This window comes from Roseicyclus salinarum, assembly GCF_029624655.1.
Lineage (GTDB): Bacteria > Pseudomonadota > Alphaproteobacteria > Rhodobacterales > Rhodobacteraceae > Roseibacterium > Roseibacterium salinarum.
In genome coordinates this window covers 1-112,461 of the sequence record NZ_JARRSA010000006.1, presented here as the reverse complement: position 1 = coordinate 112,461, position 112,461 = coordinate 1, and the positions used below count along the sequence as shown (strand labels likewise).

Annotated in this window: 108 protein-coding genes and 1 pseudogene (1 of these 109 only partly in view); 44 read left to right on the top strand and 65 right to left on the bottom strand. The window is 67.1% G+C overall.

Translation table 11 applies throughout. The features are described 5' to 3' along the window. Both P6F26_RS05675 and P6F26_RS05670 read right to left on the bottom strand, forming a co-directional pair. Positions 1–77, bottom strand: partial view of a DNA methyltransferase gene (locus tag P6F26_RS05675; protein WP_278027685.1) — the 5' portion only. It extends 2,218 nt beyond the left edge of the window; only the first 77 of its 2,295 coding nucleotides appear in the window; the start codon lies at positions 75–77; its stop codon lies off the left edge, out of view. Between the two features lie 114 nt (positions 78–191). Next, entirely contained in the window at positions 192–881 is a 690-nt protein-coding gene (locus P6F26_RS05670; RefSeq protein ID WP_278027684.1) for a COG3904 family protein, read from the bottom strand. 685 nt (positions 882–1,566) lie between these two features. Between P6F26_RS05670 and P6F26_RS05665 the strand changes: the two genes are divergently transcribed. Further along, positions 1,567–2,115 (top strand): uracil-DNA glycosylase family protein, encoded by a 549-nt coding sequence (locus P6F26_RS05665; protein ID WP_278027683.1) that lies wholly within the window; start codon positions 1,567–1,569, stop codon positions 2,113–2,115. A gap of 803 nt (positions 2,116–2,918) precedes the next feature. Here the strand turns inward: P6F26_RS05665 and P6F26_RS05660 are convergent. The 4 genes from P6F26_RS05660 to P6F26_RS05645 form a co-directional block, all read right to left on the bottom strand. Beyond that, entirely contained in the window at positions 2,919–3,323 is a 405-nt protein-coding gene (locus P6F26_RS05660; RefSeq protein ID WP_278027682.1) for a hypothetical protein, read from the bottom strand. 112 nt (positions 3,324–3,435) lie between these two features. Further along, positions 3,436–3,792 carry a hypothetical protein gene (locus tag P6F26_RS05655; protein WP_278027681.1) on the bottom strand — a complete coding sequence of 119 codons (357 nt, stop codon included), beginning with the start codon at positions 3,790–3,792 and terminating at the stop codon, positions 3,436–3,438. A 3-nt stretch (positions 3,793–3,795) separates the two neighbouring features. Beyond that, positions 3,796–3,981 (bottom strand): helix-turn-helix transcriptional regulator, encoded by a 186-nt coding sequence (locus P6F26_RS05650; RefSeq protein ID WP_278027680.1) that lies wholly within the window; start codon positions 3,979–3,981, stop codon positions 3,796–3,798. Between the two features lie 982 nt (positions 3,982–4,963). Then, complete coding sequence (locus P6F26_RS05645) at positions 4,964–5,599, bottom strand: hypothetical protein (protein ID WP_278027679.1); 636 nt, start codon at positions 5,597–5,599, stop codon at positions 4,964–4,966. 354 nt (positions 5,600–5,953) lie between these two features. Here P6F26_RS05645 and P6F26_RS05640 point away from each other — a divergent pair, with 354 nt between their 5' ends. Then, positions 5,954–6,310: a PepSY domain-containing protein gene (locus P6F26_RS05640; protein ID WP_278027678.1), complete on the top strand. Its 357-nt coding sequence runs from the start codon at positions 5,954–5,956 to the stop codon at positions 6,308–6,310. Positions 6,311–6,690: 380 nt separating this feature from the next. Here P6F26_RS05640 and P6F26_RS05635 read toward each other — a convergent pair whose 3' ends face one another. Further along, positions 6,691–7,323, bottom strand: coding sequence for a tyrosine-type recombinase/integrase (locus tag P6F26_RS05635; protein ID WP_278027677.1), 633 nt, complete (start codon positions 7,321–7,323; stop codon positions 6,691–6,693). 273 nt (positions 7,324–7,596) lie between these two features. Further along, a complete protein-coding gene (locus tag P6F26_RS05630) occupies positions 7,597–8,733 on the bottom strand; it encodes an MFS transporter (protein ID WP_278027754.1) in 1,137 nt (378 codons plus the stop codon). Between the two features lie 222 nt (positions 8,734–8,955). On the opposite strand from P6F26_RS05630, the gene P6F26_RS05625 reads away from it, so the two are divergent. Further along, positions 8,956–10,233 carry an APC family permease gene (locus P6F26_RS05625; protein WP_278027676.1) on the top strand — a complete coding sequence of 426 codons (1,278 nt, stop codon included), beginning with the start codon at positions 8,956–8,958 and terminating at the stop codon, positions 10,231–10,233. Beyond that, the gene (locus P6F26_RS05620) at positions 10,233–11,585 is read left to right on the top strand and encodes an APC family permease (RefSeq protein ID WP_278027675.1); all 1,353 of its coding nucleotides are present in this window, start codon (positions 10,233–10,235) and stop codon (positions 11,583–11,585) included. The genes P6F26_RS05625 and P6F26_RS05620 overlap by 1 nt, the downstream gene beginning before the upstream one ends. Before the next feature lie 211 nt (positions 11,586–11,796). Here P6F26_RS05620 and P6F26_RS05615 read toward each other — a convergent pair whose 3' ends face one another. Together P6F26_RS05615 and P6F26_RS05610 are read right to left on the bottom strand one after the other, a co-directional pair. Continuing rightward, entirely contained in the window at positions 11,797–12,996 is a 1,200-nt protein-coding gene (locus P6F26_RS05615; RefSeq protein ID WP_278027674.1) for a permease, read from the bottom strand. Between the two features lie 503 nt (positions 12,997–13,499). Continuing rightward, positions 13,500–14,537: a GlxA family transcriptional regulator gene (locus P6F26_RS05610; protein ID WP_278027673.1), complete on the bottom strand. Its 1,038-nt coding sequence runs from the start codon at positions 14,535–14,537 to the stop codon at positions 13,500–13,502. A gap of 123 nt (positions 14,538–14,660) precedes the next feature. Between P6F26_RS05610 and P6F26_RS05605 the strand changes: the two genes are divergently transcribed. After that, positions 14,661–15,473 carry a class I SAM-dependent methyltransferase gene (locus P6F26_RS05605; RefSeq protein ID WP_278027672.1) on the top strand — a complete coding sequence of 271 codons (813 nt, stop codon included), beginning with the start codon at positions 14,661–14,663 and terminating at the stop codon, positions 15,471–15,473. Between the two features lie 326 nt (positions 15,474–15,799). Here the strand turns inward: P6F26_RS05605 and P6F26_RS05600 are convergent, their stop codons facing one another. The 3 genes from P6F26_RS05600 to P6F26_RS05590 are packed head-to-tail and all read right to left on the bottom strand — an operon-like array spanning position 15,800 to position 17,685. Next, positions 15,800–16,219, bottom strand: coding sequence for a hypothetical protein (locus P6F26_RS05600; RefSeq protein ID WP_278027671.1), 420 nt, complete (start codon positions 16,217–16,219; stop codon positions 15,800–15,802). Between the two features lie 42 nt (positions 16,220–16,261). Beyond that, positions 16,262–16,654: an MAPEG family protein gene (locus tag P6F26_RS05595; RefSeq protein ID WP_278027670.1), complete on the bottom strand. Its 393-nt coding sequence runs from the start codon at positions 16,652–16,654 to the stop codon at positions 16,262–16,264. Beyond that, complete coding sequence (locus P6F26_RS05590) at positions 16,651–17,685, bottom strand: GlxA family transcriptional regulator (RefSeq protein ID WP_278027669.1); 1,035 nt, start codon at positions 17,683–17,685, stop codon at positions 16,651–16,653. Before P6F26_RS05590 ends, P6F26_RS05595 begins: the two co-directional genes overlap by 4 nt. A 50-nt stretch (positions 17,686–17,735) precedes the next feature. Here P6F26_RS05590 and P6F26_RS05585 point away from each other — a divergent pair, with 50 nt between their 5' ends. The 4 genes from P6F26_RS05585 to P6F26_RS05570 all read left to right on the top strand — a co-directional run bounded on the left by P6F26_RS05585 (position 17,736) and on the right by P6F26_RS05570 (position 20,553). Then, positions 17,736–18,851, top strand: a complete 1,116-nt coding sequence (locus P6F26_RS05585; RefSeq protein WP_278027668.1) for a DJ-1/PfpI family protein — start codon at positions 17,736–17,738, stop codon at positions 18,849–18,851. Positions 18,852–18,926: 75 nt separating this feature from the next. Next, positions 18,927–19,286 carry a hypothetical protein gene (locus tag P6F26_RS05580; RefSeq protein ID WP_278027667.1) on the top strand — a complete coding sequence of 120 codons (360 nt, stop codon included), beginning with the start codon at positions 18,927–18,929 and terminating at the stop codon, positions 19,284–19,286. Between the two features lie 5 nt (positions 19,287–19,291). Continuing rightward, positions 19,292–19,609: a hypothetical protein gene (locus P6F26_RS05575; RefSeq protein WP_278027666.1), complete on the top strand. Its 318-nt coding sequence runs from the start codon at positions 19,292–19,294 to the stop codon at positions 19,607–19,609. A gap of 86 nt (positions 19,610–19,695) precedes the next feature. Then, positions 19,696–20,553 (top strand): PhzF family phenazine biosynthesis protein, encoded by an 858-nt coding sequence (locus tag P6F26_RS05570; protein ID WP_278027665.1) that lies wholly within the window; start codon positions 19,696–19,698, stop codon positions 20,551–20,553. Between the two features lie 276 nt (positions 20,554–20,829). Here P6F26_RS05570 and P6F26_RS05565 read toward each other — a convergent pair whose 3' ends face one another. Next, entirely contained in the window at positions 20,830–21,825 is a 996-nt protein-coding gene (locus P6F26_RS05565) for a glutathione S-transferase C-terminal domain-containing protein (protein WP_278027664.1), read from the bottom strand. 94 nt (positions 21,826–21,919) lie between these two features. On the opposite strand from P6F26_RS05565, the gene P6F26_RS05560 reads away from it, so the two are divergent. The 5 genes from P6F26_RS05560 (at position 21,920) to P6F26_RS05540 (ending at position 27,786) form a co-directional block, all read left to right on the top strand. Next, positions 21,920–22,831, top strand: coding sequence for a LysR substrate-binding domain-containing protein (locus P6F26_RS05560; protein ID WP_278027663.1), 912 nt, complete (start codon positions 21,920–21,922; stop codon positions 22,829–22,831). Positions 22,832–23,449: 618 nt separating this feature from the next. Next, on the top strand, positions 23,450–23,989 hold the full coding sequence (locus tag P6F26_RS05555; RefSeq protein ID WP_278027662.1) for a hypothetical protein: 540 nt from the start codon (positions 23,450–23,452) through the stop codon (positions 23,987–23,989). Continuing rightward, positions 23,986–25,341, top strand: a complete 1,356-nt coding sequence (locus tag P6F26_RS05550; RefSeq protein ID WP_278027661.1) for a GAF domain-containing protein — start codon at positions 23,986–23,988, stop codon at positions 25,339–25,341. The genes P6F26_RS05555 and P6F26_RS05550 overlap by 4 nt, the downstream gene beginning before the upstream one ends. 239 nt (positions 25,342–25,580) lie before the next feature. Next, positions 25,581–26,936: an FAD-binding oxidoreductase gene (locus tag P6F26_RS05545; RefSeq protein ID WP_278027660.1), complete on the top strand. Its 1,356-nt coding sequence runs from the start codon at positions 25,581–25,583 to the stop codon at positions 26,934–26,936. 61 nt (positions 26,937–26,997) lie between these two features. Beyond that, positions 26,998–27,786, top strand: a complete 789-nt coding sequence (locus tag P6F26_RS05540; protein ID WP_278027659.1) for a DUF5602 domain-containing protein — start codon at positions 26,998–27,000, stop codon at positions 27,784–27,786. Positions 27,787–28,004: 218 nt separating this feature from the next. Here the strand turns inward: P6F26_RS05540 and P6F26_RS05535 are convergent, their stop codons facing one another. The 12 genes from P6F26_RS05535 to P6F26_RS05480 all read right to left on the bottom strand — a co-directional run bounded on the left by P6F26_RS05535 (position 28,005) and on the right by P6F26_RS05480 (position 39,471). After that, positions 28,005–28,778 carry an HpcH/HpaI aldolase family protein gene (locus P6F26_RS05535; RefSeq protein WP_278027658.1) on the bottom strand — a complete coding sequence of 258 codons (774 nt, stop codon included), beginning with the start codon at positions 28,776–28,778 and terminating at the stop codon, positions 28,005–28,007. A gap of 3 nt (positions 28,779–28,781) precedes the next feature. Beyond that, positions 28,782–30,221, bottom strand: coding sequence for an NAD-dependent succinate-semialdehyde dehydrogenase (locus tag P6F26_RS05530; protein ID WP_278027657.1), 1,440 nt, complete (start codon positions 30,219–30,221; stop codon positions 28,782–28,784). Positions 30,222–30,237: 16 nt separating this feature from the next. Continuing rightward, a complete protein-coding gene (gene araD, locus P6F26_RS05525) occupies positions 30,238–31,959 on the bottom strand; it encodes an L-arabinonate dehydratase (protein WP_278027656.1) in 1,722 nt (573 codons plus the stop codon). Next, complete coding sequence (locus tag P6F26_RS05520) at positions 31,956–32,774, bottom strand: SDR family NAD(P)-dependent oxidoreductase (protein ID WP_278027655.1); 819 nt, start codon at positions 32,772–32,774, stop codon at positions 31,956–31,958. The genes araD and P6F26_RS05520 overlap by 4 nt, the downstream gene beginning before the upstream one ends. A gap of 3 nt (positions 32,775–32,777) precedes the next feature. After that, positions 32,778–33,773, bottom strand: a complete 996-nt coding sequence (locus P6F26_RS05515) for a Gfo/Idh/MocA family protein (RefSeq protein ID WP_278027654.1) — start codon at positions 33,771–33,773, stop codon at positions 32,778–32,780. Further along, positions 33,766–34,086, bottom strand: coding sequence for a cupin domain-containing protein (locus P6F26_RS05510; RefSeq protein WP_278027653.1), 321 nt, complete (start codon positions 34,084–34,086; stop codon positions 33,766–33,768). The genes P6F26_RS05515 and P6F26_RS05510 overlap by 8 nt, the downstream gene beginning before the upstream one ends. Next, the gene (locus tag P6F26_RS05505) at positions 34,083–34,703 is read right to left on the bottom strand and encodes an ATP-binding cassette domain-containing protein (protein ID WP_278027652.1); all 621 of its coding nucleotides are present in this window, start codon (positions 34,701–34,703) and stop codon (positions 34,083–34,085) included. Before P6F26_RS05505 ends, P6F26_RS05510 begins: the two co-directional genes overlap by 4 nt. Positions 34,704–34,705: 2 nt before the next feature. Further along, positions 34,706–35,401: an ABC transporter ATP-binding protein gene (locus P6F26_RS05500; protein ID WP_278027651.1), complete on the bottom strand. Its 696-nt coding sequence runs from the start codon at positions 35,399–35,401 to the stop codon at positions 34,706–34,708. Then, positions 35,401–36,144, bottom strand: coding sequence for an ABC transporter ATP-binding protein (locus P6F26_RS05495; protein WP_278027650.1), 744 nt, complete (start codon positions 36,142–36,144; stop codon positions 35,401–35,403). Before P6F26_RS05495 ends, P6F26_RS05500 begins: the two co-directional genes overlap by 1 nt. Positions 36,145–36,146: 2 nt before the next feature. Continuing rightward, positions 36,147–37,178, bottom strand: coding sequence for a branched-chain amino acid ABC transporter permease (locus P6F26_RS05490; protein ID WP_278027649.1), 1,032 nt, complete (start codon positions 37,176–37,178; stop codon positions 36,147–36,149). Between the two features lie 4 nt (positions 37,179–37,182). Continuing rightward, positions 37,183–38,103 (bottom strand): branched-chain amino acid ABC transporter permease, encoded by a 921-nt coding sequence (locus tag P6F26_RS05485; protein WP_278027648.1) that lies wholly within the window; start codon positions 38,101–38,103, stop codon positions 37,183–37,185. Between the two features lie 84 nt (positions 38,104–38,187). Beyond that, complete coding sequence (locus P6F26_RS05480) at positions 38,188–39,471, bottom strand: ABC transporter substrate-binding protein (protein WP_278027647.1); 1,284 nt, start codon at positions 39,469–39,471, stop codon at positions 38,188–38,190. A gap of 163 nt (positions 39,472–39,634) precedes the next feature. Here P6F26_RS05480 and P6F26_RS05475 point away from each other — a divergent pair, with 163 nt between their 5' ends. Beyond that, a complete protein-coding gene (locus P6F26_RS05475; RefSeq protein ID WP_278027646.1) occupies positions 39,635–40,468 on the top strand; it encodes a MurR/RpiR family transcriptional regulator in 834 nt (277 codons plus the stop codon). An 18-nt stretch (positions 40,469–40,486) separates the two neighbouring features. On the opposite strand, the gene P6F26_RS05470 is transcribed toward P6F26_RS05475, so the two are convergent. From P6F26_RS05470 to P6F26_RS05420, 11 genes are all read right to left on the bottom strand, one after another. Next, positions 40,487–41,074, bottom strand: coding sequence for a LysE family translocator (locus P6F26_RS05470; protein WP_278027645.1), 588 nt, complete (start codon positions 41,072–41,074; stop codon positions 40,487–40,489). An 18-nt stretch (positions 41,075–41,092) separates the two neighbouring features. Continuing rightward, a complete protein-coding gene (locus P6F26_RS05465; protein ID WP_278027644.1) occupies positions 41,093–41,440 on the bottom strand; it encodes a cupin domain-containing protein in 348 nt (115 codons plus the stop codon). After that, positions 41,437–42,351 (bottom strand): NAD-dependent epimerase/dehydratase family protein, encoded by a 915-nt coding sequence (locus P6F26_RS05460; protein WP_278027643.1) that lies wholly within the window; start codon positions 42,349–42,351, stop codon positions 41,437–41,439. Before P6F26_RS05460 ends, P6F26_RS05465 begins: the two co-directional genes overlap by 4 nt. Next, the gene (locus tag P6F26_RS05455; RefSeq protein WP_278027642.1) at positions 42,348–44,042 is read right to left on the bottom strand and encodes an FAD-dependent oxidoreductase; all 1,695 of its coding nucleotides are present in this window, start codon (positions 44,040–44,042) and stop codon (positions 42,348–42,350) included. Before P6F26_RS05455 ends, P6F26_RS05460 begins: the two co-directional genes overlap by 4 nt. Then, positions 44,039–45,019 (bottom strand): NAD-dependent epimerase/dehydratase family protein, encoded by a 981-nt coding sequence (locus P6F26_RS05450; protein WP_278027641.1) that lies wholly within the window; start codon positions 45,017–45,019, stop codon positions 44,039–44,041. Before P6F26_RS05450 ends, P6F26_RS05455 begins: the two co-directional genes overlap by 4 nt. A gap of 12 nt (positions 45,020–45,031) precedes the next feature. Next, positions 45,032–45,991, bottom strand: a complete 960-nt coding sequence (locus P6F26_RS05445; protein ID WP_278027640.1) for an NAD-dependent epimerase/dehydratase family protein — start codon at positions 45,989–45,991, stop codon at positions 45,032–45,034. Positions 45,992–46,004: 13 nt separating this feature from the next. Continuing rightward, on the bottom strand, positions 46,005–47,420 hold the full coding sequence (locus tag P6F26_RS05440) for an aldehyde dehydrogenase family protein (protein WP_278027639.1): 1,416 nt from the start codon (positions 47,418–47,420) through the stop codon (positions 46,005–46,007). Between the two features lie 13 nt (positions 47,421–47,433). Continuing rightward, a complete protein-coding gene (locus P6F26_RS05435; RefSeq protein ID WP_278027638.1) occupies positions 47,434–49,215 on the bottom strand; it encodes a thiamine pyrophosphate-binding protein in 1,782 nt (593 codons plus the stop codon). Beyond that, complete coding sequence (locus P6F26_RS05430) at positions 49,212–50,750, bottom strand: tripartite tricarboxylate transporter permease (protein WP_278027637.1); 1,539 nt, start codon at positions 50,748–50,750, stop codon at positions 49,212–49,214. Before P6F26_RS05430 ends, P6F26_RS05435 begins: the two co-directional genes overlap by 4 nt. Positions 50,751–50,754: 4 nt before the next feature. Beyond that, positions 50,755–51,234, bottom strand: coding sequence for a tripartite tricarboxylate transporter TctB family protein (locus tag P6F26_RS05425; protein WP_278027636.1), 480 nt, complete (start codon positions 51,232–51,234; stop codon positions 50,755–50,757). A 103-nt stretch (positions 51,235–51,337) separates the two neighbouring features. Further along, positions 51,338–52,321 (bottom strand): Bug family tripartite tricarboxylate transporter substrate binding protein, encoded by a 984-nt coding sequence (locus tag P6F26_RS05420; RefSeq protein ID WP_278027635.1) that lies wholly within the window; start codon positions 52,319–52,321, stop codon positions 51,338–51,340. Between the two features lie 260 nt (positions 52,322–52,581). Here P6F26_RS05420 and P6F26_RS05415 point away from each other — a divergent pair, with 260 nt between their 5' ends. Both P6F26_RS05415 and P6F26_RS05410 read left to right on the top strand, forming a co-directional pair. Continuing rightward, positions 52,582–53,433, top strand: coding sequence for an IclR family transcriptional regulator (locus tag P6F26_RS05415; protein ID WP_278027634.1), 852 nt, complete (start codon positions 52,582–52,584; stop codon positions 53,431–53,433). Further along, complete coding sequence (locus P6F26_RS05410; RefSeq protein WP_278027633.1) at positions 53,420–54,205, top strand: SDR family NAD(P)-dependent oxidoreductase; 786 nt, start codon at positions 53,420–53,422, stop codon at positions 54,203–54,205. The genes P6F26_RS05415 and P6F26_RS05410 overlap by 14 nt, the downstream gene beginning before the upstream one ends. Positions 54,206–54,495: 290 nt before the next feature. On the opposite strand, the gene P6F26_RS05405 is transcribed toward P6F26_RS05410, so the two are convergent. Together P6F26_RS05405 and P6F26_RS05400 are read right to left on the bottom strand one after the other, a co-directional pair. Continuing rightward, positions 54,496–54,642, bottom strand: coding sequence for a hypothetical protein (locus tag P6F26_RS05405; protein WP_278027632.1), 147 nt, complete (start codon positions 54,640–54,642; stop codon positions 54,496–54,498). Then, complete coding sequence (locus P6F26_RS05400; RefSeq protein WP_278027631.1) at positions 54,639–54,881, bottom strand: hypothetical protein; 243 nt, start codon at positions 54,879–54,881, stop codon at positions 54,639–54,641. Before P6F26_RS05400 ends, P6F26_RS05405 begins: the two co-directional genes overlap by 4 nt. 36 nt (positions 54,882–54,917) lie before the next feature. On the opposite strand from P6F26_RS05400, the gene P6F26_RS05395 reads away from it, so the two are divergent. Both P6F26_RS05395 and P6F26_RS05390 read left to right on the top strand, forming a co-directional pair. Next, a complete protein-coding gene (locus P6F26_RS05395; RefSeq protein ID WP_278027630.1) occupies positions 54,918–55,787 on the top strand; it encodes an ester cyclase in 870 nt (289 codons plus the stop codon). 470 nt (positions 55,788–56,257) lie between these two features. Next, positions 56,258–57,298: an extracellular solute-binding protein gene (locus P6F26_RS05390; protein WP_278027629.1), complete on the top strand. Its 1,041-nt coding sequence runs from the start codon at positions 56,258–56,260 to the stop codon at positions 57,296–57,298. Position 57,299: 1 nt separating this feature from the next. Here P6F26_RS05390 and P6F26_RS05385 read toward each other — a convergent pair whose 3' ends face one another. Next, entirely contained in the window at positions 57,300–57,821 is a 522-nt protein-coding gene (locus P6F26_RS05385; protein ID WP_278027628.1) for a DUF6647 family protein, read from the bottom strand. Positions 57,822–57,995: 174 nt separating this feature from the next. On the opposite strand from P6F26_RS05385, the gene P6F26_RS05380 reads away from it, so the two are divergent. Next, the gene (locus tag P6F26_RS05380) at positions 57,996–60,446 is read left to right on the top strand and encodes a BTAD domain-containing putative transcriptional regulator (protein ID WP_278027627.1); all 2,451 of its coding nucleotides are present in this window, start codon (positions 57,996–57,998) and stop codon (positions 60,444–60,446) included. 210 nt (positions 60,447–60,656) lie between these two features. Here P6F26_RS05380 and P6F26_RS19670 read toward each other — a convergent pair. Together P6F26_RS19670 and P6F26_RS05375 are read right to left on the bottom strand one after the other, a co-directional pair. Further along, a pseudogene (locus tag P6F26_RS19670) lies at positions 60,657–60,796 on the bottom strand (IS3 family transposase); the annotation flags it as partial. Continuing rightward, the gene (locus P6F26_RS05375) at positions 60,790–61,599 is read right to left on the bottom strand and encodes a LuxR C-terminal-related transcriptional regulator (RefSeq protein WP_278027626.1); all 810 of its coding nucleotides are present in this window, start codon (positions 61,597–61,599) and stop codon (positions 60,790–60,792) included. The gene P6F26_RS05375 and the pseudogene P6F26_RS19670, both read right to left, overlap by 7 nt. A 174-nt stretch (positions 61,600–61,773) precedes the next feature. Here P6F26_RS05375 and P6F26_RS05370 point away from each other — a divergent pair, with 174 nt between their 5' ends. From P6F26_RS05370 to P6F26_RS05355, 4 genes are all read left to right on the top strand, one after another. Next, positions 61,774–62,187, top strand: a complete 414-nt coding sequence (locus tag P6F26_RS05370; RefSeq protein WP_278027625.1) for an ester cyclase — start codon at positions 61,774–61,776, stop codon at positions 62,185–62,187. Further along, positions 62,184–62,327, top strand: coding sequence for a hypothetical protein (locus tag P6F26_RS05365; RefSeq protein ID WP_278027624.1), 144 nt, complete (start codon positions 62,184–62,186; stop codon positions 62,325–62,327). The genes P6F26_RS05370 and P6F26_RS05365 overlap by 4 nt, the downstream gene beginning before the upstream one ends. Continuing rightward, positions 62,324–63,535, top strand: coding sequence for an MFS transporter (locus P6F26_RS05360; RefSeq protein WP_278027623.1), 1,212 nt, complete (start codon positions 62,324–62,326; stop codon positions 63,533–63,535). The genes P6F26_RS05365 and P6F26_RS05360 overlap by 4 nt, the downstream gene beginning before the upstream one ends. 98 nt (positions 63,536–63,633) lie before the next feature. Then, positions 63,634–64,467 carry a methyltransferase domain-containing protein gene (locus P6F26_RS05355; RefSeq protein ID WP_347403033.1) on the top strand — a complete coding sequence of 278 codons (834 nt, stop codon included), beginning with the start codon at positions 63,634–63,636 and terminating at the stop codon, positions 64,465–64,467. A 152-nt stretch (positions 64,468–64,619) separates the two neighbouring features. Here the strand turns inward: P6F26_RS05355 and P6F26_RS05350 are convergent, their stop codons facing one another. Continuing rightward, on the bottom strand, positions 64,620–65,765 hold the full coding sequence (locus P6F26_RS05350) for an MFS transporter (protein WP_278027622.1): 1,146 nt from the start codon (positions 65,763–65,765) through the stop codon (positions 64,620–64,622). A 459-nt stretch (positions 65,766–66,224) separates the two neighbouring features. Between P6F26_RS05350 and P6F26_RS05345 the strand changes: the two genes are divergently transcribed. From P6F26_RS05345 to P6F26_RS05330, 4 genes are all read left to right on the top strand, one after another. Beyond that, positions 66,225–67,118, top strand: a complete 894-nt coding sequence (locus tag P6F26_RS05345) for a sulfotransferase domain-containing protein (protein WP_278027621.1) — start codon at positions 66,225–66,227, stop codon at positions 67,116–67,118. 153 nt (positions 67,119–67,271) lie between these two features. Further along, positions 67,272–67,697, top strand: coding sequence for a hypothetical protein (locus P6F26_RS05340; RefSeq protein WP_278027620.1), 426 nt, complete (start codon positions 67,272–67,274; stop codon positions 67,695–67,697). A 1-nt stretch (position 67,698) separates the two neighbouring features. Further along, positions 67,699–68,100, top strand: coding sequence for a TadE/TadG family type IV pilus assembly protein (locus P6F26_RS05335; RefSeq protein ID WP_278027619.1), 402 nt, complete (start codon positions 67,699–67,701; stop codon positions 68,098–68,100). Positions 68,101–68,111: 11 nt separating this feature from the next. Further along, positions 68,112–69,431, top strand: coding sequence for a pilus assembly protein TadG-related protein (locus tag P6F26_RS05330; RefSeq protein ID WP_278027618.1), 1,320 nt, complete (start codon positions 68,112–68,114; stop codon positions 69,429–69,431). A 29-nt stretch (positions 69,432–69,460) separates the two neighbouring features. Here P6F26_RS05330 and P6F26_RS05325 read toward each other — a convergent pair whose 3' ends face one another. The 3 genes from P6F26_RS05325 to P6F26_RS05315 are packed head-to-tail and all read right to left on the bottom strand — an operon-like array spanning position 69,461 to position 72,194. Beyond that, positions 69,461–70,222, bottom strand: a complete 762-nt coding sequence (locus P6F26_RS05325; RefSeq protein ID WP_278027617.1) for an enoyl-CoA hydratase/isomerase family protein — start codon at positions 70,220–70,222, stop codon at positions 69,461–69,463. Then, complete coding sequence (locus tag P6F26_RS05320; RefSeq protein ID WP_278027616.1) at positions 70,219–71,523, bottom strand: phenylacetate--CoA ligase family protein; 1,305 nt, start codon at positions 71,521–71,523, stop codon at positions 70,219–70,221. The genes P6F26_RS05325 and P6F26_RS05320 overlap by 4 nt, the downstream gene beginning before the upstream one ends. Continuing rightward, positions 71,520–72,194, bottom strand: coding sequence for a TetR/AcrR family transcriptional regulator (locus P6F26_RS05315; RefSeq protein ID WP_278027615.1), 675 nt, complete (start codon positions 72,192–72,194; stop codon positions 71,520–71,522). The genes P6F26_RS05320 and P6F26_RS05315 overlap by 4 nt, the downstream gene beginning before the upstream one ends. Positions 72,195–72,552: 358 nt before the next feature. On the opposite strand from P6F26_RS05315, the gene corA reads away from it, so the two are divergent. Next, complete coding sequence (corA, locus tag P6F26_RS05310) at positions 72,553–73,635, top strand: magnesium/cobalt transporter CorA (protein ID WP_278027614.1); 1,083 nt, start codon at positions 72,553–72,555, stop codon at positions 73,633–73,635. A gap of 28 nt (positions 73,636–73,663) precedes the next feature. Here the strand turns inward: corA and P6F26_RS05305 are convergent, their stop codons facing one another. The 3 genes from P6F26_RS05305 to P6F26_RS05295 all read right to left on the bottom strand — a co-directional run bounded on the left by P6F26_RS05305 (position 73,664) and on the right by P6F26_RS05295 (position 75,107). Continuing rightward, positions 73,664–73,948: a hypothetical protein gene (locus P6F26_RS05305; protein WP_278027613.1), complete on the bottom strand. Its 285-nt coding sequence runs from the start codon at positions 73,946–73,948 to the stop codon at positions 73,664–73,666. Between the two features lie 263 nt (positions 73,949–74,211). Beyond that, the gene (locus P6F26_RS05300; protein ID WP_278027612.1) at positions 74,212–74,583 is read right to left on the bottom strand and encodes a hypothetical protein; all 372 of its coding nucleotides are present in this window, start codon (positions 74,581–74,583) and stop codon (positions 74,212–74,214) included. Between the two features lie 167 nt (positions 74,584–74,750). After that, entirely contained in the window at positions 74,751–75,107 is a 357-nt protein-coding gene (locus P6F26_RS05295; protein WP_278027752.1) for a F0F1 ATP synthase subunit gamma, read from the bottom strand. A gap of 263 nt (positions 75,108–75,370) precedes the next feature. Here P6F26_RS05295 and P6F26_RS05290 point away from each other — a divergent pair, with 263 nt between their 5' ends. Together P6F26_RS05290 and P6F26_RS05285 are read left to right on the top strand one after the other, a co-directional pair. Then, positions 75,371–76,321, top strand: coding sequence for a DnaJ C-terminal domain-containing protein (locus P6F26_RS05290; RefSeq protein WP_278027611.1), 951 nt, complete (start codon positions 75,371–75,373; stop codon positions 76,319–76,321). Further along, positions 76,318–76,659 (top strand): MerR family transcriptional regulator, encoded by a 342-nt coding sequence (locus tag P6F26_RS05285; protein WP_278027610.1) that lies wholly within the window; start codon positions 76,318–76,320, stop codon positions 76,657–76,659. The genes P6F26_RS05290 and P6F26_RS05285 overlap by 4 nt, the downstream gene beginning before the upstream one ends. 34 nt (positions 76,660–76,693) lie before the next feature. Here the strand turns inward: P6F26_RS05285 and P6F26_RS05280 are convergent, their stop codons facing one another. The 8 genes from P6F26_RS05280 to acsA form a co-directional block, all read right to left on the bottom strand. Continuing rightward, positions 76,694–79,228, bottom strand: coding sequence for a PAS domain-containing protein (locus P6F26_RS05280; protein WP_278027609.1), 2,535 nt, complete (start codon positions 79,226–79,228; stop codon positions 76,694–76,696). A gap of 118 nt (positions 79,229–79,346) precedes the next feature. Continuing rightward, on the bottom strand, positions 79,347–80,345 hold the full coding sequence (locus P6F26_RS05275) for a GGDEF domain-containing protein (protein ID WP_278027608.1): 999 nt from the start codon (positions 80,343–80,345) through the stop codon (positions 79,347–79,349). 4 nt (positions 80,346–80,349) lie between these two features. Then, positions 80,350–80,604, bottom strand: coding sequence for a hypothetical protein (locus P6F26_RS05270; protein WP_278027607.1), 255 nt, complete (start codon positions 80,602–80,604; stop codon positions 80,350–80,352). A 110-nt stretch (positions 80,605–80,714) separates the two neighbouring features. Next, positions 80,715–81,092, bottom strand: coding sequence for a response regulator (locus P6F26_RS05265; RefSeq protein WP_278027606.1), 378 nt, complete (start codon positions 81,090–81,092; stop codon positions 80,715–80,717). A gap of 144 nt (positions 81,093–81,236) precedes the next feature. Next, on the bottom strand, positions 81,237–81,479 hold the full coding sequence (locus tag P6F26_RS05260; protein ID WP_278027605.1) for an acyl carrier protein: 243 nt from the start codon (positions 81,477–81,479) through the stop codon (positions 81,237–81,239). Then, complete coding sequence (locus P6F26_RS05255) at positions 81,476–82,765, bottom strand: dihydrolipoamide acetyltransferase family protein (protein WP_278027604.1); 1,290 nt, start codon at positions 82,763–82,765, stop codon at positions 81,476–81,478. Before P6F26_RS05255 ends, P6F26_RS05260 begins: the two co-directional genes overlap by 4 nt. A 1-nt stretch (position 82,766) precedes the next feature. Continuing rightward, entirely contained in the window at positions 82,767–84,761 is a 1,995-nt protein-coding gene (gene pdhA, locus P6F26_RS05250; RefSeq protein WP_278027603.1) for a pyruvate dehydrogenase (acetyl-transferring) E1 component subunit alpha, read from the bottom strand. Continuing rightward, positions 84,758–86,506 carry an acetate--CoA ligase gene (acsA, locus tag P6F26_RS05245; RefSeq protein WP_278027602.1) on the bottom strand — a complete coding sequence of 583 codons (1,749 nt, stop codon included), beginning with the start codon at positions 86,504–86,506 and terminating at the stop codon, positions 84,758–84,760. Before acsA ends, pdhA begins: the two co-directional genes overlap by 4 nt. 202 nt (positions 86,507–86,708) lie before the next feature. Between acsA and P6F26_RS05240 the strand changes: the two genes are divergently transcribed. From P6F26_RS05240 to P6F26_RS05225, 4 genes are all read left to right on the top strand, one after another. Then, complete coding sequence (locus P6F26_RS05240; RefSeq protein WP_278027601.1) at positions 86,709–87,725, top strand: alpha/beta fold hydrolase; 1,017 nt, start codon at positions 86,709–86,711, stop codon at positions 87,723–87,725. Between the two features lie 81 nt (positions 87,726–87,806). Next, complete coding sequence (locus tag P6F26_RS05235; RefSeq protein ID WP_278027600.1) at positions 87,807–89,039, top strand: sulfite oxidase; 1,233 nt, start codon at positions 87,807–87,809, stop codon at positions 89,037–89,039. 5 nt (positions 89,040–89,044) lie between these two features. Continuing rightward, positions 89,045–89,380 (top strand): c-type cytochrome, encoded by a 336-nt coding sequence (locus P6F26_RS05230; RefSeq protein WP_278027599.1) that lies wholly within the window; start codon positions 89,045–89,047, stop codon positions 89,378–89,380. 84 nt (positions 89,381–89,464) lie between these two features. Further along, on the top strand, positions 89,465–91,141 hold the full coding sequence (locus P6F26_RS05225) for a glycoside hydrolase family 13 protein (RefSeq protein WP_278027598.1): 1,677 nt from the start codon (positions 89,465–89,467) through the stop codon (positions 91,139–91,141). 65 nt (positions 91,142–91,206) lie between these two features. Here P6F26_RS05225 and P6F26_RS05220 read toward each other — a convergent pair whose 3' ends face one another. The 3 genes from P6F26_RS05220 to gpmA form a co-directional block, all read right to left on the bottom strand. Further along, positions 91,207–92,010 (bottom strand): aldo/keto reductase, encoded by an 804-nt coding sequence (locus tag P6F26_RS05220; protein ID WP_278027597.1) that lies wholly within the window; start codon positions 92,008–92,010, stop codon positions 91,207–91,209. Between the two features lie 68 nt (positions 92,011–92,078). Next, a complete protein-coding gene (locus P6F26_RS05215; protein ID WP_278027596.1) occupies positions 92,079–92,240 on the bottom strand; it encodes a hypothetical protein in 162 nt (53 codons plus the stop codon). A 122-nt stretch (positions 92,241–92,362) separates the two neighbouring features. Next, positions 92,363–93,055 (bottom strand): 2,3-diphosphoglycerate-dependent phosphoglycerate mutase, encoded by a 693-nt coding sequence (gpmA, locus tag P6F26_RS05210; RefSeq protein ID WP_278027595.1) that lies wholly within the window; start codon positions 93,053–93,055, stop codon positions 92,363–92,365. Between the two features lie 149 nt (positions 93,056–93,204). On the opposite strand from gpmA, the gene otsB reads away from it, so the two are divergent. Next, on the top strand, positions 93,205–94,797 hold the full coding sequence (otsB, locus tag P6F26_RS05205) for a trehalose-phosphatase (RefSeq protein WP_278027594.1): 1,593 nt from the start codon (positions 93,205–93,207) through the stop codon (positions 94,795–94,797). Further along, complete coding sequence (locus P6F26_RS05200; protein ID WP_278027593.1) at positions 94,794–97,277, top strand: glycoside hydrolase family 65 protein; 2,484 nt, start codon at positions 94,794–94,796, stop codon at positions 97,275–97,277. The genes otsB and P6F26_RS05200 overlap by 4 nt, the downstream gene beginning before the upstream one ends. 115 nt (positions 97,278–97,392) lie before the next feature. Here the strand turns inward: P6F26_RS05200 and P6F26_RS05195 are convergent, their stop codons facing one another. The 3 genes from P6F26_RS05195 to P6F26_RS05185 all read right to left on the bottom strand — a co-directional run bounded on the left by P6F26_RS05195 (position 97,393) and on the right by P6F26_RS05185 (position 101,655). After that, on the bottom strand, positions 97,393–100,107 hold the full coding sequence (locus P6F26_RS05195) for a cation-translocating P-type ATPase (RefSeq protein ID WP_278027592.1): 2,715 nt from the start codon (positions 100,105–100,107) through the stop codon (positions 97,393–97,395). A 278-nt stretch (positions 100,108–100,385) separates the two neighbouring features. Continuing rightward, complete coding sequence (locus P6F26_RS05190) at positions 100,386–100,685, bottom strand: hypothetical protein (protein ID WP_278027591.1); 300 nt, start codon at positions 100,683–100,685, stop codon at positions 100,386–100,388. 49 nt (positions 100,686–100,734) lie between these two features. Then, the gene (locus P6F26_RS05185; RefSeq protein WP_278027590.1) at positions 100,735–101,655 is read right to left on the bottom strand and encodes a LysR family transcriptional regulator; all 921 of its coding nucleotides are present in this window, start codon (positions 101,653–101,655) and stop codon (positions 100,735–100,737) included. Positions 101,656–101,792: 137 nt separating this feature from the next. Between P6F26_RS05185 and P6F26_RS05180 the strand changes: the two genes are divergently transcribed. Further along, entirely contained in the window at positions 101,793–102,605 is an 813-nt protein-coding gene (locus tag P6F26_RS05180) for a class II aldolase/adducin family protein (protein WP_278027589.1), read from the top strand. A 13-nt stretch (positions 102,606–102,618) separates the two neighbouring features. Here P6F26_RS05180 and P6F26_RS05175 read toward each other — a convergent pair whose 3' ends face one another. Continuing rightward, positions 102,619–103,506 carry a LysR family transcriptional regulator gene (locus P6F26_RS05175; RefSeq protein WP_278027588.1) on the bottom strand — a complete coding sequence of 296 codons (888 nt, stop codon included), beginning with the start codon at positions 103,504–103,506 and terminating at the stop codon, positions 102,619–102,621. Between the two features lie 130 nt (positions 103,507–103,636). On the opposite strand from P6F26_RS05175, the gene urtA reads away from it, so the two are divergent. From urtA to urtE, 5 genes are all read left to right on the top strand, one after another. Further along, positions 103,637–104,902: an urea ABC transporter substrate-binding protein gene (gene urtA, locus P6F26_RS05170; protein WP_278027587.1), complete on the top strand. Its 1,266-nt coding sequence runs from the start codon at positions 103,637–103,639 to the stop codon at positions 104,900–104,902. A gap of 64 nt (positions 104,903–104,966) precedes the next feature. After that, positions 104,967–106,934, top strand: coding sequence for an urea ABC transporter permease subunit UrtB (urtB, locus tag P6F26_RS05165; protein WP_278027586.1), 1,968 nt, complete (start codon positions 104,967–104,969; stop codon positions 106,932–106,934). Between the two features lie 4 nt (positions 106,935–106,938). After that, on the top strand, positions 106,939–108,108 hold the full coding sequence (gene urtC, locus P6F26_RS05160; RefSeq protein ID WP_278027585.1) for an urea ABC transporter permease subunit UrtC: 1,170 nt from the start codon (positions 106,939–106,941) through the stop codon (positions 108,106–108,108). Then, complete coding sequence (gene urtD, locus P6F26_RS05155; RefSeq protein ID WP_278027584.1) at positions 108,105–108,845, top strand: urea ABC transporter ATP-binding protein UrtD; 741 nt, start codon at positions 108,105–108,107, stop codon at positions 108,843–108,845. Before urtC ends, urtD begins: the two co-directional genes overlap by 4 nt. A 3-nt stretch (positions 108,846–108,848) precedes the next feature. Next, on the top strand, positions 108,849–109,550 hold the full coding sequence (gene urtE, locus P6F26_RS05150; RefSeq protein WP_278027583.1) for an urea ABC transporter ATP-binding subunit UrtE: 702 nt from the start codon (positions 108,849–108,851) through the stop codon (positions 109,548–109,550). Positions 109,551–109,636: 86 nt separating this feature from the next. Here urtE and P6F26_RS05145 read toward each other — a convergent pair whose 3' ends face one another. After that, positions 109,637–110,701, bottom strand: coding sequence for a dipeptidase (locus tag P6F26_RS05145; RefSeq protein ID WP_278027582.1), 1,065 nt, complete (start codon positions 110,699–110,701; stop codon positions 109,637–109,639). 483 nt (positions 110,702–111,184) lie between these two features. Between P6F26_RS05145 and P6F26_RS05140 the strand changes: the two genes are divergently transcribed. Then, the gene (locus P6F26_RS05140; RefSeq protein ID WP_278027581.1) at positions 111,185–111,892 is read left to right on the top strand and encodes a spermidine synthase; all 708 of its coding nucleotides are present in this window, start codon (positions 111,185–111,187) and stop codon (positions 111,890–111,892) included. Positions 111,893–112,461 lie beyond the last annotated feature (569 nt).

The following is a 112,461-nucleotide window of genomic DNA, read 5'->3' as shown; positions in this document are numbered from 1 at the left end:
GCGAAGCTCTGGAAGTTCGACATCTCGCTGCCGCCGGAGGCGCTCCAGCGGGTGATGAACTCGTCGACCGACGGCATTTTTTCTCCCCGTTGCCATGAACTTGCATGCTACGAGGCCGTCCGACAATGATTTCCGTAAGCGATGCCGCTGATATCGACCACTTTTCGTGCTTGTCGGTCGGCGTCCCAAGCCTAGTCACCGGTCCCAGAATATACCCGAAACCGCGAAGCTGATTGTTCATCAATCCAGAGGACATCGTGTGATGGTGTTTCTGACAGAACAGTGAGTAGCCCCGGATCTATCCCAGAATCGGCCAACCATTCGCTGAGCCGAGCAGCTTCCCTATACCCAAGTTGGTATGCTTGACCCACACACTCGACTATCACCTGCGCATCACGTTCAGCTTGTGTTGAGGTGTCACCATCGTAATGTCGGCGCACGATATCCGCAAAGGAATTTGCACCAATTACAAGGCCGGTAACCTGCTCACACACAGTCATAACGTTATTCGGCGAAAGGTTCAAAAATGGAAGATGAAGGCCCAAACGTGCGCCATCATGAATGATACGCTCTGAGCCAGCAAAAAAGATTATGGCGCAAGCAGAAGCGCATTCTTCACCAGCAATTATTTCGGTGGTCAGCCGATTTCTTCTAATGACCTCGCCGATCTCGTAAGCGGCCGTCAACGTCCCCCCTGGTCCGCGCAATGCCACGGTTTCAATGGAATGCTGTGTGAGCACGCCCTCAAACTGAGCTACATCGCTGTCCGTTATCTCGCCCATGACATAGACAACAGACTGACCTGGCAACACGAGCAATTCTGCTGCGTTTGCCGGGAAGAACGCTAGCGCCAGAAGTGCTGAAAGGGCTGCCGACTTCATGATGCGACTTCCAAGTTATTGTGCGAGTTACGATTTAGTGACGCTCTCCGACGAAACGGCCAGCTGGTGGCAGCATCGTTTAACGAGGGCTGGACAGCAAGCGCGCTGTTAATGCTCGGTTGGGTTCCGACGATCGATGGCCTAGAGCCAAGACACACAACCAGATCGTGACGTTCGCGACGACGCAGATGGCTGAGCCGCCGCACACGGGGCCAGCCTACCACTATCGTGAACCGCCTGCGCCAGAACCTGCGGCGTTGGCCGACGATGACGACGAGCTCGTGTATTTCGAGTCAGCTGCCAGGGCGCGCGCCTGACGCGCAAAGGACCTGCCTCAGCGCCATCTAGCCCGCTCAGGCGTAGGAGTAGGAGGCTTCTACCTCGCCCGAAACGCTCCAGCACGCCTCCCAGCGCTTCCCGCTACCACGAGAGAGGATTATTCAGGGATACACAGTCAAGCGCCCGCACAACGGGGCGGACATAAGGCCCCGGACACCATCATGAAGCCGTCCGCAAGCGACCAGTTCCGAAAGGTTGCGTATCCTCAGCACGCCTGCAGTTGACGGCAAGATGCAACTAAGTGCGAAGTATCGTATCGCGCCAGGCGAACAAAATAAGGGCATCAGGGGCGCAACGAGTGCAGGAGGGGTGGTCAGAATCCATCCCGCGCGAGGGCAAAGGGTTGATGACCATGCGCGATGCGTGCCATCGCCGTTTTATGGACATAGCCAAAGCATATGCTGAACTCGGAGAGCGGCGCGGATGGGACATGCCTGCGCTCGCTCCGTATCATTGCGGCCCGTATCGCGTCGCGCTTTTGCTGCAGGACCCTGGCAGTCCTTATACAGCCGGCAGCGGCGCGCAGGTCACCAGGATGATCGGCGTGCGCAACCCGGACCCAACTGCCCGCTTTTTAAGGGCAGCTCTCGATGCAATCGGCGCGGGCCACCACCAACTGCTCGTGCTGAACTCGCTTCCTGCTTTTGGAATGCGTATCAACCAAGAAAACCTGCGCGATGGAGCTGAACTGAACTCCACCTTATTGCGCCTATCAGGTGTGACGCGCCTCGTTTTCGCCGATGCCATTGCCCGGAAGGCCCAGAAATTCATGACGCTCAACCCCGACTCCATGATTTGGCACGTCCCGCACCCAAGCCGACGGGGCTTGAACAGTATTCCCAACGGGCGTGATGTCTTTCGCGAGGCGATACGCGAAGCATTTTCTGCCAAATAAGCTTTGCACATACCTGCCCCCCATTTTGCCGAGGTATGCTCCTCCTCGTTAGGGAGAACCTCGCCGGAGACCATCCGGAGCCCGAAGGCCGCATACTCAGTTGCTCTCGCCCACCCTAAGGTGAGCTACGCCTTTCGACGCATCTGCCGGCCTATTTTTTAGGGCTGCGCCAACGTGGACCGACTTCGCCGGGGGTCTATTCCGGCGCTCTCGGGTTCCACGGCGTTGGACCCTCACGGGGCTTCCGCGCCTCGGACCTGGTTGGAATGGGGACACCAGAGCCAGGATTTGGTTCATGCGTTTGCCCGCTATTTCCCTTGGGGCGGGCCAGGTCGCCTTGGGCCGGCCTGGCAGAGGGACGGCTCCCTCCCCGCTGATTTCGCTCAACGGTCAGAAGCTAGGGCGGATGTGAGACGTACCCGGCTCGGCGTCCGGTTTGCTCCCATAGATTGACGCGCCCGCCCCTCGCCCAACGCGGGCGCGTGTGCGTCATTCGTGAGGTTGAAGCGCCCGCTCCCGCCAAGCCGCGAGGTGGAGCATCGACGCCCGCTTAGGCAGACGTGCGAGGGCTTCCCCGCGGTCGCCCGTGAAGGACTGCCAGAGCCGCCTGGCGGCTTTTCTGGTCACGCAGAACGACCGACTTGCCCAGCGGGCTCCAGCATCGCTTTCAGCGCCGCTCACGCGGCGTTGGATTATGTATTGAAGCGCGTCCTTGCTGAGCACGATGCGCCAGCTGCAGCGGCGATGTGTCTCGCCGTCATAGCTGTCATCGGTCTCCCGGTGTGAGCTCGAAACGAGGCTTCTCATGCGCGCCCCCTTTCGACCGGGAGCGACACAACGTTTGCCGCCCCGAAATCACGTTCGGATAATTCTTTACTACGGGCGGAAGTGGCTTCCGGCTTTTCTTCCGGAAATACTTCCGGGTTTAAGAGGGCTCGCAGCTTCTCAAGCAGCGGCGGGGAAGGGTTGGCTCCACTGTTTACCAACCATTGCTTTAGCCCAAGGTAGTCGATCCGCCACGCGGTTGCCTTGCCTCGCCCGCCGTGGCGAAACGCAACTGGTGCCACGACACAGCAATTCTCCCACGCCTTGAAGTTGGTGCGCGCCTGCCTCTCGGAGCATCGTCCCCAATGCGCCATCTTTCTCATACCGGGCCAGCACTCCATATCGCGCTTCACCAGCCGCATTCGCACGAAGTGAGCGACCATCTTCGGGAGTTGCTCCGACTGAGTCCGGGTCACCGTTGGGGCTGCGTTCCTTAGGCAGTTCCGGAGGTGCCGCTCAGCGTCAATGATGGCCTTGAGTGGCGCCGGAATGGTCTCAGGGGCCATGGCGCACCTCCACGACCATCGTCGTGTCCAAATCGACGTATGCCCGCCCTTTCGCGTCGCTTCGGCCGATGCGCAGTGGCAAGCCACCAGCGCCCAGCGTCTTGGCAAGCTCGAGATCCGAGCCGGAGAGGCGCAGACCTTCTAGCGGCGCTGCGCAAGGCCCTGAGAGTAGTTTTGCGGCGGGCCCCGACACGCTGCTGATCACGCCTCCATGAAAGGTCACTTCGACGCTATGGCACGCAGCAAAATTGTTCTCTAGGGTGCGGGTGTCTGCCGGCACAGCATGACAATCCCGCGCCCGGTCCGCGTCGCAACACGCGGCCGGGTGCAACTTGTTTTTCGGCATGGCTCACGCTGCCTCCTGCCGCGCTTCAATCCACTCAGCGATCTCGCGCGACCGCCATGCGACTGCCTTTAGGCCGATGCGAACGGGCCGGGGAAATCTCCCTTCTGCCATCGCGGCATAGAGCGAGGACCTGGAAAGTCCCGTCATGGCTTCAACTTCACGACGGCGAAGAAGTCTGTCGGTGGCCATTATGGCGTCTCCTCTTTAACACGCCTCCAATCGGACGCGTGGAAAGGCTGCACCAAGCCTAGCGTGACAGCGATGCACCGACCGGGTCCAGTATTGCCCGGAGCATTCCAGTCTTCCTCTTTTCTTCATGAATACAGAAACTTGCAACGACCGGTGTTCGCAAAGAAGCCGCCATTCATATCGTTGAGCGATCTGTCCGCTCAGCGGACAAAGCCGCCTGATGCTGGCGCAGCAACATCCATTCCGGCATCACGACCGATTCACGGTGTGCTTCGCGGCGCCGCAGCACGCCGTCCCCGAAGCAGTCATTGAACCCGGACAATCGGGCCGGAATCCAAACCAGCTGTTCGCCGCGTCGGCCTGAGATGGCTCAAATGCGGACCTCTCTGCCGTTCGGTGCGTTCGCAAAAAACCGAAATCCAAACGTCGTCCAGCCATCGTCCGGTAGGACGAAGAACGGCCTGCGTCCTGCTGAAGGGTTTCATTGCACCGAGCGCCGGGATAACGTCAGAGATACAATATCGCACATCCGCTCCGACCGCAGAGATGCCGGGAGGGACATGCAGAACGGCCAAGATCTGGCCGAGCAGGTTTGGCACTCGAGACGCCCCAGCCGGTGTTCAAGAGCTTGATCCGCGCAGCATAGGCGGCAACTGATGCGGTCGATCAACTTTCGGACGGACCGGGCGCGGGATGGTAGCTTGGAAGTTGCCGTCGACTGCCACGTCCTGTGTCATCCCCAAGAACCAGTTCGTCGGCACCGCCAAGGATAAGCCGTCCTGCGAAACTGCCAGTCAAGGCCACCTCGTCATCGAAGATAACCAAAGCTTCAAGGGTCAGATCGGCGTTCGCGGCTCCTGCGGTATAGATCGGGTGCGTTGCCCTCATCTGATTGTGGCGCGGAAGAAGGCCGCCGCGGGTTGTGGCCCGCGGCGGCGCGAAATCGGCAAGAGGCACGATCGAACTGCCTCTCCGACAGCATTTAATCGGTACCGGCTTCCATTGGCTCGCCATCAGGGCCGTAGAACACTATTTCGACGTCAGCGGCGAGATCCTGCTGGATACCCCGAACGGCTTGCTGCTGAAGCTGCTGCTCGATCTGTAGACGGACGTCCTCCAGCGGCGGCAACTCCTCCTCTGTCTGCTCGGCGATCTGGTCATAGGTTTGCTGCACCGCTTCATCGGTGACGCGAGCCTCGATCTCGCGCACGAGGTAAACCTGAACCAAGGCATCTTCGCGGGCCACGTCGGCGGCCTGCTCGACAATTAGCTCGACCTCGGGATCCTCACCGAGATTCTGCGCCTCGGCTTCCTGCAACAGGAGTTCTCGCAACACGATCTGCTGCACCGCCATGGAAATCAACATTTGCGGCGGCTGTTGGCGCATCCCGGGGGGTAGGCTTTCGATGAACTCAGTCACGTCAGCTCCGGAGATCTCAGCCTCCCCCACCGACGCGACCAACTGGTCCGGGCTTATCAATTGTGAAACGCTAGATTGGGTCTGGCTTTCGCCGGACCCCGATGACCCGCTTTCCTGAGCCGTCAGCGGCGTGGTGGCGAGAGCAGCAATCATCGCGATACCTACAGTGGTGCGGCGCAAAAGAACCTTGGAAGTCATGTTGTTTCTCCTTTGGATGTTTCGGCTTGGGGGAAACAGGCCGACCGTTCGTTTGGAAAAACCCCGGGTTTCAGGGCGCCAACACATGCGCCCCCTCCGCAGTTCCTTCATGAAGTCCTTGATGAGGATCGCGGCCGGGCTCAGTCCCGCCAATCGCCGCAGACGATTTGAAGGCCCTCTGTCGGAAAACGCACCGCGTGCTGCAAAGGACACTGCCTGTGCCCACCCGCCTTTTGTGGAGACCGCAGCATCAAGGGCTGGGAACAGGGGCCGCACAGGATGAGAGCGGGGAACCAAAGGGAAATGTATGGGTTTTTGGGGGAGACAAGTCCAAGAAAGAAAGGACTACACCCCATGACCAAGACATTCCTGAGCACGACCGCCTGCTGTTTCCTTCTGGCGACCGCAGCGGTGGCGCAGACCGACGATACCATGATGGAAGACGAGGTGACGCAAGAAGAGATGACGGCGGCTGACGAAGCGGCTGACGTCATGTTCGTCGAAATCTACGGCGACGCCGCGCCCGCCTACATGACCACCACCGAAGCCATCGATCGCATGATGGCGATGGGCTACACCAACGTCCATGACCTGGATGTTGAGTGGGGCCGCTACGAGGTGGAGGCTTACGCGCCCGACGGCAACGAGGTCGAGATCGAGTTCGACCCCGTGACCGGTGCCATTCTGGATATTTCAGACAACTGGTTCTAATCGGGGCAACGCGTCCCCTGATCGCCATGGGGATGGTCGCGTTTCCATTCCATCGGCATCCGTTGGCAAGGGCGGCGCGACCGGTTCGGTGGCGCCGCCCTTGCCATCGACCGGATGCGACAAAGCGACGGCTCTTGAAGACCGTCGGACACGGTCCGGATCAGTGACCATCACGTCCGCAAGAACGCCATCGCCTAGTCGCGCAATGCGGTCTGAACCGGCCATTCACGTTTGCGGCAGCGAACGTCGGCGTCCCGCCCATCCCGTCGACTGCCGCGCCCAACACCAAGGTCCGCAAAGGGCTCCGAACGGCCGCTGCGGTCAGATGTGAGCAGCGTCCGGTCTGGGATGGCGGACGACGGCTGCCGTCCGCCAAGAGTTCATATGTCGATCTTTTCGGCGATGCTCAGCGCATCGTCGAGTTCGACGCCGAGGTATCGGATCGTGCTGTCCACCTTGGTATGACCAAGCAGGAGTTGAACCGCGCGCAGATTGCCGGTTTTCCGGTAGATTAACGCGGCCTTGGTTCGCCTGAGAGAATGCGTGCCGTATCCGCTTGGATCGAGCCCGATTGCACACACCCAATCGTGAACGAGACGCGCGTACTGTCTCGTGGAGATGTGTGGTGAGCCGTGGAACCTGCTGGGGAAAAGGAACACCTGACCAAGCATGGGTGCCGATGTCACCCACGCGAGCACAGATCTACGCGTGTTCTCGGACACTTCGAATTGAACTGGCCGTCCGGTCTTTCTCTGGACGACGGACGCGCGGTTGCGGACGGAGCCGCCGGCGACGAGGTCCACGACCCTGAGGCGAACCAAGTCACAGCCGCGAAGCTTGCTGTCGATCGCGAGATTGAACAGCGCCAGGTCGCGCAGGTTGTCCGCGAGCTCGAGCCGCGCGCGAATAGCCCAGACCTGCCTTGGCAGGAGAGGGCGTTTCTGGCCGATCAGCCGCCCCTTGTTCCACGGCGGACGCTGCGGTCTGGTTGCTGGAAGCTGGATTCTGGACATGGTGAGGTCTCCATCCAGCCCTCCCACACCAGGCACTGGCACTATGCCAACGTGTGCAGCATACCACTTCTGAATGAATGACCGCTTCGCGGCCGGAGGATCCAACGCCCGTCTCGGCGGCGCAGTAGCCTGCTCCGAGCCCAAAATTACCGCTTCTGCACGGCGCAGGAATGTCCGGTTCACTCGTCTGCGTCCGCCTCGGACTTGGTAGCGTGCTCGGTGCCGGGTTCATGTTCGGCCGGCTGTAGGTGCTGAAGAACTTCAGCACAGTTGTCAGGACGATCCAATCGTTGACGCCTTCTCTCTGATGCTGTCGGGCTTCAACAGAAATGCAGTGGCTAGCGCGACTGCGGCCGCACCGACGAACATCGGTTTAGAGCCGAAGGCCGATGATGCCACGCCTGCGAGCACAGGTCCGACGATATTGCCTACGCCAGTGATCAAGAGCGCCGCCGTGAAGCTGAGCGAGGGAAGGTCAGGAAACAGCTCTTCCGACCAGAAGGATAACACCGCACTGATCATCATCACGAAGGCGCCTTGCGAGCCAGCCGAAAAGATGACGGCGCCCCACGATGACGGAAACCATGCGATAAGTGCAAAGGAGAGTGCTGCCCCGTAAGCTAGGATGCGCAAAAGCCAGGTCAGGCCAATTGCGCGCTTGATCCTTGCCGTCAGGAGCCCAACCAGTCCAAGCGCCCCGTAAGCGATGAAGACGACCGCGCCATTCGCCTGCAGGGGCAAACCGGTGAGTCCGCCTTGATCGGCCACACGGTCGGCGGCGAAGGTGACGTATACGCCATTTGTCGCACCAAATAGGAGCGCAACAAGATAGAGGGGAATCGCCGAGCGTGTGGCGAGAGCGCACCATCTTCTTGGCGGAGCTTCGCCCGCCGGTTCGGCGGTATCCTTTAAGGCGACCAGGTTGCCAATTGCTACTACAGCTGCACTTGCAGCGAAGACTGCCCACACGACGCGCCAACTGAATCCAAAAATGGCGAGCGACAGGGCAAGAGCACCGGCGATTATCACCCCAACTGCCGTTCCCGAACTGATAACCGACAATGCTCTAGGACGATCACCTTCGTAGAGCAGACGTCGGACTGCGAGGTTGAACGGCGTCCAGGAAAACCCGGCACTGGCGCTGGCCAAAAAGATACCGATGGCAAGTACAATGACGCTCTGGGCCACAGCTACGGTAGTGAGGCCTGCGGTTGCGGCTATCATGCCGATCACTGTCGCGCGGCGAGGCCCTCTGAGAGCGATCAGTTTATATGAGCAGATCAGCCCAACAAAGAAAGCTGCGAAGCCCAGGCTCGAGATAACGCCTGCGGTTTGCGTCGAAATCGAAAAAGCTTCACGGAACTGCGGAAGAAAAAGGCCAAATCCGACCCGGGCTGGGCCGAAGGCTATAGCGGTTGCGGCAGATCCCGCTAATGCGATACGAGTGAGCGTTTGAATTTGCGAACTCCTGTCACTTGAAACAAGTTTGGCGGCCTGAAAAAAGTTCCGCCGAAAGTTAGGTGTATTAAGGGAGGGCCAGCATCAGGTGCAGGCCAGGCGGGCTTGTCACCCGCTTTTCAGCGCTCAGATTTCCCGAGCATCGCCTCGTCGCGTGAACGCCGAAAGCTGTCGATGCCGCGGCCGCAGGAACTTCTCGCCGCAACGAGCGTTTTCAGCGCGATGAACGAAGATCGACCGCAAACAGGGCAACTCGAGCGCTCCATTTCGCTGCCTGAACTCGTTTTCTACGGCGTTGGAACCATCCTCGGCGCAGGAATATTCGTCGTGATCGGCGAAGTGATCGGTCAATCCGGGAAGCTCGCCCCTCTGTCATATGCTCTTGCAGGCGGTGTTGCGTTGGCCACGGCATTGTCCTATGCCGAAATTTCCGCGCGGATACCGACCGCCGGCGGTCCGATCGATTACGTCGAAGCCGCGAGTGGAAGTTTCGCAGCCGGGTCAACGGTTGGTTGGTTGCTGATGGCGGCCAATACGGTGTCGGCGGCCACGATAACCAGCGGTTTCATCGGATACTTGAGCGTATTTGCGGAAGTGCCGGACTGGGCGGTTGCGCTGGGTGTGATCGGCGCGCTCACTGCGATCGCAGCCGTTGGAATGAAGACCAGCACGCATTTCATGGCCGTGACGACCACCATCGGCATCGCCACACTCCTCGCGGTGGTCTGGGCGACGCGCGATGGCCTTACGGCCGCGCCGACCGAAGCACTGAACGAATTGGAAGGCATGTCGCTGGTCACGGTCGCGGGATTGTTCTCAGGCGCGTTTCTGGCCCTCTACTCCTTCATCGGGTTCGGAGATATGGCACTGACTGCCGAGGAAGTGAAAGACGTCGAAAGGACCATGCCCCGCGCGATCGTCATCGCCTTCGTCATCGTCTTCGCCTTCTACCTCCTGGTTTCGATCGCCGTCGTCGGCGCGGGGCCAACGAAAGCCATTGCCGAGGCAGAGGCCCCCCTCGTCGCCGCGGTGACGCGTGAAGGGTGGCCAGCCTGGCCCGTAGGCTTGGCGAGTCTCTGCGTGATCGTGAACGGCGCCTTGACCCAGATGATCGGTGCGTCGCGGCTGCTGATGGATATCGGGCGCGACGGTCGGGGCGCGCCTGAAATAGTGGGAAAGGTCAATACGCGGACCGATACGCCGCTGGTGGCCACCGGAACGATCGCGTTCATCGTCATCGTCCTGGCCACGCTCGTCCCGCTCAAATCGCTGGCCGAAGCCACCAGTCTGATCGTTCTTCTGGTTTTCGTGGCCGTGAACGCTGCCCTGCTCGCCCTGAAGCGCCACGATCAGCCATCGGACGTTCCGAACGTGTGGATCGGTGTGCCGGTGATCGGCGCAACGACCTGCGCGGCAGCTGCCTGTGCTCAATTGGTCCAGTGGGTGACCTGATGAAGAGGGACGCCGATGACGCCGAACCCGATCGCGATGGTGGGCTCAGGCGGACGATGGGGCTTCTCCCCATCACCGCATTGGGCGTAGGCGCCATGGTGGGGGCGGGAGTCTTCGTTCTCACCGGATTGGCCGCCGGCGAAGCGGGGCCGGCGCTGGTACTCGTCTTCGCTCTCAACGGTTGCATCGCGCTGGTCATCGGTGGCTGCTACGCGGAACTGGCCACCATGATGCCGCGAGCGGGCGGCGCCTATATCTGGGCGAGGCCCGCCCTAGGCGACATAATGGGGTTCTTCACTGGCTGGTGCAGCTGGTTTGCCCAGACAGTCGCCTGTGCCTTCTATGCGATCTCTTTCGGAACGTTTGCGGCCGAGCTCGTTGCGGAATTCGGCGGCGGCGGCCTTGACCCGACCATCATGGCGATGACAATTTTGGCCTTGCTGGTGGGGACCAATCTTATCGGCACGGGCAGTTCCGGCGTGTCACAGGTTGTTCTGGCCGGGCTGCAGATGGGCGTCATCGCCGTGTTTATAGGCTTCGGTCTGTCCGAATTATTTGGCTCCGCCGAGCCAAGCGAACCCTTCGTCCCTTTCCTGCCCGAGGGTCCCATTGGCGTCCTGGCGGCCATGGGCCTAACCTTCATCGCCTTCGAGGGCTTCGAGATCATCGTCCAGAGCAGTGAAGAAGCCCGCGCGCCAAGCCGGATGATCCCGCGAGCGATCGGGCTCAGCATCTGCATCGTCGTTCTCGTATACGTTCTCACTGCGGTCGTCTTGATCGGGACGGTCGAGGCGCCGGAGGGGGCGTCCACGCACGAGCACCTGGCGAGCCTGGGCGAGATGGGCGTGATCGAGGCCGGACGAACGGTGATGCCGTTCGGAAAGACCATCCTCCTTGTCGCGGCGCTTGCGAGCACGGCAAGCGCTCTGAACGCCACGGTGTTCGGCGCAAGCCGAGTGGCTGTTGCGATGGCGCGGACCGGTGATTTGCCGGACCTCTTCAAATCCGTGTCGGAACGGGGCGCACCTGTTCCGGCGCTTTTGCTCATTGCGGGGATAGTTGCTGGGTTTCTGCTGCTTCTGCCAATCAAGGACATCGCGGCCAGTACCGACATTATGTTCATCATCGTGTTCACTCTGGTCGCCGTAAGTCTACAGCGCCTTCGCGGGAAGAGATCGGACAGGGACCGTCCCTTCCGCTTGCCGCTGGTCCCCTGGACAACCGGCTTCGTGATCGCGAGCGGCGTCGCGCTCTCGCTGTCGCTCGGACATGTCAGCCTGGCAGCGTGGGTCGTCGCCGCGGGGTGGACCGCATTGGGCCTAGGTTACAAGTTTTGGCTTTCGAAATGGTAGATGACGCCCATTGGGAGCCATTCGAACATGAGGAGAATGGGCCGTTCGCGGTCAAGCCCTGCGAGTGGGTTCCATGGGGCGCGATATGTCGAGGCCCCAAAATGGGAAGTCAGCCAAGCAGGAACGCGACGCCGGGGCAAACAGCTCAAGGATGTCGAGAAGCAGATTGAGGATGCTCTGGACCGTATCATGGATGCGGAGAGCAAGACGGTTATCCAACAAGAAGACCAGTACCGATCCACAAGTATGCAGCCAACGCCAACCAGAAGAGCAGCTTTTCCAAGAAACCCTTGCCAATGGACATTCTGAAACCGCTGGTTTTGATTTTCCAGCCAACGAACGCTGCGGACAGAATGACGAAAGCCGTGTTCAGCCAGAAGGTGTAGTCGATCTTGAAGAATTCACGTTCCGTCACGGCCTTCACCTGATCGGCCGAGGGCAGAAGATCGAGAGCGGCAAAGCCATAGTGTAGAATAAGCGCGGTGGCGACAAGCACCACAAGGAACACTGCGAGGATGTAGAGCGCCATCTTCCAGCCGTAGTATTTCGCGTTCACTCGAAGGACCGGAAGGACTACGAGATCAGAGAATATGAAGGCCATGATCCCCGCAAAGGCCACGCCATTGCCATAGAGGACAGCGGCCAGAGGTATGTTCCCCATGGAGCCGATGAAAGTGAAGAATGCAGCGACGGGTCCCACAAGCACTTGAGCGATAAGTTCGAAGAAATTCGGATCGTCGCCGCCAATGAAGAGCCACTCGAAAAACTCTCTCGGCACGAAGGCTGCGATGATGCCCGCGACCGTGAAGCCGATAGTCACGTCTTTCCAGACCATCTGCCATTCCATGAAATAGCGGCGTGCGATCGCGGCCCACGCGTCGCGGGATTTCAGCTTAGCCTTCCAGTCATCGTCGGCAGCGGCGTTTTCATCCCCGGACTCTTGGCTCGCACGAGCATTCTCCCGCGCCTCATTGATCGGAGCGAAGCGGCTGGTGAGGCGGACGACAAGCCACATCAGAAGGATCAAGAGTATACCGCCCACATATTCACCGACCACAAACTGCCATCCAAGAAAGATGCCGATGATGATACCAAGCTCAACGACAAGGTTTGTCGACGCCAGCAGGAAGGCAATTGACGGTACAAAGCCGGCCCCCTTGGCGAAGAGAGCGCGGGCACCGGATAATGCGGCAAAACTGCAGGACGAGCTGATAAAGCCAAAGAAGGTGCCAAGCGCGACAGAGCGCGGTCCGTCTTTTCCCATCGCATCCTGCATCTTGTCGCGCGTGACCAGCACCTGAATCATTGAGGATATGAGATACCCGAGCGCAAAGGCCCAAAAAGCGGTCCAGAAAAGCCCGACGCTGGTGACCGCGGACTCATGCCATGTTTCAAGAAAGTGATTGGTCAAGTTGTAGCTTCAATCGAGTTTACCCGTCTCTACAACGCAGAAACTGAGCTTCCGTTCACGCAGTCGGGAAAAACAGGCATTCAATACCACCCAATGGAGTCCAGGTGTGCAAACTCCGGAGTTTCGCGGCAGCGCAGGACGGGCCCCAACTAAACCGTTTTTGTCCCTGCAAGATCAGACCGTTTCTAGCCTGCCCGCCCAAAAGCCGACCTTCGCGCAACTGCAGCGAAAGGCTACAAAGTCCGCAACTGGGTCATCGGTGCCCGAAACCTCGCTGCACTCTGCTTGAACGGCCGCTTTTCTTGCTGCCGCGCAGCTGACGGCGCGCCTACTGGAATTGCCGCATCTGCGAGGGTCCGCGCCCGATCACTTCCGGTATGGGCTCGATGGAGACATCTGGCTAGAACGATCAGATGTCCCCAAATCGGGTCAATCCAGACACTCATGCCAACCGCAGCGAACGGCTGGATCGAGCCCATAGCGGACGAGTTTTTCTGCGCGGCTCACCGCGCTGACAGGAAGCCCGCGCTGGAAAAGCGCCGACGGTATTCTGCCGGGCTCAGGCCAGTCATCTTACGGAATAGCCGGCGGAAGGCGCGGGGGTCCGTGTATCCGACGGCCTCCGAAATCGCGTCCACGCTCTGGCCGTCCATTTCGAGGAACTGCTTGGCCTCCTCGACCCTCAGGGATTGTACATAGTCGTTCGGACTGTAACCCGTGGCGGCTCGAAAACGCCTGTCGAAAGTGCGCCTTGGCAGGCCCGAGCGCGCAATTGCGCGGCTTACGACGTCGCGCTCGGCGTAGGTTTGGGCCAGCCAAGCTTGGCACTCCTGAATGACTGCATCTTCGCTTTGCAGCCGCCGCATCGGGGCTGCATAGTGCCGTTGACCGTCCGGTTTCGGGTCAACGCAGTAAAAACGTGCGGATTTTGCTGCGTGGTCCGGCCCGATGTACCTCGCGATCAGGTAAAGAGCGAGGTCCTGCCAGGACGCCATGCCACCCGACATGACGATCGAGTCTCCCTTTCCGGCAAACGTGAGCGTGCGGTACGGGAAAAAGTCCACATTGGGGTACCGCTTTTCGAAGACCTCAGCCATCGACCAATGCGCCGTCGCCTCCTCACCTTCCAGGAGGCCCGCATCCGCGAGCAAGGCCGAGCCGGAACAAGCCGTCGCCAGCCGTGCACCGGCAGCGTGGCGGTCCACCACCCAATCGATCTCGGGTCCAAGGACATCCCGCGGCGGGGTCCACATGCCGATCCTGAAGTTTGGCAGGCAGATGATCTCGGCGTCGTCAGCCTCCTCCAAGGTCGCGTCAGGCATCACAGGCACACCACTGATGCACCGGAACGGCACCTTGGTGCGCGCAACAATCCTGACCCGAGTCATCGGCGGTGTAGGCGTGCCCTCAGTCAAATAGGACCAGGCCGACCCGACAGACGTCAGCAGATCGTAGAGGCCATAGAGAATGGCGCCCCGGCAACTTTCGGCAGCCAGAACGTCGACCCGAAGCGGATCTGCTGTGAAATCCCGCATCTTCATGTCGGGTGACCTCCTACACATCGCTGATGGCTGAATTGGCCCACTTGTGGCCAGTTTGACCCTAACGTGACCAATCGCGTCAAAGCACTTTGAAACTGCTCACGACACAAGACGAGGGAAATCATGACCTATGAAGCTTTCAAACGTGCTGAAATGGAGGGGTGGGACGCAAGGGCTGCCGCCTATGACGTCTACACCGGCAAAGTGACGACTGCCGCCATTCCGACGCTTCTGGCCATGGCCGAAACGGCCCCTGATAAGCGGTTTCTCGATCTGTGCTGCGGAACCGGACGTGCGGCCGGTGCAGCAAGCGCGCTAGGCGCCGTGGCCGACGGCATCGATGTCTCGCCCGCGATGGTCGAATACGCACGTTTGGCTTTTCCTTTGGCAAGTTTCGCGACCGGCGATGCCGAGGCTATCCCGAAACCCGACGACACCTATGACAGCGTGATCTGCTCCTTTGGCGTCATGCATGTCACCAGCCCCGCAAAGATGTTGAACGAGATCGCGCGGGTTTTGAGGCCTGGCGGTCGGCTCGCGCTCAGCCATTGGGTCGGCCCGCCGGACTCGGCGCTCTTCAGGATCGTGTTCGGCACGATGCAACGGCTCGCGGACATGTCTGTGGTGCCACCCTCACCGCCCCCCTTTGCGCTTTCGTCGGAGGAGGCGATGCGCGGGGCGCTGGAAGCCGCAGGCTTCAGCGACGTGTCGATTGTTCGGCTCCCGCTCACCTTCCACGCGCCCAAAGGGCGATTCCCCGAGCATTTCAGGGCATTCGCGGCACGGGCGGCCGTCATCCTCGATAAGCAATCAGATCACGTCCTACGCGAGATCTATTCCGATTGGGAGGCGCAGCTTGAAGACAGTTTGACGGAAGATGACCAATACCACGTCCCAATGCCGGCCTTGGCTGTGTCTGCCGTTCGCAACAATTAGGTAACAACATCTGCTTGGCCAATGGAGGGATAGGCCTCGTTCCGGCCTTTTGCACGGTGTGCATCGAGCGTCCGCTTCACCTCTTCCAATCGATTGGTTCGCAATCGCAGCGAAGGTCTGCTCTCCGCCCTTCGCGAAGCTTTCTGCATCCGCGAGAATGGCCTGCCCCAATGAATTGGTCCGGTTTCAGTCTTCTGGTTCGCGACCCAGGAGACCACGCGCATGACGCCCCGGGTCAAATGGGCCTGGGATTTCTATACCAATGATCTTTCGCATGTGTTGAGAGACGCATCGCGATCCCGACGAGGTATCCAGGCCTCGACCAGTCAGAGACACCGACCGTTCTGGAACTCCTCCTCTGTCAGCCGGAACTCCAAATGCACCGGATCGACGCCATTCGTGTCGAAGAAGGGAAGCTCGACCTCGTAGACCGGCTGCCCCGTTATCTCCCAGTCCGCCGCTGCCTTGTTGATCGCGCTGATGAGACGCCGGTCCGGCAGGCTTCCCTGCTCGAGCGGGGAGACCATCTGCTCCTCAGCGCGCGCTCGCATGCAGGCGTAGATCTCCACGAGATCCTCTCGCATCTCGAGGTCGGCCGGTCCCTTGATCCAGTCGGGGGACGCGCTTTCCGCATCTTGAAGGTCGGGGCCCCAGCGCGCGTAGAGACTGACGGTCGCGAGAACGGGGACAAGCACACCGATGACAAGGACGGCGCGGATGACCCTGCAGGTGAAGCTGCTTCGCATTTTCTGCGGTCTCCTCGTCTCGAATGGTCGATGCCCGCGGCGTCATGCGAGGGTCAGCGCTGCATTGACATAGGCGACGAGCAGCGCAGCGAACCCGGTCAGCCAGGTGATGCTCCGAATGGGGCCTGCTCCGAAGGCCTGGAGGATCCCGTGCAGGGCCCGCGAGGCCGCGTAGACGAGGCAGGCCCAGCCAAGCACGCCGTTCTCCGACCCGGACCCGGCGAGGATTGCGATGGGCGCGAACATCGCCACGCCTTCGACCTGGTTCCGGACCACCCGCGCAAGGCGTCGCGAGAGAACATCGCTCCGCTCTTCGTCGCGCACGGAGGCGCTGTAGCGAAACCCGAAGGCGATGTCGGAATGGACAGCCTGCGCCGAGACTGCGCCGGCGAGGCTCAGCCCGACGATCAGCGTGGCGAGATCGACCGGCGTCATGAGACTTCCTCCAACTCGGTCCCGGAACGCTCCGCCCTGGCAAACCGCGCGCGATAGGCGCCGGGCGTGATCCCGACCCGTTTCTGGAACGACCGCAGGAGCGCATCGACCGACCCGTACCCAGCCGCGTGCGAGACCTGCTCCAGCGAGTGCCCGGTCTCCTCGAGAAGCGTCTTGGCGCGGGTCAGACGCGCCTCCTCGACGAACTTCGCCGGCGTCGTGCCGACCGTCTTCGCGAAGGCGCGCAGGAAGCTCCGCTCGCTCATGTTGACGAGAGCGGCAAGATCGGGAACCTGCCGGCCTTCGGCGTGGATCTCACCGGCGGGATCCTCCAGGATCCGCGCCGCGAGCCGCAGGATGGGTTCGGGACCTGACGACGGCAGATCGATGCCCGCCCCGAACTGCGCCTGGCCGCCGGGGCGCCGCAGGAAGAGGACGAGCTCGCGCGCGACCGCGCGCGCCACACCCGGTCCGTGATCCGCCTCGATCAGCGCCAGCGACAGGTCGATCCCGGCCGTGACCCCGGCCGAGGTGAAGAACGGCGGGTCGGCGACATAGATGGCGTCGGCATCGAGATCGACCTGCGGGAAGAGCGCACGAAAGCGGTCCGCGCTGTTCCAGTGTGTCGCCGCCCGCCGTCCGTCGAGAAGCCCCGTGGCCGCGAGCGCAAAGGCCCCTGTACAGATCGAGACGATGCGGCGGGCGCGACCGGCCACCTTACGCAGGGCGCCGAGGGTCGTGCCGTCCCGCCATGCCGAGAGCATGGCCTCCTCCGAGCCGCCGCAGATGACCAGCGTGTCGAGAGGTCCGTCGATCTCTCCGATCGGAAGGGTCGGCGACAGTTGGATCCCGGCATGGGTCCGGATCCCCTGGCCGGCCTCCGAGGCAAGTACGAGATCGTAGTCGCCGCCGAAGCGGTTCGCGACGGCGAACGCCTCCATGGGACCGGTCACGTCGAGGCTTTGCACGCCGTCAAACGCGAAGAACGCGATCTGGCGGCACTTTGGCGGGATATGCGTATTGAATGACATTCACGCCAACATAATGCGCGTCTATCTCCTCTGCAAACAGGAGACGTGTCGTGACCCGCAGACTTACCCGCAAACTTGCCCGCAGACTGATCACCATTGCCGCCCTCATCCTCGCAGCCACGTCCACCGCTCTTCTCAGGAGCGGGACCGCGGCACCCGATATGACGCCGATCCCCGCCACCGACCCGGCCGTGCTGCGGCCCTTGACCGGCGATCGCCGCCTCGTCGTCATCCTGGCCGACAACGCCGGCACCGAGACGACGGATCTCCTTGTGCCGCATGGCATCCTTCAGCGAAGCGGCGCTGTCGATGTGCTCATCGTGTCAACGGAGGAGGGCGCCGTGGACCTCATGCCGGCGCTCACGATCATGCCCGACATGACGGTCGCGGCCTTCCACGACATCCATCCCGAAGGCGCAGACGCGGTCATCGTTCCCGCCTTCCACAGCCGCGGAACCGAGGCCACGACGGACTTCATCCGCAATCAGGCCGGGAAAGGCGCGATGATCGTCTCGATCTGCGAGGGCTCGGAGCCTGTGGCGCAGGCCGGGCTCTTCGACGGTCGCGCAGCGACGACGCATTGGTTCGCGCAAGGCCGCATGACCCGGAGATACCCCGGGGCCACCTGGGTCCAGAACAGGCGCTACATCGTCGATGGCCCGGTCATGAGTTCATCCGGGGTGTCCGCCTCCGTCCCGGCGACCCTGCGGTTTCTCGAAATACTCGCCGGTGACGAGGTGGCCCGCCACACGGCGACCGACCTCGGAGTCGGTGAGTGGAGTTCGCAACACGACAGCTCCCGTTTCTCGCTCGACTTCGGGACGGCGCGGCTCGCGGCCGGCAACCTGCTGGGGTTCTGGCGTCACGAAGTTCTGGTGGCCCCCGTCGTCGACGGCTTCGACGGCATCGCCTTCGCGCTTCAGGCCGATGCCTGGTCGCGGACATACCGCTCGCGCCTGGTGGCCGGTAACGCGGCGGGCATGGCGACATCGGCGGAAGGCGTCGCCTTCCTCACGAAGATCTCCCCACGAAACGATGCGGCCATAGACCCCTTGACCGGCGGCCCTCTGGCCGCACTCGACGCCAGCCTCGAGGCGATTTCCGGGCGCTATGGTCCAAGGACCGCCGATTTCGTCGCCGCGCAGCTCGAATATCACTGGCCGTGATCCCGATCCGACCCCCCCTGGAAACGCAAGCGGCGCCCATGCCGCGCCGAGAAGGAACCCAAGATGAAGACCTCGATGATGATCCTGATCGCCGGGCCCTACCGGTCCGGCACGCACGACGACCCCGAAAAGATGCGGGCAAACCTCGAGCGGCTCGAGGCAGCTGCCTGGCCGATCTTCGACAAGGGCCATGTCCCCATGATCGGCGAATGGGCGGCTCTGCCGATCCTGCGAAGCGGCGGCGGAGGAGACCCCGGCAGCGAGCGCTACGAGGCGGTCATGTATCCCACGGCGCATCGTCTTCTCGCCAAGTGTGACGGTGTTCTTCGTCTGCCCGGCGCCTCGCGCGGCGCCGACAATGACGTGCGCATCGCAAGGGAGCGCGGTCTCCCTGTCTGGTTCGATGTGGCGGAGATCCCGACCGCAAATAATTGACCGGCATGAGATCCTTTCTTCTCATCTTCGGCTGGGCGTCGGTTGCAGGCAGCATCCTCGATGCCGCGATCGGCGTCTACGCAGCTGGCCTCGTGATCATGGGCTTCGTCGACATCGGGCTTCCGGTCGACGCATTTCTCAGGGACCACCTCGCGTTCCTTTACTGGATCAAGGATTTCGCGATGCGCTTTCTGCCGTCGTCCGTCGTAGTCTGGCTCTTCGCGCTGCCAACGCTCGTTTACTTCCCGGCCCGCATCATTCTGGGTGGCGCACTGGGTGCGTGGGCGCTCGCGGCAGCACGGAAACGACGGGATCCCGATTGATGCCTCGCAACAAGCGGGCTGCCCGAAATGGATCTTTTTCCCGGCGCCCGCGAAGGCAGCTTCTCAAGAAGAACTGGAGCAAGTCCATGGAAATCGAGCACATCGCGGCTTTCAGCAAGGAAGAGGACGGCGGCAATCCCGCTGGCGTGGCTCTACTCGAACACGCGGCAAGCGTCGCCGAGATGGCGCGCGTCGCCGCCCAGGTCGGTTACTCGGAAACGGTGTTCGCATATCCGCTGCACGATGGGACCGGGGCATGGCGTGTTCGTTATTTCGCCCCCGAAGCAGAAGTGCCGTTCTGCGGCCATGCCACCATCGCGCTCGGGGCGGTCTTGGGAATGAATTTTGGAGCAGGCACCTATCCGCTCGTTCTCAACGCCTCGGAAATCGAGGTCGAGGCCGAGATCTCAGGCCCTCGGATGAAGGCCACGCTTTCCTCACCACCCACGAAAAGCAGACCCACGGACGAAATGGAGCTACGGCAAACCCTGGACCTCCTTGGGCTCTCACTTGAAGATCTCGATGGGCGGCTGCCACCGGCACGGATCCATGCTGGCGCCGATCACATTGCCCTGACACTGCTGGATCGGACCCGACTGGCGGCCATGCGATATGATCTCGGCAAGGGACGAGAGATGATGCGCCGGCTTGGCCTTGTCACGATCATGCTTGTTCATGCCGAGAATGATCGCACGTTCGTCGCGCGCAACGCCTTTGCATCGGGCGGGGTCGTCGAGGATCCCGCAACCGGCGCGGCGGCGGCGGCCTTCGCCGGTTATCTTCGCGATCTGGGCTGGCCCCACGGCGGCCACATCACGATCCGGCAGGGCGAAGACATGCGTGTGCCCTGCCTGATCGAGGTCCGGCTCGCCGATACCCCAGGATCGTCCGTCCATGTGTCGGGCCAAACACGTTTCATTCAAGCGGCAAGCAGGAGTGCATGAGCGCCGCCGATCCCTGTCAGGAGCGCAGAACGCTGGTTGGACGCTTTCCTCAAGCCGCGCTGCAGCGGGAAAGCACCATCACTCGCGCCGGGCGATCCGGCGTAACGTCCCGATGCCGCACGATACCGCGTCGTCTATTGTCCGGCTTGCTCCCTGGAACAGCGCGGTGACTGCAATCGCGAAGCGAGGTTCCATGAGGCCTCGTGATCCGCGCCGCGATTGGTCCGTTCACGAAAGGACCCAGCCCCCCCTGCATACAGTGCGTGTTCACGATCCTCAGGCCTGATCGTTCGATCCGAACGGCACGAGCTCGCCGTCCCGCCGCTGTATCCAAGGGGTTCCGAGAGCGTCGCGATCATGAGGGAAATCCCAATCGATCTCGGGCAAGCACGGTCGCAACGAGTGTCCCGTTCGCCCGTCATTGCAGTAGGCGGCCTCGATCATGGGTGGGAAGTTGACGGTGGCCCGTATCCCCGGATGCGAAAAAAGGTCTCGCGCATATCCCCAGATGCTTGGCAGGTCGCGCAGCCGATACCGGCTGCACCCAAAGAGGAAATGATAGATCAGGTCGAAGCGCACGAGGGTCGGGAAAAGCCTTAGATCCGAAAGCGTGAGGACGTTCCCATGCAGGAACCGGGATGTCGCCAGACGCTGGTCGAGCCACGCAAGAGTGTCGAAGACCCCCTGTGCGGCTACGTCGAAAGCCTCCTGAGACTTTGCGAATCCCGCCTTGTAGACCCCGTTGTTGAGCGTGTTGTAGATGCGATCGTCCGTCTGCCTGGACGCCCTCTCAAGACCGCGAGGGGCAAGCGTGGTCTCCCCAAACGCTTGGTCAAACGCAACGACGATATCCGAGGACTCGTTCGACACGATCCGGGATGCGACCTTGTCCCAGAGGACGGGAACGGTCGCGCGGCCCGTATGATCGGGATGCCCGAGTGAATAGAGTTGGTGGAGGTGCCGGATGCTGCGGTCGGTGCCCGGCACCGTCCAAGGCGCGCCGCCTGCGATGCTGTATCCCTCCACGCGAGGCCCATGCGCCAGATGGACGGCAACGGCATCGACGTCCTTCACGGCAAGAACGAGGCGCGTCCGGTGCGACCAGGGGCAACTTTCAGATGCGATCAGGAGAAACCGATCAGGTTCCTGTCTCAAAGCCGTGATCGTTTCCCTTTTCATCGCGCCACGAAACGCACTTTCCGATCGCACATAGGCGCCGTCCGACCAGATCCGGTCCTCTTCACTCCACACACCGCCGATCAGCATTCCCATCCATCAGTCCCTTTCATTGATCGGTTTGATGGTAGGGACGATTTCCCACGCCGTCCGTTGCCAACCTCGCCGGTATCGGTGCATTGAAGGCACCATGCGAGACCTGCCCCTGACCTCTCTCCGCGCGCTCGCCGCCGTGCATCGCGAAGGCGGTGTTCGGGCCGGGGCGCGCAGTCTCGGCGTCACCCATTCGACGGTGAGCCGACAGATCCGAGAACTCGAACGCATCTACGGCGTGGCGCTCGTTGCGCCTGAGGGGCGTGGCCTTGTCCTGACGCCCGAAGGAGCTTCGCTCGCCGACACGGCTTCGCGAGCCATCGGTGACCTTGAGACGGCCGCGCTCCGGCTGCGGGAGAGGCGTGGTCGAAATACGGTAACCATTGCGACGACCGCGTCCGTTGCGGTGCGGTGGCTTCTCCCGCGCCTTCCATTGTTTCACGACGCGCACCCTGGCATCGAGGTTTCCATCCTGACCGAGCAGCGCTTTGTCGACCCGGACGGCGAGAGGGTCGATCTCGTTGTCAGGCAGAGCCGGGAGCCGCGGACGACGCTGGCCGCCGAGCCGTTGATGGATGACACGATCTTTCCCGTCATCGCGGCCACTCACCCGGATGCCACCCGGGGTTTGGATCGCTTGCCGAAAGGGGCCGCCCTGCTCCACGACCGTGACCCTGACACGACATGGGCGCGGTGGCTCGAGCAGTATCCAGCGCCGGACGTCGATCCGGCGCTGGGTCCCAGGTTCACATCTTCCGACCTTGTCATCCGCGCAGCCGCTGCCGGTCTCGGCTATGCGCTCGCGCGGGACCGCCTGGTGGGAGAGGACGTCGCTGCAGGTCTCGTCACACGCCCGTTCGGCGCGCGGTCGATCCCGCTTGGAACTGCCTACTGGCTGATCCGGGCTGATCGACCATCGGCGAGCGCAAGAAGTCTCGACCGGGTGACAGAATGGATTATCGAGGAGGCAACCGAGCACCGCTCGACGCTACGTCTCTCTGCAGACTGAGCATGACCATCCTAAATGGCCTGCGCGAATGCCTTGCTCGGGCAAGCATCACAAAGGGCATACGCGATGGACGCTGATCCCGCCTAACTGAACCGCGCTTCCAGCACAGGCACGTATCGCAAGAAGGTGTCCGCGACGGTCGGCGCGCGGAGCTTTTTGCCCGCCCCCTCCCGATCTCCCCGTCGCAGGCCCCGACATGAACGGCCCTTTGCGGACGTTCAGCCCCGGCTCATGATGCTGGGCGCGGCTTGTCGAAGCTGCCGCGCCGCAGTTGCATACCTCCGCGGCTCCCCGAGGTCAGCAGAGCGGGCGAAACTGACGCTCGAGCTTGATTTGATTAGGGCTCGCGGCCCGCTCGGATCGGATGAGTTGGCTTTTCGCCGATCTCGACCTTCCTGCCAGGCCTTAAAGGGCCGTCGAGCATGCATGGGCGCCACCGTCTTCATCATCTACGGGCCAAAGCTTCCGGGGAAGCACCGGACAAACGCAGAAGCGTGAATCTCTTCGAGGCTTCGGTCTACGTGAATCCAGTTGTGAGGCGATCGCGCTTTCGTGGTAGTAGATCCCGGTACAGTGAAACCTGGGACGGCATGTCGCCGGCTTTTCCGGACCAAGTCGATGGCACACTCAGCCTACGCCACACCCACCGACGATCAAATCGCCTGGCGTGACGCCGATCCGGGGTCGGACAGCCTGCCGGCCCATCTCGTGGCCTTTCTTCAATGCGGCGTCACAGTGACCCTCGGGGCGCGTCAGCCCGACGGACGGCCGATCGTGGGCGCCGGGGTCGCCTGTCGCCTCCGCGCGCCAAAGACCATCCGCGTCCTGATTTCCCGCGGCATGAATGCCCGGCTCATAGATGCCGTGGAGGCAGATAGCGCGATCGCGGCGACCTTTTCCCGCGCGCGCGATCATCGATCGATACAGCTGAAGGCTTCTCGCGCCATAGTGAGGGACATCGCCCCCGACGACCCGAGCGAAGCCGCACGGCAGGCTGCACTTCTCGCCGACGATCTGGTGGAGCTGGGTTACGCCCGGGACCAGGCCGATGTGTATGCCTATTTCGGAACGACGGACCTCGCTTCGCTCGAGTTCATCCCCGAGCGTGTTTTCACGCAGACACCAGGCCCGGGAGCCGGTGCGGAGCTGGTGCGATGACGCCATTCGATCTTCGCGACCTTCGTGGCGCGATGGAAGGCATCGCGGCCTCCACCCTTTGCACCTGCGACGCCGACGGCATGCCCAATGCGTCGATGATCAGCCAGGTGCACTGGGTCGATGAGGGCCATGTCGCGCTGTCCTACCAATTCTTCAACAAGACGCGCGCGAACCTGCTCGCTACGAGAAAGGCAAGCGTCCTGATCTTCGATCCGCGCACGCTCGCACAGCACCGGCTCGACCTCGATTATGTCGAGACGCGGACGGCCGGGCCGCTTTTCGAGACGATGAAGGCGAAACTCGCGGGCATCGCTTCGCACCATGGCCTCGAAAAGGTGTTCCGACTCCTTGGCGCCGACATCTTCAAGGTTGCCCATGTGGAGCAGGTGATGGCGCCGACGGCCCGGCCGGGATGCAGGGGCGTATCGCTCCTCTCCGCTGTGAGGAATTGCGTCGACGAGCTTTCGCGCTGCCGGGATTTCGATGATCTCGCCGATGCCGCGCTCGACGGCATGGTCGCGCATCTCGATGTCTCGAACGCGATCCTCCTGCTTGCTGAATGCGACGGGCGGCTCTTCGCGCTTGGCTCGCGGGGGTATGCCGTCTCGGGTATCGGGGCCGAAATCCTGCCGGGCGAGGGCGTGATCGGCGTCGCGGCGCGCGAAGGCGTCCCGATCCGGATCGGCCACTTCAACGCCGACTATCGCTACGGCGCTGCGCTCGGCGCTGCGGCGCAGAAGGCCGGCCTTCTCGCCGAGACGCCGGCCGGCGTTCCATTCCCCGGCCTCGGCACGCCGCACAGCCAGATCGCCGTGCCGGTGATGGCGGAGGGGCGAACCCTGGGCGTCCTCTTCGCCGAGTCGGACGAGGTGCTGCGCTTCGACCATGAATTCGAGGATGCGCTGACGCTGGTTGCGAGCCACCTCGGCGTGATGATGGCGCTCCTGAGGGAGGACGATGCGCAAGAGACACCGATCGCGGCCTTGCCCGAGATTGTGGGAAGCGGCGGCGTCACGGTCCGCCACTATCCGCGCGACGACAGCGTGTTCCTCGACCATGACTATCTCATCAAGGGAGTCGCGGGCGCGATCCTTTGGCGGCTTCTTCGCGAGCACGCCGCCACCGGGCGCACGGATTTCACGACGCGCGAGCTGCGGCTCGACCGATCGCTGAAGATGCCCGACCACGCCGAGAACCTGGACGCGCGCCTGGTCCTCCTGCGCCGCCGGCTGGAGGAGCGCGGCGCCTGTCTTCAGATCGAGAAGACCGGGCGCGGCCTATTCCGGCTCGTCAGCCGCTGCCGGATCACGCTCGAGGATGCAGGCGAGTCGGACGCCATCGAGGTCGCCTGAAGCCCTGCACGGCCACGTGAGCATTTCCTTAGCATCCATTTAAGCTTTCGTGACGCGACACTTAGCAAGCGCGGCGGACACGCTGGCCGTATAGAGCACCGCAGGACGCGGACGGCCGAAGCCAAGAAACAAAGGCGCCGCTCCACCCTACACCACCGAACCCGACGGCGCGACTCGCGCAGCCAAACCCGACCCACGAGGGAACGGCGCTCATTGCCCGTGCCCGGAAGAGAGACGACATGAACACCGACCTGCTCATCCCCCGCATCAGCGGCACCGTCATCACCGCGCTCGAACCCCGCCATGGCGCCGAGGCCGACGCACTCATCTGGAACGGCCGCAAGCCGCGGCGCCGGGCGAAGATCATCGTTCGCGCAGCCTGCGCCGGCGACGTGGCCGAGGCGGTCCGCTTCGCCGCCGCCAACGGCCTCACCGTGTCGCCGAGGGGCGGCGGCCACCAGTTTACCGGGATCGCCGCGCAGGCCGACATGGTAATCGACCTCGGCGCGCTCGACGGGCTGAAGCTCGACACCGAGAGGCGCACGGCCCGCGTGGAACCTGCGGTCACCAATGCCCGCATGGCCGCCGCGCTCGAGCGCCACGGTCTCGCCTTCCCGCTCGGCCATTGCGGCAGCGTGCCGATGTCGGGCTATCTGCTCGGCGGCGGCGTCGGCTGGAACTCGGCCGAATGGGGCTTTGCCTGCTTCTCGGTCGTGGCCGTGGAGGTCGTCCTTGCGGACGGTCGCCTCGTTCGGGCGAGTGCGGAGGAGAACGCCGACATCTTCTGGGCGGTTCGCGGCGCGGGGCCGGAGTTCTTCGGCGTCGTCACCGCCTATCACCTGCGGCTCCGGGAGGCGGCCAAGGCCACGAGCACCACGATCCGCGTCTACCCCGCCTCGATGGTCGCGGAGATCGCGGCCTGGGCGGAGGACGTGGTGGCAAGGGCGCCCGCCTGCGTCGAGTTCACCACGAAGGTCACGCCGACGCCGACCGGTCCGGTGCTTGCGGCGATCGCAACCGTCTTCGCCAAGACCGACGCGGAGGCCTGCGCGATCCACGGTGCGCTCGGCCAGGGCGCGCCCGAGGCGCTCCAGGTCATCGGCCCGATGCCGACGCCCATGCCCACACTCTATGAGGCGACGGAGCCCTCCATGCCGGAGGGCCGCCGCTATGCCGTCGACACGCTGTGGTCGGATGCCCGCTACGGCGAGGTTCTCGGCCGGGTCGCGCAGGACATGGCTCTCGCGCCGTCAGCGGCGTGCATGGGTCTTGTCGTTTTGCGCTCGAACGCGGTGGAGACGCCCATGGATGCGGCCTTTTCCTGCCATGGGCGCATTTTCGGCGCGCTCTACGCGATCTGGGACTGCGCGGAGGCCGATGACTTGAACATCGGCTGGCTCCGTACCGCGATCGACGCCGTCGCGCCGCTCTGCACGGGCGCTTACGTGGGCGAGGCCGATCTCGACCGTCCCGACCGAATGTTGCCGACGCTCAGCGCCGAGGCGAAGGCGCGGATCAACGAACTCCGTGCCCTTCACGATCCGCGCGGGATCTTCCAGCGCCGCATCACCCCGATGGCCCTCGCGGCCGAGTGACCCACGCTCCGCACCGTCGCACGGCGCGGGCCCCTCTCGCAAAGCAAATGGAGACAAAGAGATGATCACGAAACCTTCGATCCGAACCATGCTTCTGACCGGCCTCGCGCTCTGGCCGCTCACCCTGAACGCCCAGGGCATCGAGTTCGCGCCCGAACTTCCCCTCGGAGACGGTACCGTCCGCGCCTTCGCGGAGGTCGCTGCCGATGGCACCCCCACCCGCATCGGCATCGAGATGACCGAAGAGGCCATCGCAACCCTCGGCCCCGACATGGTCTTCCTGACCGTGCCGCTGCCCGATGCGGCGACCGAGGCCGGCTACGACCACGTCTCGCTCGACTGGATGCCGCACGGACATGCGCCCGGCGACCTTTTCGGCGCCCCTCATTTCGACGTGCACTTCTACCTCCTGACGGAGGCCGAGCGGCTCGCCATCGATCCGGCCGCCCCGCTTTTCATGGAAAAGGCTGCAAACCGCCCCACGGCCGACCTGATGCCGCCGAACTACGTGCCGCCGCCGGAACTCGATCCGATCCCTGCCATGGGGGAGCACTGGCTCGACGCGACCGATCCCGTTTTCTCGGGCCGGCCCTTTGAAGCCGTGATGATCTACGGTGCCTGGGACGGCGCGCTTATCTTCGCAGAGCCGATGGTGACGCGCGACCTGCTCCTGTCGCAGCGGGATTTCGGGGGAAACCTCGGCCAGCCGGCGCGCGTCGCCCAAGCGGTGGCGCTGCCGAATGCCTGGAGCGTGTCCTTCGACGCGGACAGGCGCGTGCACGTCGTTTCAATCGATGCGCTCGAAGCGCGGACTCCCGGCGATGAGGCTGGTGGGCCCGAGACGAACTGAACCCAACCGACGCCGGGCGGCGCCCCGCTGCCCGGCCATTCCGTTGCGCTGCCCCGTCCGATCCGGACGGCCTCATTGCAGCTGCAAGACGGCGGGGCGGACATTCGAAGCGCGATGCAGCGAAGGCCGGCTTCTCGCCATTCCGGCATGGCGACGGCATCGACGTAATCGGCCCTAAGCTTTTGTCGACACAACTTGAAGCGAACGACGGTGTGTTGTCACCAAGCGCCGCGGTAGCTCTGGACGACTTCTTTTGCCGAAGCCTCCACGAACCGCGTGTCTGAGCCGACGGTAACGAGGTCCATTTTCCATCCAGCGGCACGTATGGCGTAGTCCACGGTCCCGCAATGAAGCCCACACCGTAGGGAAAAGTCAGCTGTCTTCTTTCTTACCAATGCCAAGAGATCGACCAGTTCGGGTACCTCGGGATCAAAACGAGCAGGGTAGCCGTAGCTCAAAGCGAGATCGCTCGGCCCGATGTAGATGCCAGACAGCCCCGGCACGGAAAGAATTTCGTCGAGGGCCTCAACGCCTGAGCGAGTCTCGATCATTGCAAGTGCGACGACGGATGCGTTTGCTGCCTCGACAGAATACTCGCCGGGCCAACTATAGCGCGCTCGGATGGGCCCAAAGCTTCGACCTCCATGTGGCGGATAGCGGCAGGCCTTGACGAGGCGACGGGCCTGTTCGGCGGTTTCGATCATGGGCACGATGACGCCCATCGCGCCTGCGTCCAGAACCCGCATGATCTGCCCCTCGTCGAGCCAAGGGACACGGGCGAATGGAACAGCCCCTGATTTCTCGATGATCGGGAATAGGGTTTGGAGATCGGAATAATCGACGCATCCGTGTTGAAGATCCACCGTCAGCACGTCCCAGCCGGCTCCTGCCATGGCTTCCGCCGTAATGGGCCCGGGCGACGCAATCCAACCATTGAGGGCGCAGCGACCCTTGCTCCACAGGTCGTTCAGCGGGTTGACCGACAGAGCCATGTTTCAAACCGCCATCATGTGGGTGAGCTTGGTATTCTGGTAGTCGCGGATCGCTTCACGGCCGCCCTCGCGCCCCGTGCCCGAGTGATCGACGCCGCCGAACGGTGCCTCCGCGTGGGCGACCATGAAGGTGTTGACCCCGACCATCCCGGCGTGAAGGCCGCGCGACAGCGCCTCGGCCTTCGCGTGGCTTCCGGTGAAGCCGTAAGCGGCGAGGCCATAGGGCGTGGAATTGGCGCGCACGATTGCGTCGTCCATGTCCCGGAACGTGGCGACGGGAGCGACGGGACCGAAGGGTTCCTCGGCCATGATTGCTGCCTCGTCGGGCACGTCGGCAAGTACCGTTGGCTCAAGGAAGAAGCCCGCGTTGCGCCCCTCGGGCCTCCGGCCGCCCGTGACGAGCCTTGCGCCACGGTCCTGCGCGTCGGCAATCAGGCGTTCCACCTTGTCGCGGCCCGAGGCGAGCGTCAGGGGGCCCATGGTCGTGCCCGCAACCTGGCTGTCGCCGAGGACGAGCGCCTCGGCCTCCGCCTTCATCTTCGCGAGGAAGCGGTCGGCGACACTCTCCTCCACGTAAAACCGATTGGGCGCGATGCAGACCTGGCCCGCGTTGCGGAACTTGAAGGCGGCGCACTGGGTCGCGGCGGCCTCCACATCGGCGTCGGCGCAGACGACCACGGGCGAATGGCCGCCAAGCTCCATCGAGCAGCGCTTCATGGTCTTCGCGGCCTCGGCCATCAGCATCTGCCCAACGCGGGTGGACCCAGTCAGCGAGATCTTCCGCACCTCGTCCGCGGCCATGATCGCGGGCGAGATGTCCTCCGCCCGGCCAAGAAGGAGTTGGACAACCCCGGCAGGCACCCCGCCCGCGACGCAGGCCTCGGCGATCAGCGTCGAGGTCAGCGGCACCTGTTCAGAGGGCCGCACGAGGATCGCGCAGCCGGCCGCGAGCGCGGGCGCGATCTTGCGCACGGGGAGGTTGACGGGGAAATTCCACGCCGTGAAGGCTGCGCAGATGCCCACGGGCTCGGGCTCGGTCAGCAGACGCCCGCCCTGCCGGGAGGGGATCGTGTCGCCGAACAGTCGTTCGGCCTCGCCCGCGAACCATTCGAACTGCTCGATGGCCGCACCGACCTCGCCTGCCGCCTGCGCGATGGGCCGCCCGATCTCGAGCGACAGGGCGCGGGCGATGGCGTCCGTGCGCGCGCGCATCTCGGCCGCGACGGCGCGCAGGATGCGGCCGCGGTCCCAGCCGTGAACGGTCGACCACTTCTTTTGCGCGGCGCGTGCATGCGCCAAGGCCTCCGCAACGTCGTCCGCGTCGCAGGCGGGCTGTTCCCAGAGCGTCTCGCCCGTGCAGGGGTTCACAACCGGGATCGGTGCCCCGTTTCCCTTTCTCCGGAACTCGCCCCCGATGAGGAGTTTCGGCTGCGTCTCTGTCATGTCTCTACCCATTCTTCTACAGGATCTCAGGCTCGCCCGCAGCGGCGCCGAAACCGGTTTCGAGGAAATCGAAATCGCAACCCTGGTCGGCCTGCATGACGTGGCGGGCATAAGCCCAACCATAACCGCGGCCGAACTTTGGCTCGGGCGGGACCCAAGCCTCGCTGCGGGCGGCGAATTCGCGGATGTCCACATCCATGTCGAGCGTCCCGGCATGGGCATCGACCGCAATCGTGTCGCCCGTCCGCACCAGCGAGAGCGGACCGCCCACATGCGCCTCGGGTGCGACGTGGAGGATGCAGGCGCCGTAGCTCGTCCCGCTCATCCGCGCGTCGGAAATCCGAAGCATGTCGCGCACCCCCTGCTCCAGAAGGTATTTCGGGATCGGCAACATGCCCCATTCGGGCATCCCCGGCCCGCCCTGCGGCCCCGCACCGCGCATAACCAGCACGGTGTCGGCCGTGGCGTTGAGCGCCGGGTCGTCGATCCGCGCCTTCATCTCGGCATAGCTGTCGAAGACAAGCGCCGGGCCACGGTGTTTCAGAAGCCGTGGATCGGCAGCGGACGGCTTCATCACCGCGCCGTAGGGCGCGAGGTTTCCGCGCAGGACGGCCATGGCGGGCTCGGCCGACACCGGATCGTTGAGGCCCCGGATCACGTCCGGCAACCACGTCTCCGCGCCCGCGATCTCCTCGCCAAGGGTGCGCCCAGTGACCGTCGCGGCGGTGCCGTCGAGATGGCGCTCCATCCGCGCCATCAGCGCGCGCAATCCGCCGGCGTAGAAGAAATCCTCCATCAGGTACTTCGCACCTGAGGGACGGATGTTGGCCAGCACAGGCACGCGTTTTCCGGCCTCGTGGAAGTCGTCAAGCGTCAGCGGGTGGCTCGCGCGCCGCGACAGCGCGATGAGGTGGATGATCGCGTTGGTCGAACACCCCATGGCCATAGCGACCGCGAGCGCGTTGTCGAAGGAGGCGCGCGTCAGGATGCGCGAGGGGCGCAGGTCCTCGTGCACGAGCTCGACCGCGCGCCGCCCGCAGGCCGCCGCCATCCGGATGTGGTTCGCGTCCGCCGCCGGGATCGAGGAGGCGCCGGTCAGGCACATGCCCATCGCGTCCGCGATGGCGGTCATCGTGGCGGCCGTGCCCATCGTCATGCAGTGCCCGTAGCTCCGCGCGATGCCGGCCTCCACCTCCTGCCATTCCGTCAGGCCGATCTTCCCCGCGCGCCGCTCGTCCCAGTATTTCCACGTATCCGACCCCGACCCCAGCACCTCGCCGCGCAGGTTGCCGCGCAGCATGGGTCCGGCGGGCAGGAAGATGCACGGCAGGTCCATGCTGATCGCGCCGAGAAGGAGACCCGGCCCGGTCTTGTCGCAGCCGCCCATCAGCACCGCCCCGTCCACGGGATGCGAGCGCAGAAGCTCCTCCGTCTCCATCGCCAGAAGGTTGCGGTAGAGCATCGTCGTCGGCTTCACGAAATTCTCGCTGAGCGACAGCGCCGGAAGTTCGATGGGGAAGCCGCCCGCCTGCAGGACACCGCGCTTCACGTCGTCGACGCGCTGGCGGAAATGGGCGTGGCAGGGGTTGATGTCCGACCAGGTGTTGACGATCGCGATGACGGGCCGCCCGGCCCAGTCCTCGGGCGCGTAGCCCATCTGCATGAGCCGCGAGCGGTGGCCGAAGCCGCGCAAATCGTCGGGGTCGAACCAGCGGGCCGAGCGCAGCTTTCGCGTCATTGGGAAGCCGTCACACCGCCGTCGATATAGACGACCTGCCCCGTCATGTAGCTGCCCGCCGGCGCCGCGAAGGCGATGACCTGCCCCGCCACCTCCAGCGGGTCGCCGATCCGGCCGAGCGGATTGCGCTCGAGGATGAAGTCGCGGAACTCGGGCTTCTCGAGATGGGGCCGGATGCGGTCGGATTGGATGAAGGTGGGCGCGACCCCGTTCACGGTGATGCCATGCGGCGCCAGTTCCATCGCGTGCTGCTTCACCAGCATGACGAGGCCCCCCTTCGTCGCGCAATAGGCCGAGTAGCCCCGGCCCCTCAGCGCAAGCTGCGAGCGCACCGACAGAAGATGGATCTGCCGCCCGCCCTTGCCCCTCGCGATCTGGTCCCGCGCGACGGCCTGGGCGAGGAACATGGCCGACTTGAGGTTGGTCTCGTAGACCTCGTCGAACGTGTCCTCGGTCACGTCCATCAGCGCCTGCTCGCGCTGGATGCCGACACAGTTCACCAGAACGTCTATTCCGCCCGTCAGCGCCACCGCCTGCGCCGTCGCCCGCGTGATGTCCGCGACGCTGCGTGCGTCAAGCGCGATGCCGTGCGCCTTGCCGCCGGCCGCCGCGATCCGCGCGGCCAACACCTCGGCCTTCTGCGCCGAGGGACCCGCGACGACGACCTGTGCACCGCGCTGCCCGAGCGCAAGCGAGATGGCCTCGCCGATCGCGCCGTAGCCGCCAGGCAGGAAGACGCGCAATCCCGTGACATCGAACATGCGATCGATGCGGTCGGGGTCGATCTCGGGGGTCAGCGTGTTCTGCCGGTTCATCGCCTATACCTCCACCCCCGCGGCCCGATAGACGCTTTCCATCAGGCGCAGGGTCTCCAGATTGTCGAGACGGTCGGTCTCGAACGGGGTGCCATCACGGAGGCCCTGCACGAAGCCCGCCATGACGGTGTCGAAACATTCCTGGTAGCGGCCGAGGAGGTCGACCTCGACGGCCTCCTCCTCCGCCCCCACGACAAAGACACGGTTGAGTTCCATCACGATGGTGCCAGTCTCGCCGATCACCTCCAGCCGGTCGCCGTGAAGCGGCGGGTAGCCGGGCGCCACCAGACAACCGTCGGCGGTGGCAAGAAGGCCGCCCGCGCCCGTCATCAGGATCGCCGCCGTATCCTCGCCCGGCAGCCCCTCGGCCAGCCGGTTGAGGCGCGCGGCCACGACCTCGAGCGGGCCGCAGAGGCAGCGGAGCACGTCGAGATGGTGGATCATCGTCTCGAAGACGAGATTGCGACGGAAGCCGGTGAGGTAGGGCTGCCGCTCGATCAGGAAGGGCACGTCGCCCTCACGCGGGCATAGGCCGGAGCCACGACAGGAGATTTGCGCGTGACGCACCGCCCCGATGCGTCCCTCGTCGATCCACCGGCGAACGGTCATGTAGTGCGGCCGGAAGCGGTAGTTCTCGTGCACCATGAAGCGCACGCGCTCGCCCACGTCGACGATCAGCGCCTCGGCCTCGGCCACGGTTTCCGTCAGCGGCTTCTGGCACATGATGTGGACGCCGTGATCGGCCGCCATGCGCGCGACCGGGGCATGCGCGCCGACCGAGGCGGCGATGTCGACCGCGTCGAAGCCGCCCTCGGCGAACATCTCGCCCGCGTCGTCGTGAATGCGCGACACGCCGAACTCCGCGCCCCGCGCCTCGGCCTTCGCGCGGTCGGTGTCGCACAGCGCCACGATCTCGGCCCCCGCCGCCTGCCACGCGCGCAGGTGGTAGAGGCTGATGAGACCGCAGCCGACAAGAGCGATGCGCAGGGGCTCAGCCATCGTTGCCCTCGAAATGGCCGTAGCCGTAGAACCACATGGAGCCGGCGTTTCGCGACGTTCTGAGCGTATGCGGCGCCCGCGCGGGGATCAGGACGAGATCGCCCGGCCCGCAACGCGCGGTCTCGCCGGCCACCTCGATCTCCATATCGCCCTCCGCCACGACGACGAACTCGTCGGTGTCGTGCGTGAAATCCGCCCACACCTGTCCCGGCGGATCGTTGAAGACGCCGAAGCTGAAGGCCGGAAAATCCGCCGCCACCAACGTGCGCGAGACGGGCGTGGCATAGGCGGCCTTGCGGAAAACCGCGCTCATGCCGCCCGCTCCGTCAGCAGGTCGCCGAGGTAGGCGCGGGCGGGCTCGTGCGCGAGGACGGCCTCGTAGGAGGCAAGCGGCGCGACCGTGCCCTTGTTCACGAAGATGAAGCTCTCGCAGATCTCCTCGACGATCTCGAGGTGGAAGCGCTCGTTGGGATGGACGCAGAGGAATACCAGCCGCCCCTCGTCCCGAAGGCGCCGGAAGAAGTCGAGCATGAAGCCGATATAGCCGTCCTGCGTGTTGAACTGCGGCTCGTCGAAAAGATGCAGCATCGGGTAATCCGAACCGGCGGGCTGCATCAGCGCGTTCGGCCTGAAGGACCGGAAATGCCGGACCTGGTAGGACTGGTGATAGTGGATCGCAAGGCGGTCGCGCTGATCGGTGCGGACCTTGTGGATGTCGCGCCCCGCGACCAGCACCTCGCCCCGCGTCGGCGCGTTCGACCCGGTGATGAGCTCGAAGAGCGTCGTCTTGCCCGATCCGTTCGGCCCCATCATGCCGACGATGCCGGGGCGTTCGATGGTGAAGTTCGCGGCGAGGTGGAAGGTCGGCGTCCGGTCGAACCGACCCCTGGTATAGACCTTCTCGAGTTGCCTGACATCGAGCATCGTCATCGTCACATCCCCACCAGCCGCCGGCGCAGCGCCGGGTTGTCCAGAAGCTCGGCCGCCCGCCCCTCGTGCACGATCCGGCCCTTGTCCATGACGTAGACGCGGTCCGAGACCTCGAGTGCCGCGAACGCGTGCTGCTCCACGATCAGGCAGGAAATCCCCTCGGTCTTCAGCCGCCGGATCGTCTTCATCACGTCCTGCACGATCTTGGGCGCGAGACCCTGGCTCGGCTCGTCGAAGAGGACGAGGCCGGGCGAGCCCAGAAGCGCGCGCGAGATGGCGACCATCTGCAACTCGCCGCCCGACATGTTCTCGCAATCGCGGGTCATGAGGTGTTCGAGCGCGGGGAAGATCTCGACCATCTCCGCCTCGCTCCAGCGGTGGTATTTCGTCCGCCGGGTGCCGAGCGCGAGGTTCCGGCGCCCCGAGAGGGACGGGAATACCCGCCGGTCGTCCGGCACCCAGCCGATCCCCATGCGTGAAATGCGATGCGTGGGCAGGTGCGTGATCTCCTGCCCCTCGAAGCGCACGCGCCCCCCCTTGGGCGGCGAAAGGCCGAGGATTGAGCGGATCGTGGTCGTCTTGCCCGCCCCGTTCGGGCCGAGAAGCGCCACGACCTCTCCCTGCCCCACGGTAAGCGACGCGCCGAAAAGCGCCTGCGTCTCGCCGTAGAACGTCTCGATGTGATCGACTTCCAGCATCAGGCGACCTCCCCCAGGGCCGAGCGCGCAACCCACTTGTTGGCCCTGAGCGCGGCGGGCGTGTTCTCGTCGATCACCTGGCCCCAGTGGATGACCGAGATCCGGTCGGCGAGGTCGAAGAGGAAATGCATGTCATGCTCGATCAGGACGATGGTGTAGCGATGGCGAAGCTTGCCGATCAGCTCGGCCAGCGCACGTGTGGCCTCGGTCCCGAGACCGGATGTCGGCTCGTCGAGGAAGACGATGCGGGGCTCGGGCGCCAGCGCGACCGCGATCTCGAGCGCCCGGCGCTCGCCATAGGGCAGCGATTTCGCCTTTTCCCACGCGCGGTGAGCAAGGCCCACCTGGTCGAGGACGGCAAGCGCGCGGTCGATCAGCGCGCTGTCGCCGAAGACGTCGCGGACAGGGTTCATGCCCCGCTGGCGGAATTCAGGCAGCGCCAGCATCACGTTCTCGATCACCACCGTGTCGTCGAAAAGGTTCATGATCTGGAACGACCGGGATATCCCCATGCGCGCGATCCGGTGCGGCTTGAGCCCGGTAATGTCGCGACCCTCGAAGGTGATGCTTCCGCCATCGGGCGCGTAGTGCCCCGTCAGGACGTGAAAGCACGTCGTCTTGCCCGCACCGTTCGGCCCCATGATGCCGTGCACGCTGCCCTCCTCGACCGAGAGCGAGACGTTTTCGAGCACCACGCGCGCCCCGAACCGCTTGCGGAGGTTCTTCGCCTCGAACAACGCCATCCTCACACCTCCGTCGGCTTGGCCGCGGGCCGGGCCGCCGGCGCATGGCCGAGGCGCGTCCGCGCGACGTGGAGAAGACCGGCAATCCCCTCGGGGCGGACCATCACCATGATGACGAACATCAGGCCGAACCACAGAAGCCAGGTCTCCGTGATGCCGCCGATGATGTCGCGGGCGACGAAGTAGAGGATGACGCCAAGGACCGGCCCCCAGAAGCTGACGAGGCCGCCACCGACGAGGATCATCATCACGATGAGGCCCGACTGGTGAAGGCTCATGACGTCCGGGTAGGCGCTCTCCTGCGCCATGGAGAAAAGCCCGCCAGCCAGCCCCGCGAAAGCGGCCGACAGCGTGAAGGTCAGCCACTTGATCCGCCAGACGTCGTAGCCCACGAAGCGCGCCCGCGTCTCGTTCTGGCGGATCGCCTGGAGCACCCGTCCGAACGGCGCGTTCACCAGCCGCCAGAGCACGACCACGGTCAGCGCGAGGAACGCGGCGACCAGCCAGTAGAGGCTCGCGTTGTCCTGCAGGCCGAAGCGGATGGGTCCGAGCACGAAGTCGGGGCGCGGGATTCCAAGAAGCCCGTCCTCGCCGCCGGTGATCCCGTGCAGCTTGATCGCGCAGAACCAGAAGATCTGGCCGAAGGCGATGGTCATCAGCGCGTAGTAGATGCCCCGCCGGTGCGAGATGAAGGCCGCGACGATGCCGCCCGCGACCGTCGCGGCGAGCACGGCGGCCAGAAGCCCGCCCCAGAGGCTGACGGCCACCTCCTGCTGGAACAGGCCGAAGGCGTAGGCTCCGATCCCCAGATATGCGCCGTGGCCGAAGGAATGCAGGCCGATGTAGCCGAAGAGCAGGTTGAAGCCGAAGGCGAAGATCAGCCAGATCGCGACCTCGATGCCGAGATACTGATAGAGGCCCACCGCGGGCAGCCAGAAGGGCGCGGTCGCGACGGCGGCGAGGAAGATGCCCATGGCCGGCGTGAAGGGCGAGCCGCCGCGCGCGGGAATGTCGCTGAGGGTGATCATGGACATGGCGTCAGTTCTCCAGAGCGGACTTGCGCCCCAGAAGCCCGCGGGCGCGGAAGCCCACGATGGCGATCAGGAGCAGGTACATCGACAGCATCGACCATGCGGGCGCGTAGGCCCCGGTGATGCCCACCGAGAGGCCCACGAGGACGGCGGCGATCACGGCGCCCCAGAAGCTGCCAACCCCGCCGATCACGATTATGAGGAAAGCGGGGATGATCACGTCGATCCCGATATGCGGGCGCAGGCCCCAGATCGGCGCCATGACGGTCCCCGCCAGCGCAGCCAGCGCCGCGCCGAAGCCGAAGACCAGAAGGCGCAGCTTCGACAGGTCGTAGCCCAGCGCGCGGACCATCTCGCTGTCATGGGCGCCCGCCTTGATGATCGCGCCGTAGGGCGTCTTTTCCAGGAACAGCCAGACGGTGAAGATGGCGAGGATGGCGAAGCCCGCCGCGAAGAACTTGTATTTCGAGAAGATCAGCCCGCCCATGAGGAACGCGCCGTTGATCGCCTGAGGGACAGTCAGGCTCTGCTCGCCCGTGCCCCAGGTGAGGCGGATGATCTCCTCGATCACCAGCGCCGCCCCGAAGGTCAGGAGAAGCCCGTAAAGCGGCGCCTTCCCGTAGGTGGGCCGCAGGCAAAGCTCCAGGATCATCCCCGCCCCCGCCGCCAGGAGCGGGCCCACGACGATGCCGACCGCGTAGCGCATGCCGATGGGCAGTCCGAGCCACCACGCACCGAATTCCGTGCCCGCGAACCAGCCGCCGCCGATCGTCGTCATCGCGAAATAGGCGCCGAGCGCGAACATGGCGCCGTGGGCGAGATTGATGACCTCCATCACGCCCACGATCAGCGTGAAGCCCAGCGCGATAAGCGCGAATAGAAGGCCAAGCGTCAGGCCGTTGATGATGTGCGGTATGAGCTCGATCATGTCCTGTCCTCGATGACCGCCGGTGCGGCGGCGAACGCGGCCGGGGCCTGGGAGGGAACCCCGGCCGCGCGTTTCTTCGGCGCCTCAGGCGTCGAAGCTCGGCGTCTCCTCGAAGCTTTCGAGGTTGCACATCTCCGGCGCGTTCTCGTCGCGGACCTCACCGGGCGAGGATTGCGTGAGGATGCGGAACATGTCGTTCTCGTCGGCCGGGTCGGGATTGGCGGTGGCGAGGTAGATCGTCTGCTGCACCTGGTGGGTGTTCGGGTCGATCACCGCGTCATGGTGCTGCATCCGCTCGGCCGCCGGCATCACGTGGCCCTCGAGGGCGCGGATGATGTCGTGGTTGTTGGTGCTCTCGGTCCGCTCGATCGCGGCCAGAAGCTCCTTCGTCGCCATGTACCCGTTGTAGAAGACGTTGCCCGGCACCCGCATTGAAGTGTCTGGATACATCTCCTGGTAGCGGCCCACGAACTCCTGCACACCGGGCAGGTCGAGGTTGTAGTACCAGGTGGTGCCGAAGACGCCGAAGAGGTTGTCGAGCGGCAGGCCGTAGACGTCGGGCCAGTCCTGCTGGTTGTTGATCCAGGCGGTGTTCTCGCCCATGCCAAGCTGGGCGACCTGCTGGCGCAGCGCGATCTGGTCGTCGCCGCCCACGGCTGCGGCAACCACGTCGGGGTTCGCCTGCTGGATAGACAGGAGCGCGGCCGAGAAGTCGCGCGTGCCCTGCGGGATCAGGATCTCGTCAATGACCTCGCCGCCATACTGGTCGATGAGCGCGCGCGTCGCCCGCGCCGTGTCGTGGCCCCAGACGTAGTCGTTGGTCAGCAACATGATCCGCCCGCCGTAGGCGTCGATCGAGTTGCGGACCGCGGCCTTGGAGAAGTTCGCGCCGTTGCCGTCCCAGACGAATTTCACGCGGTGGCAGTTCTCGCCCGACTCCGTGGGCGAGGACGAGTTGGTGTTCAGGTAGATCACCCCGTAGCGCTGCGCGACCTGGCTGATGGCGTTCGCGACGCCCGAACTCACGGCACCCACGAGGAAGCCGCAATCTTCGCGGTTGATGAGACGCTCGGCGACACGGCTTCCTGTGGCGGGCGTCGTCTCCGTGTCGAGATGCATGTGCTCGATCTGCCGGCCGAGCACGCCGCCACGTTCGTTGGCCTCATGGATTGCCATGAGCATGCCACGCCGATCCGACGCGCCCGAGTTGGCGTATTGCCCCGAGGCGTCCGACGTGATGCCGATGCGGATCGGCGCATTCTGTGCGTGGACGCGATTGTGTTTCCAGGGGCCGTAGAAGGCGGCGACGCCGCCCGCAGCTGCCGCCGAGCCCATGAGCTCACGGCGCGTGATCTTCGAGTTGGACATGGTGATCCTCCCTTGAGCGAGCCCGAACGGGTGCGGGCGAAACCGGTTTTCAGGGCCCCTCCTCCGAGCCGATCGAAAACCCTGTTCATATGATTGAAAAAATTTTCTATCCACGTCAACGAAAATTTTTTCAACGGAATTGAAAGCATGCTATAAACTGCTCATGAACGAAAAATTCGCGCCCGTGCCCGCCGATCCACCGGAAACCTTCGATGCCCTGAGGCAGAGAATCCGGGACCGTTTTCCGTCGCTGAGCCCTCATCTTCAGAGGATCGCCCGCGCCTCCCTGGAGGAGCCAAACGGCTTCGCGGTAAAGACGACACCTGTCATCGCGGGCGAACTCGGAATCCAGCCCTCGACGCTCATCCGCTTCGCCAAGGAGTTCGGTTACAGCGGGTTCTCCGAGCTTCAGAAGATCTTCCGCCAGCGACTGATCGAGGGGCAGGCCAATGTCCGCGACCGCGTTCTCGAAAGGGACGAGGCGATGCCGCCACCGGACGCGCGTGCCACGCTCGAAGCCTGCATCGCGGCACAGCGGGAATCGCTGCAACGTCTGTCGGAGGATTGTGATTGCGAGGCGGTGGCCCGCGCGATCCAGCTTCTGCGGCCGGCCCGTCACATCTATGTCGCGGGGCTCAGGCGCTCCCGGCCAATGGCGGACTACTTCCATTATGGTCTGATCCGCGGGGAGCGCGCCTCCTCGCTGCTGGATTTCGCCGGCGGAATGGCGGGCCCTCAGATCGCGACGATCGGGCCGGACGACGTGCTCTTCGCGATCGCCTTCCCGCCCTATTCCCAGCCTGTCGTGGACGCGGTGATGGACGCCCATGTTTCGGGCCGCCGCATCGTCTCGCTGACGGACGGTCCCCACAGCCCGCTTGCCGCCCACGCAGAAGTCGCGCTGTTTCTCGACACGGGCGCGGAGAGCCGTCTGCAACCCGTCTCCGGGGCGATGGCGCTGATCCAGACGCTGGTCACGGCGATCACCCGCCCCTGAGCGCTGCCTCGGCACCTGTCAGCCCGCCGCCAGCGCAAGAGCGACGGCTGCAAGCATCGCCATAGCCATGGCAAGGTTGAGCGCTCGCCGCGAACCGGGTGTCATATCGACGCGGGAAAGGGCGTTGCCGCCAGCCAACCACGCAAAATGAACGGGCACCCAGACCGCGTTGATGACAGCGAACTTCACCGCGATCTCCGCGCCCACCCCAAACCCCGAGATCGGAAACCCCGAGAAGAGCGACAGGTTCACGGCGTGGCATTTGGGATTTGCCAGTTGCAGGACGATGCCGCCCGCCACGCCCGGCGGCCGCGCATGCGTCGCAAGCGCGATCCGGTCGCCCTGCATCGCAATCCTCAGCGCGAGCCAGCCAAGATAGCCCACCGACACGACGGTGAGCGCGAGCCTGAGGCGTGGCTCGGCCATCACGACGGCCGCGAGGCCGGAGGCCGCAAGGATCGCGACGGCATTCGTCCCGATGAATACGCCGAGGACGAAGCGCAAACCCGCGCGCCTGCCATAGGCCGCGCCCACGCCAGCCACCGACAGGACGCCAGGTCCGGGCGTCGCGGTGAGAAGGACCACGGCCGCGAGGAAACTGCCCATCGCGTGCCGTCCCAGTTCTCAAAGAAACTCGTCACGGATCGGCGTGAAGACCTCGACGATCTCGCCCGCTTCGAGGCAATGCGCGCCGTGCTCCACTCCGCCCTCGACGAGAAAGCCGTCGCCCGGCCCCATTCGTTCGGTCGCATCGCCAATGGTGATCTCGAAGAGACCGCTCACCACGTAGCTCGACTGGACATGCGGGTGGCTGTGCAGTGGGCCCTTTACGCCAGCCTCGAAGCGATTGCGCATCATCAGCATCTCGGGCGCGTAGCCCATGATCTTGCGCTGCGTGCCGTCGCCCATCTCCTGCCAGTCGAAGCTCCCGGCGTGGATGTGGCCCGCGCGGCTCGGATGCGTTTCGCTCATGCGGTGCTCCTTTCGGGCGCCATGACCTCGGCGCGCAGGTCGTGCAGCCCGCGCCAGCCGAGGCGGCGAGCAGCGGCACGGGTGTCGAACATCGGCGCGAAGGGATTGGCTTCGTAGATTTCCCGGTCGATCCGGTCGGGGAGGCGGCCGAAGGCCTGTTCCAACCGCTCCAGCGTGGGCCGCGGATGCAGGGTCGAGGGCGCGGCGAGGTAGAACGCCTCGAAGCCCTGCCACTCCAGGTGAAGCGACAGACGGAATGCCTCGGCCACGTCTCGCGGGTCGACATGGTGCCAGCAGAGGCCGCCGCCCGCCGGTGCGTGGCCGCCGGCGCTGGGGCCGGAGTAGCCCACGGGATCGGAATGGCGCGCCCGCACCTCCCCCATCATGGACCGGAAGAGGATGAAGACCGGCCGAAGCGCGATCACCTCCAGTCCGCGCCGTGCGAAGCTGCGACCGGCTTCCTCCGCCATGAGTTTCGACAGCCCGTAGGGGTCCGCGGGGCGCACGGGATGCGCCTCGTCCACGGGCAGGGCCTCGGGGCACCAGAAATGCTCTTTCCAGACGGTGTTGCCCATCACGCTGTCGGTCGAACAGAGTACGACACGGGGGACGCACGCGCGCCGCGCCGCCTCCATCACCGTCCAGCTGCCCTTGGTGTTGAGATCGATGATGCGGGACGGTGTGGCGCTGCCGATATTCGCGGCGGCGGCGATGTGGAGCACCGCGTCGGCGCCCGTGAAGGCGGCGACAAGCGCCTCCTCGTCAAGGATCGACGCCGTGACATGGTGCCAGTCCACGTCGCCGGAGGGGGGGCGCGCGTCGAGGCCCGTGACCTCGGCCTCCGCTCCCACCGCCCGCGCAACGTAGCCGCCGAGAAGGCCAGAGGCGCCGGTGACGACGACGCGGCTCATGACCCCGCCTCCTTGCCTGCAACATGGAGCCCCGCGAGGTAGCCGAAGGTGAGCGCGGGCCCGAGCGTGATCCCCGGCCCCGGATAGCGCCCGCGCATGATCGACTGCATGTCGTTGCCCACGGCGTAAAGTCCACCGATGGGCCGCCCGTCCGCACCGATGACCTCGCAGTCCTCGGTGGTCCGGAGTCCGGCGACCGTGCCGAGATCGCTCAGCGTCAATTCGATGGCGTGGAACGGCGGCTTGCGGAGCGGCGCGAGGCACGGGTTGGGCCGGTGGTCGGCATCGCCGAGATACCGGGAATAGACGTCCTCGCCCCGGTGGAACTCGGTGTCCTGCCCGCGCTCGGCGTCGGCGTTGAAGCGCTCCATCGTGGCAGCGAAACCCGCCTCGTCGATCCCGAGCTTCCTCGCCAGCGCGGGCAAACTCTCGGCGGTCCTGAGGTATCCGGCTTCATGATAAGGTTTGAGGTTCCGCGTGAAGGGGATGATCGCGCCAAGCCCGTATTTCCAGATGAAATCCGCGTCGCAAATGATCCACGCAGGCAGGTTCCCGGTCTCGGCGTTGCCTTGCAGAAGCGCCTCGCCGAAGCGGTGATAGGACACCGCCTCGTTGGTGAACCGTCGCCCCGCCGCGTTCACGACCACGGAGCCCGGCTTGCCCCGGTCGGTCACCGTATGCGGGTAGACGACCTTTCGCCCGTCCTTGCGGGTGTAGACCGAGGCGGGCGACCAGTAGGCGTTGTTGGTGTTGTCGGTGCCGACCTTGCCGCCCGCCGCCACGCCCAGGTCGAGCCCGTCGCCGGTCGAGCCGGGCGCGAAGGGGCTGTCGGGGCTAACCAGATCGGGAAGCCAGTCGCGCCGCTTCTCCGCGCTGTTGGAGAAACCACCCGTGGACAGGATCACGCCCTTCTCCGCGTGGAGCGTGTATGTCACGTCGCCCTGCCGGACGCGAAGACCCGTCGCGCGGACGTCCCGCGTCACGACCTCCTCCACGGCGCAATCGGTGCGGATCTCGACGCCGAGATCGAGAAGCGACTTCAGAAGCCGCCCGGCAAGCGCGTTGCCGAGCACCAGCCGCGAGCCCCGGTGATGACGCGTGCGTTGCAGGAGATATTCCAGCACCAGCCGCGTCGCCCGCGCGAACGACCGGGGCGAGCGCCACATCTTGCGGAAGTGCGGGATGTCCTCGCGGGCGATCATCATGCCGCCGAGGATGGTGAACTCGGGCAGCGGCGGGCGCAGCTTGCGGAACCAGTCGCCCAGGGTCGCCGCATCGAACGCCAGCGGCTCCAGCACGCGCATCCCCTCGGCCGCGCCCTCGAACTCGGGGTAGTAATCGGGGTAGAACGGCACCGGCTTCAACCGGACCGCGGTATTTGCCTCGAGAAAACGCACCGCTTCGGGGCCGCGCCTCACGAAACGCTCCCGCGCCGCGCGGCCGTCGTCGGTGGGCACGGCGGCGTCGAGATAGGCCATCATCCGGTCGAAATCATCCGGATGCCCCGCCTCGGCCATCTTGTCGTTGCAGGGCACGTAGACCATGCCGCCGGAATACGAGGTGTTGCCGCCGACCAAACCCGTCTTCTCGACCACGATCACGTCGAGCCCATGCGCGGCGGCGGTCGCGGCGGCCGTCATTCCGGCCGCGCCCGCCCCCACCACGACGACATCGAAGCGCGTGTCCTTCATGCCGGGCCTCCCCAGCGGGCGGGGTTCGCGCGCATCCAGTCGGCGAAGGCGGCGACGGCCTCTTCCAGCGAATGGCCCGGGCGGAAGCCCAGTTCCTCGGACATGCGCGTGCAGTCGAGCGGACCGCGCATCACGGTCGTGTCGGTCCAGGGCGCAGTGCCCGACCCGACCTCGATCCGGGCGCCGGGCACGGCCTTCCGCACCGCCTCGGCGACGTCGCGGGCGCTATGGTTTCGGCCCGATCCGAGGTGGTATTCCCGATGGTTCAACGTCTCGGCCCCATAAAGCGCGAGAAGCCCCGCGGCGCAGTCCGGCACGAAGGTGAAGCTCGCCGCGAAGTCGCCGCCGGACGGTTCGGAAATGTCCTCACCTTTCAGCGCCCGCCGCAGGAACTCGGGGATGGGCCCGCGCGGCCCGTCGAACTCGCGCGGCACGAGGGGCGGGCCGAAGATCCACGAGATCCGCACCGTCGCCGCCGAGACGCCATAGGTGTCTGCATAGACCGACGTCATCAGCTCGCCCGACCGCTTGGTCGCGGCATAAAGCGATCTGGGCGTCGGGTTCGTGTCCTCGGCCACCGGCGTCACCGCGTCGGGCAGCGACTGGAACACCGAGCCCGTGGATACGAAGAGAAATCGCCGCCAGCCGAGCCTGCGGGCAGTCTCCAGCAGCAGTTCGGTCGCCACGACATTGCTCTGGAAGGTGCGCAGGGGTTGCGGGATCCCGAGCTTGTCGTTCGGGACCGCGGCGGTGTGGATCACGCCCTCGATGTCATGCGCGGCGGCGAGCATTGTCAGTTCGTACGCGTCCGACAGGTCGCATTGCGCCCAGGTCACGTTCGGGCCCGCGGCCTCGGCGTCCCCCTCCCGGAACGTCGACATGTATTGCGCCACGACCTCGATGCCCGAGGCGGCCGCCTGCCGCACGGTTTCGTAGCCCACATGCCCCATGCCCCCGGTGACGAGCAGCTTGCCCATGCGTTTCTCTCCTCAGTCCTGTGTCGCGAGCGCCGCGCGATGCGCCTCGAGCGTGGCGGCGAGGCCTGCGCGGATGTCGAATTGCGGGCGGTAGCCGAACGCCTCCCGCGCGCGGGTGCAGTCCAGCGCGCCCTTCCTGGGCATCGCGATGTCCCCGCCGTGGCGGTAGGGGCCATCGCCGACCGTGATCTCGGCGTCCGGCACCAGGTCGCGCACGACCTCGGCGATCTCGGCCAGCGACGGCGCGCTGTCCGAGGCGACGTGATAGGCGTCGAACGGGTGATCGGCGCAGTCGAGTGCGCCGATGACGCCGGCGACCGCGTCGTCGAGATAGGTGTGGTCGATCCGCTCCTCCGCGCCGCCCGGAACGTGAAGCGCACGCCCCTCCGCCGCCGCCCGTATCATGTTGAGCGGCACGCGGTCGCGCAAGAAGCCGGGGCCGTAGACCCAGGAGGTGCGTATGTTCACCACCTCGATGCCCCGCGTCGCCCGGTAGCTGCGGCCCAGATGCTCCACCGCGCACTTGCTGATCCCGTATGCGTGGAGAGGTGCCTCGCGGTGCGTCTCGTCGATGCGGGGGCCGAGGAAGTCGCCGTAGATCTCCTCGGAGCTGATATGGATCATCCGCCCGCAGCGATGGCGCACCATCGCCTCGAGAATGTTGACGCTGCCTTCCACGTTCACACGGAAAAGCCGCACTGGCGAGGCGAGCGAGGCCAACACACCGACGACGGCCGCACAGTGGATCACGGCGTCGGGGCGCTCACCGGCGAAAACCGCGTCCACGGCATCCGCGTCACAGATGTCGGCCACGATCGACACGAACGCCGGCTCCGTTACTGCCATTGCATCGAGAGCGCCTGCATTCGGCCCGCAATCGAGGCCGATCACCCCGTCCCCGCGCGCCACGAGCGCCCGCGCGACGGCTCCGCCAAGAAAGCCGCCCGCGCCCGTCACCAGTATCTTCGCCACGTTCCCCGCTCCGTCAGTAGTTGAACAGGATCAGCCGTTCCTCGGTCATGTCGCGGATCGCGTAGCGCGGTCCCTCGCGGCCGATCCCGCTGTCCTTGACCCCGCCATAGGCGAGCTGATCCGTCCGCCATGTCGAGGTTCCGTTGATGATGACGCCGCCCGTCCTGAGCCTCTTGGCGAGCCAGAGCGCGCGTTCCGTGCTGTCGGTGTAGACCCCGCATTGCAGGCCGAAAGGGCTTGCCGTGACATTGGCCACGGGTTCCGCCAGATCGTCGTAGGCGAGGATGCTGGCCACGGGGCCGAAGACCTCGTCGCAGACGACCTTCATATCGGGCTTTACGTCCGCAAGGAGCGTGGGCTCGTAGGCCGCGCCGTGGCGGTTGCCGCCGGTGAGAATGCGCGCGCCTTGCGACACTGCCTCCTCCACCCAGGCCTCCACGCGGCGGGCGGCGTCCTCGTCGATGAGCGTGCCCACATCGGTCCCCTGGGCGAGCGGATCGCCGATGCGGAGCTTCTCCATCACGGCGGCGACCTTCGCGCCCAGCTCGGCGGCCAAGGCGCGCGGCGCGTGGATCGTCTGGACCGAGATGCAGCTCTGCCCCGCGAGGCGGGAGGCGTTGCGCGCCAGAACCGGCGCGATGGCGTCGAGGTCGGCATCCTCGCAGACGATGGTCGGCCCCGCCCCGCCCAGTTCCAGCGTCACCGGCCTGAGGCCGGCGTTCGCGCGGATATGCTCTCCCGCCCGCGACGACCCGGTGAAGGTCAGCATGTCGACGCCCTTGTGCGCCACGAGCGCCTGCCCCGTGGCCGCGCCGCCGTGGATCACCTGGATGAAATTCCGCGGAAGCCCGGCCTCGTAGAACAGCTCCACCAGCCGCTGCACGACCATCGGGCATTGCTGCGGTGGCTTGATGATGCTGGCATTTCCGGCGGCGAAAGCAGGCGCGAGCTTGTGGCAGGCGAGGTTGAAGGGCGCATTGAAGGGTGTGATCGCCCCCACGACGCCCACCGGGAAGCGCATGAGGAAGGCCATCTTGCCGTGGCCCATCGCGCTGCCGTCGAGCGGCACGTGCGCACCCTCGATGCGGATCGCCTCCTCGGCCGAGAGGGTAAGCGTGTCCATCGACCGCTTCACCTCGCCCTCCGCGTCGCCCAGCGCCTTGCCGGTTTCGCGGGCCATGATCTCTCCGATCGCGCCCGCGTTCTCCACGACGAGATCGGCCACACGGCGCAGGATCGCCGCCCGTTCGTAGGCGGGCATCGCGGCCACCTCGGGCGCAGCGCGGCGGGCTGACTCCACGGCCGCGTCAACATCCTCGGCGCTCGCCGTCGGAGCGGTGCAGACCACGTCGCCGCGATAGGGATCCACGCTGTCGAACCGGTCGCCGCCGGGAACGGCCTCGCCGCCGATGTAGTGCGTCAGGTCCATCTCTGCCTCCTTGTCATTCGGGCCGCCAGGCTTCGCCGAAGGCGGGCTCCGGCGCGCGCAGCGGCGGGAGTTGCCACGAGCCCGTCGAGGGCGGCTTTACCGCCGGATCGACCTCCAGATCGATCAGCCACGGCTTGCCGGAGGCCACCGCCTGCCCCAGCACGTCGCGGAAATCGTCCGATCGGCTGACCTTGGCCGCGTCCACTCCGTGGGCCCGCGCGAGCGCCGCGAAATCGGGGTTGTAGGGCGTGCCGTTCGGGCCTTGGGTGAAGCTCGTCCCGATCTCGCGCCCGCCGAACTGGCCGTGCTGCAGGTCGCGGATCGCGCCCCAGGCGTAGTTGTTCCAGACGACCCAGATCGCGGGGATGTCGTATTCGACGGCCGTGCACAGGACATGCGGCGTCATGGTGAAGCCGCCGTCGCCGCAGACCGCGATGCAGGGCCGGTCGGGCGCGGCAAGCTTCGCGCCGAGCACGCCCGACACGCCGAAGCCCATGGCCGAGTAACCCCAGGTGTTCAGCATGGATTGCGGGCGTCGGCATTCCCAGAACTGCATGAACCAGTTGTGATGCGCGCCGCTGTCGGGCACGAGGATCGTGTCGTCGGGGGCCACCTGCCTGATGTCCCTCACCACGCGCTCAGGGCGCATCGGGTTCGTGTCGATCTCGAAGTTCGGCGCGATGAAGGCGTCCCATTCCGCCTGCCAGCCCGCGATCTCCGCAAGCCATGCCTTCGTGCCGTCGTGCCGCGTCACACCCCGCCGGTCGAGTTCCGCCAGAAGCTGCCGGACGAAGGTGCGCGCGTCGGCCTGAATGCCGAGGAAGGGCTCGTAGTTGCGGCCGATCTCGGTGGGATCGATGTCGACATGGATCAGCTTCGTCGGCGGGATGTTCCACGAATACCCCTGAAGCCAGGACGAGGCCGAGCGGTCGTCGAACCGGGCCCCGATGGTCAGGAGCACGTCTGCCCTCCGCCCCGCCTGGTTCGCGGGATAGGTCCCGTTCCGGCCGATGAAGCCCAAGGACAGCTTGTCGGTCATGTCGAGCGACCCCATGCCGTTCGGCGAGGCGACCTGCGGGATTTGCAGCCGGTGCTGAAGCTCGGTCAGCTCGGCTCCCGCCTCGGACAGGGTTATTCCGTGGCCCACGAAGATCAGCGGCGATTTCGCCGACAGAAGGAGGTCGACGACCGCCGACACCGCCTCCTCCGAGGCGCCGGGGCGGTTCTGGACCCCGAGGCGCTCCATCGGGTCGAGCGAGACCTCGGCCTCTTCCTGGAAGAGGTTGTAGGGCACGTCGAGGTTCACCGGTCCCGGCCGCCCCGACGTCAGGAGGTTCGTCGCCTGCCGAAGCGCCAGGGGCAGCATCTCGACCCGGCTCGGCTGGAACGACCGCTTGACGAAGGGCTTCACCGCGTCGGGGAAGTTCGCCTGCCCGTGCATGTAGGTTTCCTGGAACGGGCCGCGGTTGAACTGCGAGGTCGGCACGTTCGCGGTGATGGCGAGGAAGGCGGAACTGTCGGCCTGCGCGCAGGCCAGCGACATGGGGATGTTCGCCGATCCCGGCCCGGTCGAAGTGAGCGTCGCCACCGGCTGGTGCGAGACGCGGAAATACGCGTCCGCCATGTGGCCCGCGGTCTGCTCGTGGCGGGGAGAGACCAGCTTGATCTCGTCCTTCCGGTCGTAGAGCGCGTCCAGCATGCCCACGTTGCCATGCCCGCAGATGCCGAACACGTAGGGCATTCCCGCCCGGATCAGGTGATCGGCGATGAGATCCCCGCCCTTCTGCTTGGTCATTCGACCGCCTCCCCAGTCGTCTTGGAATTCGTGGTGTCGATGGCCGCACGGCGCGCTTTGCGCCGCGCGCGGATCGCCGAAATGGCGGGCGCAACCCAGATCAGGATCGCGATGACGCCGAGCGTCGCCGCGATGGGCCGGCCGAAGAAGGCCGTCATGTCGCCCTGTTTGGCGATCATCGCCTGCATGAAGTTCTTTTCCAGAAGCGTTCCGATCACCATGCCGAGGATCAGGGGCGCGACGGGATAGTCGTTCTCCTGCATGAGAAACGAGCCGATCCCCGCGAACAGCGCCACGACGACGCCCAGCATGGAGTTGTTGATCGCGTAGGCGCCGACCATCGTGAAGATCAGGATGATCGGCATCAGAACCTGGTTCGACACCTTCAGAAGCTGGCTCGCCGCCCGGATCGCGACGTAGCCCACCGGGATCAGGAAGAGGTTCGCGATGAAGAACGAGACGAAGATCGAGTAGACGAGCGGCGCGTTCTCGATGAAGACGTTGGGCCCGGGCTCCAGCCCCTTCAGGAACAGGACGCCGATCACGATCGCCGTCACGCTGTCGCCGGGGATGCCGAAGACGAGCGAGGGCACCCAGGTCGAGGAGGTCGCCGCGTTGTTCGAGGCCGAGGCCGCGACGATGCCCTCGGGATGACCTGTGCCGAACTTCTCTGGCGTCTTGGACCGCTTGCGCGCATAGCCGTAGGAGACCCAGGCCGCGATGTCCGATCCCGCGCCGGGCAGGGCGCCGATCAGCGTTCCGAAGAGCGAGCCGCGCCAAAGATTGGCCTTGTAGCGCCAGATGGTCCGGAACGCCTCGCGGAAGTCGATCTTCTGCACTCGCGCCTGCCGCGCATCGGGGCGCGGCGGATGAATGAGCGCGCGGAACACCTCGGCCACGGCAAAGATGCCGATCATTACGGGGATGAAGTGGATCCCCTCCATCAACGTGAGCGTCCCGAAGGTGAAGCGCGGCTGGCCCGAGATAAGGTCGAGGCCGACGGTCGCGAGCAGAAGACCGATGGAGAGAGAGACCATCCCCTTGATCGGATTCGACGCGGCGACGAGCGCCGCCGTCGACAGGCCGATAACCGCGAGCCAGAAGTATTCGTAATACTGGAACTCCAGTGCGAAATCTGCGAGCAGCGGGGCCGAGAAGGCGAGCGCCGCCGTGCCGACGAGTCCGCCGAGGACCGAGCAGATCAGCGCCACGAACAGCACGGTGCCGCCCTGCCCCTTGAGCGTCATCTCGTGCGCTTCCTCGGCGTAGGCGGCCGAGGCGGGCATTCCGGGGATGCGGAGGAGCGCGCCGGGCAGGTCGCCCGCGAAGATCGCCATGGCGACGGCGGTGGCGATGGCCGCGAGCGCGGCGACCGGCTCCATGAAGAAGGTGATGGGCACCAAGAGCGCCACGGCGACGGTTGCCGAGATACCTGGCATGGCGCCCGCGAAGATGCCGAAGACGGTCGCACCAAGGATCACCAGAAGGATCTCGGGCCGGAAGACGAGGTCGAATGCGGCGAGAAGCGTCTCCATCAGCTTAGACCAGCCAGCGTTCGATCAGTCCGAAGGGCAGCGGTACCCGCAACGCCTCGGCGAAGACGAAATGAATGAGCACGGTGACCCCGAGCGCGAGCGCGACGCTCGACAGGATCGTCGAAAGCCCCCGCGTGACGAGAAAGAGGCCCGTCAACATGAGAAAACCAGTCAGCAGGAAGCCGAGCGTGCCGGACAGGAAGACGTAGAAAAGGACCGCCGCCACGACCGCGAAGAAGATGCCGTAGCTGCGCCACGCCCTCGCCCATCCGGCCAGTTCGAGCCACGGCGCGCGGTTTGCGCTGCGCAGGCCCTGAACGATCAGGATGAGGCCGCCGCCGCCCATCATCACCGCGATGATCCGCGGAAAGAGATCGGGTCCGTAGGGCACGCCGGGAAAGCGCATGAAACTGCCCGCGTGGATGAAGGCGAAGATAGCGATGGCGAGAAACAGCGCGCCGGGAATGGCGTCGTTGAACTTCATGGCATGGGCTCCGGGTGGCGGGTCGAGACGGATGAAGCAGGGCATCCGCCGGCGTCGAAAAAGCCGGGCGCCGAGGCGCCCGGCCAGTCGGGAGAGGATATCCTCAGAGCATCCCTGCCGCTTCCATGACTTCGCAGATCGCCTGGTCCTCGGAGGCATGGAACGCATGCGCCTCGGCGGGGTCCATCCACGTCATGGCGAAGCCGCGCTCGTTCATGAAATTCGTGAACATCTCGCTGTCGAAGGCGGTGCGGACGGCCGAGGTCAGCTCGTCGCGGATGTCGTCGGGCAGGCCCTCGGGCGCGCCGATCATGCGCCAGGTCTGAGACGTCCAGTCGACGCCGATCGCCTCCTCGACCGTCGGCACGTCCGGCAGCCCCGCGAAGCGCTCGGCGCCCATGGTGGCCAGCGGCTTGATCCGCCCCGCCTCGACCAGCGGCGCTGCCGTGGAAAGCGGCGGCGTCACGAAGTCGATGGCGCCCGAGGCCGCGTCCTGAAGCGACGGGCCGCCGCCCTCGGAGGGCACCCACGTTACCTTGTTCGGATCGATACCGGCCGCGACCATCAGGCCCGCCCACGCGAGATGATAGATCGAGCCCGTGCCGGAGCCCGACGCGGTGAACGTCCCGGCGGGGTTCTCGCGAATGGCGTCGAGCGCCTCCTCAAGCGTTTCGAACTCGGACTCGGCGCTGACCGAAACGGCGGCCGGCTCGGTGTTGATCAGCGCGATATGGGTGAAGCGCTCGGCCGTGAGATCCGTGAGGCCCTGGCAGACGAGCTGGCTGAGATCGACGTTGATCGTGCCGATCGTGTAGCCGTCGGGATCCGCCGAAGCCATCGCCGTGTGACCGACGATTCCCGAGCCGCCCGTGCGGTTTACCACGTTCACGGGCTGGCCAAGCGGCTCCTCCATCGCGGCGGCGAGCGTCCGCGCGACGGTGTCAGTGCCACCACCCGCGCCCCATGGCACGATCAGCGTGACGGGCCGCTCGGGCCAGTCCTGCGCAGCGGCCGGGCCTGCCACCAGGGCACCAGAGGCCATCAGCATGGCTGCGAATCCGGCGCGCATTCCTGTCTTGGAAATCATGTCTTCCTCCCTTGTCGGTGCGGTTCCTCCTGCCGCTGAATGGAAGCTATGGCGACGCCGGAACGGCTGTCAACATCTTTCCCATAGTCCCGTCTCTATTCTCTTCTGTAGAGAAAAAACGAAATTGATAGGCCGATTCCCAAGTCAAAACTCGGCAGATGCCGACTCCCCTCCCTCGCGGCGAACGATCGAGACCTGAAGAGAGAGTTGATTTTCTCGCTGAGCAGATTACAAATTTCCCAGAGAGAAAAGGAGACGCCGTGACCGACGAAGCCAGCGAAGACCGCCGCGATGGCCGCATACAATCGCTCGAACGGGCCTTTTCGGTTCTCGAGGAGGTCGCGCGCCACCGGAGCGGAATCACACTTTCGGAGCTCAGCCGCGAACTGGGCCTGCATACCAGCACCCTCTACCACGTGACGCGCACGCTCGTATCGCTCGGCTATCTGCGCACGGGGCCGGACGACAAGCGCTACCGGATAGGGCGCGGCATCTTTCAGCTGGCCTCGGCCTGCCTCGACGAGGCCGAGATCTGCGCGACGGCGACCCCCTATCTGGAGAAACTCGCCGAGGCGACGGGCGAGGCCAGCCATTACGCCATTTGGGAGCGCCGCAAGGCCCTCATTCTCGTCCGGCACGCAGGGCCCAACGCGCTGCAGATAAACGAACGCGCAGGCACGCTCAGACCCGTCTACTGCACCGCCATCGGCAAGGCGCTGCTTTCGGGGCTCGAGCCGGACGCCTATGACGAATACACCCGCGACGTCGATTTCGCGCCCTACACGCCGAGCACGCTGAAGGACGCGCAGGAGCTTCGGCTGCAGGTCGAGAAGGCGCGGCGCGACGGCATCGCGTTCGACGATTGCGAGTTCAACGCCGAGGTCCGCTGCATGGCGGCGACGGTGCGCGATTTCTCTGGCAAGGTGGTGGGCGCGATCGGCTTCTCGGGCCCCGTCTGGCGCATGTCGCTGACCGACATGGCCGAATACACTTCGATAACACGCTCCATCGCCGCCGAGCTGTCGGAGCAATTCGGCTTTCGCACCGAGGAGGTGGCATCGGACGCCACGAGCACAACGAAGGCACGGAGCAAGTCGCATGGCAAAGCCTGAACTGTCGGGGCGGAAAGCCCTCGTGACCGGAGCCAGCAAGGGAATCGGCAGGGCCATCGCGATGCGTCTGGCCGCAGATGGGGCCGAGGTTGCGCTTGTCGCGCGATCTGAGAAAGACCTCGAAAGGGTAGCGGACGAAGTTGCCCGCGCGGGTGGCAAAGTTCACGTCATCGCGGCGGACCTCTCGACATTTGCAGGATGCGAGGCCGCCGCATCTCGGGCCTTGGAGAAGCTTGGCGGCCTCGACATCCTCGTGAACGTCGCGGGCGCGACCCGGGCAGGCGTCTTTCCGGACCAGCCCGACCAGGATTGGATCGAGGGCTTCGCGCTCAAGTTTCACGGTGCCGTGCGGCTGACGCGTTGCCTTTGGCCAGCGCTCGTCGCGGCGAAGGGGACGGTGATCAATATCGGCGGGGCGGCGGCTCATACGCCAGCGCCTGGCTTCATGGTGGGTGGCGCCGTGAACGCAGCGCTGGCGCACTTCACCAAGGCGCTTTCAAAACAGGGCGTGAAGGACGACGTGAACGTCAATATCGTCCATCCGGGAATGACCGAGACCGACCGGATGGAACAGCTTATCGAGCAGGAAGCGGAAGCAGAGGGAATACCTTTGGAAGAGGTTCGTGCGAGAAAGAGCCTGGAGGCGGGTCTGCGCCGCATCGGCCGCCCGTCGGACGTATCCGAGACCGTCGCCTTTCTCTGCTCTCCCAAGACTCGCCATATCCAGGGGATTGCGTTGACGGTCGATGGCGGAGCGACGCCGGGCCTCTGAGCCTCAGTGGCACACATGACTTTCTTCCCTCCGATTTTGCTTGACACCATATCCTTCGGTTTGAAATAAACTCTTTATATATCAAGCCATTAGTAGAAAATCTTACCACCCCAGCCAGTCACTTCCGCAAATCGAGACGGTACTCGGTACTGTGCAGATAGTGCCTTGGTTTCCGCGGTTTGCCGTCGTGCAGGATATGGGCAGACATGGAAGTCGCCCAGTTTTGCGCCCTCAACAGCCCGAAGTCTGCGCAGGGCATTTCCGCGATACGAGGTGTGGGTGTGCAGGGATCAGAGAGACGCGATTAGCGACCGCTGCTCGGCCCAGTCGGAGGGAATCTCATGCCGGACACACCAGTCCGAGGTGAAGCCCGCCGGCTGCTTTCCATCCAGCACGTCCCGAATGATGTCCGGCGCGAGGAAGGCAAGGTCGATCATCTGCTGGACGCGGCGTCACCTTCGGCGGGCGGCGGTTCTGCAAAAATCCGGTAGCGGGTCGGCTTGCCGCCCTCGACCTTCTCGACCGTGATCTGGTAGCCGGCCTTCCTGAGGCAAAGTCCGCCAACCGGGACTTGTTCAGAAGTCTTGACGAAGCGCTCGAGGACCGGCGGGAAAGTGCTTTGGACCCGGCCCCTCTTATGCGAGTTTTCAACATACGCCGGGTCCGTGGGAATCATCGAGCATTCATGACCGTGGCAAACCCGGAGGGGATAATGACACAGAAAGCCAGCGCCGAGGCCTATTTCAACGCGTGGATTTCCCGAGACTTCAACGCGATCCTCGCGAAGCTCGCCCGCGATGGGACCTACGAGGACCCCTCAACCGGAGGGCCGATTTCGGGCGAGGCGCTCCGGGGCTACGTAACCGGCCTGTGGAGCGTCTTTCCCGACCTGAGTTTCGAGATCGCCTCGCATTCCGACGACGGCGCCTCAGCTCAGTGGATCATGCGGGGCACGAACCTGGGCTCGTTCAACGGATTGCCGCCGACAGGAAAGCAGATCGAACTCGACGGCGCGGATTTCTTCACTTTCGACGAAGAGGGCCTGATTACTTCGGTCACCGGCTATTTCGATCCTGGCGTGGTCCCGCGTCAGCTTGGCCTCGACATTGTCGTCCAGCCATCGCAGATCGGGCCGTTCCGGTTCGGCACCTCGACCATGGTGCAGAGCGGCAAGACCCAAGAACCGGGCGCGTTTTCGATCACCTATCTTGAAGCTCGGGACGATGACGGCAAGCAGGCTGTGCGGGAAGGATCGCGCGCCACTCTCATTGAAATGCTTGGAATCGACGGATTCATCGGGGCGACGACGGCAACGATCGGGAACAGGATGGTAACCATCTCTGCATGGGAAGACACAGACTCGCCGCGGCAGCTTATGCGGACGGGCACCCATTCCGAGATCCAGAAGAAGATGTACGACGGAACCCTCGCGCAGCACGGATATACGTCGGTTTGGGTCAAGGAGCGCATCAATCCCTACATGGTTCGCTGCGATGCGTGCGGGAAAATGACTCGTAGTCCGGATGCCGAACGCAAATGTCACTGCGGCGCACAATTGCCCGCAGCTGCACCCTACTGGTAATCTCGCGGGCCGGAAAAGAGTCTCTGAAGTCAAGGTCCTCACTGTGCGCTCCGGCCACGTTGACCGGCGGAGATCGCGGCGGGACGAACGAACTTCCGCTTCGGTGAATCCGCGTTGCAGCAAGCCCGAGACTCCTGACGGCAGGTGTGGGCCGATCGCGGCGCGCGCGTCCATCTGCGCGCGCGAAATCGCTGCGGGCCCTCGACGGAAGGAAAGACAAGCGGCCATGTGGCGGCGCTGCAAGCGGCATACGCGTGTTTTCGGAGGCTCGGCTTCAATCCCGGCCCGAAGCGGACTCGGTACGCGATTGGGAGTGTGCATGCGCGGCGAGCCCCGTTTCTACCCGATCGGCGCAGAGAAGACATAAACCCATTGTGAGAGCTACTTGTCGGTTGATCAAAACACCTCGCGGCGCTTACGCTCGAGGGATGATCTGGAACAGGTCAAAGTTGCGCCGTGAATGCGCGATCTTGTGCGCCATACTGGCTCCCGTATCGGTCTCCGCGGACGATCTGACCGTGGTCACTTGGGGCGGGATCTATCAGGAAAGCCAGGAAAACGCCTATTCTCCCGGTTTCACTCCGGGGATCGAATGGATCGAGTACCGTGGCGGTCTCGAAGAAATCCGCGAGCAGGTCGCGAGCGGCGCGATCGCCTGGGACGTGGTGGACGTGCTCGCTCATGACGCGCGCGCGGGCTGCGAGGAAGGCCTGTTCCTGCGTTTGCCGGACGACTTCTTTCCCACCGGGATGCAAGACGATCTCGTCATCCCGCGGCCGAACGAATGCGTCGGGCCCAACATCATCTGGTCGTGGGTCACGGCCTACGACAACAACGCGTTTCCGAACGAGGCGCCTGAAACGCTCGCCGACTTTTTCGACACCGAGGCGTTTCCCGGGCGACGGGCAATTGCCGCCTTTCCGCAGGCCAACCTCGAGATGGCGCTCATGGCCGATGGGGTGGCCGCCAGCGAGGTGTACGAACTGCTCGCTACAGATGAGGGACGGGACCGGGCGTTCGGGGTGCTCAACCGCATCGCGGCCGATCTGAGGCTCTGGTCGTCAGGCGAGGAACCTGTCGACCTTCTGCGCTCGGGTGAGGTGGCGATGGCGACTGCCTATAGCGGCCGGGTGGCAGCTGCCGAGCTTGCGGGGGAGGACCGGATCGGTACGATCTATGCGGGGCAGATCCTCGACGAGGAATGGTTCGTGATCGTCGCAGGCGCGCCCAACGAGGCGGCGGCGCTCGACTTCCTGCGCCACGTGGCCGAGCCCGAGCAGCAGGCGGCGCAAGCGCGGTGGATACCCTACGGCCCGATGCGGAAATCGGCGCTCGACATCATCGCGGCGGGCGAGCCGTGGTTTCATACGGGTGCGCCCGTCCTGCCGCACATTCCCTCGCGCGAGGACCGCATAGAGGGGGCGCTGGTGCTCGATCCCGACTTCTGGGTCGAGCACGGGCCGGAATTGACCGAGCGTTTCGCCGCGTGGCGGCGGGGGCTCGGCCTCTAGCTCAGTCGGGGTGGTGGTCGCGGACCGCGCAGCTCGACGCGAGCAGCACCCACGCCCAGTTGAAGTCTCCCGTCTCGCCGTGGGCGTTCAGGTAGTCCTCCTGGATCAGGTAGGCATCCCATTCCATCGCCTGCGGGCAGTACCAGTGCTGCGCGCTCACCTGGCGGTGATGCACCATCTCGTGCAGCAGCACGCTGCGGTCGAAGGCGGTTTCGCCGTACCATTGCCGCACGAGGAAGATCGTGGCGGTATCCGCGTCGTAGACGCCCCGCACGGTCTCGTCGATCTGCATCGTCTGCCCTTCGTAGTGGATGATGACACCCGGCTCGACCAACTCGACGCGGGCCAGCGGCACGTCCGATCGCGGCAGGTCGGTATAGGCGTCAATCCAGAGGTTCAGTTCTTCCATCGTGTCGAGGATCATTCGTGGCTCGTAGGGTGAGACGTGCCCCTCGACGAGGGGATCGGCACCCACCGGTGTGGCAAGGGTCAGGGCGATCAGGCTGCTCGTCAGGACGTTCATGTGAAGGCTCCCATGCGCTGAGTTGCGATGAGTCCGGCATGCCGATGCCCTCTCAGATTCGAGCCAACTCTGTCTCAAGCCGCTCTCAAAAATGCACCATGCACCTTCCAATGCGCCGAGCGCTGGCAGGCTCAAAGCTTGACCCGAGGCAGTCGCAGGCCGGATGCTCGAAGGATGACGCGGCTTCAGGCATCCCTCCTTGGCCCATTCCAACTTGCCGCCGGCGATGGACATCCCGTCCGCATCGAGACGAAGAAGGCGCGCGCGCTTCTCGCCGTGCTCCTCGTGGCAAAGGGGGAGCCGGTCCGACGCGAACGGCTTGGCGGGCTACTCTGGTCCCGAACCACGACACGACAGTCGCTCGCCTCGCTCAGCCAGGCGCTCTACAGCCTCCGGCGCGCGCTGGATGAGTGGGCGCCAGATCTGATCGACGCACGCACCGAGACGGTGGCGATCCGTGCGGACCGGATCAAGGTCGACGCTTGGGAGCTGGACGCATCCTGCAGGCAAGACGGTGATGCGGGCCGCAGGCACTGCCTCGAGCTCTACTCGGGTCCATTCCTCGACGACCTCTCCATCGATACCGAGGAAGGCTTTTCGGAATGGCTCGCAGCGGAGCGCGCGCGGCTCGAGGGTCTCGTGGTCGAAGCGGGCACGCAGCTGATGGAGAGCTGGGAGCGCGTGCCGGAAGAGGCCGAGATGGCGATTGTCGACCGGCTCTTGTCGGTGGATCCTTACAACGATCCGGCCATGCGGGTCCGGATGTCGGTCCTGGCGCGCGCAGGGCGACCGGCCGCGGCCATCGAGGCGGCGGGTTCATTCGCGGCGACGCTGTCCTCCGACCTCGGCATCGCGCCGTCCGACGCGCTCGCCGATCTTGCCGGGCGCATCCGGGCGGGCAGTTTCGATCCGAAGCCGTCAGGGCCGGTCGCCACGGCGCTTTCACGTCCGCGTCGGAAACCTGCGTTCGCCGCAGCCGCGGCCGCTTTCGTCGCTGCCGCCGCGCTTCTCTGGGCAACGCTGGCGCGCGATCCCGCGCCGGGGTCCGATGTCGCCCGCCTGCTTGTCCGTCCCTTTGAGGCCGGGGATGGCATAGCCCCCGAGCTTGCGCGAGGGTTCTCGGACGACCTGTCCACCGAGCTCGTGCGCCGCGCCGCAGTCGACGTCCTGTCGCGGGAAAGCGGGCGCATCGTCGCTGCGGGCAACGAAGCCGTGCACGGCGCCAGCCACGTCCTGCGCGGTCGGATCCGGGGCGAGGGCGAGCTGTGGGTGCTGAACGTCTGGATCACCGAAGCCGCCGGCGGCCGTGAGGTCTGGGCCGGCCGGTTCTCCGGTTCGGCCAGCGCGCCTCGGGACGTGCGCGACGAGATCCTGGAGCGGATAACGGACGGGATTGGCGTGGAGCTCGCAGGGTTGCCGGATCCCCCGCGGCCGACGCTTCCGGAGGCGGCGGTGCCCGCCTATCTCGGTGCGCTCAGCCGGCTGCATTCCGGATCGCCCGAGGGCAACGCCGAGGCTCTCGAGCGGTTCAGCCAACTGGTCGAGCGGCATCCGGGCGCAATCGAGCCCGTCGCGGGCCTTGTCGTCGCCCTCGAGAGGGTGGCCTTCGAGGCGGACAACTACGCGCAGGCCGCGGCGCTTCACTGGCTGGAGGGCTACCTGATGCTCAAGCGGGCTCTGGCGTCCGCCGATGGGGAACATCCCGACATCCTGGCCGCCCGCGCACGGCTCGCGCTCCGCCGTCTCGACCATCTTGCTGCGCAGAGCCTCGCACGACGTGCGCTCGAACTCGACACCGGGCATGTCGGAGCGCTTGCGGTCCTGTCGCGAAGCCTTGCGCTCACGGGCGAGACCGACGCCGCGCGGCGTCTCGCTGCCAGGGTGGTGATGCTGTCGCCGGCGGCGCCGCAGGACGGATACCTCGCGCTCGCGCTTTCAGCTTTCGCCGAGGGCGACCTGACCGCCGCGAGGGAGGCCGTCGAGATCGCTGTCCAGACGGCGCGGGCCCCTCCATTGCAGCTGCTCGCGCTCAGGGCGGCAATCCTCGGCCTCGAAGGCGAGGAGGCCGCCGCGCGCGCCGCGTTCGAGGAGCTTGTCCAGGCTCAGGAAAGCCGTCCGTTCGGTGCCTGGCGTATCGGCGACATCGGCTATTCGAACCCGCGGGCGGCCACGTGGCGTCGACCGACTGCGGCGGAGGCGGCGGCGCTTGTACGCTACGCGGATGCCGAGATCGACGCGCGCCTTCGCGATGGCATCCTCAGGGCCTCCGGGGAGCCAGGCACGCATGACGACCTTGGGCGCCCCACGCCGCTATCCGGCCAGGAAATCCAGGATCGCCTGTTTGATCGACGGATCGTCGGACGACGGACATGGATCGCCCTGGATGACTGGAGCCAAGTTCGCACCGCCGGCGGCATCTTGTTTCAGAGCGGCGTCTTCGGCCCACTTCCCCGCGCTCGGGAGGGCGAGAGCGTCGTGGTCGATGGCCGCCTGTGCGACCGGTGGATCTGGCAGCAGACGGAGATCGAAAACTGCCAACTCGTGATGCAGAATGGACGTTCCGGCGGTCTCGTGATCGTTGGCGAGACCGGATGGTTTCCATTCGTCATCCCGGAAACGCCATGATCGGTCAAGGCATGAACCATGTCTGTTTGTGCCAATACCGGAAACTTTACGCCAAGCTACATCAATGGCCGCTTTGTCACCCTCGTCGTAAAGCCCCTCGTACGCGCAGCACGGAGCGCCCCCGATGCCTGTCCGCAGCAAGTGCGACAGGCAGCCATGACCGGGCGCCTGCGCGAGGCGAGAGGCGCACGTTATGGCAGGCCCTCGTGCGAGTGCGGCGCATTCCACGGCGTCGAGGCCGGGCCGGCGGTGGATGACCCCGGGCTTGAACAGTCGTCGATCGTTTCCGCAAGGGCGGTGTCAGAGCTGACGCCAACACTGCCGACCGAGGGCTCGATGCCGGTCACTGCGGCGCCACCCTATCCTTCAACGCTGCGAACAGGCGCGCGTTTTCAAGGGCAATGACGCTCTGGTCGGCAAAACTCTGCGCCAGCGCCACGGCGGTTTCCGAAAACGGTCTGACCGTCTGCCTGTAAATGGTGAAGGCCCCGGCCAGACCTTTGCCCGACATCATGGGGATCGCCACGAACGACCGCGCGCCGCCCAGATGAGCTGTCGCCCATCGCAGCGGGTCGTCGCTGCGAAAGATCTCTTCGGCCCGCACATCGAAAATGTTCGCCGGAGTTTGCCCCGACGCCACACGCCCCAGGCCGGTGCGTGGCCCCACCGCGAACACACCCTGCGCCTTCAGCCAGTCGCGGAACGCGTCCGGTATGCCGCGGTCATGCGTGGCCTCGAACCTGTTGCCCCCGTGGTAGTCGAACAGGATGCCGAACTCCGCCTCGCACAGCTCAAGCGCGTGGCCGAGGATCGACGACACGACCGCGTCGTTATCGCCCTGTGACCGGCTGATGATGCGCAGCACCTCGGCCATCGCGCGCTCACGGCTCAGCGCCTCCTCGAGGCTGAGGGCGAGTTCCGAGATGACGGCCGCGAAATCCGTGCTTTCCTGCTGGGGCCTGGCGTCGCCAACCAGGAGGGAATGCAGGTCCAGCTTCGAGGATACCCCAAGCTTGCGATAGATCGTGGCCAGATGCGTCCGCACCGTGGTGGGCGCGATACCCAGCCGGTTCGCGATCTTTGCGTAGGTGTCACCTTGCGCGTAGGCTGTGGCGATCTCGATCTCGCGCGGGCTGAGCAGGTCTTGCGGCATGGCGTGGCGGTTCCCTATGACATCTCGATCCTTCCGCGTGCCGCCGCGCAGGGCAATCCCGCAGATGCAGTATAAAATTACTGCAAGCTGCCCGCGCGAAATACTGCATCCGGCCGATGCCGCGCAGAGCCGCCTGCTGTCATGCTGTTCGGATCCACAGAAAGGGACAAACCGATGAGCATGGAACAGACGGCACGCGACTTTTTCGAGGCCTGCGAGACAGGGGGCGGCTGGACCGCTTGCGAGGGGTTCTGCCACGCCGATGCCGGCTTCGCCTGCCAGGCCGACGCGCTGGCCGACGTGACGACGCTGCAGGGCTATACCGAATGGATGAAGGGCCTGCTGACGCCGATCCCCGACGGGCGTTACGACCTGACGGCGTTCGCCGCGGACGAGGGACGCGGGACGGTCGTCGCCGCCGCGGTGTTCCACGGCACCCAGACCGGCGCAGGCGGCCCGGTCGCGCCGACGGGCAAGACGGTCGCGTCGGACTATGCCTATGTCATGACATTCGAGGGGGGCCGCATCCGGCACATGACCAAGATCTGGAACGACGTGCACGCTGTGCGCCAACTGGGCTGGGCATGATGCCCTCGGCTTCGATCGACGGCGCGGCGGGGCTTTCACCCCGCGCCATCGACGCAGGCTTTCGCATGACCGCCGTGACCGACGTCGCCGACCCGATCGAGGTCGATCCGTGGTTCGTCTACATGGAGTACGAGACATGAGCGCCCGGCCGGAGACGACACAAGCCCGGATCGCGCTTCGCTGGCGCATTCTCGCCCTGCTTGTCCTCGCACGCGCGAGCCTTGGCGCGCAATTCCAGACGGTGGGATCCGCCGGCAAAGAGATTGCCGATGTCTTCGCGTTGGACAATGCGCAACTCGGGCTGATGATCGGGCTGTTCATGGCGCCGGGGCTGTTCCTCGCGCTACCCGCGGGCGCGTTTGCGCGCTTCGCGTCGGACCGGGTGCTGTCGGCTGCGGGCCTCTCCGCTTTGGCGATCGGCGGACTGGTGTCAGCCTTCGCAACGGGTCCCGAAGCGCTCGGCTTCGGTCGCATCGTGGCAGGCGCCGGTTTCCTTGTCGTCACGCTGTACTTCACCAAGATGGTCGCGGATTGGTTTGGCGGCCGAGAGATCGCCACGGCGATGTCGCTGCTCGTGATGAGCTGGCCCTTCGGTATCGCGATCGGACAGGTCGGGCACACCTGGCTGGTGACGTTGTACGATTGGCGGCTGCCGTTCCTCGTGGCCTCGGCCTGGTGCGCGCTGGCGGCGATCGGCGTCTGCGCGCTGTATCGCCCGCCGCACGATCTTCCGCCGGTCACCGGACGCAATCTGCGGCTGATGCCACGCGAATGGGCCTTGATCTGCTGCGCAGGGATAGCCTGGGGCGTGTTCAACGCGGGCTACATCATGTGGCTCAGTTTCGGCCCCGCGGTGCTCGAGGCGCGTGGCATGACATTGCTGGCGGCGGCGTCGATCATCAGCGTGGCAAGCTGGGTCATGATCTTCTCCGGTGCGGCCTGCGGCCAGATCGTCGACCGGTTCGGACGGCGCGACACCGTGCTTGTCGCGGGCATGCTGGTCGGCGCAGCAGCCTTCTTGCTGCTTCAGGTGCCCGGCGCGGGACTGGGTGCCAGCCTCCTGTTCGGGATCATCGGAATGGCGCCGGCAGGCGTGATCATGGCGCTGAGCGGCCAAGCCGTCGCACCGGAGCGGCGCGCCTTCGGAATGGGCGTGTTCTTCACGCTCTACCACGCGGTGGTGGCGGTCAGTCCGACGGTCGCCGGCTGGTTGGTGGATCGCACCGGGACACCGGATACCGCCATGCTGTTCGGGGCGGGACTGTTTTTGCTGGTCATCCTGTCGGCCTTTGCGTTCCGGATACTGAAGGCCCGCCCCTTACCCAACGCGCTGCGGGACATCGCGTGACGGAAACTCGGATGGCGTTGGTCCTCCCAGGGGCGCTCTCATTGACAAGACAGCCTGGCCGAACGTTCACTTAGAGACGCAGACCGGGGGGTGCGAGGATGTCAGAGTTTCGCGAGCCGGATACGTTCGCCGCACTCGAGAAACGGGAATGGGCGAAATCTGAAGTGGCCCAATCCTACGCGAAGGTATTTGCCAAGGCCGCGGACATGGTTGTCCCCTCCTTGGTCTCGGCGGTCGGGGCGCGACCAGGCATTGCAGCGCTCGACCTATGCTGCGGTCAGGGTAACGTGGCGGCAGGCCTATGCAAGGCAGGCGCGTGGGTGACGGGGCTGGATTTCTCGCCGGCCATGCTCAAGTTGGCTCGGACAGCCGTGCCGGAGGCCCAATTCGTCGAAGGCGACGCCATGTCCCTCAGCTTCGAGGACGGCGCCTTTGACGTTGTGACGATCGGGTTCGGGATGCCTCATGTGCCGGACCCTCCAAGGGTCTTGGAAGAGGTCCGCCGAGTTCTGCGTCCCGGTGGCCGTTTGGCGTTTTCAGTTTGGTGCGGGCCAGAAGTAGACACCGCCCTTGGCTATGTATTTGACGCCATTGGCCAACACGGGTCTCCAGACATTGCCTTGCCCCCGGGACCCGGAGCGAATGACTATGCCGACCCGGCGACAGCCTTGCCCGCGCTTGAGAAGGCGGGATTCAAGGATTGCCGACAACGCACGGTCGCATCCAAGTGGCACGTCAGCGACCCCGGCGCGCCCTTCGATTACTTCCTGGAAGGCACGGCCAGAGGCGGTGCGCTGTTGCGGCCTCAACCCCCAGCACATGCGGCAGCGATACGAGCGGCAGTTGTGTCAAGGGTTTTGGAAAAGCACGGGCCGGGACCTGAATGGGACGTGCCAATTCCCGCAGTCGTGACTGAAGCTACCGCAGCCTAGACAACCTTCGCGATACCCATCCTCGTCCGAGCGGACGTTGCCTGTCCCGTTTCGGGTGTCCACATCGTGGAGCGTCCCGCTGCCGCGCCGCGCCGTGCCGAGACCGGCCCTGATCTGCGCCCACCGCGAGGACGAGCGTCCCGATCTCAAGCTCAGGTGCGCGCCACGACGCGCGCGGTGGCCGGGAACACGAGGACCAGCGCCGCGAGGCCCCAGAACGCCGCCGAAAGGCTCGTGACCTGGGACGCGAAGCCGATGAGGGCGGGGCCGAGCAGGATGCCGGCGTAGCCCGTGCTGGTAACGGCGGCGATTGCCAGGCCTGGCGCCATGACCTTCTGCCGCCCCGCCGCGCTGAACAGCACCGGCACGAGGTTCGCCGCCCCGAGGCCGACGAGGAAGAACCCCGCGAGCGCCGGCGCGGCCGCAGCCGACAGGAGCATGAGCGCGATCCCGAAGGCGACGACGATCCCGCCGCCGAACAGGGTGGCGAAGGGCCCGATCAGGGCGACGATCCGATCCCCCAGCAGCCGCCCTGCCGCCATCGCGACCGAGAACAGCATGAAGCCGAGCCCCGCCCGCGCCGTCTCGAGAAGCCCGCGCTCGACCGACAGGAGAGCGCCCCAGTCGAGGATCGCCCCTTCGATCAGGAAGACCGCGGCCGTGAGCCCGGCGAGCAGGAGCACGATGCCGCGCGGAGGCGCGAAGGTCGGCACCTCGTCGGCCCGCGCGCGCAAGAGCCTCGGCGTCGCAAGCGTCATGGCGAGAGCAGCCAGCGAGGCCGCCGCGAACGCCGCGGCAAGCGGCGGCAGGCCAAGCGTCAGAAGACCGGCCATCCCGCCCGCGCCGGCGATCCCGCCCACGCTCCACATCGCGTGAAAGCCGGACATGAGCGGCCGGTCCGCCAGGCGCTCGACCTCGGAGGCGTGGACGTTCATGGAGACGTCTATGGTCCCGAGCGCCCCCCCGAAGAGAAAGAGCGCGATACCGAGGGTCAGGGCCGACGGCGCAAGCAGGAGCACGGGCAGGAGCGCCACCAGCCCGAAGCCGCCAAGAAGCACCATGCCGCGCGCGCCCCGCCGGGCGCTGACATAGCCCGTGACCGGCATGGCCACGATCGACCCTATGCCGAGGCACAGAAGAAGGACGCCGAGTTGCGCGTCGTTCGCGCCGACCTGTGCCTTGGCGAAAGGGATGAGCGACGCCCAGGCCGCCATGACGAAGCCGGCCGCGAAGAACGACAGGCGCGTGGCGAAGGCCGCCGGAGCTTGCACGCTCGCGGCTGGAACGGACGCTGTCACGAGATTTCCTTTCCGGACGTCGGCAAGCGGCGCGGAGACTCGCGCCACGAATTCGACGGCAGCACACGCCGGCGCGCCGGCCTCGTCAAGCCCAGCTGCCGGGCCGGTCGAAACCGGCCTCGGCGCTGTCAGTTGGGATGCGCCTCAGTCGGATCAGGGCCGTGATTGGCCCACCGCGTGCCTGCAACCTCGTGACAGCGGGACGGCCGCCTGTCCCGTCGCCACGAAGCGCGACCGGCGGCAGGACTTGGGCGTCATGAAAAAAACGGCCGGATTTCGAGCAGGGCGCGCTTTTCGGCCGCCCGATCGAGGCCGCGGCGGCGCTGGAGCGGCATTCGCGGGGCCGCTGACGGGCGCGCGAAACGCTTGATCGGCGGGCGACTTGGGCCGACACTGAAGCGCGGCGCGCCGCAAGGGCGCAATCACGGGCCCGGAGGCCGCGCTTTGGGGGGGACACCAATGACGACACCGGGCACAGAGCGCCTGCGCGACTACAGGGGCGTGGTCACGGACACCGATGTCTGGAGCTGGTTCACGCTGCGGCCCGACGACGTCTTCGTCGTCACGCCGCCGAAATGCGGCACCACATGGATGCTCAACATCGTGATGATGCTGATCCACGGGCGCGCGGTTCCCGATGCCGGAGGCTCGCAGCACGCGCCGTGGCTCGACGCCGCGTTCCGCGACCGGCGCGAGACCACGGCGTTCCTCGACGGGCTCGACCGCCGGCGCTGCATCAAGACGCATACCCCGATGGACGGCATCTCCTACGCCGCCGAGCCGACCTACATCGTGGTCTACCGCCACCCCGTCGACGTGCACTTCTCGCTCCGCACGCATGCCGGGAACATGAAGCACGACTGGCTCGACTTCATGTTCCCCGAGGACGAGCACGCGGGCTTCCGCCGTTTCCTCGACGCGCCGCCGACCGATGGCGGCACCGACGACCTGACCGTCGCCTCGATGGTGCACCACTACCGCGAGGCGCGCGCCCGCGAAGCGCGGGGCAACGTGCATTTCTTCCACTACGCCGACCTCAGCCGCGACCTGCCCGCGCAGATCGCGCGGCTGGCCGGCCTTCTGGGGATCGACCTGCCAGACGCGCTCCGCGACGAGATCGCCGGGGCCACCACCTTCGCCACCATGCGCAAGGCCGTGGAGACCAGCGAACGGCGCTTCCAGGAGGACGGGCCGTTCCACGATCTCGCCGATTTCTACAATTCCGGCAGTTCCGGAAAGTGGGAGGGACGGCTGACGGCGGCCGAGATGGACGACTACGCCGCGCGCATCGGCGGGATGCTTCCGCCGGACGATGTCGCCTGGCTGAACTGGGGCGACCGCCGCGCGCCCTGAGCCGCGCCCTGCCCTCCCAAGCCCCGGCCGCGTCGGACCTCCGGTCGAGGCGCGCCGGGGACATCCCTCGCATTCAAGTCAATGTTTGGCCTAGGTGTCGCCGCAATGGTCGCCGATTATTATACGTTGACAACTTTAGGATGCAGAACGGACGTGCCTCACATCGCTATTTCCAGACTTGCAGCCTTCCTGAAGGGCGAACGCGGCGGCGTCGAGACGATATCCTTCGTCCTTTGGCTGCCGTTCGTCATGACGTTCTTCATGATCGTGACCGACGCCACCTACATCCTGTTCAACCGCTCCAACATCGTGCGCGTGATCGAGGACGGCACCAGGCTGCGGTCGGTCGGAGTGTTCACCACAAACCTGCAGACCGAACAGCTGATCCAGGCCCAGCTCAGGACCGCCGACGGCACGACCTTCGGCACGGTGGACAGCTTCGTGCAGGACGGCATCGTGCACACGCGGGTCACCGTGCCGATCTCGGGCATCGACATCTTCGGACTGATCGCGGCGCTTTCGAACGATGCATCCATCACGATCTGGACCAGCAGGTTCAAGGAAGACCTGGAGGCGTGACATGCCGCTGACATCCAAGATGACAGCCTTCGCGAGGTCCGAGTCGGGAACAGCCACCGTCGAGGTCCTGTTCTGGTTCGTCCTCATGACGGTGCTGACCGGCCTGATCGTCGATGCCACCAACACCTTCCAGAGCTACTCGACGGTGACGCAGAGCATCCAGGACGGGAACCGGCAGATGTCGATCGGCCGCTTCAAGACACCGACCGAAACCGAGGCCTACATAGAAGCGCAGCTTCAGTCCCTTTACCCGGAAGCGGACGCCATCGTCGCGATCAACGGAAACACCGTCAACACCATCGTCCGCATCCCGTGGACCGCGCTGCACCTCATGGGAATGCTCGGGAACTCGTCCTCGAGCGCCGTGGTGTTCACGGGAAGTCACAGGCTGGAGTGGCTATGATGAAAATGCTCATGCAAGGTCTGGTCCGGAAATCCGCGTCGCTTCTGGCGCGCGAGGACGGGGCGATGACGGCCTTCGGCCTGATCATGTTCGTCGTGTCCTGCGCGCTTGGCGGGATCGCCCTCGACGTCTCGAACTCGATCCGGCTCAGGACGCATCTCCAGATCGCGGCCGACAGCGCGGCGCATGCGGCGCTCGTCGCGCGCCAGACGCAAGGCGAGGCCGAGGCGATCGACGCCGCGCTGCGGATGGTGCACGACGCCCTTCCGTCCGACCTGCACGGCAGCGTGCTTCTGCCCGAGGACATCGTGTTCGGGATCTGGGATCAGGCGACGCGGGCGTTCACGCCCTCCCTCGGCGCCACGGACGCGGTGATGGTCGATACCGCGCGGATGGCGGCACGGGGCAACGGCGTGCGCACCTTCCTTTTGTCGTTCGTCGGCGTCGACAGCTTCGACGTGGTCCGCAGGTCCATCGCCAACACCTACTTCCCGACCTGCATGCTCGAGGGCTTCGTCGGAGACGAGTATGTCGCCGTGACGAGCGGCAACACCTACACGTCGGGCTTCTGCATCCATTCCAATGGATACGCCTCGCTGAACAACAACAACGTCTACGAAAGAGGCGCCATCGTCTCGATGCCCGACCGGCGCGACGTGGTGCTGCCCAATGGCGGTTGGGCGTCCAACATCGGCATCGAGGACGCGCTGCGCGACGGCTACTACGAGATCGACGCGGCCGGCCGCGTGGGCGCGATGCTGCAGACGCTGGCCAGCCCGGGATCGCCGGCCTATCCCGAATTCCTGACCTCCACGGACGTCGTGACCCTGAACTGGCAGGACCCGATCGACGCCACGGTGTGGCAGACGGGCCGGATCCACCAGGTTTCCTGCGCCAACGGCAACCAGCGTGTCCGCGTGACCAACGACACCGTGCTGCGCGAGGGCGTCCTGATCACGAATTGCGAGATCGCATTCGGATCCGGAACCGCCGTTGAGGACGTGACCGTCGTCACCACCAGCACGTCGGTCGACTCGATCACCGGGGCGGCCGGCATCCGCATGGGGGTCGATGACAATTGCGCGCCGGGCGGCGGGGCGCAGTTCTTCACCCTCGGCGGCCTTCGGGTCCCGTCGGGCTTCAAGATGTACGGCTCCCGCGTGGTGGCCGGCGGGGCGGTCAGCTTCACGGCGGACGTCGGCGGCATCGACGGCGTGTCGGTGATCAGCGACCAGCATGTCGAGGCGACAGCGGGCGGCGAGGTCGGCTTCTGCGGCATCGAAGGCCTGCCGGACTGGGCCGCGCCGAGGTTCTACCGCATCGTCTACTGACCCCGGTTCCCGGGCCCGCCGCCAAACGGCTAGAACGACGCAAGCCGCCGTGTCGTTTCGGGGTCGAGGAACCCCGCGACGGTCGCCTCCGTCTCGAGGCTCATGGCCCTGCGCACCGCCCCGGCGGAGACCTGGTTGAGCACGCGCTTCATGGCCCGCGCCGACAGGGTCGGCAGCGCGGCGAGGCGCGCGGCGGTCCGCCCCGCCTCGTCCAGCAGGGCGGCATCGGGGACGACCTTCCACGCCACGCCACAGGCCGCGAAGTCCTGCGCCGTGTAGCGCTCGCCGAGGAACAGCATCTCGCGCGCCTTCAGCGGACCCACGATGGCCGGAAGAAGCGCCGTCACCGCGCCCGTCACGAACAGGTTCAGCGACACCTCGGGAAAGAAGCCCCGCGCGCTTTCGGCCCAGATCGGGAAGTCGCAGTTCATCGCCCACTCCAGGCCCCCGCCCACGGCCCAGCCGTTGATCGCGCCCACCACGGGCTTGGCGCCGAAGACGATGGCCTCGGTCGCGCGCTGGATCGCATCGACGACGTCGCGGGCCTGCGCCTCAGTTTCGGGGTGGACGTGTTCGCGCCGGTCGTCGCCCGCACAGAACGCCCGCCCCTCGCCCGTGAAGACGATGGCGAGCGTCCCAGTGTCCCGGTTGGCGTCGTCGAAGGCGATGGCGACCTCGTCGATCAGCCTTCGGTTCATGGCGTTCAGCGCGTCCGGCCGGTTGAGCGAGATCGTGCGCACGCCCTCTCCGGTCATCGTGGACAGAATCGTGTCGTAGGTGAAATCGCTCATGCGTAGGTCCTGATGACGCGGCGGGTCTTGCCTTCGGTTGCCGGGAATGTGCCTGCGGGCACGATCGTGGCCTTCGCGCTCGCCCCCAGCCTGCGCTTCAGTTCGGCCTCGAGGCGCGGCACGAGCGTGCCGTCGTCGGCCTGTCCCCGGGCCAGCTCGGCCTGCACCGGAAGCACGTCGTGGGGCGGCGGCGCGTCGAGCACGATCCGGTAGTCGCCCGATAGCTCGGCGAAGCCGCCGACGACCGCGGCCACCATGGTCGGGAACATGTTGAGACCGCGGACCACCACCATGTCGTCCGAACGCCCCACGACGCGAAAGCGGAAACCGGTGCAGCCGCAGGCGCAGGGCTCCGTGCCGCGAACGGCGACGATGTCGCCGGTGCGGAACCGCACGAGCGGCTGGCATTCACGGTCGAGATGGGTCAGCACCAGCTCGCCCTCCGCCCCGCCTTCGAGGGGCTTCGGCGTGCCGCTGTCGGGGTCGATCAGCTCGACATGCAGCACGTCGTGAGCGACGAAATGCAGGTCGGTCTCGTGCGCGCACTGGGCCGCGAAATTGCAGAACACGTCCGAGACGCCGTAATTCGCGTTGCGCGGCTCCATCCCCCATGTGTCGCGGATGCGCTGGCGAAAGGCCGGATCGTCAAGCCCCGGCTCGCCACCGAACAGCCCGAGCCTCAGGCCGAGGTCGGCTGGCGCGAGATGCGGAAACTTCTCGGCCAGGACGCGCTCGAGGACGGCGGGATAGGACGGCGTGCACGAGATCGCGTCGATCCCGATGTCCAGGATCGTGCGTACCAGAAGCTCGGTCGAGCCGACGCCGAAGGGCACCACCGTCGCGCCCGTGCGCTCGAGCGTCAGGTGGTCGGTCAGGCCGCCCATCCACATCTGGTAGTTCAGGCAATGCACGACAGTCATGCCCGGCCGCAGCCCCGCGAGCGACTGCGCGCGTCCTCCGACGGCCTCCGTGATCGCGCAGTCGCGCGCGCTCATCGCGAGGTTCATCGCCTGGCCGGTCGTGCCGGAGGTCCGGTGAAGCCGCGACACCGCCTCGCGGGGCGCGGCGAGGTAGTCGCCGAAGGGCGGATGCGCCGGTTGAGACAGGCGCAGGCCCGCCTTGTCGGAAAACGGAAGCTCGGGCAGGTCCTCCAGCCGCGCGGGCGGCGCCTTGCCGTCCCAGAGCCGCTGGAAGAAGGGCGAGTTGGCCGCGACGTAATCGGCCTGCCGCGCCCACGCGGCCTGCCGGTGCGCCGCAAGCTGCGCCAGCGGAATGCGGTGGCCGTCGGCAAGAAGGCTCATGGCGCCATGCCCCTTTTCCAAAGGTCGGTGAACAGATCGAGGACCTCCTCGCGGTCCTCCGACAGGGCGCGGACCCAGGGGTCGCCCGTCACGAAAAGCGCCGACAGGTACTGGTCCACCATGCCCCCAAGCGCATAGGCGCGGCGCATCATCTCCGCCTCGGACCGCGCGTCGCCGCCGCCCCTGCGCGCGGCCCGGACGACCGTTCTGGCCCATTCGTGGTTCAGCCGCTGGAAGGCCGCCCGCGCCTCGGGAAAGGCGTCCATCCCGGTGACGAGGCATTTCATGAGCCCCGCGTTCTCCTCGAAAAGGCGCATGTAGGCCCCGGTCGCGTTGCGCGTCGGATCGCCGCCGCGCCGGGTAGCGGCGCGCATCTCGAGCTGCACGTGATCGACGAACTGCCCGAGAACTTCGGCCGAGACCGCGTTGAGGTTCGCGAAGTAGATGTAGAACGTGCCGTGCGCCACGCCGGCCGCCTTGCAGAGGGTCGAAACGGTAAGCTGCTCGAACGGCGCGTCGGCCAGAAGGCGGGCGCAACTCACCACGAGGTCGTTGCGCGTGCGCTCGCCCTTTCGCAGCGCCGCGCGACCCTCGGCCAGCCAGTCGAGGAAGCCTGTGCTCGTCCCGGTCGCCCCACCTTTCGACGTTGGCGGCATGGTCATCGCACCCATGGCTGCGCCCCCCACGTTCCCCAGACGCCCGCCGTGTCGCGGCTTGCGGAAACCATGTGCGCGACGGGGATGCCCCGCCGGCACCGCGGCACGACGCTCGAGACTGGTCCGTTGTCGCCCATCGCATCCCCTCGCCGCACGACCGTGTCCTCCGATGGCGCGGGGCACCCCCGTCGTCCAGCGCCCCGCCATCCAGGCTGATCAAAAAATGAAACTGATGTCAATTTCTTTCGTTGCCGCCTCTCTGGCCCGCGCTCCTTGTGCGGCCTGTGAAACGGGAGGCAATTTTCGAGTAGGCGGAGCGCGCCTCGACGCCTACTATGCCCCGCGCAGGTTCTCACGAGGTGGAGGAGCTCTGTTGAAGCTCGAACCGGGGCCGAAATGGACGCAGCGGTCCGCCGCCGAAAGCGCGTCACCCGAGGATGCGGACACCGCCGCCCCTGCCGGCCGGCCCAGCGTCACCGTGATGGCCTATGGCGCCGACGACCTGCTCGAGACGTCTGACGCCGATCTCGCCGCCATTGCCCGGATGCGGGCGCAATCCCGCGTCATCTGGATCGACATCGTCAGGTCCGTCGATGCGGGCTTCCTGTCCGCGATCGGTGCGCAGTTCGGACTGCACGAACTGGCGCTGGAGGATGCCGTCGACGCCGATCAGCGCCCCAAGGTCGAGGAATACGAGGACCACCTCTTCATCGTGGCCCTGACGCCGCACGGCTACGGCCCGCTGCGGACCCGGCAGGTCGCCTTCTTCGTCGGCGACGGCTACCTCGTCACGGTCAGGGAACAGCCCGCGAACTGCTTCGACGCGGTGCGCGACCGCCTGCGGCGGGCCAAGGGCCACATTCGGGACGCGGGGTCGGACTACCTTTGCTATGCGCTGCTCGACGCGATCGTGGACGGATATTTTCCCGTGCTCGAGCAGATCGGCGAGGCGCTAGGCGCGCTGGAAGACCGTGTCCTCGCCACTTCCGACAACCGCGACGTGTCGGACATTCACGGGTTGAAGCGTCAGCTTCTGGTGATGCGCCGCGCGATCTGGCCGCACCGCGAGGTGTTCAACACGCTTATCCGCGACGAGCATCCCCTGATCGCCGCCACGACACGGCCGTTCCTGCGCGACTGCTACGACCACACGATACAACTGATCGACATCGTCGAGACCTACCGCGAGATCGCCTCGGAACTGGTGGACGTCCACATCTCCAGCGTCAGCGTCAAGATCAACGAGGTGATGAAGGTCCTGACCATCGTGGCGACCGTGTTCATGCCGCTGAGCTTCATCGCCAGCGTCTACGGCATGAACTTCGACCGCAGCGCCTCGCCGTGGAACATGCCCGAACTCGGCTGGTACCTGGGCTACCCGTTCTCGATTCTGCTGATGTGCGCGTCGGCCGCCGGGCTGATCTGGTACATCTGGAAGAAGGGCTGGCTGCGCTAGACGCCGCGCCCCGGCGGACCGGATCGGCTCAGGTCAGCCGGGTCAGCCAGCTTTCCAGCGTGTCCGACAGCGCGTCGGCTTCCTCCCGGAAGCTGGTGTGAAGCGCCGACCAGTCGGACGCCCCGTCCTTCCTGGCGGCGGCGATCCGGCCGGCGAGGTCCTCGTGGCGCTGCTTGAGGTGGGTCCACGTCTCCAGCGCCTTCGACCGGTCCTCCGAAAGGCCCTCGTCGATCGCCGTCCTCGCGCGGGCAAGCTGGGCATCGACGGTCGCAAGCCGGTCTTCGAGGTGCTGGATATAGGCGTCGGTCGGCATGGGGTCTCTCCCGGTCGGTGTTTCGAGATCGCCATGATAGCGCCCATTGCGACGCCCACGCCTTGACCCAGGTAAGGCGCGGGATGGACGGCCCGCCGCGCAACGCGCTGCCAGAGACAACCGGCCGCGCGAAACCTTCGATACCAGGCGCCGGTCTTGACCTGCGTCAATGGCGCAAGGCCCGGCGCGGGGTTCAATGGAGGGGCACGGGGGCCATCATGCAATCGGCGAATTACACGCCCGCCGACCGGGACGTCGCGTTCCTAAACCGCGACGACAATCGCGGCCTGAGGCTCCAGCTCGACTAATCCAAGGCCGAGAAGCTTCTGCAGGAGCACGGCGTCGCATATTCCATCGTCGTCCTCGGCAGCACCCGCGTGCCCGAACCCGCCGCGGCGCGCCGCTGCATGGACGACCTCGCGCGGCAGGTCGCGGACGACCCCGGCGACGCGGAGCTGGCCGACCGCCTGCGCGTCGCCCGCCGCGTTCTGGAGAAAAGCCGCTACTACGAGGTCGCCCGCGAATTCGGGCGCATCGTCGGGCGGGCCGAGGGGCCTTTCGGCAACCGCCTCGTCGTGGTCACGGGCGGCGGCCCCGGCATGATGGAGGCCGCGAACCGGGGCGCTACACGTCATTCGCCGTCGCTCATGCCTCGGATTTCGGGCGTCTCGCCATCGTGCGCGCGCCCGGCCGGGTCGTTTGGTGCGTGCGGCCGAGCGCCTTCCTGTTCAAGGGCGAGGCCCGCATCCTCGGCGCCGGCGGGATCGGCGCGGCTTGGGAACGGGTGCTCGGCTGAGCGCGCTCATCCGTTGAAGATCGCCTCGGCGCCGGTCACGACGTCCAGCATGTCGGCCGTCATCTCCTCCTGCCGGGCGACATGCTCGTCGCGGTGCAGGCGCTCGAGCTTTTCGTCGATGTTCCGGGAGGCGGCGTCCATGGTCCTGAGGCGCGCCGCGTTCTCGCTGGCGAGGCTGTCCATCAGCGCGTCCGCGACCTCGGCAAAGAGGTATTCCGACGCGAGCGCGGCCATCAACCTGCCGGGCGCGAGGTGGTGGAGCGGCGCGTCCGCCGCCACGCCGCCGTCAGGCCGGGCCAGCGGAAGGACGGACCGCACGCGCGGCGCATACTCCGCCCCGCCGGTGTGGTGCGCGTGAACGATGCGCGCCGAGGACAGCCCGGCCAGGATTGACGATTATCCGGACGGTCGCGGGTTTCATTGACCGCGATCAAGGCGCGCGCATGGTTCTGCGGTCGGAATGGTCCCCGAGATCCGTCGCGGCGGCCGAGGGCGTCCGTTTCGCCCCAGGCACCGCCGCGAGAAGACCGGAAGGAGGTCACGGCGATGGAACCCGCGCGACAAACGGCCGAGGCGCGGCGCGGCAGCGCGGCGCGGTCCGCGCCCGCATCGGACGGAGCGGCACGATGAGCGACGATCCCTACGAGGTTCTCGGCGTCTCGCACACCGCCACGCAGGACGAGATCAAGAAGGCCTATCGCAAGCTCGCCAAGAAGCTGCACCCGGACCTGCATCCCGGCGACGCCGCGAAGCAATCCGAGTTCCAGGCCGTCTCGGCGGCCCACGATCTTCTGCGCGACCCCGAAAGGCGCCGCCGCTTCGATGCCGGCGAGATCGACGCGAGCGGACAGGAACGGCCCGAGCGGCGCTACTATCACCAGTACGCCGGCGGGCCCGACGCGGGACAGCGCTACGGCCCGGACTTCGGGGGCGGGTTCGGGGGCGGCGGCGACGCGGACATGTCCGACTTCTTCGCGGACATCCTCGGGCGCGGCGCGGGCGCGCGGCAGGGCGGGTTCAGGCGCGAATTCCATGCCCGCGGCCCTGACCTGCGCTATCAGCTGGAGGTCGATTTCCTCGACGCGGCGCGCGGCACCCGGCGCGAGGTCACGATGCCCGACGGAGCGCGGCTCGACCTTTCGATCCCGGCGGGGCTGCAGGCGGGCCAGACGCTCAGGCTTCGGGGCAAGGGCGGCAAGGGCATCGGCGACGGGCCACCGGGCGACGCCTTCGTGACGGTGAACGTCCGCCCGCATCCCGTCTTCGGCCGCGAGGGCGACGACATCACGGTGGACTTGCCGATCACCTTCGACGAGGCCGTCCTCGGCGCGAAGGTGGAGGTCCCGACGATCGCGGGCGCGGTCACGGTGACGGTTCCCGCAGGCTCGTCCTCGGGGCGGCGCCTGCGCCTGAAGGGCAAGGGTATCGCGACGCGAAAGGGGCCGCCGGGCGACCAGTTCGTGCGGCTGAGGATCGTGCTGCCCGACCGCGTCACGCCCGAACTGGAGGACCTGGCACGAAGCTTGCGCGAGCGGTCGGATTTCGATCCGCGGCGCGAATTGCGGAGGAAGACATGAGCCTCGACGAACGAATGGTGGTCGCCCGCGAGGAACGCCTGAGCCTGCGCGACCTGAGGCACTGGGTGCGCGAGGGCTGGATCCGTCCCGCAACGGGCGAACGCGGCCCGGTCTTCGACGAGGTGGACTTCGCCCGCGTCAGGCTGGTCTGCGATCTCAGGAAGGACATGGCCCTGCCCAGCGATGCGCTGCCGGTCGTGCTGAACCTGATCGACCGCCTCCACCAGACCCGCCGCGACCTCGCCTGCCTCGCCGCCGCGGTGGACGGCCAGCCGGATCACGTGCGCGCCGCCATCCTTTCGGCATTCCGCGCGCGCATGGAGGGCGAAGCGGACTGAGGCGCCGCCGGGGGTGCGACCGCGCGGCCGTCCTTCAGGACGCGAGGGCCATCGGCCGTCCGATCGCGAAGCCCTGAACGTGGTCGACGCCGAGGCCCGCAAGGAACGAAAGCAGGTCGGGACACTCCACATGCTCGGCGATCGTCTCGAGGCCCGCCGCCTTCGCCATGCGGATGAAGCATTCGACGCTGGCGAGCGCGATCGGATCGTGGATGTTGCGGATGAAGCTGCCGTCGAGCTTCAGGTAATCCGCCGGCAGTTCCTGGAAGTATCGGAACGACGAGCTTCCGGCCCCGAAATCGTCTATCGCGACGCGCAGGCCCAGCTCGCGGATCGCGGCGAGGAACGTGGAGGCGGCGTCGAAATTCTCGACCATGGCCGTCTCGGTGATCTCCAGGCACATCCGCGCCAGCACCTCGCGCGGCGTCGCCTGCAGAAGTTCCAGCAGGCGGTGCCGGAACCCCTGGGCGGCGACCGAGGACGCGGACAGGTTGACGAAGTAGACCGCCTCGCGGCCCGCCTCGATGTTGCCCGAGATCAGCTCCAGCGCCTTGCGGCACATCCACATGTCGATGGCGGGCATCAGCCCGTAGCGTTCGGCCGTGCCGACGATTTCGGCGGCGCCGGCGGTGCAGCCTTCATCGACGGGAAAGCGGATCAGCAGCTCGCGCATCCCGCCGCTGCCCTGCGGCCGGTCGAGCGGCTGGATGACCTGCTCGTGGATCACCCAGGCATCCTCGGCGGTCACGCGTTCGATCCTGTCCACGAGCGTCATCTGCCGCGCCGCGCCTTGCAGGGACATGTCGCCGTCCGCCCAGAAATGGCACTGTCCGCGCCCGGCCTTCTTCGCGGCATAGGTCGCCACCTCGGCGTAGCGCAGGCAAGTGCCGCACTCCCCCTTCACCAGCCCGAGGTCCACGGCGCCGATGCTCGCGCCGATGCCCGACGGCAGGGACCGGATCTGGAGGGCCTTCGTCGCGTGGGTGATCTCGTCGCAGATCGCATCCGCGAGGTCGCGGGCCTCGTCGGCGCTGGCGGCCTGCACCACCACGAGAAACTCGTCGCCGCCGCGGCGCCCGACAAGCGCGCCATCGCCCGCCGTCCTGCGCAGGACGGCGCCGACTTCCTGCAGCAGCGCGTCGCCGGTCTCGTGGCCGGAGGCATCGTTGATGCGCTTGAAATGGTCGAGATCGACGAAGAACAGGTAGTGCGAGGCGAGGGACCCACCGTCGGCCAGCCGCTCGGCGAGACGGCTCTCAAACTCCATCCGGTTCAGGAGGCCCGTCAGGATGTCGTGCGTCGCGCGATACTCGGTGTCGCGCGCGTGCTCGCGCTGCCGCGTCACGTCGCGGAACACCAGCACGGCCCCGATCGTGTTGCGCCCGTCGTCGAGGATCGGCGCCGCGGAATCCTCGACCGCGATGCTGCTTCCGTCCGGGCGTCTCAGGACCGATTCGGGCGCCAGAGACACCATCCGCCCCTCGTTCATGCACGCGGCGATGGGATCGGCCGCGGGCTCTCCGGTCTCGTCATGGAAGACCGCGAAGACCTCGGGCGAGGGCCTGCCGATCGCCTGCCTCAGCGACCAGCCGGTCAGGCGGGCGGCCTCCTCGTTGATCCACGTCACCCGGCCCGCGGTGTCGGCGGTGATCACGCCGTCACCGATCGAGGACAGCGTCACCTGCATCTTGGAGGTCTGTTCCTGCAGTTCGAGCATCAGGCGCCGCTCGGCCGTCAGATCCAGGCATGCGCCCTGCACGCGGACGAGCTCGCCCGCGCTGTCGCGATGCGCCTCCCCGGTCAGCTTGAGCGCGCGAAGCCCGCCGTCCGCACCGGTGAAGTCGATCTCGATCTCCAGCCGCTCGCCGTTCTGAAGGACGCGCTGGATGGCCTCGGGCACGGCGCGCGCCGCGCTGGCCGGCATCAGCTCCTGCCATTCGGCCAGCGTCGTGGGCCGCCCGGCAGCCGAGACGCCGAAGTTCTCCGCCATCTGGTCGTCCCACGTCACCCGTCCGCCCTCGGCGTCGAAGCTCCACAACCCGACGCGGCCGCTGCGCGCGGCCATCTGCATCCATTGCTTCGCCGCGCGCAACTCGTCGTTGCGGCGCACGCGATCGGTGATGTCCTGAAACGCGCCGAACAGCCGCCGGGCCGTGCCGCCCTCGAATTCGGCCTCGCCCACGGCGCGCACCCAGATCCGCTCGCCGTCCTTGCGGATGAACGGCAGCTCCAGGTCCCACGGCGTGCCGTCCCTGATCGCATCTTCGACCGCGCGGGCGATCGGCTCGCGGGCCTCGGGCGCGTAGAAGGAAATGCCGTCCTCGATGGTGGGGCGGTAATCTTCGTCCACGCCGTGGATGCGGCGCGTCTCGCTCGTCCAGATCACCTCGTTCGCCACAAGGTCGACTTCCCAGCCGCCGATGCCTGCGACCGCCCCGGTCCGGCTGAGCAGGCGCTGGACCCGGTCAGAAGCCGTCGGATCGGACGCGGGACGCTCGGCGGCGGGGAAAGACGGCTCGCGCTCGAGGCTCGCGGCGCCAGTGACCGGTTCGGCGACGTGCTTGTTCATCGGCATGACCCGTTGGTTGCGCCGCGCGGCTTGCCTGCCTCGCGCGGGGGCGCGTCGTGGGCGCGGCCGGCGTGATGGCGCACCCGGCGCGGAATGGCGGACTGCGGGGGACGCGGCGTCACGCGCATCGCAGAGACCCCTCGTCCATGTCCCAGTCGCAGATCGTGCGGTCGCGCCCGGCGGCCTTGGCCGCATATAGCGCCGCGTCCGCCCGTTCGCGCCATTGCGCGATGCTTTCGCCCGGACGGAAGACGGCGACGCCAAAGCTTGCCGTGATCCTTCGCGGCGCGATTTCGGCGACCTCGAGCGCCGCGAGATCCGCGCGCAGGCCTTCCGCAAGCTCGCGGCAGGCCGGGCCGGGCAGGCCCGACAGGACGATCGCGAACTCCTCGCCCCCGATCCGGCAGGGGATCGCGTGCCCGGCTGCGCGTGCGCGCAGGACGTCGGCCGTGCGCCGCAGGACGATGTCCCCGCAATCATGCCCGAAGCCGTCGTTGATCGACTTGAAGTGATCGAGGTCGAGCAGCACCAGCGCAGGGGGACAGGCCGCGTCGGCCTCCTTCACGGCGTCGCCGAGGCTGTCGCGGAAGACGCGGCGGTTGCCCAGCCGGGTCAGATCGTCGATCGAGGCCGAGCGCCGCAGTTCCAGCTCGCTCATCACGATCTCGGCGAAACTGGTCAGGATCGCCTCCTGTTCGGGAGTGAACGTCCGCGGCTCGAACCCGATCACGCAAAGCGCGCCCAGAAGGTAGCCGTCCTCGGTCCGCAGAGGCGCCCCGAGATAGGACCGGATGCCGGGCTCGCCCGTCACGAGCGGATTGTCGGCAAAGCGTGGATCCATCCGCGCGTCCTCGACCTTCAGGCAGCGCGCCTGCCGGATCGTATGGTCGCAGAACGCATGTTCCCGCGGCGTTTCCGAAATGTCGAGCCCCTGCACGGACTTGAACCACTGCCTGCGCCGGTCGACGAGCGTGACCGCGGCGACGGGCGCGTCGAGGATGGACTTCACAAGCGAGGTGATGCGCTCGAACTCGGGCTCGCGCGGCGTGTCGAGCACGTCGAACGCCTCGAGCGCGCGCTGCCGGCCGAACTCGTCATTGGTAATCGCATCCCGCATGTCTTCAGACCTCACCCTCGTCCCGATAAACTAGAAGCGCCGCGACCAGCTCTTCCTCGTAGCTCTTCAGAAGTTCCCGCGCGCCGTGCCTGATGCGATCCTCGTCGATGCCGGCCGCGCGCAGGCTTGCCACCAGCGACTGCACCCGCACGAGATGACGCGCCGAGACCTCGGCGACGACCGCCGGAACCTCGCGGAATCCCGAGCGGTCCAACGCCGAGCGCAACGCACCCTCGAGAATGCCGAAATTGTCGTGCATGACGTGCCGCGATAGTTGTCCCTGGCAGGTTCATGCGTGCCAATTGCGGCAGACTGTGGATCAAAGCTTGTCAGTTTGAAGCCGCGTTCCAGGCGTGGCGCGGCGGCCCGTCAGTGCCGCGCGGGCGGCATCTCACGATCAAGGAGCGTCGCGAGATCGTGCTCGGCAAGCGGCTTGGCGATCTTCGTGGCCTTGGAAAACAGCCCCGGCATCAAGGTGTTGGTCGAAGCGTATCCGGTGGCGAAGGCGAAGGGCACGCCAAGCTCGTCAAGCCTGCGCGCGACAGGCTCGCTCGTCGCGCGCGGACCGAGGTTGACGTCCAGGATCGCGAAGTCCGGGGTTTCCGTCTCGAGGGCCGCAAGAGCGTTCTCCGCGCGGTGGTAGGGGCCCATGGCGCGAAAACCCCGATCCTCGATCATCCCAACGATGTCGAGCGCCACGAGGACCTCGTCCTCCAGCACCAGAACCTTCTTCGCCTCGCCTGACATCTCGCGTCGCCTCCTGCAGTCTGCGTGGGACGGCGCGGACCGCCGCCTCAGGCGTATTCAATGCACGCCCCCGCCTCGGGTTTCCCGCAGATGACCGAGGCGCGCCCGCGCCTCGCGCTCCCGGCCGGGTCGCACGGCCTCGTCCTACAGCGCCGCCGAGAGGTAGGCGGCGGCCCGCGCGGGGGTCGAGATCCGTGGATAATCCTTCTCGGGAATGTCCACGCCCAGCCGCTCGTGGAGCGCCGCGACAAGGTTCAGCACGTCCATCGAGTCGAGCTCGAGGTCGTCCTGGATGTGGTCGTCGTCCCCGATGTCCGCCGCCTCGATGTCGGGGGCCACGCGGGTCAGTTCCTCGATGAAGACGGCGCGGTAGTCAGGCTTGCTCATGGCTCCTCCGGGGTCTGGACGGCTTGCTCGAACGCGGCGACGAACCGGGCGGCCTGCCGGCCGTCGCTGACCCTGTGATCGGCCGACACCGTCAGGGTCACGACATGGCGCGGCACGATGGCGCCCTCGACGACCCACGGCCTGAGATGCGGCGCGCCGAGGCCCACCAGCGCGACCTGCGGCGGAAAGATCACGCCGGTCATCTCCTCTGCGCCCGTCTCGCCGAGGCTCGAGACCGTGATCGTCCCCATCGTCATCTCCGAGCTGCGGAGCCTCCCGGCGCGTGCGCGCGCGACGAGGTCGCGCAGTCCCGCCATCGTCTCCTCCAGCGTCATGGAGGCCGCGTCCATCAGCGCGGGCGCGACGAGGCCGCCGCCGCGCAGGGCCACCGCGACGCCGGGGTTCACCGTCCGCGAGGGCTGGAACCCGTCCTCGTCGGAGTAGTGGCCGTTCATCACCGGCACCTTCGCCGCGGCGAGGGTCGCCGCACGCACGAACACCGCCCCCAGAAGCATCCGCTCGGCGGGGGCCACGTCGGCGTTGCGCCGTTCGAGGAAGCGCATCGCGGGCTCCACGTCGATCGTCTGGGACAGGTAGAAATGCGGGATCGTCCGCTTGGACCGCGCCATGGCTGCCGCGATGGCGCGGCGCATTTCCGGGAGCGCCGCAGCGGCGCGCCCGGGCGGCGGCATCGGTGAAGGGGCCGGATCGGGGGGCGCGGGACCCTCCACGTCGGACAGGACGATCACGCCGCCCGGACCGCTCCCCTTCAGGGTCGAAAGGTCCAGCCCGAGTTCGCGGGCCCGGACGCGCGCGGCGGGCGAGGCGACGGCGGCACCGCCAGCCGCGGGCAGTGCGGCAGGGGGCGGTGCGGGCGGCGGTGCAGTCTCGGGCGGCGGCTCCGTCTCGCGCACGGCTCTTTCGGCAACAGGCGTCGCAGTCGCCTCCGCCGGCTCGTCACGCTCTGCAGCCTCCTCGGGTGGAACCACATGCGCCGGCGGCTTTTCCCCGGCCGCTTCCGCTTTTGCGGGGCGCTTGGGCGCTTGCTCTCCGGGCTTGAGGATCACCGCCATCGGCGCGCCCACCGGAAGCTGCTGGCCAAGCTCGGCCGTCAACTCGGCCACGACGCCCTCCTCGAAGGTCTCGATTTCGATCGCGCCCTTCTGGGTTTCGACTACGGCGACGATGTCGCCGCGTTTCACCGTGTCGCCGGGCTTGACCGACCATTCGACCAGCTTGCCCGCCTCCATGTCGGCCCCGAGCGACGGCATCGCGAACACGCCCATGTCAGCGCCCCAACTGCGCCCGGGCGGCCGCGACGATCGCGGGCGGCTGCGGGATCGCGGCGTCTTCCAGATGCTTGGGATAGGGGATCGGCACCTCGGCCGAGCAGACCCGCCCGACGGGACCGTCGAGCGTCCAGAACCCCTGTTCCATGATCCGGGCCGAGACCTCGGCCGCCAGCGACCCGCTGCGCCAGCCCTCGTCCACGATCAGGGCGCGGCGGGTCTTGCCGACCGAGGCCATGATCGCGGCGTCGTCGAGCGGGCGCAGGCTTCGCAGGTCAAGAACCTCGGCGTCGATCCCCTCGCCCGCCAGCGTCTCGGCCGCCTCGAGCGTCTTGAACAGCGATCCGCCATAGGTGATCAGGCTGATGTCGGCGCCCTCGCGCCGGACGGCAGCCCCCGCGATGTCCACGGGGCCCGCGTTGACGGCGATCGTGCCGCTGTTGTTGTAGAGCATCACGTTCTCGAAGATCAGGACCGGGTCGGGGTCCTGCAGCGCGGACCACAACATGCCGCGCGCGTCCTCCAGCGTGGCGGGCGCCAGCACCTTCAGGCCGGGGATATGGGCATACCACCCCTCGAGGCTGTGCGAATGCTGCGCGGCAAGCTGCTTGCCCGCGCCGGTCGCCATGCGGATGACCAGCGGGACGCCGAACTGGCCGCCGGACATGTGGCGGATCGTGGCGGCGGTGTTCATGATCTGGTCGAGCGCGAGGAGCGAGAAGTTCACCGTCATCAGCTCGACGATGGGCCGCAGACCGGCCGCCGCCGCGCCGACCGCGGCGCCGGTGAAGCCCGACTCAGACAGGGGCGTGTCGCGGATGCGGTTCTCGCCGAACTCGGCCAGAAGCCCCTTCGACACGGCGTAGCAGCCACCGTAGGCGCCCACGTCCTCGCCCATCAGGAACACGCGCTCGTCGCGGTGCATGGCGTCGCGGATCGCCTGCTTGACGGCCTCGCGGTAGGTGGTCTCGATCGTCTCGCCCGAGGGTGCGGCCGGGGTCGCGGGGGGCGGCGGGGGGCCCAGAACATGCTTCGTCAGATCCTCCACCGGCTCCCACGTCCCGGCCTCCGCGAAGGCGACGGCCTCGGCGATCTCGGCATCGACGCGGGCCTCGATCCCGGCGACGTCGCTTTCGTGGATCAGCCCGTTCTCCAGCAGCCAGCCCTTGAAGCGGACGATGGGGCCCTTGCCGCGCCATTCCTCGACCTCCTCCTTCTCGCGGTAGAGCTGGGCATCGAACATCGAGTGCGCCCGGAAGCGGTAGGTCCGGCATTCGAGGAACAGCGGACGCCCGGTCTCGCGGATCTTGGCGACGGCGCCGCGCGCGGCGGCCTCGACGGCGACCACGTCCATGCCGTCGACCGCCTCGGCGGCGATGTTGTAGGCGGCGGCCTTGGCGCGTATGTCGGTCTGCGTCTCGGACCGCGCCAGCGCCGTGCCCATCGCGTAGCCATTGTTCTCGCACACGAAAAGCAGCGGCAGGTCCCACAATTCGGCCAGGTTCAGCGTCTCGTGGAACTCGCCTTCGGCCACCGCGCCCTCGCCGAAGAAACAGGCCGTGACCCGGTCCTCGCCCCGCATCCTGTCGGCCAGCGCGAGACCGCCGGCCAGCGGCAGGCCGCCCCCCACGATGGCGTTGCCGCCGTAGAATTCCGACCCGGCGTCGAACAGGTGCATCGACCCGCCGCGTCCGCCAGAACAGCCCTCGGCCTTGCCGAACATCTCGGCCATCACCTTCGTCATCGGCACGCCGCGCACCAGCGCATGGCCATGCTCGCGGTAGGTCGCCACGATCCGGTCCGAGGCCCCGAGGACGGGGATCACGCCCGCCGCGATGGCCTCCTCGCCGTCGTAGAGGTGCAGGAACCCGCGGATCTTCTGCTGGGTATAAAGCTCGGCGCACTTGTTCTCGAACCGGCGCACGCGGATCATGTGGCCCAGAAGCTCGAGGACATGGTCCCGGCTCAGGCGCGGCTTGACGGTCACGCTCATGTCTCGTCGGTCTCCAGGGTGGAAATGTCGCCTTCCGGCAGGCCGAGCTCGCGCGCCTTGAGCAGGCGGCGCATGATCTTGCCCGAACGCGTCTTGGGAAGGGTGTTGCGGAAGGCGATGATGCGCGGCGCGACGGCGGGGCCCAGCCGCTTGCGGGCATGTCCGCGAATGTCCTGCTCGAGCGCGTCGGAGGGCTCGTATCCGGGGTTCAGCGTGAGGAAGGCCTTCACCACCTCGCCCGCCGCCTCGTCGGGAACGCCGATCACGCCGGCCTCCGCGACCGCCTCGTGCTCGATCAGGGCGCTCTCGACCTCGAAGGGGCCGATGAGGTGGCCCGAGGACTTGATCAGGTCGTCCGCCCGGCCGACGAACCAGAAATACCCGTCCGAATCGCGCATCGCCAGGTCGCCCGACAGATACCATCCGTCCCGGAAACACTTGTCGTAGCGCGCGGGCTCGTCGAGGTAGGCGCGCATCATCGACGGCCAGCCGGGCCGCAGCGCCAGTTCGCCGATCTCGCCGTCGGCAAGCTCGGCAAGGCCGCTTTCGGTCTTCGCGACGATCCCCGCCTCGATCCCCGGCAGGGGCTTGCCCATCGAGCCCGGCCGCACCTCCATCCCCGGAGCGTTCGCGATCATGATGCCGCCGGTCTCGGTCTGCCACCAGTTGTCATGGAAAGGCCGGCCGAAGACCTCCCCGCTCCAGATCACGGCCTCGGGGTTGAGCGGCTCGCCCACGCTGGCGAGGAAGCGAAGCGACGAGAAGTCGTATCCCGCGGCCGCCTCCCTGCCCGCGCGCATCATCATGCGGATCGCGGTCGGGGCGGAATACCACACCTCGACCTTCTCGCGGCCGATGGTGGCATACCACCGCTCGAGGTCGAATTCCGCCTCGTCGACCAACATCGTCACCCTGTTCACCAGCGGCGAAATGATGCCGTAGGAAGTTCCCGTGACCCAGCCGGGATCGGCCGTGCACCAGTAGACCGCGCCCGCCTCGAGGCCGAGCGCGCGGCGCCCCGAGAAGGCGTGGTAGACGACGGCGTCATGGACATGGACCGCGCCTTTGGGGCGCCCGGTCGTGCCCGAGGTGAAGTGGATCAGCGCGGGATCGTCGGGCGCGGTCGCGACCGTCTCGAAGCGGGGCGCGGCCGCCGCCATCGCGGGGCCCAGCGCGACGCATCCCTCGGGGGCCTCGTCGCCCACGATCAGCACCAGCCGCAAGGTCGGGATCTCGTCCCGCCACGCCGCCACCTTGCGCTTGTAGATCGACGCCGTCGTGACCAGCACGCGGGCCTTCCCGATCTCCATCCGGGTGCGGATCGGCTCGGGGCCGAAGGCCGAGAAGAGCGGCGTGAAGACGAGGCCCGCCTTCAGCGTGCCCAGCGCCGCGCCATAGAGTTCGGGCACCCGGCCCATCAGCGCGAAGACGCTGTCGCCCCGCCCAAGGCCTTGCGCTGTCAGCACCCCGGCGAAGCGCGCCGCCATCTCGGTCATGGCGTCGTAGCTCAGGTCGCGCGTGGTGCCGTCCCGGCCCATCCAGCGCAGCGCGATCTGGCCGCCATGGCCGGCCGCGACGTGCCGGTCGAGCGCCTCGTGGGCGATGTTGACGCCGCCCTTCCAGCCCTCGATCAGCGTCCGGGCCTCGGCCCAGGCATCGCCGGACGCGGTGCCGCCCGAAGGCCGGAGGCCGGCCGTGCCGGCCGCGAAGCCCGCCTGCGCCGCCGCCTCGTCGTCGTCGGTCATTTCGGCCTCCTCCCGTCGTCCAGTCTGCTGGCTGACGGTGGGCGGGGAAACGACACAGGTTAAACCGCCTTGCGACGCGTGCGGCCGGCGCCGCTTCCGGGGCCACGTCCGGGCGGCCTTCTGTTTTCCTGCGGGTCTGCTACGACTGATCCGCGCCGCGAGACCGCATCGCGGCGGGCGAACAGCGAGGGGCGCGTCGGCCATGTCCGATCACCAGGTCTTCGAGATCGAGAATTTCAGGCTCCAGCGCGGCATCACGCTGCCGAGGGCCGCCATCGCCTACAAGACCTACGGCAGGCTCGCCGACGACAGGTCGAACGTGATCCTCTATCCCACGTCCTACGGCGCCCAGCACGGCGACACGGAGTGGCTGATCGGGCCGGGGCGCGTGCTGGACCCTGACCGCTGGTTCATCGTGATCCCCAACATGTTCGGCAACGGCCTGTCCACGTCGCCCTCCAACATCGGGGCGCCCTTCGAACGGGACCGCGCGCCGGTCTTCACCCACTGGGACAACGTCCACGCGCAGCGGCGGCTCCTGCAGGAGGTCTTCGGGGTCGAACGCCTCGCGCTGATCTACGGCTGGTCGATGGGCGCGCAGCAGGCGTTGCACTGGGGGGCGATCTTTCCCGACCGGGTCGCAAGGATCTGCGCCGTCTGCGGCTCGGCGCGGACCTCGGTTCACAACAAGGTCTTCCTGCAGGGCGTTCGCGCGACGCTCACCGGCGATCCGGCCTGGCGCGGCGATCACTTCGCCGAGCATCCGGTGCGCGGGCTCAGGGCGATGGGCCGCGTCTACGCGGGATGGGCGATGTCGCAGGCCTTCTACCGCGAGCGGCTCTACGAGAGGGCCGGATATGCCTCGCTCGAGGATTTCATCGTCCGCGCGTGGGAGGGAAATTTCCTCAGGCGCGACGCCCACGACCTTCTGGCGAGCCTCGAGACATGGATGGCCTCCGACATCTCGGACAACCCGATCCACGGGGGCGACCTCGCCCGCGCGCTCGGCGCGATCACGGCCCGGTCGATCGTCATGCCCTCCCGGACCGACCTCTATTTCACGCCCGAGGACAGCGCGCTGGAGACCGCGATGATGCCGAACGCGGAATACCGCCCGATCGAGTCGATCTGGGGGCACCGGGCCGGCAATCCCGCGCAGAACCCCGAGGACGAGGCCGTCCTGCGCGGGGCGGTCCGCGATCTTCTGGACGGCGCGTAACCGGCCCGCCGCCGCGAAGTCATCAGGAACGATCCTTCCTCCGGCGCGTTTGCCTCACGGCAACGGTGGGAGGATCTTTCGATGGAACATCGCGACGACGACTTCGAGGCGCGGGTGGAGGACGGCGGACGGCGCGGTTTTCTGGGCGTCTCGGCGCTGGGTCTTGCGGGGGGCATCCTCGGCGTCGGCATTCCGCTCCAGATGACCTTCACGCGGGCGCTCGCGCAGGCCGGCGCCCTCGAGGGCAAGGACGGGCTCGAGCTCCTGAACGACCGTCCCGTGAACGCCCAGACGCCGGCGCATCTGCTGGACGATGCGATCACCCCCAACAACCGCCACTTCATCCGCAACAACGGCCTCGTTCCGACCGACACCGCGGCAGAAGGCTGGACCCTTGCCGTCGACGGGCTGGTGGACACGCCCATGGAGATGACGATCGACGATCTCAGGGGGAACTTCGAGGTCGTCACCATGGCGCTCTTGCTGGAATGCGGCGGCAACGGCCGCGCGTTCTTCGACCCCCCGGCCTCGGGCAACCAGTGGACTTACGGCGCGGTCGCCTGCTCGGAATGGACCGGCGTGCGCCTGAGGGACGTGCTCGAGGCGGCGGGCGTGCAGGACGGCGCGATCTACACCGGCCATCACGGCGCCGACCAGCACCTGTCGGGCGACCCCGACCTCGAGCCGCTGTCGCGCGGCATCCCGATCGAGAAGGCGCGGACCGACAACGTCCTGATCGCCTTCGAGATGAACGGCGAGCCGCTGCATCCGATGAACGGCGCGCCGCTGCGGCTTGTCGTGCCGGGCTGGCCGGGATCGTGCTCGCAGAAATGGCTGACGCGCATCGAGGTTCTGGACCACGTCCACGACGGCACGAAGATGGAGGCGCCGTCCTACCAGGTGCCCGCCTACCCCGTCGCGCCGGGCACGGACGTGCCGCTCGAGGATTTCCGCATCATCAAAGAGATGCCGTTGAAGTCGCTGATCACGCATCCCCAGGACGGCGCGGACGTGGGCACCGAGTTCGAGGTGCGCGGCCATGCCTGGGCCGGGGACCGCACCATCGCACGGATGGAGGTCTCGACCGACTACGGCGAAAGCTGGCAGGAGGCCGAACTGGACGATCCCGTGAACGACGGCGCGTGGCAGAACTGGCGCGCCACCGCGTCCGTGCCGCAGCCGGGGTATTACGAAGTCTGGGCGCGCGCGACCGACAGCGAGGGAGTGATGCAGCCCCACGCGATCCGGTGGAACCCCAAGGGCTACCTCAACAACTCGTTCCACAAGGTGGCCGTGCAGGCCGGCGAAAGGTGACGGGAGTGGCGGCGCGGACCCTCACGGCGGCGGCCATCGCCGCCACCTTCGCGGCGGGCGCCTTCGCACAGGAAAGCGGCAGCGACGGCGCGGAGGACATCGGCGACGTGGGCGCGCTCTATCCCGCCGAGGGGGCGCGGATCACCTACGACTACTGCGCGTCGTGCCACTCGACCATGCTGGTGGCGCAGCAGGGCCAGACCCGCGAGGGCTGGGACGACCTTCTGCGGTGGATGGTCGAGAAACAGGGGATGCAGCCGATCCCCGACGCGGACCGCGAGGCGATCCTCGACTACCTGGCCGAGCACTACAACACCGACCGCCCGCATTTCCCGCCCTGAGGGCCGGGCCCGGCCGCCGGGCTCCTTGACCCGAGCCGGGCGGCCGGCCGAGACTGCGCCCGACACACCGGCCCGGAGGCCGCGATGAACGACGACGAACGCTGGTGGCAGGCCGCCACCGGCTATCAGGTCTATCCGCGCAGCTTCTGCGACAGCGACGGCGACGGGGTGGGCGACCTTCCCGGCATCGTCTCGAAGCTCGATCACCTCGCCGAGCTGGGGATCGGCTTCATCTGGCTGTCGCCGGTCTTCGCCTCGCCCATGGCCGACAACGGCTACGACATCTCGGACTACCGCGCCATCGCGCCGGACTTCGGCACGCTTTCGGACTTCGACCGGCTGGTGGCCGAGGCGGAGGCGCGCGGCATCGGCATCGTGATGGACCTCGTGGTGAACCACACCTCGTCGGACCACACATGGTTCCGCGCGGCCCGGAACGACCCCGGCGCCGAGGAACACGCCTTCTACATCTGGCGCGAGCCCGGCCCGGACGGCGGGCCGCCCGACGACCAGCAGGCGGTCTTCGGCGGGCCGGCATGGCACTGGGTCGAGGAGGTCAGGCGTTACCACTACGGCCATTTCAGCGCCGAGCAACCCGACCTGAACTGGGACAACCCCGCGCTCAGGGCCCGCATCTGGGACATGATGCGCTGGTGGCTCGACCGGGGCGTCCGTGGGTTCCGAATGGACGTCATCAGCCTGATCGGCAAGGACGTCGACGCGCGCATCTACGAGGAAGGCCCGACGCTTCACGCCCACCTGCAGGAGATGCACCGGGAGGTCCTCGCGGGACGCGATCTCGTCAGCATCGGCGAGACATGGGGTGTCTCGACGGCGACCGCGCCGCTGTACTCCGGGCGCGCGCGGGGCGAGCTGGACATGGTGTTCCAGTTCGCCCACGTCACCGAGGGCTGGGACCCGGTGAGGGGCAAGTGGGCGGCCCGCCCCTTCGACGTGCCAGCGTTCAAGCGCGTCATGAACGCGTGGCAGGAGGCGCTGGCGGAGGATGGTTGGAACGCGCTCTTCCTGTCGAACCACGACCTGCCGCGGCAGGTTTCGCGCTACGGCTCGGACGGGAAACACCGCGTCGCGTCGGCCAAGGCGCTGGCGACCGTCATGCACCTGATGAAGGGCACGCCCTTCGTCTACCAGGGCGAGGAGATCGGCATGACCAACGCCGGGTTCACGCGCATCGACCAGTATCGCGACCTCGAGACGCTGCGCCACTACGCCGGGCAGATCGCCGCCGGCGTGCCGCCCGAGGCGTTCCTCGCCGGCGCGCGCGCCTTCAGCCGGGACAATGCGCGCACGCCGATGCAATGGACCGGCGGGCCGAACGCGGGGTTCACCGCCGGGACGCCGTGGATCGAGGCGAACCCCAACCACGCCAAGATCAATGTGGAGGCCGACAAGGCCGACCCGGACGGGATATTCCACCACTACCGGAGGCTGATCGCCCTTCGCCGCGACATGGCCATCGTCCGTCACGGACGCTACCGGCCGCACCTCGAGGCGCATCCGGCGATCTTCGCCTACAGCCGCGCGCAGGACGGCGAGCGCCTGGTGGTGGTCGCGAACCTGTCGCCCCGCGCCTTCGCCGAGGACATGCCGGACTGGCTGCCGCACGATGGCGAGACGCTGATCGCAAGCCACGGCGCGCCCGACCTGACGGGGGCAACCCTGTCGCTGCGGCCCTACGAGTCGTTCTGCATCCACGTCGCAGGCGAGGCGACAGGCCGCGGGGACGCAGGCCCGTCATGACGGGGCGGAGGCCGCCGGGACACGCCCCGGCTGCGTCGCCTCGGGATGGGACTTCCGTGTGGACCTCAGGCGTAGGGCAGCCCGCCGAGCGCCGAGTAATGCGCCTCGAGCGTCTCGAGCCGCATCATGTGCGCCTCCGGGATCTCGAAATCGAAGATGTCGAGGTTCTCGCGGAAATGCCCGGGCCGGTTCGCCTTGGGCAGCGGCACCGTGCCGATCTGCAGGTTCCAGCGCAGGAGAACCTGCGCCGGCGTCTTGCCATGCTCTCGGGCGATGCGGGTCAGCTCGGGGTCGTCCAGCCGCTCGGCGCGGGTCAGGGGGCTGTAGGCCTGCACGACGATACCCCTTTCGCGGTGATGCTCGAGCAGGTTCCAGGAATGGCCGAAGGGCGACCATTCCAGCTGGTTGACCGCCGGTACGACATCGGTCCGGGCGATCAGGTCGTCGACCTGCTCGGCGGCGTAGTTGCTGACGCCGACCTCGCGCACGAGGCCCTCCTCGCGCGCGCGGAGGAGGCCGCGCCACAGCTCCTCGCCCGGCCCGTCCGGCGGCGGGCGGTGGATCAGCGTCAGGTCCGCGTAGTCCAGGCCCAGTTCCGACAGGTCGCGCTCCACGCCGCCGCGCGGGTCGTCGTCCTCCTCGATCTTGGTGACCACGAAGATCTCGCCGCGGTCGAGGCCGCAGCCGGCGATCGCCGCGCCGATCCCGGGCTGGCTGCCGTAGTCCACCGCCGTGTCGATCATGCGGTATCCCACCTCCAGCGCCTCGGCCACGCAGCGCGCGGTTTCGTCGGTCAGCTTCCACGTGCCGAGGCCGAGGACGGGCATCGTGCCGCCCCTCCGCAGGTCGATACGGGCATGTCGGTCCATGAAACCGCTCCCTTCGCGTTGAATGACGGCGGGCGCCAAGGCCCGCCTCCGGCACGGGCGCGCGCCGGTCAGCCCGCCCCGGAACGCCGGCAGGGTCGCAGCGCCGGGCCCGTGGCCGTCACGCGGGCAGACGTCGCCTTCACCAGCACCGGCCCGTGGCGCGCGCAGCGCATGGCAGGCAGTGCGGAAAGCAGCATTGTCATGAGAAGCAATGACCAGATGATGTCCATGTCGTCTCTCCCTTGTCGCGACGGAAATCCCTGAGAAGCCAACGAAATCGTCACAGGTGAAACGACCCCGGACCGCCTCGGGTTCCACGCACCGTGGACGCCGCTCCGCCGTCGCGCCGCCTTCATCGCCCAAGATAGCCGTGCCCCGTCAGCCTCAGCGCGCCGTCGAACTCGCAGATCATGGGCACGCCTGTGGGGATCTCGAGGCCGGGGATGTCCTCGTCGGAAATTCCCAGAAGATGCTTGAGGATGCCCCGCATGCTGTTGCCATGCGCGACGACGAGGGGCGTCCTGCCCCGCATCAGGGCCGGTTCGACCCGCACGCGCCAGTAGGGCATCGTGCGCGCGATGCAGTCCTGCAGGCTCTCGGCGCGCGGGATCTCGGCGTCGGGCAGTCTGGCATATCGCGGGTCGCGTCCGGGAAAACGGTCGTCCCCCTCGTCGAGCGGCGGCGGACGCGTGGCGAGGCTCCGCCGCCAGAGGTGCACCTGCGCCTCGCCGGCCTCGCGGCGCACCTCGTCCTTGTCGCGTCCCTGAAGCGCGCCGTAGTGCCGCTCGTTCAGCCGCCAGTGCCGCTCGACCGGCAGCCACAGCAGGTCCATGTCGTCGAGCACGGTCCAGAGCGTGCGGATCGCGCGCTTCTGGACCGAGGTGAAGCACAGGTCGACGCCGATCCCCGCCTCCGAGATCAGGCGGGCCGCCCGCCGCGCCTCGTCGACGCCGCGGGGGGACAGGTCCACATCCGTCCAACCGGTGAAGCGGTTGTCCCGGTTCCAGACGCTTTCGCCGTGTCGCAGCACGATCAGTCTCGGCATCGGACGACGCCCCCCTCTTGCCGCTCGTCCCCGTGCCAACGCGGCACTGCACCGATGAGTTCACGCCGCCCGAATGCAACCAAAGGACGCGCATTGGCGTTGGACACCGGGCCGGGACGCGCGGGGGCAGCCCCCCGTAAAGATCCGGCATGGAGATCCGGGACGCGCGGCTGCGAGGCGAGATGAAGGACCCCAGGGAACAGGCCGAGGATACGATCACGGCCGTGATCATGGACATGGACGGCGTCGTGACCGACACCGCCGAGGCGCATTTCGCCGCCTGGAAGGGGGTGTTCGACGACCTCCTGAAGGCGCGAGGCGCCGAGCCGCCCTTCAGCCGCGAGGATTATCTCGCGCATGTGGACGGCCTTCCACGCCACGAGGGCATCCGGCGCTTCCTCGCCGCGCGCGGCATCGACCTGCCCGAGGGCCGGGACGACGACGACGGGATCGGCAGCCAGCGCGGCATCGGGAACCTAAAGAACCACCGCTTCCACGATTGGCTCGACCGCGAGCGCGTGCCCGTCTTCGACGACGCGCGCGCCCTCATCGAGACCCTGAAGGCCACCGGCATGAAGCTGGGCGTGTTTTCCGCCAGCCGGAACGCGCGTCGCGTCCTGCAGAGCGCGGGCCTTGCCGATGCGTTCGATACGGTGCTCGACGGGGCGGACGCCGCCGACCTCGGCCTCGCCCCGAAACCCGCCCCCGACCAGCTTCTGCGCGCCGCGCGCCAGATCGGCGGCAGCCCCGAGACGACGCTCGTGATCGAGGACGCCGAGGCCGGCGTCGAGGCCGCGGCCGCCGGCCGCTTCGCGCTCGTCGTCGGCATCGACCGCCAGGGCGGGGACGGCGCCCACGGCCACGCGCTGCGCGTCCACGGCGCCGACCTCGTCACGCGGGATCTGCGCCGCCTCTTGCTGCCGGGCGGCGCGGGCCTCAAGACGCTCGACACGCTGCCATCCGTCTGGGAGGGCCTCGACGCGATCACCGAAAGGCTCGGGGCGCGCGCGGCCACGGTCTTCCTCGACTTCGACGGCACGCTCTCGCCGATCGTGCCCGACTACCGCGACGCGGCGATGCCCAAGGCGACCCGCGCCGCCGTCGGCGCGCTCGCGGCCCGCGGCGCGGTCGCGATCATCAGCGGCAGGGACCTTGCCGACCTTCGGCAGCGCGTCGGGGTTGGCGACGTCATCTATGCCGGCAGCCACGGCTTCGACATCGCCGGGCCCGGCGGCATGGCCGAGCGTCCCGAGGAGGCCGAGGGCTTCCGCGAGGCGATCGCCGAGGCCGACACCGCCCTGCGCGAGGCCCTGTCGGGCATCGAGGGCGCCAGGATCGAGCGCAAGACCTTCGCCATCGCCGTCCACTACCGCGAGGCGCAGGAGCGCGACCTGCCCCGCATCGAGGCGGCCGTCGACCGGGTCGCGGCGCGGCACGACAGGCTTCGCAAGGGGCGCGGCAAGAAGGTGATCGAGCTGCAGCCGCGCGCGGACTGGGACAAGGGCCGCGCCGTCGCATGGCTTCTCGCGCATACCCCGATGGGACAGGACGGCGCCCTGCCCGTCTATGTCGGCGACGACCTCACGGACGAGGACGCCTTCGCCGCGCTGGCCGACGACGGCCTGCTGATCGCGGTGCGCGGCGGCGGCCGGCCGACGCTGGCCAACTACGCGCTGGCCGATCCCGACGACGTCCGCAGGTTCGTGGACTGGCTGGCGGACCGGGAGGGCGCGGCGGCATGAGCGACGTATGGTGCACGCGCTTTTCCGGCTACGACCCCAGGACCGAGGGCCGGCGCGAGACGCTTTGCGCGCTCGGCAACGGCTACATCGTCACGCGCGCCGCCGCCGCCGACGCGGTGGCCGACGACGTGCACTATCCCGGCACCTACCTTGCCGGCGGCTACGACCGGCTCGTCTCGGAGGTCGGCGGGCAGTCGATCGAGAACGAGGATCTCGTGAACCTGCCCAACTGGCTGCCGCTGGCGATGCGCATCGGGGACGGGCCGTGGCTGCGGCCCGACGCCGTGCAATACCTCGACTACCGGCAGGACCTGGACCTGATGGGCTGCGTGCTGACGCGCAGCCTGAGGTTCCGCGACGAAGACGGCCGGGTGACGCGGTGGGACGAGCGGCGCATCGCGTCGATGCGCGATCCCCACCTGTGCGCCCTCGCCGTCACGATCACGCCCGAGAACTGGTCGGGCGCGATGCATGTCAGGGCCGGCCTCGACGGCAGTGTGACCAATTGGGGCGTCGCGCGGTATCGCGACCTGGACGGCCGTCACCTCGAGACGCTCGACACCTCGCGCGAGGACGGGGGCATCCTCGCGCTGCGCTCGCGCTTCGTGCAGGCGCGCCGCGAGGTCGCGCTCGCCGCGCGCACGACGGTGACGGTCGACGGCGGCCACATCTCCGCCGCCCGGTCCGAGATCCTGCCCGACCTCGTGCAGGAGGAGTTCGACCTCGACGCGCAGGAGGGCCGCGCGATCCGCGTCGAAAAGATCGCGGCCTACTTCGACAGCCGCGACACCGCGATGACCGAACCGCTGAGCGAGGCGCTGGACCATGTGCGCCACGCGCACGATTTCCGCGCGCTCTGCGAGGAGCACGTCCTTGCGTGGAAGCATCTGTGGGAGCAGTTCGACATCCGGCTCGAGGACGCCGACAGCGGCGCGCAGCTGAAGCTCCGGCTGCACATCATGCACCTGCTGCAGACGGCCTCCGCCCATTCCGTCGAGATGGACGTGGGCATTCCGCCGCGGGGCTGGCACGGCGAGGCCTATCGCGGCCACATCATGTGGGACGAGCTGTTCATCTTCCCGTTCCTCACGCTGCGCATGCCGGTCTTGACGCGCGCGCTTCTGCAATACCGCTTCCGGCGGCTCGACGAGGCGCGGCGCGCGGCCCGCGAGGCGGGGGTGAAGGGCGCGATGTTCCCCTGGCAGAGCGGATCGAACGGCCGCGAGGAAAGCCAGCGCATCCACCTCAATCCGCGCTCGGGACGCTGGGTCCCCGACAACACCTGGCGCCAGCGGCACGTCGGCGCCGCCGTCGCCTTCAACGTCTGGGAATACGTTCAGGCCACGGACGACCGCGCCTTCCTGCGCGACTACGGGGCGGAGTTGTTCTGCGAGATCGCGCGCTTCTTCGCCAGTCTCGCGGAAGAGCGTCCCGACGGGCGTTTCGGCATCCGCGGCGTGATGGGGCCTGACGAGTTCCACACCGCCTATCCGGGCGTCGACGCACGGACCAGCGGCGGGCTCGACAACAATGCCTACACGAACTTCATGACCGCATTTATCCTGTCGCGGGCCGAGGACATCCTCGAACTCATCCCGCTCGACGAACGGCGCTGGCTCTGCGAGCGGCTCGGCCTCGGGCGGGACGAGCTCGCGCGGTGGGAGGAGGTCAGCCGCCGGCTGTTCCTGCCCTTCCACGACGACGGCATCCTCAGTCAGTTCGAGGGCTACGAGGCGCTTCTCGACTTCGACTGGGACGGCTACCGCGCGCGCTACGGCGATCTCCAGAGGCTGGACCGCATCCTCGAGGCGGAGGGCAAGGAGCCAAACGACTACAAGGTGTCCAAGCAGGCCGACGTGCTGATGATCTTCTACCTCTTCAGCGCCGAGGAGATCGGCCACATCTTCGCGCGGCTCGGCTACGAATTCACGCCGGACATGATCCTGCGCAACATCCAGTACTACATGCAGCGCACCTCGCACGGCTCGACGCTGAGCTGGGTGGCCCATGCCTGGGTGCTCGCGCGCGCCGACCGGCAGCGCTCGTGGGAGCTTGCGCGCAAGGCGCTGGACGCCGACAGCGCCGACATCCAGGGCGGCACCACGAAGGAAGGCATCCACCTTGGCGCGATGGCGGGAACGGTGGACCTGATGCAGCGCTGCTATACCGGGATCGAGTTCCGCACCGGCACGCTGGTCTTCAACCCGCGCCTGCCCGAGGAGGTGGAGCGGCTGCGCTCGACCGTGCGCTTCCGCCGCCAGATCCTCGATTTCGAGATCACGCAGGACCGGCTGACGGTGACGAGCAGGCCGATGACCGCCCACCCGGTGACGATCTCCTACCGCGGGCAGAGCCGCGACATGAGCCCGGGCCAGTCCTTCACCTTCCGCCTGATCCCCGAGATCAAGCCCGACCGAGAGGACCGCGAGCGCGCGCAGAAGCGCATGGGCGCCGGCAAGGACGACGAGCGCCGGGCGTGACGGCCGGGCTGACGCGGCAGGGGGCGCTGCCCCCTCGGCCTTCGGCCTCACCCCCGGAGTTTTCCTGCAAGGATGAAGCCGGGAACGGCGCCACGACATGACGCCGGGCGGGGTCTCAGCCGTCCTCCGGGGCGGGACGGAACCGGCGGAACGGCGCGAGCTTGGCGAGTTGCCCCACGACGAGAGGCGCGAGGCTGCCCGCCGCGATGAGGGCCCAGCCCTCGGCGCTTGGCGGCACCGTGCCCAGCACCGCGCCCAGGCCGGGCAGCCAGGCCGCGGCGAGCGTCAGCGCCGTGCCGATGGTCAGCGCGATCCAGACGAAGACGTTGGTCGTGACCTCGTTGCGCAACACGGGCGAGCGGGCGTCGCGCATGTTGAAGACGTGCCATAGCCGCGCGAAGGCGAAGGTGAGAAACGAGATCGTCACCGCCTCCGACGCGCCGAGGCCGAGCCGGAAGGCCATCCAGAAGACCGCCAGCGCCGAAAGGCCGATCACCGCCCCGTAGCCGCCGATGACGCCCCAGTGGGCGCGGGTGAGGATCGGCTCGCGGGGATCGCGGGGCGGCCGGCTCATGACGTCCGTCCTGTCGCCGCCGACGCCCAGCGCGAGGGCGGGGAACACGTCGGAGATGATGTTGATGTAGAGGATCTGCAGGGGCAGGAGCGGCAGGGGCGCGTTCAGGAGCGCCACGAGCGAGACGGCGAAGATCTCGCCGGTATTGCCCGAGAGCATGTAGATCACGAACTTGCGGATGTTGCCGAAGATCGTGCGGCCCTGCCGGATCGCCTCGACGATGCTGGCGAAACTGTCGTCGCGCAGGACCATGTCGGCGGCCTCGCGCGCGACCTCGGTGCCGCGGCGGCCCATGGCGACGCCGATGTCGGCCTTCTTGAGCGCGGGCGCGTCATTGACGCCGTCGCCGGTCATCGCCACCACCCGGCCCGCATCCTGGTAGACCTGGATCAGGTCGAGCTTCTGGCCGGGATCGAAGCGGGCGAAGATCGCCGTCTCGAGTATGCGCCGCCGGTCGCTTTCGGACAGCGCGCCGGCTGGCTTCATGTCGCTGCCGGGCATGACGTCCGCCTTGTCGCCGTCGTCGACGAGGCCCACGGCATGGGCGATGGCGCGGGCCGTGCTGGGCTGGTCGCCGGTGACCATGACGGCGTGGATGCCGGCCTCCCGGCATTCCTCGACGGCCTTGCGCACCTCGGCGCGCGGCGGATCGAGAAGACCCACGAGGCCCACGAGCGTCAGCCCGTCATAGGGATCTCCGTCTGGGCCCGGGACGGTCTTCTCGGCCAGCGCGAGGGCGCGCAGGCCCTCGGCCGCGGTCTCCTCGTTGCGCGTCAGCCACGCCTTGCGGCCGGCATCGTCGAGCGGTCGGCGCGCGTCGCCGTCGAGGACGTGGCTCGACGCCTCGATCACCGCCTCGGGCGCACCCTTCACGGTGACGCGGACCTCGTCCCCGGCCTCGTGGAAGGTGGCCATCATCTTGACGGCGGGATCGAAGTCCTCGCGCCGCAGCTCGGGCCATGTCCCCGTAAGCTCCTCGCGCGAGAGACCCGCGCGGAGGCCGCCCTCGAGCAGCGCGACCTCCATCGGGTCGCCCGAAGCGCGCGCGGGCGGGTCCTTTCCGTCACCCTCGGCGCCCGCATCGGCGCCAAGCCGGGCGGCGTTGCACAGCACCCCAACCTCCAGCGCCCGCCGCACCGGGCCGCGCGCCGATGGGTCCACCTCGCGGCCCTCGCGCCGGAAGGCCGCGCCGTCCTCGCCGGGCACCTCGACGTCGCCCCCGGGCAGCGCGATCCGGGCGAGCGTCATGCGGTTCTCGGTCAGCGTTCCGGTCTTGTCCGAGCAGATCACGTTCGTCGCGCCGAGCGTCTCGACCGCCGACAGCCGCTCGATCAGCGCATTGCGCCGCGCCAGCCGCCACATGCCGCGGGCCAGCGCCACGCTCGCGACGATCGGCAGGCCTTCGGGCACGGCGGCCACGACCAGCGCGACGCCGGTCTCGACCATCACGAAGAGGTCGCGCCCAGCCACGATGCCGATGACCGAGGTCACGGCGGCGACGACGACGATGACCAGAAGCAGCCTGCGCGCCAGCCGGTCGAGGCGCCGTTCCAGCGGCGTCTGCTCGCTGGCGGCCTCCTCGGCGAGATGCGAGATGCGGCCGAGCTCGGTCTCCATGCCCGTGGCGACCACGACGCCAAGGGCGCTTCCGTTGCCGACCGAGGTGCCCTTGTAGGCCATGTTGCTGCGCGCGGCGAGCTCCACGTCGCCCTCCAGGGTGTCCGTCGTCTTGCCCTGCGGCACCGGCTCGCCGGTCAGCGTGGACTGGTTCACGCGCAGGTTTCCCGCCTCCACCAGCCTCAGGTCGGCCGGTACGATGTCGCCCGCCTTCAGAAGCACCATGTCGCCCGGCACGAGGTTGGCCGCGTCGATGTCGCGCTCGCGGCCGCCGCGGCGCACGCGCGCCGAGATGCGCTCCATCTCGCGCAGGGCTTCCATCGACCGGGTGGCGTGAAGTTCGGTGAAGAACCCCACGCCGGCGTTGATCGCGACCGCCACGAGGATGGCGGCCCCCTGCACGATCTCGGAGAACGCGAAGGACAGGGCGGCGGCGCCGAACAGGATGGCGAAGATCAGGCTCTTGAACTGATCGGCGAGAATGCGCCACGCGGAGCGGTGCCGCGCCGTTTCCAGCCGGTTGTGGCCATGCTTGCGGAGCCGCTTGCGCGCCTCTTGGGCGGAAAGGCCACGGGCGGGATCGACGCCCTGCGCCTCGAGCGTCCTGCTTGCGGTTTCGCGGTAGGCTTCCGCGGCCATGCCCCTGCCGTCCGCCGCGTCCGTCATGCGGCGCGGCGGCGGTCAGATGCCGCGCCGGGCGCGCGCTTTCGCGGTGGCGCCATGCGTGGGGCGAGGGATGCGCGCTTGACGACGCTTTCCCCTGACGCGCCGGGACTGGGACCGGCGTGGCGGATGGCGCGGCCGCGTGGCGTGAGCCGTGTCATGCCCCTTGTCCTTCGAGGTGGCGTCTCCTCTCAAACCCCCTGTTCGCGCGAAGGTTCCTGCGACAGGCCCCGCACCCTGCGAGCGATCCCCCTTCAGGTGAGCGACAACACCGCCATGAGGGCGAGCGTGACGACCCGCGCCGCGTCCGCGATCACGGGCGTGCCATCGTAATGCGCGGCGGATCGGAAGACCGCGACGGTGGCGAGAAGGTTGTAGGGCAGCGAGATCCCGTAACCGGCGGCGAAGGCGAGCCACGGAAGCCCCAGCGACACGAGCGCGAGGAAGGCGACGCTCGTCAGGACGTTGACGACGAGCCCCACGGTGACGGCCCAGGTCCAGAATGCCTCGCGCAGGGGCAACTGGCCGAGGGCGAGGGCGCGCAGGCGCCTCATCGCGCCGCGGCCTCCGGCGTGCCGGGGCGGTCGTGGCGCGCGGGGCCGGTCATGCGCCCTCCGCCTCCCAGTCGGGCGCGCGGAACGCTTCGGCCACGAAATCGATGAAGTTGCGGATGCGCGGGACAAGGTGCCGGTCGGGCAGGAACACCGCGTTGATGGCCGTGGCGTCGCCGGGCGCATGATCGGGCAGCAGGCGCACGAGCCGTCCGCCCTCGATGGCCGGCCGCGCGAGATGCTCGGCCACGCGCATCACCCCGAAACCCGCGAGGCACATCTCGAAAAGGGACATGCCCTGGTTGCCCCGGAAGCGTCCGCGCGCGCGGAAGGTCGTCGTCCGGCCGTCCTTCACGAAGGTCCAGCGGTTCAGGTGCTCGCGGCTTCCGTCCCACGCGATGCAGGGCATCCGGGACAGGTCCTCGACGGTCGCCGGCGCGCCGTGCCGCGCGACGAGATCGGGGGCCGCCACGACCACGCGCCTCAGCCCGCAGATCCGGCGATGCATGAGGCCCGAATCCGACAGCGTTCCCATCCGGATCGCGACGTCGATGCCGCCCTCGATCAGGTTCTCGTGGTCGTCGGTCAGGCGCAGGTCGAGCGACAGGTTGGGATGGCGCGCGAGGAAGGCGGGGATCAGCGGCGTGATCCGGTCAAGCCCGAAGGCGATCGGGGCCGAGACCCTGAGACGTCCGTCGATGCGCGCCTCCTCGCGCTGCCAGTCGGCCTCGGCCGCCTCGAGCGCGCCGATCACCCGGCAGGCGGCGTCGAGAAAGCGCTCGCCTTCGGGTGTCAGGCGGTGGCCGCGCGTGGTGCGGTGCAGCAGCGTCGCGCCCAGCCGCGCCTCGAGCCGCTGCACGGTCTGGCTGACGAAGGGCTGGCTCGCGCCGAGGCGATGGGCCGCCGCGGTGAAGCCGCCGCTTTCCACGACCGCGCGGAAGACGCGCATCTCGATCAGCCGGTCATCCCTCATCCGCACCGCCTCCCAGCCCGAGAAATGGCAATAACTGTTATTGCCATCACAGCATTGATCCGATCCGCCCGCGTTTTCAATATCGCGCATCAGGGCCGGCCCCGCCGCTTGGCCCGTATGGAGGGAGGACCACGAACATGCTCGATCTCGGCAACCGCGTCTCGATCTATCAGCCGGAACAGGACGGCCTGATCTTTCCCGAACTGCCCGACTTCGCCTCGGTCGAGGACGAGCGCAGGCATCGCAAGGAACGCCTCGTCGCCGCCTGCCGCTTCTTCGCGCAGCAGGGCTTCGACTACGGGTTCGCAGGCCACCTCACGGTGCGCGACCCCGAACGCCCCGAGCTCTACTGGACGAACCCGATGTGCGTCCATTTCGACAAGGTGAAGATGTCGAACCTGATCCTCGTCGATCACGAGGGCACGGTGATCGAGGGCCGCCACGCGGTGAACCGCGCGGGCTTCGTGCTGCACGCGAACGTGCACGAGGCGCATCCGGACATCATCGCCATGTGCCACGCGCACACCGTCCACGGAACCGCGTGGTGCGCGACGGGCCGGCCGATCGACCCGATCACGCAGGACGCCTGCGCCTTCTTCGAGGATCACGTCGTGATCGGCGAACAGGGCGGCGCCGTGGCAGTCGAGAACCATGCCGGTTCGGACGTCGCGAAGGCCTTCAAGGGCGTGAAGGCCGCGCTGCACCAGAACCACGGGCTTCTGACCGCGAGCCGCCACTCGATCGACAGCGCCGCGTTCTGGTTCATGGCGCTGGAGCGCTGCTGCCGGCAGCAGCTGGACATCGCGGCGTCCGGCATCGAGCCGATCCGCATCCCCGAGGAGCGCGCCCGCTACAGCCGCGAGCATGTCGGCAGCGAATACATCGGCTGGCTGCATTTCCAGACCGTCTGGAACCAGCTCTCCGAGGATCAGCCGGACATGTTCGACTAGGCTGAGGGCGCGCTCAGGTTCGCGCCTCGCCGGGACCGCGGGCCTCGTCGAGGCGACGTTGCAGGAGCGTCAGGAACGCCTGCGCGGGCCGTATCATCGGCACGCGCGCGGCGCGCAGGACGCAAAGCTGAACCTCGCCCAGCGGCAGGGACAGGCGGCGGATCCCCGGCGCGGGCGCGGCCTCGAACAGGGTATCGGGAAAGATCGCCACGCGCGACGTTCCCGCAAGCTGCTGGGCCACCTGCGCGGCGGGCAGCGCCGAGACGGTCCGCACCGACAGCCGGTGCCGGCGCATCAGGTGGCTGACCGCCACACGCGAGCCCGACCCGTCGAGCGGCAGCAGAAGCCGCCGCGAAACCAGGTCCCACAGCCCCTTGGTCTCCGCCGGGGACGCGGTGCCCTCCCACGCGGCGAGGGGCAGCCGCTGGGCGTGCAGAACCTGCGTCGCATCGTCGGTTTCGGGATTGCTCAGAAGGGCGAGGTCCGCCTCGCGGCGGTGCAGGGGCGCGGCGCTCTCGGCGGTGGCGATGCTGACCGACACGCCCGGAAAGGCGTCCTCGAACTCGCGGACCGACGCCAGCACCAGTCCCGCCCCGAGGTCCGATCCGAAGGCGAGGCGCAACTCGCCGCTCAACCCCTCGCGCAGGTTCGCAAGCTGCGTGCGGAAATCGTCGAATTCGGTCAGGTGCCGGTCGAGCATGTCCAGCAGCAGCTCGCCCGCAGTGGTCAGCCGCACACCGCCCGGAACCCTGTCGAACACCGGCAGGCCCAGCTCGTCCTCGAAGCCCTGCACCGACCTGTTGAGCGCCGAGGGCGAAATCGCAAGGATTTCAGCGGCCTTGCGGATCGAACCCGTCCTCTGGATCAGGCGGATCGCCCGGTAGATCCTCAGATGCCGCATCCGTCCCCCGCGCCCGCGGTGCATTAATTGCACCACCATGCCGCCAATTTAGCGGCAGACAACACAGGGTCAATGCGGGTTCCCTATGCTGCGGCAGCAAAACGACTGCTCGAGAACTGGGGACGAATTCATGAAAAAACTACTTCTTGCCAGCGCCTTGTCGGCGGTGACGGCCCATGCCGCAGGTGCGGAGATCCGAGTCGGGGTCCTGCATTCGACGACCGGCACGATGGCGATTTCGGAGACCACGCTGCGTGACGTGATGCTGATGATGATCGAGCAGCAGAACGCGGCCGGCGGTCTTCTGGGACAGGAGCTGGTGCCCGTGGTCGTCGACGGCGCGTCGGACTGGCCGACCTACGCCGAGCGCACGCGCGAGCTTCTGACCGTCGAGGACGTGGACGTCATCTTCTGCTGCTGGACCTCGACCAGCCGCAAGGCGATCCTGCCGGTCGTCGAGGAACTGAACGGCCTCGTGTTCTACCCCGTGCAGTACGAGGGCGAGGAAAGCTCGCGCAACGTGTTCTACACCGGCGCCGCCCCGAACCAGCAGGCGATCCCCGCCGTCGACTACTTCCTCGAGGAGCTGGGCGTGGAGACCTTCGCGCTCCTGGGCACCGACTACGTCTATCCGCGCACGACGAACCGCATCCTCGAGCAATACCTGCTCGACGCCGGCATCCCGGCGGAGAACATCTTCGTCAACTACACGCCCTTCGGCCACTCCGACTGGTCCTCGATCGTGGGCGACGTGGTGGCGCTCGGCGAGGGCGGGCAGCAGGTCGGCGTGATCTCGACGATCAACGGCGACGCCAATGTCGGCTTCTACAATGAGCTTGCCGCGCAGGGCGTGACGGCCGACGACATCCCCGTCGTCGCCTTCTCGGTCGGCGAGGAGGAGCTTTCGGGCCTCGACACCGGCCCGCTCGAGGGACACCTCGCCGCCTGGAACTACTTCCAGTCCGCCGACACCGAGGCGAACGAGGCGTTCATCGCCGCGTGGCACGAATTCACGGGCGACGACACGCGCGTGACGAACGACCCGATGGAGGCCCACTACATCGGCTTCAACATGTGGGTTCAGGCCGTCGAGGCTGCGGGCACCACCGACGTCGACGCGGTGCGCGATGCGATGTACGGCCTTCAGGTCCCGAACCTCACCGGCGGGATGGCCGAGATGCTGCCGAACCACCACCTGACGAAGCCCGTCCTGATCGGCGAGATCACGGCGGACGGCCAGTTCGACATCATCAGCCAGACCGACCCCGTGCCCGGCGACGCATGGACGGATTTCCTCGCGGAATCCGCGGTTCTCATCTCCGACTGGCCCGGCCTCGGATGCGGGATGTACAACACCGAGACGCAGACCTGCGTCCAGCTCGAGTCCAACTACTGATCTCGCTTCCAGCGGCGGCGGGCGGAGGTATTCCGCCCGCCGCCCAACCCGGGCAGTCACCAAGATGATCCGTTACGCATTCGTCGCCCTCGCGGGCGTCCTTTCGCTGTTCTCGCCGTCGCAGGCCCCGGCCCAGCCGGCGGACGGCGCGCTCCAGTCGATCCTCCGGGAAAACGCCGAACTCGTGGCCGACGCCTCGCGCGGGACGGTGCAGGAGGTGCTCGACATCCTCGTGGCGAGCGAGCTTCCCGAGGTCCCGGACTTCCTCGCGACGTGGCAGGCGCGCGAGCTCTACCAGCGCGACAGCGACGGGCTTTTCGTCTACGTCGAGGATCCGGACGCCGATCCGCTGACGCTGCTGGACATATCGACCGGCGAGGTCGTCGGCACGGCGGGCAGCCGCGAGGTGTCGCAGCTGCGGCCGAACCGCGGCGTGCAGGGCGTGATCGCGGCCACCCTCGTTCAGTACCGCCTCACCTCCGAGGACCCGCTGGACCGCCTGGCCGCGCTCGAGTCGATCGAGAACGATCCCGACGAAAGCCACCTCGCCCTCCTTGCAGGGCTGGCCGAAACCGAGGCGGATCCCGACGTGCGCAGCCGGGTCGAGGCGCTTCTGCCCGCGCTCGTCATCGCCTTCGCCGACGACGACGCGCCCCGCATCGAGGCGATCCGGAGCCTCGAGGGCAACGTGAGCCTGACCGCGCGCGCGACGCTGAACCCGCTTCTGGTCACCCGCACCGAGGTGGCCGAGGCGCTGCCACAGGACGCGAACGTCGCGCGCGAGCTGCGGCCGGGCACCGCGGATCTGGGCGCGGCGGAAGCTTACGAGATGCTCGTGGAGGCGGGCCTCGCCCCGGCGCTGATCCCGCGCGACGCGCGCGTGGACGTGCTTGCGGCCAACATCGCGGACGGCGCGGTCGGGGGCGTGCCCGTCAGCGCGCTCGACACCGAGGAGGCGCGCGACCGCGCCTATGCCGCCCTCGTCGCCGAAGGCCTCGCCGCGCCCGTGCCGACCGAGGCCGAGGTCGCCGACGCGCTGCGCGCCTTCGCCTTCTACGAGGTCTACCTCGAGGACAGCGCCGCGGTCACGACCGCCGCCCGCGAGACGCTGGACGGGATCGAGACCCGCGTGGCGTTCTACCGGTTTCTCGACCTGTCGCTCGACGGACTGTCGCTCGCCTCGATCTACTTCCTCGCGGCGATCGGCCTCGCCATCACCTTCGGCGTCATGGGCGTGATCAACATGGCGCATGGCGAATTCATCATGCTGGGCGCCTACACGGGCTACGTGGTGCAGACCGTGGTGCCCAACGAGACCCTCTCGATCGCGCTGGCCATCCCGCTCGCCTTCCTCGTGACCTTCGCCGCGGGCGTCGCGATGGAGCGCTCGGTGATCAGGTGGCTCTACCACCGCCCACTCGAAACGCTGCTCGCGACCTTCGGCATCTCCATCGCGCTGCAGCAGATCGTCCGCCTCGTGTTCGGGGCGCTCACCCAGCCGCTGACGCCGCCCGACTGGCTCGCGGGGTCGGTCGCGCTGAACGACGTGGTCTCGATCAGCTCGATCCGCATCGCGATCTTCATCCTCGGCGCGGTCTTCTTCGTGCTGCTGTGGCTGGTGCTGAACCGCACCAGGCTGGGGCTCGAGGTGCGGGCGGTCACGCAGAACCCGCGCATGGCGGCGTCGATGGGCGTCAATCCCGACCGCATCAACATGCTGACCTTCGGCCTCGGATCCGGGATCGCGGGGATCGCGGGCGTCGCCATCGGCCTCTTCGCGCAGGTCGTCCCGGACCTCGGCGCCAACTACATCGTCCAGAGCTTTATGACCGTGGTCGTGGGGGGCGTGGGCAACATCTTCGGCACGCTGATCGGCGCCGGAATGATCGGCGGCTTCCAGAAGTTCGTCGAATGGCTCAACCCGTCCAACACACTCGCGGCGCAGACCTACATGATCCTCTTCGTGATCCTCTTCATCCAGTTCCGGCCGAGGGGCATCATCGCCCTGCGCGGACGCGCGGCGGGGGACTGAGGCGATGGAGGGCTCGATCTTCACGCGGAACCGTTCGGTCCCGATCTTCATCGCGGCGCTCACGCTTCTGGCGCTCGGCGTCACGGTGATGTCCGAGGCCTACGGCACCGGCGCGATGTCGGTCAGCTTCACCAAGGTGCTGGGCATGACGCTGTGCCTGTGCCTCGCGGCGCTGGCGATGGATCTCGTCTGGGGCTATTGCGGCATCCTCTCGCTGGGGCATTTCGCCTTCTTCGGGCTCGGAGGCTACATGATCGGCATGTGGCTGATGACCGCCCGGACCGAGGCCGTGGTGCGCGCGAACCTCGCCGAGGGCGTCATCCCGCCGACCGAGGCCGAGATCAGCCAGGCCACGGCGCTCCAGATATTCTCGGTCGTCGGGGCCGAGGACTGGCCGTGGATGTGGGCCGTCTCGGACAGCCTCGCGCTCAGCCTCTTGCTTGTGGTGCTGGTGCCCGGCGCGCTCGCCCTCGTGTTCGGCTGGCTCGCCTTCCGCAGCAGGGTCACGGGCGTCTACCTGTCGATCCTGACGCAGGCCATGACGCTGGCGCTGTCGCTCTACCTGTTCCAGAACGACAGCGGCCTGCGTGGCAACAACGGCCTGTCGGGCCTGCAGAACATTCCCGGCCTCGAGGGCGTCGGGCAGGCCCGCCTTTCGGTCTGGTTCTTCTGGGGCTCGGCGCTGGCGCTCGGGCTCGCCTATGTCGGCGCGGCCTGGCTGGTGTCGGGCAAGTTCGGCAACATCGTGCGCGGCGTGCGCGACGACGAGCAGCGCGTGCGCTTCCTCGGCTACAGGGTCGAGGGATACAAGCTGTTCGTCTTCACCCTGACCGCAATCCTCTGCGGCGTCGCGGGCGCGCTCTACTATCCGCAGGCGGGCATCATCAACCCGGACGAAATTGCGCCGATCGCCTCGATCTACCTTGCCGTGTGGGTCGCCATCGGCGGGCGCGGCCGCCTCTATGGCGCGGTCATAGGGGCCGCCGTCGTGTCGCTTCTGTCGACCTACTTCACCGGCGGCCGCGCCCCGGACGTGGACCTTGGCTTCTACAGGATCGAGTGGGTGGACTGGTGGCCCGTGCTGCTGGGCCTCGGCTTCGTCCTCGTCACGCTCTTCGCGCCCAAGGGCCTTGGCGGGCTGGTGGACTACATCGTCAGGAAGGACCGGACATGAGCACGCTTCTGGAGGTGCAGGGCATTTCGGTCACGTTCGACGGGTTCCGCGCGATCAACAACCTCAGCTTCACCATCGGCCAGCCCGAGATGCGGGCGGTGATCGGGCCAAACGGGGCGGGCAAGACGACCTTCATGGACATCGTCACCGGCAAGACCCGGCCCGACACCGGCACGGTGCGCTGGGGCGAGATGGGCCATTCCCTCCTGTCCATGTCCGAGGCGCAGATCGCGCAGGCGGGCGTCGGCCGCAAGTTCCAGCGCCCGACGGTGTTCGAGGACCAGAGCGTGCGGGACAACCTGCGCCTCTCGCTGAAGAAGCCGCGCGGGCCGCTCGCCGCGCTGTTCGACCGGCTGACCGAGGCCGACCGCGAGCGCATCGACGCGATCGCCGCCGAGATCGGGCTGTCGGCGCATCTCGACCGGCAGGCCGGCATCCTCAGCCACGGGCAGAAGCAGTGGCTGGAAATCGGCATGCTGCTGGCGCAGGACCCGAGGCTTCTGCTCGTGGACGAGCCCGCCGCCGGCATGACGTCCGAGGAACGGGAGCACACGACCGCGCTTCTGAAGCGGCTGGCGCAGACCCATGCGGTCGTGGTGGTCGAGCACGACATGGAATTCGTCCGCCGCCTCGACTGCCGGGTGACGGTCCTGCACGAGGGATCGGTCATCGCCGAGGGCTCGCTCGACCATGTCATGGACGACGAGCGCGTCATCGAAGTCTACCTGGGGCGCTGAGAGATGCTGGAAACCCGCGACCTGACCCTGCACTACGGCGGAAGCCGGATCCTCAACGGCATCACGCTCGAGGCGAAGCGCGGCGAAGTGACCTGCGTGATGGGCACGAACGGCGTCGGCAAGACGTCCCTGATGAAGGCGATCTCGGGCACGCACCAGCGCTCGGGCGGCGAGATCGTCTTCGAGGGACGGACCCTGCCCCGGCTGCCGTCGCACAAGCTGGCGCAGATGGGGGTGGGCTATGTCCCGCAGGGCCGGATGATCTTTCCGCTGCTGAGCGTGCGCGAGAACCTCGAGATCGGGCTTGCCTGCCTGCCCAAGTCCGAGCGGCGCGTGCCCGACCGCATATGGGAGATGTTTCCCGTCCTGAAGGACATGCAGGGCAGGCGCGGCGGCGACCTTTCGGGCGGTCAGCAGCAGCAGCTCGCCATCGGCCGCGCGCTGGTGACGCGCCCGAAGCTTCTTTTGATGGACGAGCCGACCGAGGGCATCCAGCCGAACATCATCCAGCTCATCGGCCGGGTGATCGAGCAGCTTCGCGCCGAGGGCGAGATGGCGATCGTGCTGGTCGAGCAGTATTTCGACTTCGCCTTCGGCCTCGCCGACCGCTTCTACGTCCTCAGCCGCGGCGCCGTCGTATTCTCGGCGGCCAAGTCCGAGACGACTCGCGAGGCGGTCCAGTCGGCCTTCAGCCTGCAGCGCTAGGCGGGCGGGTTCGTGCCGCAAGCGGCCGGGTCCGGCGCGCCGGCAACCGCTCCACCAGCGCGCGGGTCAGGCGCAGGGGCGCGAGGTCAGCCGAGAACGCGCCCGAGGCAGGCAAGCCAGTTCTCGCGCGCGAGCTTGGCGATCAGCCCCGTGTCGTAGCCATGCGCGGCCATCGCCCCGAACAGCGCGGGCACCCCGGTCACGTCGCCGATCAGGTCGGGCAGCACGCAGCCGTCGAAGTCTGACCCGAGCCCGACATGATCCTCGCCCAGCTCGCCGATCAGGTGATCGAGCTGGCGCAGCATCACCTCCCAGCCGAGGTCCGGCGCCGCCCTGCCGTCGGCATTGAGGTAGAAGGTCGCGAAGTTGAGGCCCACCATGCCGCCCCGCTCGCGGATCATGTGCAACTGCCTGTCCGTGAGGTTGCGCGGCGCGGCGCAGAGCGCGTGCGCGTTGGAATGGGTGGCGACAAGCGGCGCGGAAGACACCTTCGCCACGTCGTCGAACCCCTTCTCGTTCAGGTGCGACAGGTCGATCAGGATGCCCAGCTCGTCGCACAGCCGCACGAGGTCGCGGCCCTTCTCCGTCAGGCCCGGCCCGATGTCCGGCGTGCCCGGAAAGGCCATCGGGATGCCATGCCCGAAGATCGTCGGGCGGCTCCAGACCGGCCCGAGCGACCGCAGGCCCATCTGGTAAAAGAGGTGAAGCGCGTCGAGGTCGGGGCCGATCGCCTCGGCGCCCTCCATGTGCATGACGCCCGCGATGACGCCGGACGTCATCGCCGCGCGGATCTCGGCGACCGACCGGCAGACCCGGAAGTCGCCGGGCGCGGCGCGTTCCATCCAGTGCAGCAGCCCCGCCATGGCGAGGGCTTCGGGCTGCGCCTGGACATGGGTCATCGGTGGCGGCATGGGCAGATCGTAGGGCGGGACGGCCATCAGCGCCCGGAAGTCCGGGGGCGGCCCGCTGGACACCGGCGGCACGAAGATCGCGAAAAGCCCGCCCGCGAACCCCGCGGCCTTCATCCGCGCGAGGTCGAGATGCCCCCGGCCAGCCGTGCCCGGCCACGTCTCCTCGCGCGGGGCTGGCGTCTTCATCAGGCGCAGCAGGAAATCGTTGTGTCCGTCGAAGAAGGGGATCGTGTCCGTCATCGCTGGCTCTCCGTCTCGGATCGGGTCTGGTTGGAAACGAACGCGGGCGCCTTTCGCGGAAGCGGCGCGCGGTCTCCGGCGGCCTTCGTCCCGCGGCGAGGACCAATCCCTCCCCCGGTGTCCGCATCTTGTGCGGCGAGGCGCGCGACAGCCCCCGGGGCGCGGCGCCCGGCGGGACGGACGAGGGGACCTGTGGCGTTGGGCAAGGCCCGGCTCCTGCTGACGCCCGGCGCCGGAAGCGGCCGGGGTGATGCTGCGAGATGGCCGGAACGCCGGGGTCGACGGAAAAGGCCTGGGGCTCGCGGTCGAGCATGTCTTGCACGAAAGCGCGCCGCGCACGAGCCTCATGTGCGCCGCGCGGCTTGCGCGATCGCGGCACCCGGTCGGGAGGTTTTTCACCCGGCGCTGCGTCCGGCACGGTGGACGCCCGCGCCGCCCCGGTGCAGGAGGGGTGTCGGGACGAAACGGCCGGGACAGGATGCGATGCTGCCATGGGTTCACCTCGGAACGGCGATGGCGCCGGACGGCGACACGCTGCGCCTGATGCGGCGCGGCGACGAGTTCTCGATCCGTCTGGAGGGCGGCAACGAGCTGATGAACAGCCGCCTCGGCGGGTCCGAGGAGGCGCTGGCGACGCTTGCCCTCGACCATTTGCGCGACCGCGCCGCGCCGCGACTGCTGATAGGCGGCCTTGGCATGGGCTTCACCCTGCGCGCCGCGCTGGACGCGACCGGACCGGGCGCGCGCCTGACGGTGGCCGAGATCGTGCCCGAGGTCGTCCGATGGGCGCGCGGCGAGATGGCCGAGGTCTTTGCAGGCAGCCTGGACGATCCGCGGGTGGAGCTTCGGACCGGTGACGTCGGCGCGATGATCCGCGAGGCGAAGGCCTCCTTCGACGCCATCCTCCTCGACGTGGACAACGGGCCCGACGGCCTGACCCGGCCCGGCAACGAGGCGCTCTATTCCGAGGCGGGGCTGGAGCGGGTGCGCCGCGCGCTTGCGCCCGGCGGCGTGCTTGCCGTCTGGTCGGCGGCGCCCGACGCGGGCTTCACCCGGCGGCTGGAACGCTGCGGCTTCACCGTGCGGTGCGAGACAGTGCGCGCGGGCCGCACGAAGCGCGGCGCGCGGCACACGATCTGGCTTGCCACGCCCGGGCGGGCCCGATCCGCGGCGGGCGGGCGGGTGCGCTAGGGCTTCCCGCGCCGCGGCGGCGCGTTGCCGCCCTTGCCCGGACGCGCCGACGGCTTTCCGCCGCTTGCGGGGCGTGGACCGGGCTTCCCACCCTGTCCGGACCGCGCGTCGGGCTTGCCGCTCCTGCCGGCGCGCGCGTCGGGTTTTCCCGCGCCGGTCCTGTCGGCCTTGCCCGGCGGCACGAACCGCTTCGAGGTGTCGGAGGCATTGGCCCGAGGCGGAGCGGCCTTGCCCGCGTCGCGCCGGGGGCCGGGCGCTCCGGCGGAGGGCGGCTTGCCGCCTGTCGCGCGCCGGGGCGCGCCCTTGTCGTCCTGCCGGCGTCCACCCGGCTTGCCATCCCCACGCGGCTTTTCCTCCCGGCGCGGCTTGCCCTCCCCGCGCGGCCTGTCGTCGGCTCGCGGCTTGCCCGGACGGGCGCCCTTGCCGGTCCAGGCCTTGACGGCCGGGGTGTGGCGCGGCTTGCGGGGGGGTGCCGCGTCAGCCGTCTCTGGCCCGGGTCCGGGCGCGGGTGCAGGCGCGACGGGCCGCTCCGCGTCCTGCGCCGCCCCGCGCGCATCAGCCGCCGCGCT

Bases quoted from the DNA above. Each gene is read 5' to 3' on its own strand.
- P6F26_RS05670 (WP_278027684.1), bottom strand. From the start codon at position 881: ATGAAGTCGGCAGCCCTTTCAGCACTTCTGGCGCTAGCGTTCTTCCCG.
- P6F26_RS05665 (WP_278027683.1), top strand. From the start codon at position 1,567: ATGACCATGCGCGATGCGTGCCATCGCCGTTTTATGGACATAGCCAAA.
- P6F26_RS05660 (WP_278027682.1), bottom strand. From the start codon at position 3,323: ATGGTCGCTCACTTCGTGCGAATGCGGCTGGTGAAGCGCGATATGGAG.
- P6F26_RS05655 (WP_278027681.1), bottom strand. From the start codon at position 3,792: ATGCCGAAAAACAAGTTGCACCCGGCCGCGTGTTGCGACGCGGACCGG.
- P6F26_RS05650 (WP_278027680.1), bottom strand. From the start codon at position 3,981: ATGGCCACCGACAGACTTCTTCGCCGTCGTGAAGTTGAAGCCATGACG.
- P6F26_RS05645 (WP_278027679.1), bottom strand. From the start codon at position 5,599: ATGACTTCCAAGGTTCTTTTGCGCCGCACCACTGTAGGTATCGCGATG.
- P6F26_RS05640 (WP_278027678.1), top strand. From the start codon at position 5,954: ATGACCAAGACATTCCTGAGCACGACCGCCTGCTGTTTCCTTCTGGCG.
- P6F26_RS05635 (WP_278027677.1), bottom strand. From the start codon at position 7,323: ATGTCCAGAATCCAGCTTCCAGCAACCAGACCGCAGCGTCCGCCGTGG.
- P6F26_RS05625 (WP_278027676.1), top strand. From the start codon at position 8,956: ATGCCGCGGCCGCAGGAACTTCTCGCCGCAACGAGCGTTTTCAGCGCG.
- P6F26_RS05620 (WP_278027675.1), top strand. From the start codon at position 10,233: ATGAAGAGGGACGCCGATGACGCCGAACCCGATCGCGATGGTGGGCTC.
- P6F26_RS05610 (WP_278027673.1), bottom strand. From the start codon at position 14,537: ATGAAGATGCGGGATTTCACAGCAGATCCGCTTCGGGTCGACGTTCTG.
- P6F26_RS05605 (WP_278027672.1), top strand. From the start codon at position 14,661: ATGACCTATGAAGCTTTCAAACGTGCTGAAATGGAGGGGTGGGACGCA.
- P6F26_RS05600 (WP_278027671.1), bottom strand. From the start codon at position 16,219: ATGCGAAGCAGCTTCACCTGCAGGGTCATCCGCGCCGTCCTTGTCATC.
- P6F26_RS05595 (WP_278027670.1), bottom strand. From the start codon at position 16,654: ATGACGCCGGTCGATCTCGCCACGCTGATCGTCGGGCTGAGCCTCGCC.
- P6F26_RS05590 (WP_278027669.1), bottom strand. From the start codon at position 17,685: ATGTCATTCAATACGCATATCCCGCCAAAGTGCCGCCAGATCGCGTTC.
- P6F26_RS05580 (WP_278027667.1), top strand. From the start codon at position 18,927: ATGATGATCCTGATCGCCGGGCCCTACCGGTCCGGCACGCACGACGAC.
- P6F26_RS05575 (WP_278027666.1), top strand. From the start codon at position 19,292: ATGAGATCCTTTCTTCTCATCTTCGGCTGGGCGTCGGTTGCAGGCAGC.
- P6F26_RS05570 (WP_278027665.1), top strand. From the start codon at position 19,696: ATGGAAATCGAGCACATCGCGGCTTTCAGCAAGGAAGAGGACGGCGGC.
- P6F26_RS05565 (WP_278027664.1), bottom strand. From the start codon at position 21,825: ATGGGAATGCTGATCGGCGGTGTGTGGAGTGAAGAGGACCGGATCTGG.
- P6F26_RS05560 (WP_278027663.1), top strand. From the start codon at position 21,920: ATGCGAGACCTGCCCCTGACCTCTCTCCGCGCGCTCGCCGCCGTGCAT.
- P6F26_RS05555 (WP_278027662.1), top strand. From the start codon at position 23,450: ATGGCACACTCAGCCTACGCCACACCCACCGACGATCAAATCGCCTGG.
- P6F26_RS05550 (WP_278027661.1), top strand. From the start codon at position 23,986: ATGACGCCATTCGATCTTCGCGACCTTCGTGGCGCGATGGAAGGCATC.
- P6F26_RS05545 (WP_278027660.1), top strand. From the start codon at position 25,581: ATGAACACCGACCTGCTCATCCCCCGCATCAGCGGCACCGTCATCACC.
- P6F26_RS05540 (WP_278027659.1), top strand. From the start codon at position 26,998: ATGATCACGAAACCTTCGATCCGAACCATGCTTCTGACCGGCCTCGCG.
- P6F26_RS05535 (WP_278027658.1), bottom strand. From the start codon at position 28,778: ATGGCTCTGTCGGTCAACCCGCTGAACGACCTGTGGAGCAAGGGTCGC.
- P6F26_RS05530 (WP_278027657.1), bottom strand. From the start codon at position 30,221: ATGACAGAGACGCAGCCGAAACTCCTCATCGGGGGCGAGTTCCGGAGA.
- araD (WP_278027656.1), bottom strand. From the start codon at position 31,959: ATGACGCGAAAGCTGCGCTCGGCCCGCTGGTTCGACCCCGACGATTTG.
- P6F26_RS05520 (WP_278027655.1), bottom strand. From the start codon at position 32,774: ATGAACCGGCAGAACACGCTGACCCCCGAGATCGACCCCGACCGCATC.
- P6F26_RS05515 (WP_278027654.1), bottom strand. From the start codon at position 33,773: ATGGCTGAGCCCCTGCGCATCGCTCTTGTCGGCTGCGGTCTCATCAGC.
- P6F26_RS05510 (WP_278027653.1), bottom strand. From the start codon at position 34,086: ATGAGCGCGGTTTTCCGCAAGGCCGCCTATGCCACGCCCGTCTCGCGC.
- P6F26_RS05505 (WP_278027652.1), bottom strand. From the start codon at position 34,703: ATGACGATGCTCGATGTCAGGCAACTCGAGAAGGTCTATACCAGGGGT.
- P6F26_RS05500 (WP_278027651.1), bottom strand. From the start codon at position 35,401: ATGCTGGAAGTCGATCACATCGAGACGTTCTACGGCGAGACGCAGGCG.
- P6F26_RS05495 (WP_278027650.1), bottom strand. From the start codon at position 36,144: ATGGCGTTGTTCGAGGCGAAGAACCTCCGCAAGCGGTTCGGGGCGCGC.
- P6F26_RS05490 (WP_278027649.1), bottom strand. From the start codon at position 37,178: ATGTCCATGATCACCCTCAGCGACATTCCCGCGCGCGGCGGCTCGCCC.
- P6F26_RS05485 (WP_278027648.1), bottom strand. From the start codon at position 38,103: ATGATCGAGCTCATACCGCACATCATCAACGGCCTGACGCTTGGCCTT.
- P6F26_RS05480 (WP_278027647.1), bottom strand. From the start codon at position 39,471: ATGTCCAACTCGAAGATCACGCGCCGTGAGCTCATGGGCTCGGCGGCA.
- P6F26_RS05475 (WP_278027646.1), top strand. From the start codon at position 39,635: ATGAACGAAAAATTCGCGCCCGTGCCCGCCGATCCACCGGAAACCTTC.
- P6F26_RS05470 (WP_278027645.1), bottom strand. From the start codon at position 41,074: ATGGGCAGTTTCCTCGCGGCCGTGGTCCTTCTCACCGCGACGCCCGGA.
- P6F26_RS05465 (WP_278027644.1), bottom strand. From the start codon at position 41,440: ATGAGCGAAACGCATCCGAGCCGCGCGGGCCACATCCACGCCGGGAGC.
- P6F26_RS05460 (WP_278027643.1), bottom strand. From the start codon at position 42,351: ATGAGCCGCGTCGTCGTCACCGGCGCCTCTGGCCTTCTCGGCGGCTAC.
- P6F26_RS05455 (WP_278027642.1), bottom strand. From the start codon at position 44,042: ATGAAGGACACGCGCTTCGATGTCGTCGTGGTGGGGGCGGGCGCGGCC.
- P6F26_RS05450 (WP_278027641.1), bottom strand. From the start codon at position 45,019: ATGGGCAAGCTGCTCGTCACCGGGGGCATGGGGCATGTGGGCTACGAA.
- P6F26_RS05440 (WP_278027639.1), bottom strand. From the start codon at position 47,420: ATGGACCTGACGCACTACATCGGCGGCGAGGCCGTTCCCGGCGGCGAC.
- P6F26_RS05435 (WP_278027638.1), bottom strand. From the start codon at position 49,215: ATGACCAAGCAGAAGGGCGGGGATCTCATCGCCGATCACCTGATCCGG.
- P6F26_RS05430 (WP_278027637.1), bottom strand. From the start codon at position 50,750: ATGGAGACGCTTCTCGCCGCATTCGACCTCGTCTTCCGGCCCGAGATC.
- P6F26_RS05425 (WP_278027636.1), bottom strand. From the start codon at position 51,234: ATGAAGTTCAACGACGCCATTCCCGGCGCGCTGTTTCTCGCCATCGCT.
- P6F26_RS05420 (WP_278027635.1), bottom strand. From the start codon at position 52,321: ATGATTTCCAAGACAGGAATGCGCGCCGGATTCGCAGCCATGCTGATG.
- P6F26_RS05410 (WP_278027633.1), top strand. From the start codon at position 53,420: ATGGCAAAGCCTGAACTGTCGGGGCGGAAAGCCCTCGTGACCGGAGCC.
- P6F26_RS05405 (WP_278027632.1), bottom strand. From the start codon at position 54,642: ATGATCGACCTTGCCTTCCTCGCGCCGGACATCATTCGGGACGTGCTG.
- P6F26_RS05400 (WP_278027631.1), bottom strand. From the start codon at position 54,881: ATGATTCCCACGGACCCGGCGTATGTTGAAAACTCGCATAAGAGGGGC.
- P6F26_RS05395 (WP_278027630.1), top strand. From the start codon at position 54,918: ATGACACAGAAAGCCAGCGCCGAGGCCTATTTCAACGCGTGGATTTCC.
- P6F26_RS05385 (WP_278027628.1), bottom strand. From the start codon at position 57,821: ATGAACGTCCTGACGAGCAGCCTGATCGCCCTGACCCTTGCCACACCG.
- P6F26_RS05380 (WP_278027627.1), top strand. From the start codon at position 57,996: ATGACGCGGCTTCAGGCATCCCTCCTTGGCCCATTCCAACTTGCCGCC.
- P6F26_RS05375 (WP_278027626.1), bottom strand. From the start codon at position 61,599: ATGCCGCAAGACCTGCTCAGCCCGCGCGAGATCGAGATCGCCACAGCC.
- P6F26_RS05370 (WP_278027625.1), top strand. From the start codon at position 61,774: ATGAGCATGGAACAGACGGCACGCGACTTTTTCGAGGCCTGCGAGACA.
- P6F26_RS05365 (WP_278027624.1), top strand. From the start codon at position 62,184: ATGATGCCCTCGGCTTCGATCGACGGCGCGGCGGGGCTTTCACCCCGC.
- P6F26_RS05360 (WP_278027623.1), top strand. From the start codon at position 62,324: ATGAGCGCCCGGCCGGAGACGACACAAGCCCGGATCGCGCTTCGCTGG.
- P6F26_RS05355 (WP_347403033.1), top strand. From the start codon at position 63,634: ATGTCAGAGTTTCGCGAGCCGGATACGTTCGCCGCACTCGAGAAACGG.
- P6F26_RS05345 (WP_278027621.1), top strand. From the start codon at position 66,225: ATGACGACACCGGGCACAGAGCGCCTGCGCGACTACAGGGGCGTGGTC.
- P6F26_RS05335 (WP_278027619.1), top strand. From the start codon at position 67,699: ATGCCGCTGACATCCAAGATGACAGCCTTCGCGAGGTCCGAGTCGGGA.
- P6F26_RS05330 (WP_278027618.1), top strand. From the start codon at position 68,112: ATGCAAGGTCTGGTCCGGAAATCCGCGTCGCTTCTGGCGCGCGAGGAC.
- P6F26_RS05325 (WP_278027617.1), bottom strand. From the start codon at position 70,222: ATGAGCGATTTCACCTACGACACGATTCTGTCCACGATGACCGGAGAG.
- P6F26_RS05320 (WP_278027616.1), bottom strand. From the start codon at position 71,523: ATGAGCCTTCTTGCCGACGGCCACCGCATTCCGCTGGCGCAGCTTGCG.
- P6F26_RS05315 (WP_278027615.1), bottom strand. From the start codon at position 72,194: ATGGGTGCGATGACCATGCCGCCAACGTCGAAAGGTGGGGCGACCGGG.
- P6F26_RS05305 (WP_278027613.1), bottom strand. From the start codon at position 73,948: ATGCCGACCGACGCCTATATCCAGCACCTCGAAGACCGGCTTGCGACC.
- P6F26_RS05300 (WP_278027612.1), bottom strand. From the start codon at position 74,583: ATGACGTGTAGCGCCCCGGTTCGCGGCCTCCATCATGCCGGGGCCGCC.
- P6F26_RS05290 (WP_278027611.1), top strand. From the start codon at position 75,371: ATGAGCGACGATCCCTACGAGGTTCTCGGCGTCTCGCACACCGCCACG.
- P6F26_RS05285 (WP_278027610.1), top strand. From the start codon at position 76,318: ATGAGCCTCGACGAACGAATGGTGGTCGCCCGCGAGGAACGCCTGAGC.
- P6F26_RS05280 (WP_278027609.1), bottom strand. From the start codon at position 79,228: ATGAACAAGCACGTCGCCGAACCGGTCACTGGCGCCGCGAGCCTCGAG.
- P6F26_RS05275 (WP_278027608.1), bottom strand. From the start codon at position 80,345: ATGCGGGATGCGATTACCAATGACGAGTTCGGCCGGCAGCGCGCGCTC.
- P6F26_RS05270 (WP_278027607.1), bottom strand. From the start codon at position 80,604: ATGCACGACAATTTCGGCATTCTCGAGGGTGCGTTGCGCTCGGCGTTG.
- P6F26_RS05265 (WP_278027606.1), bottom strand. From the start codon at position 81,092: ATGTCAGGCGAGGCGAAGAAGGTTCTGGTGCTGGAGGACGAGGTCCTC.
- P6F26_RS05260 (WP_278027605.1), bottom strand. From the start codon at position 81,479: ATGAGCAAGCCTGACTACCGCGCCGTCTTCATCGAGGAACTGACCCGC.
- P6F26_RS05255 (WP_278027604.1), bottom strand. From the start codon at position 82,765: ATGGGCGTGTTCGCGATGCCGTCGCTCGGGGCCGACATGGAGGCGGGC.
- pdhA (WP_278027603.1), bottom strand. From the start codon at position 84,761: ATGAGCGTGACCGTCAAGCCGCGCCTGAGCCGGGACCATGTCCTCGAG.
- acsA (WP_278027602.1), bottom strand. From the start codon at position 86,506: ATGACCGACGACGACGAGGCGGCGGCGCAGGCGGGCTTCGCGGCCGGC.
- P6F26_RS05240 (WP_278027601.1), top strand. From the start codon at position 86,709: ATGTCCGATCACCAGGTCTTCGAGATCGAGAATTTCAGGCTCCAGCGC.
- P6F26_RS05235 (WP_278027600.1), top strand. From the start codon at position 87,807: ATGGAACATCGCGACGACGACTTCGAGGCGCGGGTGGAGGACGGCGGA.
- P6F26_RS05225 (WP_278027598.1), top strand. From the start codon at position 89,465: ATGAACGACGACGAACGCTGGTGGCAGGCCGCCACCGGCTATCAGGTC.
- P6F26_RS05220 (WP_278027597.1), bottom strand. From the start codon at position 92,010: ATGGACCGACATGCCCGTATCGACCTGCGGAGGGGCGGCACGATGCCC.
- P6F26_RS05215 (WP_278027596.1), bottom strand. From the start codon at position 92,240: ATGGACATCATCTGGTCATTGCTTCTCATGACAATGCTGCTTTCCGCA.
- gpmA (WP_278027595.1), bottom strand. From the start codon at position 93,055: ATGCCGAGACTGATCGTGCTGCGACACGGCGAAAGCGTCTGGAACCGG.
- otsB (WP_278027594.1), top strand. From the start codon at position 93,205: ATGGAGATCCGGGACGCGCGGCTGCGAGGCGAGATGAAGGACCCCAGG.
- P6F26_RS05200 (WP_278027593.1), top strand. From the start codon at position 94,794: ATGAGCGACGTATGGTGCACGCGCTTTTCCGGCTACGACCCCAGGACC.
- P6F26_RS05195 (WP_278027592.1), bottom strand. From the start codon at position 100,107: ATGGCCGCGGAAGCCTACCGCGAAACCGCAAGCAGGACGCTCGAGGCG.
- P6F26_RS05190 (WP_278027591.1), bottom strand. From the start codon at position 100,685: ATGAGGCGCCTGCGCGCCCTCGCCCTCGGCCAGTTGCCCCTGCGCGAG.
- P6F26_RS05185 (WP_278027590.1), bottom strand. From the start codon at position 101,655: ATGAGGGATGACCGGCTGATCGAGATGCGCGTCTTCCGCGCGGTCGTG.
- P6F26_RS05180 (WP_278027589.1), top strand. From the start codon at position 101,793: ATGCTCGATCTCGGCAACCGCGTCTCGATCTATCAGCCGGAACAGGAC.
- P6F26_RS05175 (WP_278027588.1), bottom strand. From the start codon at position 103,506: ATGCGGCATCTGAGGATCTACCGGGCGATCCGCCTGATCCAGAGGACG.
- urtA (WP_278027587.1), top strand. From the start codon at position 103,637: ATGAAAAAACTACTTCTTGCCAGCGCCTTGTCGGCGGTGACGGCCCAT.
- urtB (WP_278027586.1), top strand. From the start codon at position 104,967: ATGATCCGTTACGCATTCGTCGCCCTCGCGGGCGTCCTTTCGCTGTTC.
- urtC (WP_278027585.1), top strand. From the start codon at position 106,939: ATGGAGGGCTCGATCTTCACGCGGAACCGTTCGGTCCCGATCTTCATC.
- urtD (WP_278027584.1), top strand. From the start codon at position 108,105: ATGAGCACGCTTCTGGAGGTGCAGGGCATTTCGGTCACGTTCGACGGG.
- urtE (WP_278027583.1), top strand. From the start codon at position 108,849: ATGCTGGAAACCCGCGACCTGACCCTGCACTACGGCGGAAGCCGGATC.
- P6F26_RS05145 (WP_278027582.1), bottom strand. From the start codon at position 110,701: ATGACGGACACGATCCCCTTCTTCGACGGACACAACGATTTCCTGCTG.
- P6F26_RS05140 (WP_278027581.1), top strand. From the start codon at position 111,185: ATGCTGCCATGGGTTCACCTCGGAACGGCGATGGCGCCGGACGGCGAC.